Below are 113,022 nucleotides of genomic sequence, written 5' to 3'. Positions count from 1 at the left end.
GCCGCTGATCGGGCCGAAGGTGCATGCCCTGTGGCTGGCAGCCTCGGAAAACATGGCCGGTGTGCTGAACCAGTGGATGCCCCAGCTCAAGGATGCCGGGCGCACGGTGCTGGGGGCTGCAGCCAGCGCAGGCGGCGCGTTCCTGTTGTTCATCGCGGCGATCATCGTCTCGGGCATCATCATGGCGTTCGGTGACCGCGGCGAAATCGCGGCGCAGCGCATAGCCATGCGGGTGTCGGGCGAGGAGCGCGGCAAGCCACTGGCCAAGCTGTGCACCGCCACCATTCGCGCGGTGGCCCAGGGCGTGATCGGCATTGCCTTCATCCAGATGCTGCTGATCGGTGTCGGCTTCGTCATCAAAGGGGTACCGGGGGCCGGGATGCTGGCCATCGTCATCCTCATGCTGGGGATTGCCCAGGCACCGGCCACGTTGATCACGGTGCCGGTGATCATCTACATCTTCAACGTCGAAGGCTTTACCGTGGCGACCATCATCTTCGCCATCTACAGCTTCGTCGCCGGGCTTGCCGACAACGTGCTCAAGCCGCTGCTGCTGGGGCGCGGGGTGGATGTGCCGATGCCGGTGGTGCTGATCGGGGCATTGGGCGGCATGGTGGTCAAAGGCATCATCGGCCTGTTCATCGGCCCGGTGATCCTGGGCGTCACTTATGTACTGTTCTGGCAATGGGTGGCGCTGCAGGTGCCGGAAAACCCCGTCGAGCCGTCGGCGTGAGCCAAGGCCTGCCATGCCCGGACGCCTCTGTGGTTGTGCACTGAGCCTGGCTGCCACGTTGGTGGGCTGTACCCAGGTCGGCCCGGATTTCCAGCCGCCGCAGGACCCGTGGCTGAGCACCTGGAACACCCCGCTGCTGGAGCAAGCCGGGCAGCAGGCCGCGGCGCCCGACCTGCGCCAGTGGTGGGCCGTGTTCGCCGACCCGGCCCTGGATGCCTTGATCGCCGAGGCCGATGCCAACAACAGCAACCTGCGCGTGGCCGGCTTGCGCATTGCCGAAGCCCGCGCCCAGTTGGCCATCGTGCAGACCGGGCGTTATCCACAGCTGCAGCAGCTGCGCGCCCAGAGCCTGTACCTCAAGCAGGACCAGTCCGGCACTGCCACCGCGCGTGACTCGGTGTTCTGGCAATCCAGCGCGGGCTTCGACATCGGCTGGGAAATCGACTTCTGGGGGCGCTTCAGCCGCGCCATCGAAAGCGCCGACGCCGCCTACTTCGCCTCCCAGGCCAATTACGCCGATGCCATGCTGCTGTTGCGTGCGCAGGTGGCCGACACCTACTTTGCCCTGCGCACCACCGAGGCGCGGCTGGATATCGCCGAAGAAAACGCCCGCCGCCAGGCGCGCAGCCTGGAGATAACCGAGCGGCTGTTCCGTCATGGCGAAAACGACGAACTCGACTGGCAACAGGCGCGCACCCAGTACCTGGCTACCCAGGCCACCATCCCCGAGTTTCAGAACCAGCTCAATGCCCTGCGCAATGTGCTGTGCTCGCTGCTAGGCCGGCCGCCCGGGCCGCTGCCACAGCTGGATGCCGGCCACGGCCAGTTGCCGTTGCCGGACCGTGCCGTGCTGCAGGGCGTGCCCGCCAGCCTGCTGCAGCGCCGCCCGGACATCCGCGCCGCCGAGCAGGCGGTGGCGGCGCAGTCGGCGCTGGTCGGGGTGGCCGAGGCCGACCTTTATCCACAGCTGAGCCTGCTGGGCAGCATCGGCTGGAGCTTCGTCACGGCCAATCACCTGCCCGATACCTTCGACATCGCCGCCGGGCCCAGCCTGATCTGGAACCCGTTCGACTACGGCCGGCGCAAGAACGCCGTGCGCGTGGAAGATGCCCGCTTGCAGCAGTTGATCGAGCTGTATCACCAGGGCGTGCGCGAAGCCGCCCGCGAGGCCGACGATGCCGCCAGCGGGCTGGTGCGCTCGCTGCAGAGCGCAAGCATCCGCGACCAGGCCTCGCAGGCCGCGCAGCGCTCGCTGAGCCTGGCCAGCTCGCAGTACCGCGAAGGCTTTGCCGACTTCCAGCGTGTGCTCGACGCCCAGCAACTGCTGCTGCAGCAACAGGACGGCTACCTGGTCAGCCGCGGCAATGCCGTCAGCAGCCTGGTGACGTTGTACAAGGCCCTGGGCGGCGGCTGGGACGCCAGCCGCGCACCGATCGACCCGGCCACCCGCCAGCAGATGCAGCAACGCACAGATTGGGGCGAACTGCTCGACGAGCCAGCCCCCAGCGCACATGCACAAGGTGAAACGAAATGAGCGACGCTACGCCGACGCCACCCCCGCCAGCCCCCGATCGCGGCATGCGCTGGGTGCTGCTGCTGATTGCCGTGAGCCTGCTGTGGTACCTGCTGGCCGACCGTTTCACGCCCTATACCCAGCAGGCCCGCCTGCAGGCCTACGTGGTGCCGGTGAGTGCCGAGGTGGCCGGGCAGGTGAAGCGTGTGGCGGTGGGCAACAACCAGGAAGTACGCAAGGGCGATGTGCTGTTCGAACTGGACCAGGAACAGTACCGCATCGCCCTGGCCCGCGCCGAAGCCGACCTGGACACGGTACGCCGGCAGATCGGTGCCCACACCGCTGGCATCGACTCGGCCCAGGCGGCGCTGGTGGCGGCCCAGGCCAACGAGCGCAAGGCGCGGCAGGACGCCGAGCGGCTCAAGCGCCTGATCGATGAAGACCCGGGCACGGTATCGGTGCGCCGCCTGGAGGGCGCCCAGGCCAACCGCGACCAGGCCATCAGCCAGGTCGCGGCAGCCCGTGCCGAAGTGGAGCGGGCCCGTGAGCAGCAGGGCGGGGCGCAGGACGACAACGCCCAACTGCGCAGCGCGGCGGCCAATGTGGAAAAAGCCCGGCTGGACCTGGCGCGCACCGTGGTACGCGCCGATGCAAACGGGCTGATCACCGACCTGCGCACCGACGTTGGCCACTATGTCGGCGCCGGCAGCCCGATGATGACCCTGATCGCCATCCATGACGTGTGGATAAGTGCCGACATGACCGAAAACAACCTCGGTCGGCTGCGCCCAGAAACCCCGGTGCTGGTAGTGCTCGATGCGCTGCCCGGCACGGTGTTGAAGGGGCGCATTCGCAGCATCGGCTACGGCGTGAGCGTGGGCCAGAGCAACCCGCCGGGCACGTTGCCGACCGTGCAGAACAGCCGCGAGTGGCTGCGCTCGGCGCAACGCTTCCCGGTGATCGTCGAACTGGAGCGTGACCAGTTGCAGGACAAGAGCGGTTTGCGGGTCGGCGGCCAGGCCGAAGTCATGGCCCTGCCAACCGAGGGCAACCCTTTGAACCTGCTGGGCCGGCTGTTCATGTGGCTGATGAGCTGGCTGTCGTATGCCTATTGAGCTGCGCCGCCTGCGCGCCCTGCGCCTGGCCTGGGGCGTGGCGCTGTGCCTGGCGGTGAGTTTCGGCATCGGCTTGCCGGTGCCGATCCTGGCGCCGGTGTTCGCGGTGTTGTTGCTGGCCATGCGCAGCCAGCCCTTGCCCCTGCGTGCGGCCCCGGCCCTGGCGGTGCTGGTGCTGCTTGCCTGCGGTAGCGGGCTGCTGCTGATTCCGCTGTTGCGCCATGCCCCGATGAGTGGGGTGTTGCTGGTGGGGGTGGGGGTTTTCCTGACCTTGCGTTATGCGCTGAAGGGCGGCAACGGCCTGCTGGCCAATTTGCTGGTGATCGGCCTGACCATGATCGCTGCTGCCGGCACCAGCGACTTCAGCCTGGCGCTGTCGGTGGTCGAAGCGCTGGCCAAAGGCATGCTGCTGGCGGTGCTGGGTACCGCGGCAGCGCATGTGCTGTTTCCCGAACCGGCCGATGCGCCGGCGCAACCGGCACCGCCTCTGCTCGACAGTGACCAGGTGAGCTGGGTCGCCTTGCGTGCCACGCTGATCGTCATGCCGGCCTTCTTGCTGGCGCTGATCGCACCGGACCAGTACATGCCGCTGATCATGAAGGCAGTGAGCCTGGGGCAGCAGGCCGGCGAAACCCGCGCGCGGCATGCCAGCCGCGAGCTGATCGGCTCGACCTTGCTTGCCGGGTTGCTGGCGATACTGATGTGGGGCGCGTTGAGCCTGTTCGTGCACCTGTGGATGTTTTTCCTGTGGGTGCTGCTGTTCGTTCTCTGGCAGGGGCGCAGGCTTTACCGTGCAGTGGATACCAGGCAAAGCCCGGCGTACTGGGTGAGTTGCCTGACGACCATGCTGATCTTGCTGGGGCAGTCGGTGCAGGACAGCGCGGGCGGGCAGGATGTGTACCGCGCCTTTGCCGTGCGCATGGCGCTGTTTCTGGCGGTGTCGGTGTATGCCAGTGTCATGCTGATCTGGATAGACCGGCTTCGGATGCGGCGTGGGCTTCTTCGCGGGTGAACCCGCTCCCACAGGTATCGCGTTGCCCATGGGATCACGCAATTCTTGTGGGAGCGGGTTTACCCGCGAAGAGGCCAGCCCAGGAAAACCTAGGGCTTCCAGTCAACCCCACTCTCTTCCAGGTAGGCATCCACCGCTGCCCCAACAGTGGGATGAAACGCCGACTCCCCCATATGCTCGAACAACTCGAACTGCCGCATCTTGTCCTTTACCGGGTCCTTCATCTCGGCAAACTGCAACTCCACCCCCCGCGCCTCCAGCGCCCGGTCCAATTCGGCCAGCATGTCCGCCGAGGTGATATCGATGCTTGTCACCGGCTCTGCCGCGATCACCAGCCGTTGAACCGGGGTAGGCGATGCATCCACCGCCGCCATCACCGTGCTCTGGAACTGTTCGGCATTGGCAAAGAACAGCGGCGCATCCCAACGCAGCAGCACCAGCCCCGGAATGCGTCGGGCCTGTGGATAACGCTGCACATCATGGTAACCGCGGGTGCCATCCACCCGTCCCAGCACCGCATGATGCGGCCGCCAGCCGTCCCACAGGAACTCGATCACCGATATCGCCACGGCAATGCAGATGCCGGGAATGGCCCCGAATACCGCTACGCCGACGAAGCAGGTGAACGACAGCCAGAACTCCCATTGCTGCATGCGGAAGATGCGCTTGAGGTCGGCAAACTCGAACAGGCCCAACGCTGCGGCAATCACCACCGCCGCCAGGGCGCTGTTGGGCAGGTGTTGCATCAGGTTGGGCGCCACCAGCAGCAACAGCGTCACCGCCAGCGCGCCGATGATGCCGGTGAGCTGGGTCTGCGAGCCGGCCGCCTCGGCCACGGGGGTGCGTGACGAGCTGCTGCTGATGGGGATGCCCTGGAACAGCCCCGAGGCCAGGTTGGCCACGCCCAGGCCGAACATTTCCTGGTTGGGGTTGACCGGGGTCTTCATGCGCGCGGCGTAGGAACGTGACAGCACGCTGGTATCGGCGAACGACACCAGTGCCACCGCGATGCCGCCGAGCAGTACCTCCACCAGGTCGATATCGCTGACCCAGGGGAACACGAAGCTGGGCAGCCCCTGGGGCAGTTCGCCGAGCACTTTCACACCTTGCTGGTCGAGCCCCAGCAGGCTCACCGCAAGCGTGGCCAGCACCACTGCAATGAGAATGCCCGGCAAGCGCTTGAACGGCTTGAGCAGCAGGATCAGCGCCAGGCTACCGCCACCGACCACGAAGCTTGGCCAATGGCCTTCGCCGGCGAGCAAGGCCTGGATCAGGTTCCAGGTATCCCGCAGAGGGCCCTGGCTGTCGACCGACAGGCCGAACAGTTTGGGCAACTGGCTGATCAGCACCGTGAGGGCGATGCCATTCATGTAGCCATAGCGGATCGGCTTGGACAGCAGTTCGGTGATGAAGCCCAGGCGCAGCAGACCGGCGATCACGCAAAATGCCCCGGCCACCAGGGCCATCATGCTGGCGATGGCGATTGCCCGTTGCGGGTCGCTGGCGGCGTACTGCACCACCACCGCCAGGATCGGTGCGGCCAATGCCGAGTCCGGGCCCAGCACCAGGATGCGGCTGGGGCCGAACAGGGCATAGGCCAGCAGCGGGATGATGGTGGCGTACAGCCCGTAGATGCCGGGTACGCCAGACGCTTCGGCATAGGCGATGCCCACCGGCACCAGCATGGTGGTGAGCACCAGGCCGGCGGCGATGTCTTTGGGCAGCCAGGCGGGTTGGTAGTGGAGCAGGGTGACCAGGCCGGGTAACCAGCGTTGCCAGTCGAGGCGGGGTTTTTCAGGCATGGGGCGTGCGTCCGGGGGAGGGTGCTGAATCACAGCTTAGATGCTGAATTCCGGGGCCGCTCTGCGGCCCTTTCGCTTTGATGCGAGGTCCGGAAAATGCGTGGTACCTGTGGGAGCGGGCATGCCCGCGAACACCGGCGCAGCCGGTGCCATGCACCGCGTTGGATTCTTCGCGGCTAAAGCCGCTCCCACAGTGGGCGCGTGCTGCTTGCCAGATGCCAGAAAAAACAAAACCCCTTGAGGCGTTGGCCTCAAGGGGTTCGTGGGTACTGCAGTCTGCCGCTTAAACGTTGAAGCGGAAGTGCATCACGTCACCGTCCTTGACGATGTAGTCCTTGCCTTCCAAACGCCATTTACCGGCTTCCTTGGCACCGCTCTCACCCTTGAACTGGATGAAGTCGTCATAGGCCACCACTTCAGCGCGGATGAAGCCTTTTTCGAAGTCGGTGTGGATCACGCCAGCGGCTTGTGGCGCGGTGGCACCGACGCGCACGGTCCAGGCACGTACTTCCTGCACGCCGGCAGTGAAGTAGGTCTGCAGGTTCAGCAGCTCGTAACCGGCGCGGATAACGCGGTTCAGGCCAGGTTCTTCCAGGCCCAGGGCCTCGAGGAACATGTCCTTCTCTTCACCGTCTTCCAGCTCGGCGATTTCCGCTTCGATCTTGTTGCACACCGGCACCACTACCGCGCCTTCTTCCTCGGCGATGGCCTTGACCACGTCCAGGTGCGGGTTGTTGTCGAAGCCGTCTTCGGCCACGTTGGCGATGTACATGACCGGCTTGCTGGTCAGCAGGTGGAAGCCGCGGATGACCGCCTTGTCTTCGGCGCTCATGTTCTTCATCAGGCTGCGCGCAGGCTTGCCTTCGGTGAAGTGCGGGATCAGCTGTTCGAGGATGGCCTTCTGCGCCAGGGCTTCCTTGTCGCCGCCCTTGGCGTTGCGGGCAACCTTCTGCAGTTGCTTCTCGCAGCTGTCGAGGTCGGCGAAGATCAGCTCGAGGTCGATGATCTCGATGTCACGCTTGGGGTCGACGCTGTTGGAAACGTGGATCACGTTCTCGTCTTCGAAGCAGCGCACCACGTGGGCAATGGCGTCGGTCTCGCGGATGTTGGCGAGGAACTTGTTGCCCAGGCCTTCGCCTTTCGAGGCACCAGCCACCAGGCCGGCGATGTCGACGAACTCCATGGTGGTCGGCAGGATGCGGTTTGGCTTGACGATCTCAGCCAAGGCATTCAAGCGCGCATCGGGCATCGGCACGATGCCGCTGTTAGGCTCGATAGTGCAGAAGGGGAAGTTCTCCGCCGCGATGCCAGACTTGGTCAGGGCGTTGAACAGGGTGGACTTGCCGACGTTGGGCAGGCCGACGATGCCGCAATTGAAACCCATGGGTATTCCCCTCTCTAAAGGAAATCAGGCCTTCTGGCTGTGCAGCTCGCGCATCGCCTTGGCGAAGTCGCCGGCAAGCACGTCCGGCAGCACGCCGAGGGCAAAATCGATGCTGGCGTCGAGCTTCTCCTGCTCGGCGCGCGGCGCGCGGCCCAGGACGAAGTTGGAGACCAGTTTGGCGTCGCCCGGGTGGCCGATGCCAAGCCGCAGGCGGTGGAAGTCGTTCTGGTTGCCGAGCTGCGCGATGATGTCGCGCAGGCCGTTGTGCCCACCATGGCCACCGCCGCGCTTGAGCTTGGCGACGCCCGGGGGCAGGTCGAGTTCGTCATGCGCCACCAGGATCGCTTCCGGCTTGATGCGGAAGAAATTGGCCAAGGCCGCCACGGACTGGCCGCTACGGTTCATGTAGGTGGTGGGGATGAGCAGACGAACGTCGTTGCCCTGATGGCTGAACTTAGCCGTCAGGCCGAAATATTTGCGGTCAGCGGTCAACGAGACGCGCTGGGCGCTGGCAATGCGTTCAACGAAAAGAGCCCCTGCGTTATGCCGGGTCTGTTCGTATTCGGGGCCGGGGTTACCCAGGCCGACGATCAACTGGATGGCGGTCACGTCAGGGGCTCTTCCTTGGAGTTGGTGGGTTACAGGGCGCGCGGCACTGTAACCCGATCAACGCCGGCGTGCGAGTGGATTACTCGGCAGCGCCTTCTGCTTCTGGAGCAACGCGTGGAGCGTGAACGTTGGCAACAGCTTTGTCATCACCGTGGGCCAGAGCTACGAACTCTACGCCTTTCGGAGCTTTCAGGTCCGACAGGTGGATGATGGTGCCGATTTCAGCGTTGGCCAGGTCGACTTCGATGAACTCAGGCAGGTCTTTGGCTTCGCAGGAAACTTCGATCTCGGCTTCTACGTGGGAGATCTCGCCGCCTTTCTTGACCGGGGCTTCTTCGTTGATGAAGTGAACCGGTACCTTGGCGGTCAGTTTCTGGCCAGCAACGACGCGAACGAAGTCGGCGTGCATGATGAAGCCTTTGGCCGGGTGGCGCTGCAGAGCCTTGACCACGACGTTTTGCTTGGCGCCGTCGACGTTCAGTTCCAGAACGTGGCTGAAGGCAGCCTCGTTTTCGAACAGCTTGGTGATTTCCTTGGCCAGGATGGTCAGGGACTGGGCGTCCTGGTTACCACCGTAGACAACGGCTGGGATGTTCGCGGAGTGACGCAGGCGGCGGCTCGCACCTTTCCCCAGGTCAGTACGCGCTTGGGCGTTCAGAGTGAATTCGGTCATTTTGTTTCTCCAAAATAGCCCCCCGAGGGCGTTTGCGACCAGCGCCAACGGGGATGGCAAAAAAGCCCCGCCCCAACAACCAGTGTTGGGGCGGGGCGCTTTTCGTCAGCGTGTGTTCCGCTTAGCGGAACATCGCACTGATCGATTCTTCGTTGCTGATGCGGCGGACCGCTTCAGCGACAACCGGTGCGATATCCAGCTGGCGGATACGGTCACAGGCTTGAGCAGCGGCGGACAGCGGAACGGTGTTGGTCACCACCAGCTCGTCCAGTACCGACTTCTCGATGTTCTCGATCGCGCGGCCCGACAGGACAGGGTGCGTGCAGTAGGCGTAAACCTTGGCAGCGCCGTGTTCTTTCAGGGCTTTGGCCGCGTGGCACAGGGTGCCGGCGGTGTCGACCATGTCGTCTACCAGGATGCAGGTGCGCCCTTCGACGTCGCCGATGATGTGCATCACCTCGGAGTGGTTAGCCTTCTCGCGGCGCTTGTCGATGATACCCAGGTCGACGCCCAGGGACTTGGCGACGGCACGTGCGCGCACGACACCACCGATGTCCGGGGAGACGATCATCAGGTTCTCGAAACGCTGGTCCTCGATATCGTCGACCAGTACGGGCGAGCCGTAGATGTTGTCGACCGGGATATCGAAGAAACCCTGGATCTGGTCAGCGTGCAGGTCGACGGTGAGTACACGGTCGATACCTACGACAGTGAGCATGTCAGCGACGACTTTGGCGCTGATGGCTACACGTGCCGAACGCGGACGGCGGTCCTGGCGGGCGTATCCGAAGTAAGGAATCACGGCGGTGATTCGGGATGCTGAGGAGCGGCGGAAGGCGTCGGCCATCACTACCAGTTCCATCAGGTTATCGTTGGTCGGGGCACAGGTCGGCTGAATAATGAAGACGTCTTTACCGCGGACATTTTCATTGATCTCAGTGCTGATCTCGCCGTCGGAGAACTTACCGACAGAGACGTCACCGAGAGGGATATGCAGCTGACGTACGACACGCCGAGCCAGATCGGGGTTGGCATTCCCCGTAAAGACCATCATCTTGGACACGCGCAGTACCTGAAGGCTGAGGGTAACCTGGATGAGTATAAGGAAAATGGCAGGGGCGGCTGGATTCGAACCAACGCATGGCAGGATCAAAACCTGCTGCCTTACCGCTTGGCGACGCCCCTGTATCTGTTGCTGCGAACGCTTATGCGCTCGACTTCTTGACCAGACTTTGCAGCTTGCGATGCAACATCGAAACGTTGCTTCCTTTCGCCACAAACCCTGTTTGGGTCGCTGAAAGAAGGGCCAGAACTTTATCAGCTTCGGCTTTGCTTGGGAAGGCCCCAAACACACAACTTCCAGTACCGGTCAGTCGAGCCTCAGTGAATTTACCCAGTGAATTCAACGCATTGCGAACTTCCGGGTAACTCTGCTCTACCACCGGTTGGCAGTCATTTCGACTGTTTCCCTCGGGAACGGGGCGCATCTTAAGGGGGAGTGAATCACGTGTCAACTGTGGATGTGAAAAAATTTCTACTGTGCTGACAGACACTTGCGGCACCAGCACGACATACCACGGCTCTTCCGGGTCGACCGGGGTCAGTTGTTCACCCACGCCCTGGGCGAACGCCGCGTGGCCGCGCACGAATACCGGTACGTCGGCGCCCAGGCTCAGGCCCAGTGCTGCCAGGCGGTCTTCGTCCCAGTCCAGTTGCCACAGGTGGGCGAGGGCCAACAGGGTAGTGGCGGCATCCGAGCTGCCACCGCCGATGCCGCCGCCCATGGGCAGCACCTTGCTCAGCCAGATGTCGGCGCCCATCGTCGTGCCGGATTGTTCCTGCAGCTTGCGCGCGGCACGCACGATCAGGTTGCTGTCGTGCGGCACCGCCTCGATCTCGGTATGCAGGCGGATCACGCCGTCATCACGCACGGCAAAGCTGAGTTCGTCGCCGTGATCGAGAAACTGGAACACGGTTTCCAGCTCGTGATAGCCGTCCGCGCGGCGGCCGATGATGTGCAGCCACAGGTTGAGCTTGGCCGGGGCGGGCAGGGTAAGGGTTTGCATGTATCAGTGCCCCAGCTGGCGCGGCTGCCAGTCCTTGACCACCAGGGTCACGTCGAGGTTTTTGCCGTGCAGCTTCAGGCGCTCGGGCAGCCAGTAGCCGTTCTGCTCGGTGTAGCTCAGGTACTGCACCTGCCAGCCATCCTGGTCGAGGCTGGCCAGCCGGCTGTCGCCGTCCAGGGTCAGCTTGCTCTTGCTGTCGGGGGCGGGCAGGCCGCGTACCCACCAGACCAGGTGCGAGACCGGCAACTGCCAGCCCAGTTGTTCTTCCAGCAGCGCTTCGGGGCTGGGTGCCTCGTAGCGGCCCTGGTTGGCCACTTCCAGTACCACGCCGCCGGGGCGGCCGGTCAGGCGTGCGGCGCCACGGCCCAGCGGGCCGGCCAGGCGAATGTCGTAGTAGTCCTGGCGTTGCAGCCAGAACAGCGTGCCGCTGCCCGACTCGCGCGGGGCACGGATGCCGACCTTGCCGTTGATCTGCCAGCCATCGAGGCTGCTCAGCTGCTCTTTATGGGCGCGCCACTGCTGCGGGTCGCCGTGGCCCTGCAGGGCCTCGCGGCTACCGAAGCCGGCACAGCCGGCCAGCAGGGCGATCAGGGTGAAGGTAATGCAATGGCGCAGGAACATGGCGTTAGAGAGTCTCGGATCCGGTCAGGCGCAGAATGGTCTTGCGCAGGATGGGGCTGTCGGCCTGGGCTTCGAAGCCCTTGGCCCAGACCTGGCGGGCTTCGCGGCGCTTGCCGTTGGCCCATAGCACTTCGCCCAGGTGGGCGGCCACTTCGTGGTCGGGGAAGCTGGCAAAGGCCTTGCGCAGGTAGGTTTCAGCCTCGTCGAGGTTGCCCAGGCGGTAATTGACCCAGCCCAGGCTGTCGAGTACCGCCGGGTCGTCCGGGGTCAGCTGATGGGCTTTGTCGATCAGCGCCTTGGCTTCGCTGTAGCGGGTGGTGCGGTCGGCCAGGGTGTAGCCGAGGGCGTTCAGGGCCATGGCGTTTTCCGGTTCGCGGGCGATGATGGCGCGCAGGTCTTTTTCCATCTGCGGCAGGTCGTCACGCTTTTCCGCCAGCATGGCGCGGGTGTAAAGCAGGTTGAGGTCGTCCGGGTAGCGCTGGATGGCTTGCTGCAGCACCTGGCTGGCCTGGGCGTCCTTGTTGTTGTTGCTGTAGCTTTCCGATTCGATCAGGAACAGCTGGATGGTGTAGTCCGGCTGGGCTTCGCGGGCATCGGCGAGCAGGCGTGAGGCTTCGGTACCACGGCCGTTGGCGATCAGGATGTCAGCCTGGCGCAGTTGCGCCGGCAGGTAGTCGGGGCCCGGGCCGACCAGGGCGTATTCACGCAGGGCGCCTGCAGGGTCGTGGCGCTCCTCGCGGATGCGGCCCAGGTTCAGGTGCGCGGCGTCGACGTTGCTGTCGCGTTCGATCAGCTCCTGCAGGTAGCCCTCGGCTTCATCCCAGTCCTTGTTCTCCAGGCACACCAGGGCCAGCGAATAGCGCAGCTCGTCGTCCTCGGGGTATTGCTGGACCAGGCTGAGGAACTCGCCCTTGGCATCGGCGATGCGGTCCTGTTCGACCAGGGTGCGGGCGTAGGTCAGGCGCAGGCGCTTGTCGTCCGGGTTGTCGCGAATCGCCCCGCGCAGCAGTGGCAGGGCCTCCGGGCCGCGATCCAGGGCTTGCAGCAGGCGCGCGCGCAGCAGGATCGGGGCGATTTCGCCGTTTTGCGGCGGGTGCGACTCGAGCAGTTCCAAGGCTTCTTCGGCCTTGCCGTCCTGGTTCAGCAGCAGGGCCTTGCCGAACACCAGTTGACCGTTGTCCGGGTACTTCACCAGCAGGCGTTCGAAGCTTTGCAGCAGGCCGTCGCGGGTGCTCTGGTCGGTTTCGGCGGCGGACAGGGCGAGGAAATCGAAATGGGTGTCGCCCTGGCCCTGCAGGACCTTTTCCATGTACGTCATGGAGTCGTCATAGCGGCCGGCGCGGGCAAGCTGGATGGCGGCGGCGCGCTGGGCATCGAGGTTCTGCGGGTCGTTGCGGGCCCAGACCAGGGCGTTGTCCAGTGCCGGTTCATCGGCGCCGAGGTATTCGGCAATGCGGTAGGCGCGCTCGGAAACCCCGGGGTCCTGGGTTTTCGCGGCCTGGTCGGTGTAGTTGGCCAGGGCGATGTCGAAGCGGTTGCGCTGGCCGGCCAGTTCTGCCACCAGCAGGCTATAGAGCGTGTCCTGCTTGAACGAGCCATACACCACGGGCTTTTCCGCCTCGCTCTTGCCGGCCTCGGCGACGGGGGGCTCGGCCTTTTGCGGGGCCAGGCTCTGGCAGCCCTGGAGCAGGGCGAAGGCAAGCAGCAATGCGTATGGTTTGTTCATAGAAGGCTTTAAGAGGACTCACCGGCGGTCGGAGCATGATGACACAAGCGCGGGGGCAAACCCACCTGCGAAGGTCGTGGTTTACAGGCTGGGTGGTGCAGAGTGGGACAGCGGGGTGGGGGAGAGGTTCGAAGGGGCTTCTGACACAATGACCCAGCCCCTGCCTGCACCGACAATTTTGTCGAGATCACAGGTCAGGATAGATCCGCTCGTATAGTGCCACGTCGCTGGGGCAGTCAATTTCTCCCCAGGGAGCGTGCGTCGCCACGCCGGCGACTGGAAAACCTTCGCTGACTAGTGCCCCTAATAGCGATGTCATGTCAGTCTGGTCGCGTGCCTGAGGCGTGAGCCCTTGCAATTGCCTTTTCAACGCCTGCCAACCCGCTGGCGTGACTTTGAACAAGCCTATGTACTGGCCCTGAATGACCTCAAGACTGGTAGCGGTCTGTCCAATAGCGCTCACCAATCCATCGACTAAGCGGAAGTTCTCCAGGTCTGGTAGCGGATCGTTGAAGCGTTGCTGCCAGAGACGCACTGCAGCGGGATCGTAGCCCAGGACAATATCGGCTGGATGGTTAATTAGCTCGGATACTAGGGTGCTGTCGTAGAAGATGTCACCGTAGCTAACAAGGCAAGGCTCTGCGCTCAACCAACCGCTGGCGCAATTTAGAGAGCTGAAAATACCGGAGCTGTGCCAGCGGTGGTTGTGAAACAAAGTGTCGGCGAATGGTGCAAGCATTTCGCTTCGATAGCCTGCAACGATGCCAACCTCGCTGACATCGCATCGACGGAGCGTTTCAATCGCGCGCTGTAGCAGTGGCACACCATTAAAGGGTACCAAGGCCTTGGGGCGTTCATCGGTCAGGGCTTGTAAGCGACTCCCGCGACCTGCAGCAAGAATAATGGCTTTCATGAAAAAGCTCCAAAGGCATGTCGCACGCGTTGAATATCCAATGGATCGGCAGGTAGTTCTCGCTCGGGGTGCCACATGATCCCGGTATGCCGACGGTGGTCGTCATACACAGCCTCGATCACGCCGTCGTCGGCCAGGGCTAGTACGCGGTAGCCGTCGGGCGCCTCCCGAAAGCCGTATTCATGATAGGAATTCACTCGCCGCCGTTGTTCTTGCATGTTGATCATGTGTTCGCCTACATGGCCGGCCAAGCGTTCCAAAGTGCCGCCAGCTCGCGTCAACATTACCTGCATGCCGCGGCATACACCGAGCACCGGAAGCCGTAGATTTTCCGCAAGATCAAGCAAGACCCTCTCAGTGGCGTCGCGTGTGTCGGCTGTCCCACTCAGGGCCTGGCAGCTCCCTCCACCAGTAAGCAAGAGGCCCTGAGGGCGCAATGATTGGACTAGCGCCATGCTGACTCTCGGATCGTTTGGAAGGTACAGCGGGGTCAGCCCACATTGGTCTAAGAATTCAACCCAGCGTTGGTCGAGCGCGTCCCGCCATTCCTGGCGTTCGGCGTTGAACTGCCTGAGCATGGTCATCCCAACCAAAATCATGCCAGCACCTGTATACGCCGCTCGGCGCAGTCGAGCAGCAGGCTTGTCGCCGCCAATAGGGTTTTGAATCGAGTATCGCCCACGCCGATAGCTGCGGGAATGGCAAACTCTCGGGCTCGGATCGACATATGCGAGTTCTCGCCTCCGTAGGCGGTGATGAAACCAGCAATGCGGTGGGTAAAAATCCAATCAAAACCCGGATCAGCGTTTTCGATTAAGACAATGCAATCCTCAATGTCCGGTGCCAATTGCCCAGGAAGCACTAGGGCCACCCGCGCGTGAGTGGCACGTCGAGTGATGAAGTTGGGATTGCACCAGTGCACTCGATGGCCGAATAGATCTTGCGGCTGACAGATGATGCTTGGCGTACGGACTAACTGCGTTTCATGCCAGCGGCTGCGGTTGTGGGCAATCGCTTGATGCAAACGTTTGCGATCGATGTCGGCGTAAACGCTGGTAAATTCGGTGATTTGCGCAAAGCTGAGTTGGTCGCGGTACAAAACCATGTACCTCACCCCAATCGCATAGTGAGCGCAAAACATCCGAAACAAACGCTGCATAGAGGTATTTGAGCTTCTCGCGCGATGCAATAGCGGCCTGAGCAAATTGCAGGAACTGCTCGGCGGAAACGTTAAGACCGCACTGGTCAAAAGCTTGCTGAATGGCGTTGACCTGGGCCCGAGATACAGTTAGCCCGTTCATAGATTTTTGGGGCCGCTGTAATGGGCGCTGCCAGTCAAAATAACGCTCCGGAGTCTCGTCGTAGCGTGACACACGTATATCGTAGGTACCCGGCCGGACATGACCGTGCAGCTTTAGGAAATCGTCCTTATGCAACGTCTGGAAATCGCTGGCCATCTCGCGACCGATACTATTGACCCCTCCGGTCACATGATCGATGAAACCGGCAGATACTACCCCCGCTGTTTCCAGCGATTTAATTATTGCGGTACCTATGAACGCTGCACGGGCAGCGCCAGCGAATATTTCAGCGACCACGTTGGCCGCCGATAGGCCATTCCTCATACGTTGCAAGGACTCGCGCCGAGGTTCCCCCGCCATTAAACTCTGCACCTTGTCAGTAATACTCGGTAGGCGTGTCAGGTCGGAGAAGAACGGGCCGCTGGGGGAGATAATGTGCTCGGTCAACTGGCGTAGCTCGTTCAAGTAGCATTCGTGCTGCTCGGTACTAAGAGTCCGGAGCGCCGGCAGCGCGGCAGCGGCACCGGGGCTAGTAAGCTCTGGCGTGAAGCAAGTAGGAATGATCGCGAACTCGATCTTGTCATGCAGATGAGGATGCATGGCCAAATAGTCGCCGCACTGTTCGACTACGCGCTCGGCAACATCTTGAGGTACCGAGGCAGGGATGAATGACTCGATGCTGTGGGCAATGCAGATGTAAGGAGAGCCACCCACCTGGTACATCAGCGGTTTGCGCCGCAGATCCCGGTAGCCGTATCGGAACCTGGCAGAGGCCCAATTAAGGTCAGTGATCAGCTCCTTATATAGCGAGTAGGCTAGCGCCCGCGGCTTGGTACCGATCATTTCCGCCGGGTTCCAGTCCGGCATAAGGCCAAGGAAGGCGGTCGACGCAGGACGCGGATGGCGTTGCTTGCAGATCAGCTCTTCGAGCTGAGAGGCCTCGTGCTCCAAAACTTTGCGTAGTTGGGCGTCGGCAAGTGCGCTGGCATTACGGGGCCCATCCGCGGTCATGGGACGTACTTGGAATAGCAGAGGGCCATCGACAGTGATCGCGAACTCTATGTCCAAGGCATCGTGCCCGGTTAGAACTTGTACCTCTTCGAGCAACGAAAACAGCCCTGGTAATTCCGCAGGCTCGCTTGCCGCCTCGCTGCCAAGGGAGACGAAAGCGTGCACAGTCTCGTTGCCGGCAGTGACACCGTCGGTGCTGGCACCTAGTACATAGTCAACTACGTAATATGGCAAACCCGTCTCTGGATCACGGGTCATCGCCACTCCGCTGGCCATTACACCTCTCGCCATCTGCTGCACCAGCACCTCATCGCGCTCGCGAGCTAGGCCGTAGGATGCGATCACCGTCTTGATGGCTTCGCCGAGTGCCTGGCCGCCACATACATCTAGAATTGACGCGTACGTCCCTGCACCGGAATGGCCGTCGCGGTCTTCGGCTAGACAGCTGGATCTTACAATCAGCGGCTCATCGCCAAAGAACGCCTGACAGTGCGCGATCACTGCCTGCCAGTCCTCCCGCCACTGTGCCACGGTGAATCGATGAAGGGGCAACACTTGCCCGGTGCTCAGAAGTGGTGCCAGTTGCTGCAGGGTATCGGCCTTGCCGGAAAAAGTGAACACGGGAGAAGGATTTACCGAGTGCATATGTCTTCCCTAATCAGTCCAATCAGTCCTTCGCAGGGGGCTGTCAGTTTGTGTCAGGTTTAAGCCAACTCGGCGCCGGTATAAGTCGCGAGTTCAAGGCCGTAAAGTGAGGACAGCTCGCGCAGGAAGCGATTGCCCTTTTTCGCCGCAGCGTAGGGGCAGTCGTCCTCAACGATGACGTGGCCAATTGTGCCGATGTTGCCGCTATAGACGTTTACCGCCTGGCCAGGCGCAACGTGGGCGGTGCAAAACCGGATGTTGTACTTGTCCAGTAATGGCTGTAGGGAGTCGGGGGCGTAGTCGTTGGCGATATGACCGCCATTGCGGGAGGCGACAGTTACGACGCTACCTGCGCGCTGAAGCACTGAGTCGTCAATTAGAATGGGCTCGCCTAGGTGCAGACGGACTAGCAGTTCGAACGGGTCGATGCCGGTCAGCATCCGGTACATCTGCGGCGCTACGCTACCCATCATGCGTGCGTTGATCTCCACTAGACAGGGCCCTTTGGCATCGCGCAACAGTTCAACATGATAAAGGCCAACATCCAGCCCCAGAGCGCTGAACACTGCCTGCACATATGCTTTGGTCTCGTCGCGCTGTGCTGCGTCAAGGCCTGACGGCATGGTCGCGGTCATTTCTAATATTTCGCTATGGTCGGCGCGGAAACGGATGGTGGTCGCAAAGCAGGAGACCTTGGCGTCTTGGACGATGACTTCCGCTGAATGCAATGTACCGTCGATGTATTGCTCGACCAGATAGTCGCTGCTTATCAAGTGGTCGATCATAGGATCAGCACCCTTGCGACTCTGGCGCAGCTCGGCGAGAAAGGCGTCAAAGTCGGCCTGGCTATGGCAAATGGCGGAAAACTGCTTGGCGAATCCGCGGGTCGGCTTGACAACGAATGGCAGCGACAAACTCGGAGCGACCCCGTTGATCAGTTGCTCTTCGCTCAGTACTTCAAAATCAGGAGAGCGTAGTCCGTGTGCCCGCAGCGTCTCGCGCAATCGACTCTTGTATACCGCCCCGCACAGAGCTTCGTACCTCGGGTAGAGGGTGCCGATACGCTGGGCCTCACGCGCCACCGGTACTATGGCTGCTTCTGAGGTAGAGATGAGGGCGTCAATAGGACGCTCTGCGTGCAGGTTGGCCAACAACTGGCTGAGTTCGCCGTCTTCCAGATTATCGATACGCAAATAAGTATCCACATATCGCAGGTAAGGCTCGAGACGGGAGGTGTCGTCCTTGATCGAGATCGTCAGGAACGAGGCGTCGCGCTGATGAATGAAGGTGACATGGCAGCCAAGCCGTTTGGCTGCCTCAAAAGCCAGCAGGCCGCTTACGGTGCTGTCGACGAAAACCACGTGTTTCATTGGAACCTCGGATTACCAGGGATGAAAGTAAATGGTGCTGAGCCCGAACAGCATTGCGAAGCAAGCGACCGTCGAAAGTGCGCCATACTTGGGAATTCTCAAGCTGGTGACCTGGAGGATGCCGACCAGGGCCACCAGGCCGACGATCACACCGGCACCGTAATGCCCGGCCGATAGCCCCATCAGCGCCAGCGCAAAGACAAATCCTGAATATGTGGTGGGTAGTCCCTGATATCCCCCGTCAGCCGATGTGCTGGGCATGCCAAACAGCGATAACCGCAAAATGGCCGTGAAAACCAGAGTTGCTGCGGCCAGCGTGGCCGAAAGAGACTGGTCGAGGATTAGGATGACAAGGGCTGGCGTGATGCTGAAATTGAGCAAGTCGGCAAAACTGTCTAGATGCTTGCCGAAGGCCCGTTGCGCGTTGTTCGCCGCCAGGTAGCGTCGGGCTATGTGGCCGTCAAGGAAATCGAGCATCGCGGCCAGGCAAATCACCGTTGCCGCCAGAACGAACCGTCCTTGCAACGCAAAATAAACAGTACCGAAGGCCAAGCCGATATTGAACATTGTTAATATGTTCGCCAAATCCAAAAGGCGGACGAACGGAAATACACGCGCCAATGTGGGCATATTGTTCTCCTTGAAGAAGCTATTTAGACAGGCTGTTTTCCCTTGATCGCAACTGTCTTTCGAAGGGCGTTGGTTGCGACGAAATAGAAAGCAACGAAGATAACGCTCGTGCTGAACAGGCCTGCATACTTAACCAGAATTGAACCGACGAAGATGGTAATTATCATGCCTAAGTACACCCCGGCATACTGGACAGATGCCATCAACGGCATGGCACTGGTAGGTGTGCTCCTGACAAGATCGGCTTGCAACTTGAAAAATGTCAATTCGAAAAAGAATATGTATAAAAAATACGCGATGTAACTGGACTGAATATCATGGCCGAACGCTGCGAGCATCATGAACAGGCCGCTGACTACAGCCATCGGCATAGGTAGCGGTCGCAAATTACACTTGTCCAAACGATAGAACAGTACTGCGCCCACCAAAGCTGCCACACTATTGACGGCCTGCAACAAGCCGACATACACCTCTCCCAAGCCCAGCACATGTGCCGGTAACAGCACCCTGGACACATTGAAGAAACCCTGAAAAAGGCTGACGAAGACGATGAACTGATAGAGGCTGAGGCGTAGCGCGGGATACTCCTGCAAAAGCGAACCAAGGGCAGTCAATAGTCTTGGTGCGACCTGCACGGTGATCGGAGGCTTTGTTGGCGCAGGTAGTAGATAGCCCGCCAAAGCCGCGATGGAAAAAAGACTGACAGTAATGAGCAGGGCTAACCCAGGCGTCATGTTGGCTTTGAACAGTACCAGACTGATGCCTGCCAGGCCGCCGGCAATGAATTGTGCGGTGAGTGTCAGAGGCACTGAGCTGGCGATTTGCGCACTCGGGAAATAACACTTGATGGCAACAATACGTCCTACCCGTTGCAGCGCATCCAGGGCGCCAATGACTACCGCGCCTAACACGGCGACTTCCACATGATGTGGCAGGATCTTGTAGGTGACCGCCGCGCAGCCCAGCGACAGCAAGTTGGCACTCCACAGCAAGGTGCGTGGCGCTAGATAGTCAGCCAGGCGGTAGATAGGAGCGACAAGAATTACCGGTAGAACCATTGGCGCAAACAGCACCACTTGGGAAAGTATTAGGCTGGCAGTATTAGCATAAATATAGTAGGAAAGATAAATATAACTCAGCGTAGAGGCCGAAATGGCACACAAGTTAACGCCCCAAAGGAGCACTGAGTGCCTACGAGATGCAGCAAATTCTTCCATTGCTCGCGCCTATTATATAGCTTCCTGCCATGCATGAAGCATACCCTGCATAGAAAATCGTTTTGAGATAGGTTAAACAAGAATTAAAAAAATGCTTGTTTTGGGTGCGTCACCAAGTAAGTGTGCATCATTGCAGTCCGTCAACATCTTTACTAACCCTCACCAACATAGCTTCTAATCATCAGCAAAATTAGTAGATAGAAATAAACCGACTGACTGATAAAGCCATGCTATCCCACTCGTATCGCTGTCTCGGTGAGGAATATCGATGTGGCGGCGTCAAGACTAGGTGCGGAAGGAGGGTAGGGCAACAGCTGGGCATGTATTTGGGAAATGGACTACAAGACTGTGGATAAGTCTTATGGACATATGTCAAAAGTCTTCTCGACCCGGTCGGCGTAGTTGGCTAGGGCGATGTCGAGCCGATGGCTCTGGCTTTTGCTGTGACTGTTGCTTCTAAGCGCGCGGTAGATCAGGTGCTGCAGATTGTGACTTCAGGAGGCCGAGCGTAGGGCTTGCTCCCGGGAGGACTGCGCTGCAGGCCTCATCCTGGGGCCCAGCGCTTGACGGGCATCCATGCCCGTCACCTCTATGCGCAAGGCCTGCGTTCGGCCTCCTGAGGTCGCGAAGATCAAGATCAGGATCAAAAGCCAGATCAAAAGCCGGCAAGACCTGAAAACACCGCTAGATCAGGCTACGAAAAGGCGATAGCCGCACGACTATCAGCGCAATAGCGAACGGTGGTTGTCCAAAAACCTGCGAAAGAGGACAATTATCGGCTTCCCGTCACAACCAGCGACCTTGCATGGCCTTTCTTGCACTTGGTATCAACCATAAGACTGCCTCGGTAGACGTACGCGAGCGCGTGGCGTTTACCCCAGAGCAGCTGGTAGACGCCCTGCAGCAGCTCTGCCGGCTGACATCCAGCCGCGAAGCGGCGATTCTGTCGACCTGCAACCGTAGCGAGCTCTATATCGAGCAGGACCACCTGTCCGCCGATGTGGTGCTGCAATGGCTCGCCGACTACCACCGCCTCAGCCTGGACGAGCTGCGCGCCAGCGCCTACGTGCACGAAGAGCACGAGGCGGTGAAGCACATGATGCGGGTGGCCTCCGGCCTGGACTCGTTGGTGCTCGGCGAGCCGCAGATCCTCGGCCAGATGAAGTCCGCCTACGCCGTGGCGCGTGAGGCTGGCACCGTCGGCCCATTGCTCGGGCGCCTGTTCCAGGCCACTTTCAGCGCCGCCAAGCAGGTGCGCACCGACACCGCCATCGGCGAAAACCCGGTGTCGGTGGCGTTTGCCGCGGTCAGCCTGGCCAAGCAGATCTTCAGCGACCTGGGCCGCAGCCAGGCCCTGCTGATCGGCGCCGGCGAAACCATCACCCTGGTCGCCCGCCACCTGCATGAGCAGGGCGTGCGCCGCATCGTCGTGGCCAACCGTACCCTTGAGCGGGCCAGCATCCTGGCCGAGCAGTTCGGTGCGCACGCCGTTCTGCTGGCCGACATCCCCCAGGAACTGGCCAACAGCGACATCGTCATCAGCTCCACCGCCAGCCAGTTGCCGATCCTCGGCAAGGGCGCGGTCGAGAGCGCGCTGAAACAGCGCCGGCACAAGCCGATTTTCATGGTCGACATTGCTGTACCGCGCGATATCGAAACCGAAGTCGGCGAACTCGACGACGTCTACCTGTACACTGTCGATGACCTGCACGACGTGGTGGCGGAAAACCTCAAGAGTCGCCAGGGCGCGGCCCAGGCCGCCGAAGAGCTGGTGTCGGTGGGGGCCGAAGACTTCATGCTGCGCCTGCGCGAGCTGGCCGCGGTGGATGTGCTCAAGGCCTATCGCCAGCAAAGCGAGCGCCTGCGCGATGAAGAACTGCAAAAGGCCCAGCGACTGCTGGCCAACGGCGGCAACCCCGAAGAGGTACTGGCCCAACTGGCCCGGGGGCTGACCAACAAACTCCTGCACGCGCCCAGCGTGCAATTGAAAAGGCTCTCGGCCGAGGGCCGCCTCGATGCGCTGGCCATGGCCCAGGAACTCTTTGCCCTCAACGAGGGCTCGACGGACAAATCCCCGCAATGAAAGCGTCGCTGCTGAACAAACTGGAAATCCTCCAGGACCGCTTCGAAGAACTCACCGCACTGCTCGGTGATGCCGAGGTCATTTCCGACCAGACGCGCTTTCGCGCCTATTCCCGTGAATACGCCGAAGTCGAGCCGGTCTACGCTGCTTATAAAGAGTGGCGCAAAGTCCAGGACGACCTCGAAGGTGCCCAGGCGCTGCTCAAGGACAGTGACCCGGACCTGCGCGAAATGGCCGTGGAAGAAGTGCGTGAAGCCAAGGAACAACTGCTGACGCTGGAGTCGCAGCTGCAACGCATGCTGTTGCCCAAGGACCCCAACGACGGCCGCAACGTGTTCCTCGAAATCCGTGCCGGCACCGGTGGCGACGAGGCGGCGATCTTCTCCGGCGACCTGTTCCGCATGTATTCGCGCTACGCCGAAAAGCGTGGCTGGCGCCTGGAAATCCTCTCCGAGAACGAAGGCGAGCACGGCGGCTACAAGGAAATCATCGCCCGCGTCGAGGGTGAGAGCGTGTACGGCAAGCTCAAGTTCGAGTCCGGCGCACACCGCGTACAGCGCGTGCCCGAAACAGAATCCCAGGGCCGTATCCACACCTCCGCGTGCACCGTGGCGGTACTGCCCGAGCCGGACGAACAGGCGGCCATCGAGATCAACCCGGCCGACCTGCGCGTGGACACCTACCGCGCATCCGGTGCCGGTGGCCAGCACGTCAACAAGACCGACTCGGCGATCCGGATCACCCACTTGCCCACCGGTATCGTGGTCGAGTGCCAGGAAGAGCGCTCGCAGCACAAGAACCGTGCTCGCGCCATGTCCTGGCTGTCGGCCAAGCTCAACGACATGCAGACCAGCGCCGCGCAGAACGCCATCGCCACCGAGCGCAAGCTGCTGGTCGGCTCGGGTGACCGTTCGGAGCGCATCCGTACGTACAATTATCCACAGGGCCGGGTGACCGACCACCGCATCAACCTGACCCTGTACTCGCTGGACGACATCCTCGCCGGCGGCGTGGAGGCGGTGATCGAACCGCTGCTGGCCGAATACCAGGCCGATCAACTGGCTGCCCTGGGGGACTGATGACCATCATCGCCAGCCTGCTGCGCAACGCGCAGTTGCCAGAATCGCCCACCGAGCGGCTGGATGCCGAGCTGCTGTTGGCCGCGGCCATCGGCAAGTCGCGCAGCTACCTGCACACCTGGCCCGAGCGAATCGTCAGCAGCGAAGATGCCGAGACCTATGCCGGCTACCTGCAGCGCCGCCGTGGCGGCGAACCGGTCGCCTACATTCTCGGGCTGCAGGGCTTCTGGAAGATCGACCTGGAGGTAGCGCCGCATACCCTGATCCCGCGGCCGGATACCGAGCTGCTGGTCGAAGCCGCGCTTCAACTGCAACCCGCCACGCCGGCCAAGGTCCTTGACCTGGGCACCGGCACCGGCGCGATTGCCCTGGCCCTGGCCAGCGATCGCCCGGCCTGGCAGGTAACTGCAGTGGACCGGGTGGAGGAGGCCGCCGCCCTGGCCGAGCGCAATCGCCAGCGCCTGGGCCTGGCGAACGCCCAGGTACGGCTCAGCCACTGGTTCGACAGCCTGGCCGGCGAGCGTTTCGACCTGATTGTCAGCAACCCGCCCTACATCGCCGCCGCAGACCCGCACCTGGTCGCCGGTGATGTACGCTTCGAACCCAGCAGCGCGCTGGTGGCCGGCGATGATGGCCTGGACGACTTGCGCGTGATCGCTGCCCAGGCCCCCGCGCACCTGGTGCCGGGTGGCTGGTTGCTGCTGGAACACGGCTACGATCAGGCAGTGGCGGTGCGCGCCTTGCTGGCTGAACAAGGCTTCATCGAGGTCGCCAGCCGCACGGACCTGGGCGGCCATGAACGCATTACCCTGGGGCGCCTGCCATGCTGAGTGATCAGGAACTGCTGCGTTACAGCCGGCAGGTATTGCTGGCCCAGATCGACATCGACGGCCAGTTGCGGCTCAAGCAGAGCAAGGCGCTGATCGTCGGGCTCGGTGGCCTTGGCTCGCCAGTCGCCTTGTACCTGGCCGCTGCCGGGGTGGGTGAGCTGCACCTGGCCGACTTCGACACCGTCGACCTGACCAACCTGCAACGCCAGGTGATCCACGACAGTGCGAGCGTCGGCATGAGCAAGGTCGATTCGGCCTTGCAGCGCTTGCAGGCGATCAACCCGGAAATCAGCCTGGTTGCCCATCGCCAGGCTCTGGACGAGGACTCGCTGGCGGCAGCGGTGGCAGCAGTGGACCTGGTGCTGGACTGCTCTGACAATTTCGGTACCCGCGAGGCGGTCAACGTCGCCTGTGTCGCGGCTGGCAAGCCGCTGGTCAGCGGTGCGGCGATCCGCCTGGAAGGGCAGTTGTCGGTATTCGACCCACGGCGTGACTACAGCCCTTGCTACCACTGCCTGTACGGCCATGGTAGCGAAGCCGAACTGACCTGCAGCGAAGCCGGTGTGATCGGCCCGCTGGTGGGCCTGGTGGGCAGCCTGCAGGCGCTGGAGGCGATGAAGCTGCTGGCCGGGTTCGGCGAGCCGCTGGTCGGCCGCCTGCTGCTGATCGATGCTCTCGGCACTCGTATCCGCGAGCTACGGGTCAAGCGCGACCCGGCCTGTGCGGTCTGCGGCAAGCGCGATGGCTGAGCGCTCGGCGCCGGTCGGCGTGATGGATTCCGGAGTCGGCGGCTTGTCGGTGCTCGCAGAGATCCAGCGCCTGCTGCCCAACGAGACGCTGCTGTACGTGGCCGATTGCGGGCACATACCCTACGGCGAGAAGTCGCCCGACTATATCCGTGAGCGTCTCCGACGCATTGCTGCGTTCTTCCATGAACAGGGTGCCAAGGCCATGGTACTGGCCTGCAATACCGCCACGGTGGCGGCGGTGGCCGACCTGCGCGAGTTGTACCCGACCTGGCCGCTGGTGGGCATGGAGCCGGCAGTGAAGCCTGCTGCCGCCGCCACGCGCTCGGGCGTGGTCGGTGTGCTGGCCACCACCGGTACCCTGCAGAGCGCCAAGTTCGCCGCCTTGCTCGACCGCTTTGCCAATGACGTGCAGGTCATCACCCAACCTTGCCCGGGGCTGGTCGAGCTGATCGAGACCGGCGACCTGGCCAGCCCGGCGCTGCGCCAGCTGCTGCAAGGTTATGTGCAGCCGTTGCTGGCCGCTGGCTGCGACACGTTGATCCTCGGCTGCACCCATTACCCCTTCCTGCGCCCGTTGCTGGCCGGCATGGTGCCAGCCGACGTGGCCATCATCGACACCGGTGCCGCAGTGGCGCGCCAACTGAAGCGGCTGCTGGGCGCGGATGACCTGCTGGCCGATGGGCCAGCCCGGGATACCCGCTTCTGGACCAGTGCCGATCCGCAATCACTCAGACAAATCCTACCTTTGCTGTGGCATAAGTCCGACAGTGTGCAAAGCTTTTCATTGTGAAAAAAATGTGAAAAGAAGCTGAACTATCGTACCACTGCCGTTTTCTATCGCTTTGCCTGACATGAGGCGGATACCAATAACAGCAAAGAAGGATGTTGCTCATGAAGAAGCTGCTTGGCTTGGCGGCGGCTGCCGTCTTCACCCTGGGGCACTCACTGGCGGCGCAGGCTGCCGACGTTTCGTTTTCGGTGGGGCAGACCGGTGACTCGACCATGGTCTATCGGTTGGGGCTGCAATCGAATTGGGACGCGAGCTGGTGGCAGACCAGCGTCGGGCGCCTGACGGGGTACTGGGATGGGGCCTACACCTATTGGGATGGTGACGAGACCGCGAGCAACCATAGCCTGTCGTTCGCGCCGGTGTTCGTCTACGAGTTTGCCGGGGAGTCGGTGAAGCCTTATATAGAGGCGGGGATTGGCGTGGCGGCATTCTCCAGCACCGAGCTGGAAGACAACGAGCTGGGCTCGGCATTCCAGTTCGAGGACCGTATCGGCTTTGGATTGCGCTTTGCCGGTGGGCATGAGATTGGCGTGCGGGCGATTCACTATTCCAACGCAGGCATCAAGCAGCCCAACGATGGGGTGGAGAGCTATAGCCTGCATTACCGCATGGCGCTCTGAGCTCTCCTGTGCCGGCCTCTTCGCGGGTGAACCCGCTCCCACAGCACCCCCTATATCTTGAGTGCAGTGGTGTACCTGTGGGAGCGGGTTTACCCGCGAAGAAGGCAGTGCCGATGCCAGGCTCTAGCGCGTCAACGGCCACAGGCTATTGAGATCCAAAGCCTCCAGCACAAGCTCGGGCTCCCTCTGCGGCCACCGCCGCAGCAGTTCTTCTGCCGCATTCTGCGGCGTCCACGCCTCCGGTATCGCCTGCGCCGGTGTCACAGGTGTCTTCAACGACTGCGGCCCCACCACGGTCAGCTCAACCCCCTGCGCCTTCAACGCCTGACGCTGCTCGCGCATCCACTGCGGCATGTTGTTCCAGCCCGCAGGCGCCTGCGTCGGTGCATGCAGCTGCAGCGCCGAATAACGGTTGAACACCGCCATCACCTGGGGTGAGTCACCCTTCGCCAGCAAAGGCAGCGCTTTGGCCAGGCAATGCTCGCCGGCCAACTGGTTGTCAGTGACGATCGCCTCGAACAACTCGCTGTCCGCCACATCGTCCGCCAGGTAATCACTGGTACCGGCATTGATGATCAAACCGTCCAGCGCGCACCAGGCATGGCATATCTGCTGGCTGGCCTGGGCCGCCTGGTGTTCTTCGTGCAACTGCCACGGCAAGCGCAACAGCTGGCTGCCATAGCGTGCAGCCAAGGCATCCAGTGCCTCGCCATGCCTGCCGCTTGCAGCTACCCGGTGTCCTTGCTCGAGTAACCCCTCCACTAACGCCAGGCCTAGTCCATTGCCTGCTCCCGTCACCCAGATACTGCGTGCGTTGTTCAAGATGCTGCCCTCTGATCCTGCCGGCGCGGGAGGTTCTTGAATGCCTCCAGTGCGCGCTGACGACTGCTGTCGAGATCGACAATTGGACTGTGATAGGAATATCTAGCAAAAAGATCGGCCGACTTCACGGGGAAATGAATGGCTTTTTCATCCAGCCCCTGCAATTCCGGCAGCCAGTGCCGAATGAAACGCCCCTGCGGGTCGAAACGCTGCGACTGTGAAACCGGGTTGAAGATGCGGAAATAGGGCACTGCGTCGGTGCCAGTGGACGCGCTCCACTGCCAGCCACCGTTGTTGGCGGCCAGGTCGCCGTCTATCAGGTGGCGCATGAAATGCCGCTCGCCCTTGCGCCAGTCGATCAACAGGTTCTTGCTGAGGAACATGGCCACGATCATGCGCAGGCGGTTGTGCATCCACCCGGTATCCAGCAGTTGGCGCATGGCGGCGTCGATGATCGGGAAGCCGGTCCGGCCCTGTTCCCAGGCTTCGAGGTCGGCCGGTGCATCGCGCCAGGGCAGGGCTTCGGTCTGGGCGCGGAAGGCGCGGTGACGCGAGACCTGTGGATAACCGGTCAGGATGTGTTTGTAGAATTCGCGCCAGAGCAGCTCGTTGATCCAGGTTTGCACGCCGCTGCTGCCGCTGTCGAACTCGCCGCGGTTGCTGGCCAGGGCGCCGTGCAGGCACTGGCGCGGTGAAATCACGCCTGCGGCCAGGTAGGCCGAGAGCTGGCTGGTGCCGGGCTTGGCAGGCAAGTCGCGCAGCTGTTGGTAGTCGTCGATGGTTTCGTCGAGAAAACGGGTCAGCCGCGCCTGCGCTTCGGCTTCGCCGGCCGGCCAGTGGTCGCGCAGTGTTTGCGCGGGTTTTTCGAAGCCGTCCACGTGCTGGGGGATCGGGTCGCTGCTGACCTGCAGCGGTGCCTGGCGTTTCACCCGCTGGGCCAGGGCGGGAAGGCCGCGGTGCAGGTGCTCCAGGCAGTTCTTCTTGAACTGGCTGAACACCTGAAAGTAGTCGCCGCTGCGGGTAAGGATGGTGCCTGGGCGGAACAACAGCTGGTCGAGGTGGCTGTGGGCCTGGATGGACGACTTTTCCAGCAGCGCGCGGGTGGCGTCGTCGCGACGTTGCTCGTTGATGCCGTACTCCTCGTTCCAGTGCACGCTTTGCACCTGATGCTGGCGGCAGACATCGAGTACGGCCTGTGGCGCCTGGTCCCAGGTGTCGATCCTGCGGATCAGCAGGGGGATGTTCAGGCGCTCCAGCGCCTGGCGCAGGTCGCGCAGGTTGCGCAGCCAGAAGTCGACTTTGCAGGCGGCGTCGTCGTGGGCCAGCCATTGCCCGGGGCTGACCAGCCACAGGGCGAGGGCCGGGCCGCGTTCGCTGGCGGCGCTTAGCGCGGTGTTGTCATCGATGCGCAGGTCGCTGCGCAGCCAGGTCAGGTGCATGGTGCGGTCATCTCTCCAGGCTGGCGGTCATGGGCTTGCAGCAAACGCAATGCCGCCTGAGGGGTATCGAACAGGGCAAGGTTGGGCAGCCTGAGGGCACGCAGCCGGGCTTCGTGCAGCGCCAGCATCGGCCCGCCGGCCAGGGTCGGTACGCGCAGGTTGGACAGGGTGCGTTGCAGCGCCTTGTCATCGATGCGTGGCCCCAGGTGCAGCAGCACGGCGCGCGGCTTGAGCATGGTGACGGCGCGTTGCAGGTGCGCGCCGGCAATGGTGTGCTCCAGTACTTCGACCGGCAGGCCGTTACTGGTGAACAGCCAGGCGCACAACCACAAACCGGGGCTGAAGGTGTGTTCGCTGTCTTCGGTAAGCAAGATGGCAGGGCCTTGCAGCAACTGGTTGTCGTGGTAGACCCGGGCGCCCAGCTTGCTGCGCAGCCAGCTGTGGAAAAACACCTGCTCCAGCCGTGCATTGAAATAGTTGCGCCAGCGCAGGTCGAGGAGGTCGAGCAGCGGCAACAGCAATTGCTCGCAGAGGGTGACGGCCGGGTACAGGGCCATCGCCTGGTTGAGCTGCTGGTCGAGGGCGCGCTGCGACAGCGTGGCGATGGCCTCGACCAGTTGGAACTGCCGGGCTTGCCAATCGCCTTTCGGTGGCGTGCTGGCCGGTTTGTCGAGCAGCTCGCGTACCTGGCCGACGGAGGCGCCGCGTTGCAGCCAGGCGAGGATCGCCTCGACGCGTTCGACCTGCTCCAGCGGATACAGGCGATGGCCCTTGGCGGTACGCTGGGGCTTGAGCAGGCCGTAGCGGCGCTCCCAGGCGCGCAGGGTGACGGGATTGACGCCCGTGCGGCGAGCCAGCTCGCCGATGGGCAACAGGATTTCAGACGGCATTGCGCAGGCCCAGGCGCTCGGGGTGCGGCTGCAGGTAGGCCTGCTGCTGCAGATACGGGTCGGGGTGCTTGCGCAAATGGTGCTTGAGCAGGGTCAGCGGCACTACCAGCGGTACCACGCCTTGCTGGTATTGGCCGATGATGGCTTGCAGCTCGGCTTTGTCCTGCTGTGTGAGGGTGTCCTTGAAGTAGCCGCTCAGATGCTGCAGCACGTTGCAATGAGTGCCACGGCTGGCGCAGCGACGCAGGGCTTGCATCAGCTGGCTGAAATAGCGCGGGCCGATGCTTTGCGGGTCATCATCCTTGCTCATGCTGCCGAGCAGGCGCCCGAGGCTGCGGTAGGCCTGCGGGTTGTTGGCCATCAGCAGGTACTTGTAGCGCGAGTGGAACCGCACCAGGGCGCCACGGCTCAGGCCTTCGGCCAGCAGGCGCTGCCAGTCGGCATAGGCGTACACACGGCTGATGAAGTTCTCGCGCAGCACAGGATCGTGCAGGCGGCCTTCTTCTTCCACCGGCAGATCCGGGCGCCGTGCGCAGAACGCCTGGGCATACACGCCCCGCCCACCGTGGAAGGCCGGGTGGCCATTGTCCTGGTACACCTTGACCCGCTCCAGGCCACAGGAAGGCGATTTCTGCATGAAGATGTAGCCGCAGATATCGTCGAGTTCGGCTGCCATTTGCTCGCCGTAGTTGCGCAGCGGGCCGGTCAGGTCCATGCCGGGGTTACGGGTGCCTACCACTTCCGGCTGCTCGGGGTTGCCGACCAGTCGGATCGGGTCGCGCGGCACGCCCAGGCCGATGGCCACTTCCGGGCACACCGGCAACCAGTCGAAATGTTCCTCGAGTTGCATACGGCACAGGTCGGAGGCCTTGTGGCCACCGTTATAGCGCACGCTGTGCCCGGTCAGGCAGGCGCTGATGGCGATACGCGGCTTGCTGTGGGCAAATGAGTCGTGCATGGGCTGCCTCCAAAAACCTGTACGAGACTAAAAAATTGTACAGGTTCATTCCAGCACAGCCCGGAAGTTATGCAAACCAGTTTTTTTGTATAACCCTACATCACTCGAGGTGTTCGAGCAGCCGACGCGCCGCTTCCTGGCCACTGAGCCAGGCGCCCTCGACACGGCCGGACAGGCACCAGTCGCCGCAGGCGTACAAGCCCTGGTCAGCATCGGCCAGTGCGCCCCATTCATGGTTGCTGCTCGGGCGGGCATAAAGCCAGCGGTGGGCCAAGGCAAAAGTAGGTGCCGGCACCACGCAGCCGACCAGTTCGGCGAACTCGCCCCACAGCTGTTCGATCACTTCTTCCTTGGGCAGGTCGATGTGTTGCCGGCTCCAGTCCGAGGTGGCGTGCAGTACCCAGGTGTCGAGCTGCTCGTCACGCCCGGGCTTGCTGCGGTTGCGCGCCAGCCAGTCGAGCGGGTTGTCCTGCACGAAGCAGCCTTGCATCGGGGTGTCCAGCGGGGTCTGGAAGGCCAGGGCGACGGCCCAGGTGGGCTCCATCTGCACACCGGCGGCCACGGCAGCGAGCTTCGGGGTCGCGGCCAGCAGCGGCGTGGCCTGTGGCGCCGGCACGGCGATCACCACGCGGCTGTAGGGGCCGTGGCTGCAGCCTTCGGTGTCCTGCAGGTGCCAGTACTGCTTGCCGCGGAACACTTCGGCGATGCGGCAGCCGAAGTTGACCGTCACATCCTTGAGCAGGCCGCGGGTGATTGCACTCATGCGCGGCACGCCCACCCAGCGCGTCTGCTCGTCGGGTGAAGGGGTGAGTTCACCATCGCGGTAATTGTACAGCTGTGGCTTCCATTGCTCGGCCCAACCAGCGGCAACCCACTGCTGTACCTGCTCGACAAAGCGCCGGTCACGGGCGGTGAAATACTGGGCGCCGAGGTCCAGCGCGCCAGCTTCGCTGCGCTTGCTGGCCATGCGACCGCCACTGCCGTGGCCCTTGTCGAACAAATGCACGGATTGCCCGGCCTTCTGCAAGGCCTGGGCGGCTGACAGACCGGCGATACCGGCCCCGATGATGGCAATAGGTACTGTCATGATGGCCTCTTCAAACCTTGCTGTAAGCAGACTACGCTGTCAGGCAAACCTGTACAATGCTCAAATGTTGTATAAGGTTATTCCGTGTTGGCAGGCAGGTTGGCCTATGTTTATCCGAGAGCGTCGGGTCAAAAAAGTGCCTTGATGTTAAAAATAGACCACCGCCGCATTCTGCGAGGACACAGCCATGCATATATTGCTGACAGGCGGCACCGGGTTGATTGGCAAGCACCTGTGCCAGTACTGGCTCGGCCAGGGTCATCGCCTGACGGTATGGAGCCGGCGACCTGAGCAGGTGCCCCAAATTTGTGGGAACGGCGTGCGTGGCATTGCCCGCCTGGAGCAACTGGAGGCGGATGATCATCTGGACGCAGTGATCAACCTGGCCGGTGCGCCGATTGCCGATCGGCCCTGGACGGCGGCCCGGCGCAACCTGCTGTGGGCCAGCCGCGTCACCCTTACCGAGCAGTTGCTGGCTTGGCTGGGCAGCCGCGAGCAGCGCCCGGAAGTGCTGATCTCCGGCTCCGCGGTGGGCTGGTATGGAGACGGTGGCGAACGCGAGCTGACCGAGGCTTCACCGCCGGTGCGCGAAGATTTTGCCAGCCAGCTGTGCATTGCCTGGGAAGAGACAGCGCTGCGTTCCCAGGCCCAGGGCATTCGCGTGGTGCTGGTGCGTACCGGGTTGGTTCTGGCCAGTGATGGCGGCTTTTTGTCGCGCCTGCGCCTGCCCTTCAAACTGGGGCTGGGCGGGCCTTTGGGCGACGGGCGGCAGTGGATGCCTTGGGTCCATATAGAAGACCAGGTCGCCCTGATTGATTTTCTCTTGCAGCACAAGGATGCCAGCGGTCCTTATAATGCCTGCGCCCCGGAGCCGGTGCGCAACCGCGAGTTCGCCAGGCGCCTTGGCCGCACCTTGCACCGGCCGGCGCTGCTGCCAGTGCCGGCACTGCTGCTCAAGGCCGGGCTGGGTGAGCTGTCGACCCTGCTGCTCGGCGGGCAGCGCGCCCGCCCGTTACGCTTGCTGGCGGCAGGCTTCACTTTCCGCTTCAACGATTTGCAATCGGCCCTGGACAACCTGTCCAGTCGCCTCTGACATAGGACGCTGCATGACCGATCACGCCCTGCTGCTGGTCAACCTAGGTTCCCCGGCCTCCACCTCGGTGGCCGATGTGCGCCGCTACCTCAACCAGTTCCTCATGGACCCGTACGTGATCGACCTGCCCTGGCCGGTGCGGCGCCTGCTGGTGTCGCTGATCCTGGTCAAGCGCCCGGAGCAGTCGGCGCACGCCTATGGCTCGATCTGGTGGGAGGAGGGCTCGCCGCTGGTGGTGCTGACCCGTCGCCTGCAGGCGGCGATGGTCGAGCACTGGCCCCATGGCCCGGTGGAGATTGCCATGCGCTATGGCCAGCCGGCCTTGCCCGAGGTACTGGAGCGCCTGGTGGCACAGGGTGTGCGCAAGGTGACCCTTGCGCCGCTGTACCCGCAGTTCGCCGACAGCACGGTGACCACTGTGGTGGAACTGGCCAGGCAGACGGTCAATGAACGCCAGTTGCCGTTGCAGCTGCGCGTGCTGCAGCCGTTCTACGAGCACCCGGACTACATCGAGGCACTGGTCGCCAGCGCCCGGCCTTACCTGGAGCAGGATTACGATCACCTGTTGCTGAGCTTCCATGGCTTGCCGGAGCGGCACCTGAAGAAGCTGGACCCGACCGGCAAGCATGACTTCCAGGCGGCCGACTGCTGCAAGGATGCCAGTGCCGATATGCGCGCGGTGTGCTACCGCGGGCAGTGCCTGGCAACGGCCAGGGCCTTTGCGCAGAAAATGGGCATACCCGATGGCAAATGGTCGGTGTCGTTCCAGTCACGGCTGGGGCGGGCCAAGTGGATCGAACCCTATACCGAGGCGCGGCTGGACGAGCTGGCCAAGGCCGGGGTGAAGAAGCTGCTGGTAATGTGCCCGGCGTTCGTGGCCGATTGCATCGAAACCCTGGAAGAGATCGGCATGCGCGGGAGCGAGCAGTTTGTCGAGGCCGGCGGGCAGGAGCTGGTGCTGGTGCCTTGCCTGAATGATCACCCGGAGTGGGTGAAGGCGCTGGCGGGAATGTGCGAAAAGGCCTGATTTGCCGGGGCTGCTTTGCAGCCCTGTCGCGACACAAGGCCGCTCCTACAGGGGACCGCGATCTCTTTGTAGGAGCGGCCTTGTGTCGCGACAGGGCCGCAAAGCGGCCCCAGGATCTCAAGGCAACTGATCATCCAGCTTCTTGTGCTTCCAGCCATCATTGCCCGGCAGGATCAGGTTCAGGGCGATAGCCACGATGGCGCACAGGGCGATGCCCTTCAGGCCCCAGTCATCCGGGCCATCACCGCTGCCGATCAGCACGCCGCCAATACCGAACACCAGGGTCACCGACACGATCACCAGGTTGCGCGCTTCGGCCAGGTCGATCTTGTGGCGGATCATGGTGTTCATGCCCACCGCCGCGATCGAGCCGAACAGCAGGCACAGGATGCCACCCATCACCGGTACCGGGATGCTTTGCAGCAGTGCGCCGAACTTGCCGATGAAGGCCAGGGTGATGGCGAAGACCGCCGCCCAGGTCATGATCTTCGGGTTGTAGTTCTTGGTCAGCATCACCGCGCCGGTCACTTCGGCATAGGTGGTGTTGGGCGGGCCGCCGAACAGGCCGGCTGCGGTGGTGGCCAGGCCGTCGCCCAGCAGGGTGCGGTGCAGGCCGGGCTTCTTCAGGTAGTCGCGGCCGGTCACGCTGCCGACCGCGATCACGCCGCCGATGTGCTCGATCGCCGGTGCCAGGGCAACCGGGACGATGAACAGGATGGCCTGCCAGTTGAACGCTGGCGCGGTGAAGTTGGGCAGCTCCAGCCACGGTGCGGCGGCGATCTTGGCAGTGTCGACCACGCCAAAGGCGAACGACAGGGCAAAGCCTACCAGCACGCCGGCAATGATCGGCACCAGACGGAAGATGCCCTTGCCGAACACGGCGACGATCAGCGTTGTCAGCAGGGCCGGCATCGAGATCATCATGGCGGTCTTGTAGGGCAGCAGCACACTGCCGTCACCGGCCTTGCCCATCGCCATGTTGGCGGCGATCGGCGCCATGGCCAGGCCGATGGAGATGATCACCGGGCCGATCACCACCGGCGGCAGCATGCGGTCGATGAAACCGGTGCCTTTGATTTTCACCATCAGGCCCATGAAGGTGTACACGAAACCTGCGGCCATCACGCCGCCCATGGTCTCGGCCAGGCCGAACTGGCCCTTGGCGAGGATGATCGGGGTGATGAAGGCAAAGCTCGAGGCCAGGAACACGGGTACCTGGCGGCCGGTGACCAGCTGGAACAGCAGGGTGCCGATACCGGCGGTGAACAGCGCGACGTTCGGATCGAGGCCGGTGATCAGTGGCATCAGCACCAGCGCGCCAAATGCCACGAAGAGCATCTGCGCGCCCGAAACGACCTGGCGCCAGAGCGGGTCGTTGAAGCCGTCCTGCATGGTCAGGCGTCCTTTTGCTTGGTGCCGAAGATCTTGTCACCGGCATCGCCCAGGCCCGGCACGATGTAGCCGTGTTCGTTCAGGCGCTGGTCGATCGAGGCGGTGTAGATCTGCACGTCCGGGTGGGCTTTTTCCACCACTTCGATGCCTTCTGGCGCGGCGACCAGGACCATGGCGCGGATCTCTTTGCAGCCGGCCTTCTTCAGCAGGTCGATGGTGGCGACCATCGAACCGCCGGTGGCCAGCATCGGGTCGATGATCAGGGCCAGGCGCTGGTTGATGTCCGGCGCGAGCTTTTCCAGGTAGGTGTGGGCTTCGAGGGTTTCCTCGTTGCGGGCAACGCCGACGGCGCTGACCTTGGCACCCGGGATCAGGCTGAGCACGCCGTCGAGCATGCCGATGCCGGCACGCAGGATCGGCACCACGGTAATCTTCTTGCCGGCGATTTTTTCAACTTGCACCTTGCCGCACCAGCCGTCGATCTCGTAGGTTTCGAGCGGCAGGTCCTGGGTGGCTTCGTAGGTCAGGAGCGCGCCGACTTCCTGGGCAAGTTCGCGAAAATTCTTGGTGCTGATATCGGCACGGCGCATCAGGCCGAGCTTGTGGCGGATCAGCGGATGGCGGATCTCACGAGTGGGCATAGGGGGGCTCCGAAAGGCGGGCAAAAAAACCGCGCTAGATTAATCTATTCAGCCTGTGCTGTCGTCTGGTCATTCTGGACGTTAGTCCATAAATGCTTGATCTGTGACGAGCGGATGCGTACCTTTGCCCGCTTTTCCAAAATGCACCCCCGGAGAGCGCCATGTCCGCCGATCTCGAGCATATCCGTCAAGTCATGCGTGAAGCTGACTGCCTGTACACCGAAGCCGAAGTCGAAGCGGCCATCGCCAAAGTCGGCGAGCAGATCTGCAAGGACCTGCACGACAAGAACCCGGTGGTGTTCTGCGTGATGAACGGCGGCCTGATCTTCTCCGGCAAACTGCTGACCCACCTGCAGTTCCCACTGGAAGCCAGCTACCTGCACGCCACCCGCTACCGCAACCAGACCAGCGGCGGCGAACTGTTCTGGAAGGCCAAGCCCGAAGTATCGTTCATCGACCGTGACGTACTGATCGTCGATGACATCCTCGACGAAGGCCACACCCTCAGCGCCATCATCGAGTTCTGCAAGCATGCCGGCGCGCGCTCGGTGCACACCGCGGTACTGATCGACAAGGACCATGACCGCAAGGCCAGCCCGGAGCTCAAGGCCAACTACGTGGGCCTGCCCTGCGTCGACCGCTACATCTTCGGTTATGGCATGGATTACAAAGGCTACTGGCGCAACGCCAACGGCATCTTCGCCGTAAAGGGGCTGTGATCATGCGCCAGCCTGCGTTCATCGACCAATCGCTGTTCGCCGGGCTGGCCGCACAGGCTGCCGCCAACCCACGCGGGCGGCAGCATCACAATTTCCATGAGATGGAAGAGCCTTGCCACCGCATGGCGGTCGGGCTGCAACCGAGCACCTACATCCCTCCGCATCGGCACCTCCGCGATGACAAAGCCGAAACGCTGGTCGTGCTTAAGGGTTGCCTGGGCCTGCTGCTCTTCGACGAGCAGGGGGTGGTGACCGACAAGCGAGTGCTGAAGGCGGGGGGTGACTGCCTGGGTGTGGACCTGGCACCTGGTATTTATCATGGGCTGGTGGTGCTGGAGCCGGACAGCATCATGTTCGAGTGCAAGGCCGGGCCGTATCTGCCGGTGGGTGAAGGCGAGCATGCGCACTGGGCTCCGCGCGAAGGTGAAGAAGGCGTGGCCGAGTACCAGGCCTGGATGCTCGCGCAGTTCGATTGATGTCGGGCCGGCGCACTCAACTGTAGGAGCGGCCTGTGCAGGCCGTGCTAGAGTGCTCCTTCATTCAAGGAGCCTCACATGCGTGCGTTTCTTCCCCTCCTGCTGGCGGTCAGCCTGCCACTCGCCGCCGCACCGCTGCACAGCCAGTTCCTGCCACCTGACGACCAGTCCCTGCGCCAGGAAGCGCCGACTGGCCAGCAATTGCTGCAAGTGACCGACTACTCGGTGGTAGTGGGTACCCAGCGCCAGTCCGACCAGCAGCCGATCCCGATCACCTCGTCGTTGCAGGTGCGCCTCAAGGGCAAGCCGCTGAGCAAGGGAGCGACCATAGCCCAGGTGCTGCTGACTTTTGACGGTGAAGCGGCCAAGAGCCTGAAGAAACCCGTATACGACGACAAAACCCGCACCCTGAGCCTGAATTACCCGCTCAGCGACTACCGCGTGATCATGGACCTGCTGCGCAACGAGACGCTTTATGTGCAGTTTCTCACGTACGGCAACGGCCACGTCTGGGCCGACCTGCACACCGGTACCGTACGTACGCGTTGAGGCGCCCGGCCTGCGGGGGGTACACTGCCGGCCTTCGAAATTTCGTGATGGTCCAGTTGGAGTCGGCAATGCGTAAAGACAAGAAACAGGTAATCGGTGACGAGATCAGCGACGACTACATCAAGTCGTTCCTTCAGTTCGAGCCGGCCGATGGCGTGACATCGCCGTCGCTGCACAAGCTGGTCAAGGCCTACCGCGGCCTGCGCATCGACGATTTCGAGCGTTTTGTCGGCTTCTTCGTCGAGGCTGGGCTGGACCTGGATGGCAAGGACGAGCACGGCAAGACCTTTGTCGAGCAGATTGCCGACCAGCGCAATGCGTCGGATTACATCGAGATCATCGCCAAGGCCCGTGGCTGATTTGTAAACCTGCTCCGGCCTCTTCGCGGGTAAACCCGCTCCCACAGGTACAGCACAGCCCTTAGCTGTGGTGCGGTCCTTGTGGGAGCGGGTTTACCCGCGAAAGGGCCGGAACAGGCTTACTAGGATCCAGGCACAAAAAAACGCCCCGAGGGGCGTTTTTTCGTACCGGCCGAATCAGGCGTAATGCTTGGCCGCCGGGCTGCTTTCCACCAGGTCCAGCGCCACGTCGTTGTCGGCACTGATCTTGTGGTACAGGGCAGCATCGGTCGCCAGGGTCTTCTCGCGAGCCGGGAAGATTTCCTTGAGCTTGGCAGCCCAGGCACCTTTGGCCTGCTCGGGGAAGCAGCGCTCGATCAGTTCCAGCATGATCGACACGGTCACCGAAGCACCCGGCGATGCGCCGAGCAGTGCAGCCAGGCTGCCGTCCTGGGCCGAGACCAGCTCGGTACCGAACTGCAGAACGCCGCCTTTCTTCGGGTCTTTCTTGATGATCTGCACGCGCTGACCAGCCACTTCCAGGCGCCAGTCTTCGGCCTTGGCCTGCGGGTAGAAGCGACGCAGGGCTTCCAGGCGCTGCTCCATCGACTGCATCACTTCGCTGACCAGGTACTTGGTCAGGTCCATGTTGTCACGGGCCACGGCCAGCATCGGGCCGATGTTGCCCATGCGCACCGACAGCGGCAGGTCCATCAGCGAACCGTGCTTGAGGAACTTGGTGGTGAAGCCGGCATATGGGCCGAACAGCAGCGATTTCTTGCCATCGACCACGCGGGTATCCAGGTGCGGTACCGACATCGGTGGGGCGCCGACCGCAGCCTGGCTGTAGACCTTGGCCTGGTGCTGCTTGACGATTTCCGGGTTGTCGCAACGCAGCCACTGGCCGCTGACCGGGAAGCCGCCGAAACCTTTGCTTTCCGGGATGCCCGACAGCTGCAGCAGCGGCAGGGCCGCGCCACCGGCGCCGAGGAAGACGAAGCGGGCGTCCACTTCACGGCTGCCGCCGCTGTTGACGTCCTTGATGCTCACGGTCCAGCCCTTGCCGTTACGGCGCAGGCCGACGACCTTCTTGCTGTACTTGACCTGAGCGTCCTGCGAGTCGCCCAGCAGCTTCAGCAGCTTGTTGGTCAGGGCGCCGAAGTTGACGTCGGTGCCCTTGAGCACGCGGGTGGCGGCGATGTGCTGGTCGGCCGGGCGGCCTGGCATCATCAGCGGCATCCAGTCATTCATCACGGCCTTGTCTTCGGTGTATTCCATGTCCGCGAAGGCATGGTGCTGCTTGAGCAGCTCATAGCGCTTCTTGAGGAAGGAAACACCCTTGTCACCCTCGACGTAGCTCAGGTGCGGGACAGGGTTGATGAAGGCACGTGCCGAGCCGAAGTTGCCCTTCTTGCTCAGGTAGGCCCAGAACTGGCGCGAAACCTCGAACTGGGTGTTGATGTGCACGGCCTTCTTGATGTCGATGCTGCCATCGGCGGCCTGGGGCGTATAGTTAAGCTCGCACAGGCCGGCGTGGCCGGTGCCTGCGTTGTTCCAGGGGTTGGAGCTTTCCGCGGCTCCGGAGTCCATCGCCTCCACGACCTCAAGCTTCAGGGTCGGGTCGAGCTCCTTGAGCAGTACGGCCAGGGTGGCACTCATGATGCCCGCGCCTACCAGTACCACATCAACCGATTCGTTCTGCGCCATTTAACGCGTCTCCACAATCTACAGCTACCTAATTGACAGCATAGGACCTGGGTTCGCCAGGGTCGCCATGTCCGACTTTTCGCAGTTCTTGCAACTTCCGCGGACACCGCCAATCAGTCTTCGGGTTCGCGTATTGAACGCGGTTTGCCACGGGTGCGGCAATTCGACTTATGGTCAAGGTGTCGTGCGTGCGTTATGGAACGGCTCAGACACTCATACGGGATGAGCGCATTTGCCGCCTGTTCAGGGCTGTTCGGGACACATCTGCCGCTTTTGCACATGCCAGACTGTTCATTTGCTCGCCACACTCTTGTGAAGTTGTGAAAACCGTTTTTTCACGCTCTTTTGGAGACGTGAACCTCAAAAGGGGACTGCGCGATGGCAACCCGCAGGTTCATGCAGTGTGAAGGGCCGGAAAAGCAGGCACGACAGCCGATGCAAGACCTGAGTGGAAGGCTCTCTGTGGGCGAAGCGTTGAAGTTGCCGGGGTCAATCGGCGAGTGCGGGGCCCGATCAGGAGACGTCCTTATAATCGGGGGGAGATTATAGCGATGTCGCGGGCAGAAATGTCGCCATTCGTGGTTTTTATTGCAGCGTTTGTCAGACCGCGAGGATGCGCTGGTGCCAGCGGCGGCTTGCGCGGGCGCAAACCCGGGCACTGGCGGGCAGTTCGCGGCCCAGCCAGGCGAGCTGGATTTCGCCGATCTGGACCCAGCCGCTGCCGCTGGGCGCCTGCCTGCATTGCTTGAAGGCCAGGCATTTGCCGTTCGCGTCGAGGCGGGCATAGGTGTTGTGGCGCGGGCGTTGGAAGAGTAGGGTCCAGAGCGAGGCCATGGCAGCGAGTCCTGTGCGTTAGGGCTTGGCGCAAGGATAAGGGCGCGGCGATGAAACGATTGTGACAAGCGGGCCAGGCCGATGACTGGTCGATGCGTGGCTAGGTATACTGTGGGCCTTCGCCGCTTTTTTCTGGAGTAACGCGCATGTTGCAACGTCTGTTGTTCGGTTTGATCGCCGTGGCCAGCCTCAGCCTGGTCGGTTGTGCCCACAGCCCGCAACAACTCAATCCGCAACCCACGCTCAAGGCCCAGCTCGCCCCGGTCGGCCATGGCCAGCCGGTAGTGGTCCGTGTGGTTGACGGCCGGGCCTCGCAGTCCCTGGGCACTCGCGGTGGCATGTACCCCGAGACCAGCACCATCAGCGTCAGCGGTAACGACATCGTGCCCAAGCTGCAGGCCCAGGCCGAAGCTGCCGTGCGCCTGCTCGGCTTCACCCCGACGCCGAACGCCTACAACGCGCCGCAGCTGACCGTGACCCTGGCCGAGCTGAAGTACCAGTCGCCGAAAGACAACCTGTACGTGACCGAGGCTACCATCGGCGCCACCTTCCGTGCCGACGTGTCCAATGGCGGCCGCCGCTACAGTGGCCGTTACGGCGCTTCGCTGGACCAGCGTTTCGGCATGGCGCCGAACCAGGAAACCAACACCCAGCTGGTGGGCGATGTGCTGAGCGATGCCCTGACCCGCATGTTCAAGGACCCGACCATCGGTCAAGTGCTGGGGCAGTAAGCCTTCAGCTGTAAAACAAAACCCGCTGCCTGTGTTCCAGGCAGCGGGTTTTTTGTTGTCTGTGCCCGCGAAGAGGCCGGCAAATCTTCATGCCATGCCAGATGAAATTTGATGACACTTTGTCGCCTGGGCCGGGCTTCTGGGCATGACTTGGGTAGAATGCCGGCCTTTGCCGTCGCTCATACCGAGGTTGCGTGATGTCCTTGCAAGTGCTCTGGGGGTTCCTGGCCGCCCACCCGACCAAGCTGATCAATCTGCTGGCGCTGCTGCTGACCTGCCCGGGCGGGTTGCTGCTGCACAGTGCACGGCGGCGCGAGGCCGAGACCCGCGAATACATGGCGGTGGACGAGGGGGTGGTGGACGCGTTCGACCTGCGGGTGCCGCGCTACTTCTACATTCTCGGTTTTTCGTGCCTGGCGATGGCGCTGCTGTTGTCCTGGTTCAGTACCTGGATTTGAGATTTCAGGGCCGCTTTGCGGCCCATCGCGACACAAGGCCGCTCCTACAGGTATGCGCGATCCCTTGTAGGAGCGGCCTTGTGTCGCGATGGGCTGCAAGGCTGCCCTAGGATCACTCAGGCAACCGGTGTCTGCTGCCTGACCTGGTACTGGTTGCGCACCGGCGTCGCATACTGCAACACCAGGTACGGCCGCTGCTCCTCGGGGCAGGCATCCAGGCGGCGTTGCCATTCTTCCTTGGCCCGGGCCAGCTCATCAGCCGGGAACACCTTCTCGGCGCTCGGCACCTGCAGCGCCTCATCCTTGCCATCCCACATCGCATAGGCCAGGTAGTGCACCGGGAACAGCCGGTAGCCACCGAGGATCTGCCGGTCGATTTCCACTGCCAGCTGCTTGGTGTCCTCGTGGTACTCGGTCACCGGCGGGGCGAAGTTGATGTGCACCCGGCCCTTATAGCCGGTAATGCCCTTGGCGATGCTGTTGTCGTCCTCGCCCGGCGCCTTCTTGTAGGTGCCGGTGGTGGCGCGGATGTACAGCTCGCGGGCCTTGGCCTGGTCGCACGGGTCATATTCGTAGCTGATCGAAACCGGTGTCAGGTTCAGGCTCTGGATCACCGCGCCGAACGGCTCGTCCTTGCGGCTCATGTGGAACATCTTGAGGATCGCCGAATCGGTGCGGTCGTCACCGTCCTTGGCCCGGCCTTCGGCCTGGGCGATCCAGATCGATGTGGCGTCGTTGCGGATCGAATGGTTGATGTAGGCCGAGAGCAGCTGGTAGGCCGCCAGCTTTTCGCGGCGCCCACTGATCGAGCGGTGCACGATGAAGCTCTTGTTCAGGCGCATCATGTCGCTGACAAACGGCTTTTGCAGCAGGTTGTCGCCAATCGCGATGCGCGGCGTGGGCAGGCCGGCGTGGTACACCGCGTAGTTGACGAAGGCCGGGTCCATGACGATGTCACGGTGGTTGGCCAGGAACAGGTAGGCGGTGCCGGCCTTGAGCTGCTCCACGCCCGAATAGGTGACGCCGTCGGTGGCGCGGTCGATGGTCTGGTCGACGTAGTACTCGACTTTGTCCTGCAAGGTCGAGACACAGGTGACACCGGCGAATTCCTTGCGCAGGCGGCGGGCGATCAGCGGTTTGAGCAACCAGCCGAGAGCACCGGCCGCACGCGGGAAGCGGAAGTGGGTGAGGATATCGAGGAATGCCGGGTCGCTGAGCAGGCGTGCCAGAACGGCAGGGACCTCAGCGTCGTCGTACGGTCGGATGGCATCGAATTCGCCCATCATGCTCTCTTGTTGGAAACGGCTAGGGTAATAAGGTAGGGACGGGCTCCGAAAAACGGCTCGGACACACACAGGCCCTGTAAACAGACCGGCAATTATACGCATAAGTCACCCCGGAGGCCGCGATGCTGGAAACTGCTATCTACGATTGCCCTTATTGTGGCGAAGAAGTCGAAACCACGGTGGACCTGTCCGGTGGCGATCAGGAGTACATCGAGGACTGCCAGGTATGCTGCAAGCCTATCCGCTTCGTGCTGCAAGTTCATGGCGAGGAGTGGATGCTGGATGTATTCGGTGAGAATGACTGATGCAGCGCATCTACGAACCGGAAAGCCTGCTCGAGGCTGAAATGCTGGCGGGCATGCTTGCCAGCGAGGGGATCGAGGCACACCTGGTTGGCCGTGACCTGGTCGGTGCTGCCGGTGAGCTGCCGATGCAGGGTTTGCTGGGGCTTGCCGTGGCTGATGAGCAGGCCGAGTACGCACGGCAGCTGATCGATGCGTACAATGACGCCCAGCCACTGGTTGGCGACGAACCGGAGAGTTTCCCCGGTACCTTGATCTGCTAGGTTCTGAATTCGCCCATGTGTGGACGTTACGCCCTGTTTCGCTGGCCCCAGGCTCTTGCCAGTCTGCCGGGCTTTCCCGTTGGCCAGCCCGCCCAATGGAACATCTCGCCCGGGGCTTCGGTGCTGATCCAGCGCCAGTTCGGCGGCCAGCTGCAACTGGCCAGGGCGCGCTGGGGGCTGACTCCGGCGTGGCTCACCGACCTGTCCCGTACCCCCGCCCATGCCCGCGCCGAAACCCTGGCCGAGCAGCCGATGTTTCGCGACGCGTTTCGCCAGCGCCGCTGCCTGATGCCGGCCAACGGCTTTTACGAATGGCGCGGTAGCGTGCGCAAGCGCCCGTACTGGCTGACCCCGGGGGAGGGCGCATCGCTGTACTTCGCCGCCGTGTGGGAGGCCTACCCGGTGCAGGACCAGGTTTGGCTGAGTTGTGCGGTGGTGACCCAGGCGGCGATGAGCCAGCGTCGGCCGCTGATACTGGACGAGGCAGGGCAGGCCGCCTGGCTTGACCCGGACACGCCGCTGGCCCGCCTGCATGAATTGCTGGCCAGCCCGCCGGCGACGCTGCGCGAGCGGGCCCTGGCGCATTTCGTCAATGACCCGAAGCTGGATGCGCCGGAGTGCCTGACCCCGGCCTGATGTATGGCTGTGCCGGCCTCTTCGCGGCTGAAGCCGCTCCTACAACGATCGCATTATCCCTGTAGGAGCGGGTTCACCCGCGAAGGGGCCGGCACAGGCGACGAAAATCTTCCCTGCGGCTATGGCGGCCCCAAGCGACTCGGCCTACGATACGGCGCATGTAAAAAGGGAGTGTTTTCATGCGTAAGTCTTTTGTCGTCAGCCTGTTGAGTGCTGGCATCCTGCTAGCCGGCTGCCAGGCGGTGAATACCACCAGCGGCGGCGCTGTCGGCGTCGAGCGCCAGCAGTACATGTTCAGCATGCTCTCGACCGATGAGGTCAACCAGATGTACGCCCAGTCGTACCAGCAGACCCTGGGTGAAGCATCGAACAAAGGCGTGCTCGACAAGTCCAGCGCTGTTGCCAAGCGTGTGCAGGTAATTGCCAACCGCCTGATCGCCCAGACCCCCAAGTTCCGCCCGGATGCCGCGCAATGGAACTGGGAAGTGAACGTGATCAAGAGCGACGAGCTCAACGCCAACTGCGGCCCGGGCGGCAAGATCATCGTCTACACCGGGCTGATCGATCAGCTCAAGCTCAACGATGCGGAAATTGCTGCGGTGGTGGGCCACGAGATCGCCCACGCCCTGCGTGAGCACAGCCGCGAGGCGATGTCCAAGGCGTATGGCGTGGAAATGGCGCGCCAGGGCGCCGGTGCCCTCTTTGGCCTCGGCCAGGGTAGCATGGCCATGGCCGATACCGTGGTGAACTATGCCATGACCCTGCCCAACAGCCGGGCCAACGAGAACGAAGCCGACCTGATCGGCCTGGAACTCTCGGCGCGTGCCGGTTACGACCCGAATGCCGCGATCACCCTGTGGAACAAGATGAGCCAGGCTTCCGAAGGCGCACCGCCTGAGTTCATGAGCACTCACCCGGCGTCCCAGAGCCGCATTGCTTCGTTGCAGGCGGCCATTCCGAAGGTGATGCCGCTGTATCAGGCGGCCAAGAAGTAGTTGCTGAAAATGGGGCCGCTTTGCGGCCCTGTCGCGACACAAGGCCGCTCCTACAAGGGATAGCGTATTCCTTGTAGGAGCGGCCTTGTGTCGCGACGGGCTGCGCAGCAGCCCCCGCTTTCCGGGTTAGCCCACCCAGCCACTGGCTTTCATCGCCGAGTACACGGCCACGATCGCCAGCACGAAGAACGCCGTGGCCGCCAGGCGACGGATCAGCGTCAGCGGCAGTTTGTCCGCCGCGAAGTTACCCGCCAAAACCACCGGCACGTTGGCAATCAGCATGCCCAGGGTGGTACCGATAATTACCATGATCAGGTACGGATACTGTGCTGCCAGCATCACCGTGGCGACCTGGGTCTTGTCACCGATTTCAGCCAGGAAGAACGCGATCAGCGTGGTCAGGAACGGCCCGAAGCGGCGCGCCGGGTTCTCGTCGTCATCCATCTTGTCCGGAACCAGGGTCCACAGCGCAGTGGCGGTGAAGCTCGCAGCCAGGATCCAGTGCAGTGCCGAGTCGCTGAAGAAGCTGCCGACCCACGCGCCCACGGCACCGGCCGCAGCATGGTTGGCCAGGGTGGCGGCGATGATGCCGGCGATGATCGGCCAGGGCTTGCGGAAGCGGGCAGCGAGTATGAGCGCGAGCAATTGCGTCTTGTCGCCAATTTCGGCGAGGGCAACGATGGCGGTGGGGACCAACAGAGATTCCAGCATCAGGATTCCTACGGGGGCGGGTCGACACGGCTATGACACGTACAGCCTCCCCGCCCCGGGTAAGGTGTGCGTGTCATAGGTCTTGTCAAACCCTGGATCCGTCTATGCGGATCTCGCCATGCAGGCTGGCATGGTGGGTCGCACGCGCCATGGTCTGTGGACCAAGTATGTTGACGCGTACCGGGCGAGCTGGGCGCTCGCGGGAGACTACTCCCCTAGGACGGTGCGGATTCTGCCTAGGCAAAACGCTTTCGGCAAGCGCTGTTTTTATCCGTGTGTTGCCTGGTAGATGCGGAAACCGTCCGCCTCGTCGCGTACCTGGCAGTTGCCCAGCGCCCCTTCGATCAGTGGCTGGTAGCGCAGGAAGCTGTTGGCAACCAAGCGCATTTCGCCACCTTTTCGCAGGTGAACGGCCGATTTTTTCAGCAAGTTTTCCGATGCCTGGTAGTTGGTGTGCACCCCGGTGTGGAACGGCGGGTTGCTCAGGATCAGGCTCAGCTCGGTCGGCGCCGCGTCGATGCCGTCGCCGCTGATCACTTCGCCTTCCAGACCATTGGCGGCCAAGGTCAGGCGGCTGGCGGCCACGGCGAAGGCATCCACGTCCAGCAGGGTCACCCGGTTTTGTGGATAACGGCGCTTGACCGTGGCGCCCAGCACCCCGGCACCGCAGCCGAAGTCCAGCACATGCCCGCTCGGCAGGCCGTCGAGGTGCTTGAGCAGCAGGGCGGTACCGCGATCGAGGCGGCCATGGCTGAACACACCGGGCAGGCTGACCACTTGCAGTGGGCCGTCTTCCAGGCTGAGCTCGAAGCGTTCGGCCAGGCTTTCCAGGGGCTTGGCTTCTGGCGCGTGCTCGATGGTCACCTGCCACAGCTGGCAATGGCGGGCGCTGTCGAGCTTGCGCGGCTTGCCAAAGGCCTGCAGTTGCTTGGCCGCGCCCTCGATGCCACCACGTTTCTCGCCAACCAGGTACAGCTCGCGGCCAGCCAGGCGCGAGGCCAGGGCGTTGAGCAGGTAGGCGGCCAGTTCGCGGGACTTGGGCAGGAACAGCACGGCGCTGTCGAAAGCCACTTCAGGGGGCTCCACTGCATAGTGGCTGCGCCCGGCGAAGCGGCTTTCGAGCATGGCCTGGTCGCCCGCATGCCAGGTCCAGGCCCGGGCCTGGGGCAACTGGCCGAGCAGGCCGTCGGCGGGGGCGCCGGCGAGCAGCAGCGGGCCCTGGAACAGCTCTGCCTGGCGGAGCAACACTTCACTGCGCGGGTCCATGGACGACGCCTCCTGGAAAAAAGTGGCGCAGTGTAGCAGAGGCGGGCCTCGGGCTCAGCTGACCACGCGGCGTGGCTGCCCGGCGAAGAAGGCCTGGGCGTTCTCGCTGAGCTGGCCGACGATACGCTGGCGGGACTCTACCGCGCCCCAGGCGCTGTGCGGGGTGATGATCAGGCGCGGGATGCCGGGTTCGAGCAGCGGGTTGCCATTGACCGGCGGCTCCACGCTCAGCACGTCGGTGGCGGCGCCGCCGAGGTGGCCACTGCGCAGGGCGGTGGCCAGCGCTTGCTCGTCGATCAGGCCGCCGCGGGCGGTGTTGACCACCAGCGCGTTGGGCTTGAGCAGGGCCAGTTCGCGGGCCCCGAGCATGTGTCGGGTGTGCTCGTTCAGCGGGCAGTGCAGGGTCAGGGCGTCGACTTGCGGCAGCAACTCGTCCAGCGGCAACCGGTCGGCGCGGTCCGGGCGGCCGGGGATCTGCCCGCTGAGCACGCGCATGCCAAAGGCTTCGGCCAGTCGCGCCACCGCGCCGCCCAGTTCACCGTGGCCGAGCAGGCCAAGGGTCTTGCCCTCCAGCTCGACGATGGGGAAGTCCAGCAGGCAGAACTGGCTGGCCTTGGCCCACTGGCCGTCGGCTACCGCCTGGTTGTAGTCGCACAGGCGGGTGGCCAGGGCCAGCAGCAGGGCGAGGGTGTGCTGGGCGACGGACGGTGTGCCGTAGCCCTGGCAGTTGCACACGGTGATGCCCTGAGCGCGCGCGGCCGCCAGGTCGACATTGTTGGTGCCGGTGGCGGCCACCAGGATCAGCTTCAGTTGCGGGTTGGCGGCCAGGGTCGCGGCGTCGAGCATGACCTTGTTGCTGACTACCGCCACCGCGCCCTGCAGGCGTTCGGCGACCTGCTCCGGGCGGGTGGCGGCGAACAGTTCGAACTCGTCGAACTGCTGCTTCAGGGGCGAGAGGTCGAGATCGCCCAGGTCCAGGGACTGGTGATCGAGAAACACGGCGCGACGCGGGCTGGGCATGAAGTTCTCCGAGGCTGGGCGGGATTTCGGTGTCGCGGCCATTCGCGGGTAAACCCGCTCCCACAGGTACTGCGCCATTGCAAAGGCTGGTGCAGTACCTGTGGGAGCGGGTTTACCCGCGAATAGGCCATCAGCTTCCACATAACCTGAAGCTGCCGCCGCAGTGTCTAGTTCAACCTTGCCGCCCGTCAACGCCCCCCACTCATACCTCCACCATGCAAATCATTCCTTCGGCTGATTTAGCCGTCACATTGGCGAACTACAGTAGTTCCCAGACTTGTCCGGCCCGCTTTTCAGAAAAGGGATACCCATGTTGCAGACCCGCATCATCAAGCCCGCCGAGGGCGCCTACGCCTACCCCCTGCTGATCAAGCGCCTGCTGATGTCTGGCAGCCGCTATGAAAAGACCCGCGAAATCGTCTACCGCGACCAGTTGCGGCTGACCTACCCGCAACTCAACGAGCGCATCGCGCGCCTGGCCAACGTGCTGAGCGAAGCCGGGGTAAAGGCCGGTGACACCGTGGCGGTGATGGACTGGGACAGCCACCGCTATCTGGAATGCATGTTCGCCATCCCGATGATCGGCGCGGTGGTGCACACCATCAACGTGCGCCTGTCGCCCGAGCAGATTCTCTACACCATGAACCACGCCGAAGACCGCGTGGTGCTGGTCAACAGCGACTTCGTCGGCCTGTACCAGGGCATCGCGGGGCAACTGACCACTGTCGACAAGACCGTGCTGCTGACCGACGGCCCGGACAAGACAGCCGAGCTGCCCAACCTGGTGGGCGAGTACGAACAACTGCTGGCCGCTGCCAGCCCGCGCTACGACTTCCCGGACTTCGACGAGAACTCGGTGGCCACCACTTTCTACACCACCGGCACCACCGGCAACCCCAAGGGGGTGTACTTCACCCACCGGCAACTGGTGCTGCATACCCTGGCCGAAGCTTCGGTTACCGGAAGCATCGACAGCGTGCGCCTGCTGGGCAGCAACGACGTGTACATGCCCATCACGCCGATGTTCCATGTGCACGCCTGGGGCATTCCCTACGCCGCCACCATGCTCGGCATGAAGCAGGTGTATCCGGGGCGCTACGAGCCGGACATGCTGGTCAAGCTGTGGCGCGAAGAGAAGGTCACCTTCTCCCATTGCGTGCCGACCATCCTGCAGATGCTGCTCAACTGCCCGACCTCCCAAGGTCAGGACTTCGGCGGCTGGAAGATCATCATCGGCGGCAGCGCACTCAACCGCTCGTTGTACCAGGCCGCCCTGGCACGCGGCATCCAGCTGACCGCCGCGTATGGCATGTCCGAGACCTGCCCGCTGATTTCCGCCGCCCACCTGAACGACGAACTGCAGGCCGGCAGCGAGGATGAGCGCGTCACCTACCGCATCAAGGCCGGCGTGCCGGTGCCGCTGGTCGAGGCGGCCATCGTCGACGGCGACGGCAACTTCCTGCCCGCCGATGGTGAAACTCAGGGCGAGCTGGTGCTGCGTGCGCCGTGGCTGACCATGGGCTACTTCAAGGAACCGGAGAAGAGCGAGGAGCTGTGGCAGGGGGGCTGGTTGCACACCGGCGATGTCGCCACGCTCGACGGCATGGGCTACATCGACATCCGCGACCGCATCAAGGATGTGATCAAGACCGGTGGCGAATGGATTTCCTCGCTCGACCTCGAAGACCTGATCAGCCGTCACCCGGCCGTGCGCGAAGTGGCGGTGGTAGGGGTGGCCGACCCGCAGTGGGGTGAACGCCCGTTTGCCCTGCTGGTTGTGCGCGAAGGCCAGGTCATCGACGCCAAGGCGCTGAAGGAACATCTCAAGCCGTTCGTCGAGCAAGGGCACATCAACAAGTGGGCGATTCCAAGCCAGATCGCCGTTGTTACCGAAATTCCCAAGACCAGTGTCGGCAAGCTGGACAAGAAACGCATCCGCCAGGACATCGTCCAGTGGCAGGCCAGCAACAGCGCGTTCCTCTCCACGCTGTAACCGCCATGCGGGTCGCGTACCGCAGCACGCGACCCGCATGCTAGAGGGGTGGAGCCTTGCCAAACGGCAGAAATACGCCATCCTTTAGCACTGCCAGCGCGCAGCCGGGGCAACATGGCAGCGAGTTGGCCGCACGGAGCGCAAATCACACTTTAGAGGGATCAAGCGCCTGTGCCTTGCTGGCTATAGTCGGGGCCAGGGGATTTTCAGGAATGGGGGAGGCGACATGCGCAAGCCGTGTCGCCGCGGGCGCAAGCCTGCAAACCGGTCGCTCGGGCCGTTCTTGAAAGGACTCACTGCCATAACAAAAAAAGTACATGGAGTAGCGTCGATGAAATCTGCAAACCTGTTCTGGCGCCGGGCCAAGTTGCCCCTGGCTGTCAGCCTTGCTTCCACGCTCGCAAGTCCTGCTTTCGCTGTCAGTTTCAACATTGGTGAAATCGAAGGCCAGTTCGACTCGTCGCTCTCCATCGGCGCCAGCTGGTCGACGGCCAACCCCAACAAGAACCTGATCGGGGTGAACAACGGCGGCAAGGGCCTGTCGCAGACATCCGACGATGGCCACCTGAACTTCAAGAAGGGCGAAACCTTCTCCAAGATCTTCAAGGGCATCCATGACCTGGAGCTCAAGTACGGCGACACCGGCGTGTTCGTCCGCGGCAAGTACTGGTACGACTTCGAACTGAAGGACGAAGGCCGCGAGTTCAAGGACATCAGCGACTCCAACCGCAAGGAAGGCGCCAAATCGTCCGGTGCCGAGCTGCTCGACGCGTTCGTCTATCACAACTACTCCATCGGCGATCAGCCAGGCTCGGTGCGCCTGGGCAAGCAGGTGGTGAGCTGGGGTGAAAGTACCTTCATCGGTGGCGGTATCAACTCGATCAACCCGATCGACGTAGCTGCCTTCCGCCGTCCGGGGGCCGAGATCAAGGAAGGCCTGATTCCGGTCAACATGTTCTACATCTCGCAAAGCCTGACCGACAACCTGTCGGCCGAGGCCTTCTACCAGATCGAATGGGACCAGACGGTCGTCGACAACTGCGGCACCTTCTTCTCCCAGCCGGACATCATTGCCGACGGCTGTACCAATAACCTGCGTGTGCTCAACAGCAGCCGCACAGTGCCGGGGGCGGCGCAGCAGTTCCTTGCCACCCGTGGCGTGGACATCAACGAGGAAGGGGTGATGGTGCGCCGTGGCGCCGACCGCGATGCACGTGACAGCGGCCAGTTCGGTGTGGCCATGCGCTACATGTTCGAGCCGCTGGACACCGAGTTCGGTGCCTACTTCATGAACTATCACAGCCGTGCGCCGATCTTCAGCGCTACAGGGGCTGCGCCTTCTGTGTTCGCCGGGTTGAGCGCCCTGCCTGCACAGCTGCGCGCTCTGGCACCCCTGATCGTGGCGGGTAATTCCGAGTACTTTGTCGAATATCCCGAGGATATCCGCCTCTATGGCTTGAGTTTCTCCACCACGCTGCCTACAGGGACAGCCTGGAGCGGTGAACTCAGCTACCGCCCCAACGCGCCAGTGCAACTCAATACCACTGATATCTTGTTCGCCGGGGTCCGCCCCATTGGCGGCGCTTTGAGCAATGCTTCGCTGCTGACCGGTACGCCGGGGCAGGACCTGCACGGGTATCGTCGCAAGGAAATCACTCAATTCCAGACCACCCTGACGCACTTCTTCGACCAGGTGATGGGCGCCAGCCGCATGACCGTGGTGGGCGAGGTGGGTGTCACCCATGTGGGTGGCCTCGAAAACGCACACGACACTCGCTACGGTCGCGATCCAGTGTTCGGCCCTGGCCCACTGCCTTCCACCGGTGGTGCCGATACCTGCCAGGCACTCAACGCCAGCACCATCGCAGGCGCCGGCGCCGGTGCATCCACTGCCAACCTGAACCGCAACTGCGAGAACGACGGCTACACCACCAGTACTTCCTGGGGTTACCGCGCCCGTGTCATCTGGGACTACAACGACGTCTTCGCCGGGGTCAACCTGAAGCCGAGCGTGGCCTGGTCGCATGATGTCTCCGGCTACTCGCCCGGCCCTGGCGCCAACTTCGAGGAAGGCCGCAAGGCCGTCAGCCTGGGCCTCGACGCCGAGTACCAGAACACCTACACGGCAAGCCTGTCGTACACCAACTTCTTCGATGGCAAGTACACCACCGTGGATGACCGCGACTTCGTCGCCCTCAGCTTCGGCGTGAACTTCTAAGCATACAGATCCAGGACGACACGACATGAACAAGACCAGAAGTCTGCTGCAAGCCGGTGTGCTGGGCCTGTCCCTGCTGGCGACCAGCGTCATGGCTGCAGTATCCGCCGACGAGGCGGCCAAGCTGGGCAGTACCCTGACCCCGATGGGCGCCGAAAAGGCCGGCAACGCCGATGGCTCGATCGGCCCGTGGGAGCCGCTGTCGAAGAGCGCGGGCAGTGCCGACGGCAAGGGCTTCCTGTCCGACCCGTACGGCAGCGACAAGCCGCTGTTCACCATCACCGCGCAGAACGCCGACCAGTACAAGGACAAGCTCTCGCCGGGCCAGCTGGCCATGCTCAAGCGCTACCCGGACACCTTCAAGATCCCGGTATTCAAGACCCATCGCGGTTCCACGGTGCCGGCCGACGTGTTCGCCGCCATCAAGGAGAACGCCACCAAGACCACCCTGGTCGAAGGCGGCAACGGCCTGAGCAACTTCCGCACGGCTGTACCGTTCCCGATCCCCAAAAGCGGCCTGGAGGTGATCTGGAACCACATCACCCGCTACCGGGGTGGCAGCGTCAGCCGCCTGGTGACCCAGGCCACGCCACAGCAGAACGGCTCCTTCAACCCTGTGTACTTCTCCGACCAGTTCGTCTTCCGCGACAAGATGAAGGATTACGACCCGAACAACCCGGGCAACATCCTGTTCTACTTCAAGCAGGAGGTGACCGCGCCCGCGCGCCTGGCCGGTACCGTGCTGCTGGTACACGAAACCCTCGACCAGGTGAAGGAACCGCGCAAGGCGTGGATCTACAACGCAGGCCAACGCCGCGTGCGCCAGGCACCGCAAGTGTCGTACGACGGCCCGGGTACCGCCGCCGACGGTTTGCGCACCTCGGACAACCTGGACATGTTCAACGGTGCGCCGGACCGCTATGACTGGAAGCTGGAAGGCAAGAAGGAGATGTACATCGCGTCCAACGCCTTCAAGCTCGACGACCCCAAGCTCAAGTACACCGACATCATCAAGGCCGGGCACATCAACCAGGACCTTTCCCGTTACGAGCTGCGCCGCGTGTGGCACGTGGTCGCGACCCTCAAGCCAGGCCAGCGGCACATCTATGCCAAGCGTGACTTCTACATCGACGAGGACACCTGGCAGGCTGCGGTGATCGACCAGTACGACGGCCGTGGCCAGCTGTGGCGCGTGTCCGAGGCACATGCCCAGCCGTACTACAACGTGGAAGTGCCGTGGTACACCCTGGAGACTATCTACGACCTGCAGTCGGGCCGTTACCTGGCCCTGGGCATGAAGAACGAAGAGAAGCGCGCCTACGACTTCGGCTTCAGCGCCAGCAAGGCGGACTTCCAGCCAGCGGCACTGCGCCAGTCGGGTATTCGCTAAGTATCACGCAACCTCGGAGCGCCCCGGCTTGACCGGGGCGTTTCATTTTCCTGTACCGGCCTCTTCGCGGGTGAACCCGCTCCCACAGGTACTGCACTGGACTTGAAACCTGTGCAATCCCTGTGGGAGCGGGTTCACCCGCGAAGGGGCCGGTACAGCAATAAAGCTGGTGAATACCTCAGCAAACCCCCGCCCCAGCCCCTGTCCATCAGCCATGTTGCTTTTTGTCGCAGTCTTTTCCAGGGGAATTGCGCCCATCATCTTCAAATGCGCAGCGTTACCCGCTAGTCTCGCAAGCATCCATACCGCCGTAGTCTTCCAACCAGAACGAGCCGGCCATGACAGATCTGTCCCGTACGCATGGATTCGCCAGCCAGGCCCTGGGCCTGCTGGACGGGCGTTTCTTCCGGCCGCCCTTGCCGGACGGCCATGTGCCGCGCCTGCGCCTGTGCCAGCGGCTGCAAGCCGGCCTCGGCGGGCGGCTGTTGCTGGTCAATGCCCCGGCGGGTTTCGGCAAAAGCTCCCTGGCCATCGAATTTTGCGAAGCGCTGCCCGAGCACTGGCGTAGCCTGTGGCTGGGCCTGAGCCAACGGGATGCCGACCCTGGCCGCTTCCTCGAACGCCTGCTCGAAGGCCTGCAGCAGTACTGTCCGGCGCTGGGCGGCCAGGCCATGGGCCTGCTGAAAATGCGCCAGCGCCACCAGCCGTTCGCCTTCGAGGAATGGCTCGACGGCCTGCTCGACGAGCTGGCGCTGTACCTGCAAGCCGATACGCCCTTGTTGCTGGTGCTGGACGACTATCACCTGGCCCAGGGGCCGGTGCTCGACCGTTGCCTGCAGTTCTTCCTCAATCACCTGCCCCCCGGCCTGGTGCTGCTGGTCACCAGCCGCCAGCGCCCGGACTGGCACCTGGCGCGCCTGCGCCTGTCGCGGCAATTGGTCGAGCTCAACGAACAGGACTTGCGCCTTACCGCCGAAGAGTCGCTGGCGGTGATCGGTCGCCAACCCACCGGGCTGCGTGGCCAGGCCCTGGACAACCTGATCCAGCGCAGCGACGGTTGGGTGGCCGGGTTGCGTTTCTGGCAACTGGCGGCCAGCGAGTCCGCAGACGAGCAGGCCTTGCCCCAGGCCTTGCACGGCGGCGAGGGCCTGATCCGCGACTATCTGCTGGAAGAAGTCATCGACATGCTGCCCGCCGATGTGCAGGCCTTCCTGTACGAAACGGCCTGCCAGGAGCGTTTCTGCGCCCCGTTGTGCGATGCCGTGCGCGGCCGCCACGACAGCGCCGCGATCCTGCGCTTCTTGCAGGCGCACCAGGTGTTCCTGGTGCCGCTGGACGAGCATGGCCACTGGTTCCGCTATCACCACCTGTTCTCCGACCTGCTGCGCAGCCGCCAGGCCAGCGAGCCGCTGGCCGGCCTGCAGTTGCGTGCCTGCCGCTGGTTCGAAAGCCAGGGCCTGCTGGACGAAGCGGTGGAGCAGGCGCTGCGGGCCGGTCACCTCGATGTCGCCGCCGACCTGGTGCAGAGCCTGTCCGAGGAGCAACTGCTGGCCGAACAGAACGTCGGCATGTTGCTGCGCTGGAAGATGGACCTGCCCGACAGCCTGCTGATCAGCACGCCGCGGCTGATCGTGCTGTACAGCTGGGCGTTGGGCCTGGCGTGCCAGCTGGACGCGGCCGAGGAGCTGGCGGGTTATCTCAGCCGCTTCCTGCCCGCGCCCTCGGCGACCGCGCAAAAGTCCATGCTGGCCCAGTGGCTGGCGCTGAGTGGTGTGATCGCCCGTGGCCGTGGCGACCGCGAGCGCACCCTGGCCTATTGCGGCGAAGCGCTGCAGAGCCTGCCGAGCAAGCGTTATGGCCAACGCCTGGTGTGCCTGTCGACGCTGTCCAACCTGGCGATTGCCGATGGCGATTTCTGGCGGGCCCGCGGCTGGAACCGTGAGGCCCTGGAGCTGGCCCAGCGCGTTGGCAACCCATTGTTCGAGGCCCTGGCCCATTACGACCGGGCGCGGGTGCTGCATGCCCGTGGCGAGGTGTTGCGCGCACTGGACGAAGTGCGCGAGGGGCTGCAACGCCTGCAAGGGCTGTCGGCACAGCGGCTGTATGCCGTGCGCGCCCGCCTGACGCTTTACGAAGGCTACCTGCTGGTATCGCGCCTGCAGCCGTCCCAGGGCCGTGCACGCTTGCGTGCGGGGCTGGGCGAGGCGCGGGCCTGTCGCGATATCAGCGTGCTCATCGGCCACTGCGTGATCGCTACGCTCGATGGCCGGGAAGGGCACTTTGCCGAGGCTTTTGCCGAACTGGCCGAGGCCGAGCGGCTGATGCACATCTGGGATGTGCCGCCGGTCTACTACCTGGCCATGATCACCCTGGTCAAATGCGAGTTGTGGCTGGCACAGGGGCGCATCGACCTGGCCGAGTCCTGGCTGCTGCGCCTGGGCCAGACCTATGGTGGCGAGCAACCGGCGGCGGCCCCGGAGTTCCACCCGTTGCTGCCATTGCACATCGCCTTGCAGCAGGCATCGCTCGAACGTATCCAGTCGCGTAGCGACGACGCGGCGCAACGCCTGGCCAGCCTGGTCGAGCGCGGCCAGGCCAGTGGCGGCATGATGCTCAGCGTCAGTGCCCTGTGCCAGTGGCTTGGCTTGTTGCTGGGCGAAGGCCGGGAAGAGCAGGCCGCCCAGTTGTTGCCACGGTTGCTGGAGGCAGCCCAAGGCGGCGTGCTGCAACCGTTCCAGCCTTTGCTGGAGCAGCACCCGCAGTGGCTTTTCGAACAGCTGCAGGCAGTTGCCGCCTGCTCGGTGCAGGGCGAACTGCTCAAGCGCCTGCCACCGCTGCCGAGCGTCAGCACCGGCAGCGGCGAAGCCCTGAGTAGCCGCGAGCTGGCCGTGCTCGAGCTGATTGCCCAAGGCTGTTCCAACCAGCAGATCAGCGAGCGGCTGTTCATTTCCCTGCACACGGTGAAAACCCACGCCAGCCATATCAACAGCAAGCTGGGGGTGGAGCGGCGTACCCAGGCGGTGGCCAAGGCCAAGTCCCTGGGAATGCTGGCGTGAAATAGCCCTGCAGAGCCTTGTTCGCTAAAGTGATGGCGCCAGGCCATCGTTCGTGGCCGCCAACGCTCTACCCTCATCTTTCCCGACCAGCTGCCGATACAGCTATCGGTGGCATCGCCTCGCGCGATTTTTCAATCATTCCAAGGCAGGTCGTGTTGATGCTGCAGTACGGGCAAAAGAGCTTTCTGATCGTCGACGACTTTACCGACTTTCGCACGTCGACCCGTTCCATGCTGCGCGAGCTGGGCGTACGTGACGTGGACACCGCCGACAGCGGCGAGCAGGCGCTGCGCATGTGCGCGCAAAAGCGCTATGACGTCATCCTGCAGGACTTCCACCTGGGCGACGGCAAGAAGAACGGCCAGCAGGTGCTCGAAGACCTGATCCTCGACAAGCACATCAGCCATGAGTGCATATTCATCATGGTCACGGCCGAGAGCAGCCAGGCCATTGTCCTCAGCGCCATCGAGCACGAGCCTGATGCCTACCTGACCAAGCCGTTCAACCGGGTTGGCCTGGCCCAGCGCGTGGAGAAGCTGTACCAGCGCAAGACCTTGCTCAAGCCGATCCTGCAGGCCCTGGACCGCAATCGCCCGGCCGAAGTGCTGGCGGCCTGCGCCGAGCTGTGCAAGCGCGACCCACGCCTGGCCCCGCTGTGCCTGCGCTATCGGGCCGATGCCTTGCGCAACCTCAACCGTTTCGAGGAGCTGGAGAAGTTCCTCAAGGCCATCCTGGCCAGCCGCCCGCAGCCGTGGGTGTACTCGGCGCTGGGCAGCCTGATGCACAAGCGCGGCCAGAATGCCCAGGCCCAGGGCGTGTACGAGCAGGCGCTCAAGGCCTTCCCGATCATGCCAGGCCTGTACGATGGCATGGCCGAGGTGCTGGTGGCCCAAGGCGAAACCAGGCGTGCGCAGAACATGCTTGAAGAAGCCGTGCGCCTGTCGCCGCTGTCGGTGCGCCGGCAGTCGACGCTGGGCAAGCTGGCGTTGGAAAACGAAGACTTCGAGAGTGCTTCGAAAGCGTTCCGCCATGCGGTGAACCAGGGCCAGAGCTCACGCTACAAGGACCCCGAGAACAACCTGGGGCTGGTGCAGGCGCTGATGAGCAGGAATGCCGGCTTTGGCCTGGATGCGCGCACCCGGGTCGAGATCAACAGCACGCTCAGCGAAGTAGCCAAGGAAAACCCCGAGGACCAGGGCCTGCAGGTGCGTGCCCGCATGATGAAGGCCGCCAGCCTGCAGCAGGCCGGCGACCCTGAAACGGCTGCCAAGCTGACCGAACAGGCGATCCAGCGCCTGGACAAGATGAACCAGTTCTTTTCGGTCGATTCGGCCCTGACCGTTGCCGCGCAGTTGCAGGCCATGGGGCAGGAAGCCGCCGCCATCGGCGTGCTGAGGAGCTGTGTGGAAAGTTATGGCGACGACCCCAAGGTCATGGAGAGGGTCGGCAAGCTGACGGACGACCCCAGCGTGCTCAACGCCATTACCGAAGCGGTCACCCTCAATCGCCAGGGTGTGCGCAGTTACCAGGGTGGGCAGCTCGGCGAGGCGTTGCAGCTGTTCCGCAAGGCGCTGGGTTTGCAGCCGAAGAACATCAGCATCGCCCTCAACACTGCCCAGGCGCTGCTGCGCATCGGCGGAGACAGCCCTCAGCCCGCGATCATGCAGGAGTGCCGCGACGCCCTGACCAGCGTGGCCGGCATCCCCGCCAGCGACAACCGCTACGACCGCTACCGCAAACTGCACATCCGAGTGTTCGGCGCATGAATCAAGACAACCAGGGGCTGGATTTTTCCACGGTGATCGCCTCCACCGTGCACGACCTGAAGAATTCCCTGTCGGCGTTGATCCAGTCCCACAACCAGTGGATGCAGCGCTTGCCCGAGGAACTGCGCGGTGGTGCCGAGCAGGGGGTGATGGAGCATGAGTTTCGCCACCTCAATGGCATGCTGGTGCAGTTGCTGGGGTTGTACAAACTGGGCGTGAACCAGTTGCCGGTGTGCCCGGACTACCACGAACTGGACGATTTCATCGAAGCCCAGCTGGCTGCGCACGAGGAAGTGCTCAAGCACAAGGACATCCTTGCCACCTGGCGCATCGACACCGACAACCCGCTGGGCTTCTTCGACCGCGAGCTGGTGGCCTCGGTGATCGCCAACGTGATCACCAACGCCACCCGCTTTGCCGCGCATGCCTTGCTGATCACCATCGAAGAGGCAGACAACCAGCTGGCCATCTGCGTCAACGATGACGGCCCGGGTTATCCACAGCGCATGCTCGAACGCCAGGAAGAATTCATCCAGGGTATCGACTCGACCAGTGGCAGTACCGGCCTGGGCCTGTATTTTGCGGCGCGGATCGCGGCACTGCATGAAAGCGGCGGGGTGCGCGGGCGGATCGAGATCTCCAATGGCGGGGCGCTTGGGGGTGGGTTGTTCAGGTTGTTCTTGCCTTGAAACTGACAACGATTGCGTTTCAAATTTTTGCAGGTGGAAAGTAGGTTCCCAAGTTGATGTAGGGCATTTCCTTCTTGAGGTTGCAGGGCTTTTGTCCATACCGGGCAAATGACAGTGTAGATACGACGTCTCTACATTTCGCTTGCAATCATTTGGAGGGTTTCTACTATGTATCTACCTTGGGAGATACTCATGCAGATCAAGATTCAACAGTGGGGTAACAGCGCCGCGATTCGCTTGCCGGCTGCAGTGCTCAAACAGATGCGTCTCGGTGTCGGCTCTACCTTGAGCCTGGACACCGCGGGTGAGACCATGGTGCTCAAACCCGTCAGGTCGAAACCCAAATACACCCTTGAAGAGCTGATGGCCCAGTGCGATCTGGATGCACCGGAGCCAGAGGACATGGCCGACTGGAACGCGATGCCACCAGTAGGGCGTGAAGTGTGAAACGGGTGAAGTTCGCCAGGGGCGATATCGTTCGCGTCAATCTCGATCCGACTGTTGGACGGGAGCAGCAGGGGGCCGGGCGACCTGCGCTGGTGCTCACTCCAGCTGCGTTCAATGCGTCAGGCCTGGCTGTGGTAGTGCCGATCACTCAAGGTGGCGATTTTGCCAGGCATGCGGGTTTCGCCGTCACGCTCAGCGGTGCGGGTACGCAGACTCAGGGCGTGATGCTCTGCAATCAGGTGCGCACAGTCGACCTTGAAGCCAGATTTGCCAAACGCATAGAGTCGGTACCCGAGGTCGTCATCCTTGATGCACTGGCTCGCGTACAGACCCTCTTCGATTAACCGGTTCCCGTATTCCCTATGCAGAATCCATCGTCAGCGCTCATCCGCGAAACCTTCCCCGTAGGCCCCCTGCAATGCAACTGCACCCTGATCGGCGACCCGCTTACCAAAAAGGCCATCGTCGTCGACCCGGGCGGTGACCCGGACAAGATCCTTGCCCGCCTGCAGGCCCACGGGCTGACGCTGGTGAGCATCATCCACACTCACGCTCACTTCGATCACTTCCTTGCCTCGGGCAAGCTCAAGGAACTGACCGGCGCAACGCTGCACCTGCACAAGGACGACCAGGCGCTGTGGGACAACCTGGAAATGCAGTGCCAGATGTTCGGCGTGCCCTACACCCCGGTACCTGCGCCAGACCGCTGGCTGGGGGATGACGAGGAGCTGGCCTGCGGTTGTGGCGTGGCCCTGCATACGCCAGGCCACACGCCGGGCTCGATGAGCTTCTGGTTTGCCGACGCCAAGCTGCTGATCGCCGGCGATACCCTGTTCCGCCGTGGCATTGGCCGTACCGATTTGTGGGGTGGCGACCAGCGGGCCATCGTCCGTTCGATCAAGGAGCGGCTGTACCGGCTGGACGAGGAGGCCGTCGTGGTGACCGGCCACGGGCCTGATACCCGCCTGGGCGACGAAATGCGCGAAAACCCCTTCGTGCGTGCCTGATGGCACATGAAGGCACTTTCATGGAATTTTTCGTTGCCGTTGCAATCCAAGGCTGGCATAGATCCCTTTATGATCTGCCGCATTCATGAATTCAGTAGGAGCTTGTCCATGTTCACCATGCGTCGTCTGATTATCGTCGCAACCGCCGCTGCCCTGATGACCGGCTGTGCCGGGCAGAACCCTTATGACAGCCAAGGGCAGGCGCAGGGCTCCACAGGGATGAGCAAGACCGCCAAGTACGGCGGCCTGGGCGCGCTGGCCGGTGCTATCGCCGGTGCCGCCATCGACCACAACAACCGTGGCAAGGGTGCACTGATCGGTGCCGCCGCCGTAGGTGCCGCCGCAGCCGGTTATGGCTACTACGCCGACAAGCAGGAAGCCGAGCTGCGCGCGCAGATGGCCAACACCGGCGTGGAAGTGCAGCGCCAGGGTGACCAGATCAAGCTGATCATGCCGGGCAATATCACCTTCGCCACCGACTCGGCCAACATCGCGCCAAGCTTCTACTCGCCGCTGAACAACCTGGCCGGCTCGTTCAAGCAGTTCAACCAGAACACCATCGAAGTGGTCGGTTTCACCGACAGCACTGGCAGCCGCCAGCACAACATGGACCTGTCCCAGCGCCGTGCGCAGGCGGTCAGCACCTACCTGACCTCGCAGGGTGTGGATGCCTCGCGTATCACCGTACGTGGCATGGGCCCGGACCAGCCGATCGCCAGCAACGCCGACGCCAATGGCCGCGCGCAGAACCGCCGGGTGGAAGTGAACCTGAAGCCGATTCCGGGTCAGCAGTATGACCAGCAAGGTCAGGTTCAGCAGTATCCCTGATCGATCAGAGTGACCCTGTGGGAGCGGGTTCACCCGCGAACACCGGCGTAGCCGGTGCCAAACACCGCGTCGCATTCTTCGCGGGTGAACCCGCTCCCACAGGGGCTGCAAAGCAGCCCCAGCTTTTAGCCTGCCACGCTGGCCTGAATCGCCGTCAGGGCAATGGTATGCACGATATCGTCAACCTGAGCCCCGCGCGGCAAGTCGTTCACCGGCTTGCGCAACCCTTGCAGCATCGGCCCCAGGCTGACCCCGTCGGTGCTGCGTTGCACCGCCTTGTGGGTCGTGTTGCCGGTATTCAGGTCAGGGAACACGAATACCGTCGCCCGCCCGGCTACCGGGCTGCCCGGCGCCAGCTCCCGTGCAATCGCCGGGTTGGCCGCCGCGTCATACTGCAACGGCCCGTCGATCAGCAGCTCCTGCGCCGCGCCCTGTGCCAGGCGGGTCGCTTCGCGCACTTTCTCGACTTCCTCGTCGCTGGCCGAATCGCTTGAATAACTGATCATCGCCACCCGCGGCGCGATGCCGAAGGCCTGCGCCGATTCGGCACTCTGCCGGGCGATCTCGGCCAGTTCGACAGCACTCGGGTGCGGGTTCATCACGCAGTCGCCGTACACCAGCACCTGCTCGGGGAACAGCATGAAGAACACCGACGACACCAGGCTCGAACCCGGCGCGGTCTTGATCAGCTGCAGGGCCGGGCGGATGGTGTTGGCGGTGGAGTGCACCAGGCCCGAGACCAGGCCGTCCACTTCGTCCAGGGCCAGCATCATGGTACCGATCACCACCGGGTCTTCCAGTTGCTGCTCGGCCATTGGGGCATTGAGGTTCTTGCTCTTGCGCAGCTCGACCATCGGTTCCACATAGCGCCCGCGAATCACCTCGGGGTTCAGGATTTCCAGGCCCGGCGGCAAGGTAATGCCCTGGGCGCGCGCCACGGCATCGACATCCTCGGGCTTGGCCAGCAGCACGCAGCGGGCAATGCCGCGGGCCTGGCAGATGGCCGCTGCCTGCACCAGCAGCGGCTCGGCGCCTTCCGGCAGGACGATGCGCTTGTTGGCCTGCTGCGCCCGCTGGATCAGCTGGTAGCGGAACACTGCAGGCGACAGGCGCAGTTCGCGCGGGGTGCCGCAACGCTGGTGCAACCAGGCGGCGTCGAGGTGGCTGGCGACGAAGTCGGTGATGAATTCGGCGCGCTCGCGGTCGTCCACCGGGATTTCGCGGTTCAGCGAGTTGAGCTGGTTGGCGGTATCGTACGAGCCGGTACTGACCGACAGGATCGGCAGGCCGGCCTGCAGGGCGCCGCGGCACAAGCCCAGGATGCGTGGGTCTGGCTTGCCGTCACTGGTCAGCAGCAGGCCGGCCAGCGGTACGCCGTTGATCGCTGCCAGGCTGACGGCGAGGATGATGTCGTCGCGGTCACCCGGGGTCACCACCAGGGTACCCGAGGTAAGCAGCGGCACCGTGTTGGCCACGGTACGCGCGCAGATGATGATCTTGCTCATGCGCCGCTGCTCGTAGTCACCGGCATTGAGCACCTGGGCACCGAGCAGGTCGGCCACGTCACGGGTGCGCGGGGCGTTCAGTTCGGGCTGGTAGGGGATGCAGCCCAGCAGGCGGAAGTCGTTGCCGCGCAGCAGCGGCGAGTGTTCGCGCAGGCGGGTGGAAAAGTCCGCCATGCTTTCGTCGGTGCGCACCTTGTTGAGGATTACCCCGAGCACCTTCGGGTCGCGCGGGCCGCCGAACAGCTGGGCCTGTAGTTCGACCCGGCCGGACAACTCGCTGAGCACTTCGTTTTCCGGTGCAGATACCAGTATCACCTCGGCATCCAGACTCTTGGCCAGGTGCAGGTTGACCCGCGCCGCATAGCTGGCGTGGCGTGTGGGCACCATGCCCTCGACCACCACCACGTCGTTGCCGATGCAGGCTTGCTGGTACAGGCGGATGATTTCTTCGAGCAACTCGTCCAGCTGGCCATCGCCGAGCATGCGCTCGACATGGGCCAGGCTCAGCGGTACCGGGGGCTTGATGCCGTGGGTGCGGGCAACCAGCTCGGTGGAGCGTTCGGGGCCGGTGTCACCCGGGTGGGGCTGGGCGATCGGCTTGAAGAAGCCGACCTTCAGCCCGGCGCGCTCCAGGGTGCGCACCAGGCCCAGGCTGATGGAGGTCAGGCCGACACCGAAATCGGTCGGCGCAATGAAAAATGTCTGCATGCGTGCTTCTCGAAATAAGCGGTGCAAGAAATTAACGGCCAAGGGTAGCGCTATCGGCCCCTTGTGCGCACCAGCCGCAAGCGAAAGGCTGGCCGATACGCTGCGCGCGCTGGGCCGGGTCGAGCACCCAGGGGCGTGCCTGCCACGGCGGCTGGTGGCGCAGGTGCTGGGTGTGGCCGCAGGACAGTTCGGCCACCCAGTGGCCCTCTTCGTCCTGGTGGAAGCCGGTGATCCGACTGATGGGCCGTTGCTCGTCCGCAGTGCGTTCGCAATCGGGCGATGGCTTGGTTACACTTGTCCGCTCTACATACTTTTGCAAAAGGTCTTGCCCCATGCTGATCGCCGCCAACAAGGCTGTCTCCATCGACTATACCCTGACCAACGACGCCGGGGAGACCATCGACAGCTCCGCCGGCGGTGCGCCGCTGGTTTACCTGCACGGTGCCGGCAACATCATCCCGGGCCTGGAAAAAGCCCTGGAAGGCAAGCAGGCCGGTGACGAGCTGAACGTTTCCATCGAGCCGGAAGATGCCTACGGCGAATACCTGGCCGAGCTGGTCAGCACCCTGAACCGCAGCCTGTTCGAAGGTGTCGACGAGTTGGAAGTGGGCATGCAGTTCCACGCTTCGGCGCCGGATGGCCAGATGCAGATCGTCACCATCCGCGACATCGACGGCGACGACGTGACCGTCGACGGCAACCACCCGCTGGCCGGCCAGCGCCTGACCTTCCAGGTCAAGGTAGTCAACGTGCGTGATGCCAGCGACGAAGAAATCGCTCACCGCCACATCCACGGTGAAGGTGGCCATCACCACTGATTTTCTGCGCTAAGCTCAGAAAGTCGCCAGGCGCTCGGGCAAGCCGATTTGCCTTCCTACGGGAGGTGGACGGTTTGGACGAGCGCCTTTTTAGTGGGCGGAATTCACCTGCGCGGCAACCGGGAACCTGAGAGGGGATTCATCATGAGTGCATTTCACGACCTGAAACTGGACGCGTTGAACGGCGGGGAGCTGCCCCTCGCACCGTTCAAGGGCCAAGTGGTGCTGGTGGTCAACGTTGCCTCCAAGTGTGGTCTCACGCCGCAATACAAGGCCCTGGAGAACCTCTACCAGGTTTACAAGGACAAGGGCTTCAACGTGCTTGGCCTGCCGTGCAACCAGTTTGCCGGCCAGGAGCCTGGCAGCGAAAAGGAAATCCAGGAGTTTTGCAGCCTCAACTATGGGGTGAGCTTCCCGCTGGGTGGCAAGCTGGAGGTCAACGGGCCGCAGCGCCACTCGCTGTACCGCCTGCTGGCGGGTGAGGGTGCGGAGTTCCCGGGGGACATTACCTGGAACTTCGAGAAGTTCCTGGTGGGCAAGGACGGGCGGGTACTGGCGCGTTTTTCGCCGCGCACGGCACCGGATGATCCAGCGGTGGTACAGGCTATCGAGAAAGCCTTGGCCTGAAGCGCCTGACGCGGTTTCTCTGTAGGAGCGGCCTTGTGTCGCGATCGGGCCGCATAGCGGCCCCCGGATATCAGCATTGTCGCAACTATCGAGGGGCTGCTCTGCAGCCCGATCGCGACACAAGGCCGCTCCTACACAGATCGCGTAGCACCCAGCCTCGAAGCTGGTGAAGTCGCAGCCTGGTTCCGGGCTGCATGCAGATACCCCTCGAACTGCTCGACAATCGCCGGCCAGCCCTGGCGACTGGCATGCTTTCGCGCATTCAGGCGCACCCGGCGCAACGTCTCCTCTTCTTCCAGCAGCCAGCAGGCAGAGTCGATGAACGCCGCCTGGTCCCCCGGCATGGCCAGCGCACCGCTATGGCCATGGCGAATATGCTGCGCGGCGGCCGCCTCGTCATAGGCGACCACCGCCAACCCCGAGGCCATGGCTTCGAGCACCACATTGCCAAAGGTTTCGGTCAGGCTCGGAAACAGGAACAGGTCACCGCTGGCATAGTGTTCGGCCAGTAGCTCGCCTCGCTGGGCGCCGCAGAACACGGCATCCGGTACCTGCTGTTCGAGGGCGGCACGCTGTGGGCCGTCACCCACCATGATCAGGCGCAGGCGTTTGTGTGGATAAGTTTTCTGCAGGGCCTCCAGGCTTGGGCGCAGCAAACCCAGGTTCTTTTCTGCCGCCAGCCGCCCGACATGCAGCACGGCGATGTCGTCCGGGCCGAGCCCCCAGCTTTCCCGTAATGCGGGGCTGCGCCGGGCCGGGTTGAACAGGCAGGCATCGACCCCCCGGGCCAGTAGCTCCAGGCGTTCGAAACCGCGGCGTTCAAGCTCCAGGCGCTGACTTAGGCTGGGTACCAGGGTGGTCGCCGTGCGCCGATGGAACCAGCGCAGGTAGTTGGTGAGCAGGCGCGTCAGCAGGCCCAACCCGTACTGGCCGGAATACTGCGGGAAGTTGGTGTGGAAGCCGCTGACCACCGCTACCCCCAGGCGCCGGGCCGCGCGCAGTGCGCTGAGCCCAAGCGGCCCCTCGGTGGCGATGTACAGCACATCCGGGCGCTGCCGGCGCCAGCGGCGCAACAGCTTGTGCATCGACACCTCGCCCCATTGCAAGCCCGGGTAACCAGGCAGGGGCCAGCCACGGCACAGCACCAGGTTCGGGTCGTTGTGCAGTGGTGCTTCACCGGCCTGGCGCGGGCGCACCACTTCGATCTCATGGCCGCGTTGGCGCAACCCTTCGCTGAGCCGGCCAAGGGTATTGGCCACGCCGTTGATCTCGGGTGGGAAGGTTTCGCTGACCAGGGTAATGCGTAGGGCGGGTGTATTCATGACAAAAAGTGTCCGCCTGCTGGATTGCGCCAATGTGACTGCCATGTGACGTACAGATGACGCCTGATCGCTGACGCTTTTCGCCTTGTGAATTTTTCCTTGCAAGGGTGCTCAAGAGGGGGCACCGGCAGCCGATGAAGATGCATTCGACGATGCGCTCCAGGAGAGCGGTGATGTTCAACAACAAGCTCAAGCAAGAAATCCGGCAGTTGCGCGAAGACCTGATGTCCATCGAACAGGTCAAGAGTAGCCTCGACAGCGAGATGCTGGTACTGCAACTCGACCCCCAGGGGCGGATCGAGATGGTCAACGGCAACTTCGAGAGCGAGATGCTCTACCGTGCCGAACAATTGCTTGGGCGCAACATCGAGGACATCGTCCCCGCCCATGTGAAGACGCTGGATTTCTACCAGCGCATGAAAGGCGCGATCAGCCGCGGTGAACACCTGAACGGTGCATTCCGCCTGCTGCGCGGCAATGGCCAGGAGGCCTGGTTACGGTCGATCCTGCAGCCGGTCAAGAACAGCGAGGGGCGCATCAAGTATTTCACGCTGCACTCCAGCGACCTTACCCGCACCATCGAGACCTCCCGCGAGCACGAAAGCCTGATCAAGGCGCTGATGCGTTCCACCGCCGTGATCGAGTTCGATCTCGATGGCACCGTGCTCACCGCCAACGAACGCTTCCTGGGCACCGTCGGTTACCGCCTGGAGCAGATCCGTGGCAAGCATCACCGCATGTTCTGCGAGCCGGAGGAGGCCAACTCGGCCGGCTATCAGGCGTTCTGGGACAAGCTGCGCCGTGGCGAGTACGTTGCCGACCGCTTCAAACGTATCGACGCCCATGGCCGGGTGGTCTGGCTGGAGGCTTCGTACAACCCCATCTTCGATGCCCATGACGTGCTGTACAAGGTGGTCAAATTCGCCACCGTCATCACCGAGCAGGTCAACCAGGAGCAGGCGGTGGCCGAGGCGGCGGATGTTGCCTACAACACCTCGCTGGGTACCGATGCCAGCGCCCGCAAGGCCACCGATGTGGTCACCCAGAGCGTCAGCGTGATGCGCGGGCTGGAAGCTTCGATGCAAGAGGCGGCAGAGGGCATCCAGGCGCTGGATACCCAATCGCGGGTGATTGGTTCGATCATCAAGACCATCAGCGACATTGCCGGGCAGACCAACCTGCTGGCGCTGAACGCGGCCATCGAAGCGGCCCGCGCCGGCGAGCAGGGGCGGGGGTTTGCCGTGGTTGCCGATGAAGTGCGCCAGCTGGCCTCGCGCACCAGCACCGCCACCGAGGAAATCGCCCGGGTGGTGCAGCAGAACGAGCAACTGGCCCAGGCGGCAGTGGCGATCATCGACACCAGCAAGCGCCAGGCCGAGCAGGGGCTGGCGCTGGCGGACGAGACAGGGAGCGTGATTGTCGAGATCCAGGACGGGGCCAAGCGGGTGGTGGATGTGGTGGGGCAGTTTTCCAGCCGGTTGGGGCAGTAGGACCAGGATCAGACGCGGTCTGCTTCTTTGTGGGAGCGGCCTTGTGTCGCGAAAGGGCCGCAAAGCGGCCCCAGCAATTTGTGCATTAGTGCTGATATCCTGGGGCCGCTCTGCGGCCCTTTCGCGACACAAGGCCGCTCCCACAGGAGGCCGCGCAAGGTCCGAGAGGGATCAGTTCCGTTCCCGCACCCAGAACAACGTGGCCCCGGCCACCGCCGCCGGCATCATCAGCACGTTCACCAGCGGGATCATCAACGCCAGGTAGGTAATGCCGCCAAAGCCCAGGCTCTGCCAGCGTTTCTGGCGCAGCCAGGCGAGCATGTCCTGCCAGCTCATCTTGTTGTTGTCCGCCGGGTAGTCGATGTACTGGATAGCCATCATCCACACCCCGAAGATCAGCCAAAGCGGCGCCGCCACCACGTTGACCACCGGGATCAGCGACAGGATGAACAGGCCGATTGCCCGTGGCAGGAAGTAGCCCAGCTTGCGCATTTCACGGCCGAAGGTCCGTGGCACCATGGCCACCAGTTCGCCCCAGCTGAATGCCGGGAAGTTGTCCTGCCCACGCACCACCACCTCGACCTTTTCCGCCAGGAAACCATTGAAAGGCGCGGCAATGATGTTGGCTGCCAAGGTGAAGGTGAAGAACACCATCAGCACCAACAAGGCAACGAACAGCGGCCAGAGAATGTAGCTGAGGAAGCTCAACCAATCCGGCAGCGTCGGCATCAGGGCATCAAGCCAAAGGTCGAATTGATGCCCGGCGAAGTAGATCAGGCCGCCGAACAGCAGCAGGTTGACCGCCAGCGGCAGCAGCACGAACAACCGCAGGTTGGGGCTCAGCACCAGTTTCAGGCCTTCGCGCAGGTACTGGGGGCCAGAGAGGACAGGGGCTTGCATCGAGAGACTCCGCAGAGAAGGAAAACGCGCTGACCTTACCGAGTTTGCCGCGCCGACGAAAGGCGGGCAGCGGGTGGGAAACGGGCTGTAACAAAAGCAGCAGGGCTTGGCTATCGATGAAATCGCTGAATAGACGATGCCTATGAGGTGGATTGTCGAAGGATATTTCCTTAATCTTTGCGACCTCGCTACAGTGCGCTCAACTTTCCGCTTTCTGGGCCTGCGCGTTGTAGCCTTCCCCAAGTGCTGCGTGGGTCCTTTTTAATTTTCCTGCTGGCGCAGCCGGTGCACCGATGCCGGCCCTGCGGCCCGCTCGACAGGAGTTCGACATGTCTGAAGTACGTCATTCGCGCGTCATCATTCTCGGTTCCGGCCCTGCCGGTTACAGCGCCGCGGTGTATGCCGCCCGTGCCAACCTCAAGCCGCTGCTGATCACCGGCATGCAGGCCGGCGGCCAGCTGACCACCACCACCGAAGTCGACAACTGGCCGGGCGACCCCCATGGCCTGACCGGCCCGGCGCTGATGCAACGCATGCAGGAGCACGCCGAGCGTTTCGAAACCGAAATCGTCTTCGACCACATCAACGCTGTCGACCTGGCCAACAAGCCCTTCACCCTGCAGGGTGACAGCGGCAAGTACACCTGCGACGCGCTGATCATCGCCACTGGCGCCAGCGCCCGCTACCTGGGCCTGCCGTCGGAAGAAACCTTCATGGGCAAGGGTGTTTCGGCCTGCGCCACCTGCGACGGCTTCTTCTACCGCAACAAGCCGGTTGCCGTGGTGGGCGGCGGCAACACTGCCGTGGAAGAGGCACTATACCTGGCCAACATCGCCAGCAAGGTGACCCTGGTGCACCGTCGCGATACCTTCCGCGCCGAGAAGATCCTGGTCGACAAGCTGCACGCCCGTGTGGCCGAAGGCAAGATCGAGCTCAAGCTCAACGCCACCCTGGACGAAGTGCTGGGTGACAACATGGGCGTGACCGGTGCGCGCCTGAAGAACAACGACGGCAGCAGTGACGAAATCAAGGTCGACGGCGTGTTCATCGCCATTGGCCACACCCCGAACACCTCGCTGTTCGAAGGCCAGCTGACCCTCAAGGACGGCTACCTGGTGGTCAACGGTGGCCGTGAAGGCAATGCCACCGCCACCAACGTCGAGGGCGTGTTCGCCGCCGGTGACGTGGCTGACCACGTTTACCGCCAGGCCATTACCTCGGCCGGTGCGGGCTGCATGGCGGCGCTGGATGTCGAGCGTTACCTGGACGGGCTGGCCAACGCTTCGTTCTGATTCTGAATCGCCGGGGCTGCTGCGCAGCCTATCGCGACACAAGGCCGCTCCTACAGGGATATGCGATCCCTGTAGGAGCGGCCTTGTGTCGCGATAGGGGCGCAAAGCGCCCCCAATGAAAAAACCGGCCCTGAGGCCGGTTTTTTCATGCCTGCAATCAGCTCACAGGCTCAACCGCATCGACAGGTCCACCGCCTTCACATCCTTGGTCATGGCACCAATCGAGATGTAGTCCACCCCAGTCTCGGCAATCACCCGCAAGGTCGTCTCGTTGACCCCGCCACTGGCTTCCAGCTTGGCCTTGCCCGCGGTAATGCGCACTGCTTCGCGCATCTCTTCCAGGTTCAGCTCGTCGAGCATGATGATGTCGGCACCTGCGGCCAGTGCCTGGCGCAGTTCGTCCAGGCTTTCCACTTCGATTTCCACCGGCTTGCCTGGCGCAATGCGATGCGCCGCCGCCACGGCCGCGGCCACGCCGCCGCTGGCGGCGATGTGGTTTTCCTTGATCAGGAAGGCGTCGTACAGGCCGATGCGGTGGTTGTCGCAACCGCCGCAAGTCACTGCATACTTTTGCGCCAGGCGCAGGCCCGGCAGGGTCTTGCGGGTGTCCAGCAGGCGCACCTGGGTACCTTCCACCAGGTCGGCCAGGAAGCGCGCACGGGTGGCGACCCCCGACAGCATCTGCAGGAAGTTCAGTGCACTGCGCTCACCACTGAGCAGCGAACGCGCGGGGCCCTCCAGATGGAACAGCGGCTGGTTGGCCGTGGCGCGCTCGCCATCGGCCACCTGCCAGTGCACGGCCACGCGCGGGTCGAGTTGGCGGAACACGGCATCGACCCAGGCGGTGCCTGCGATAATGCAGTCTTCGCGGGTGATGATGGTCGCCTTGGCCAGGCGCTCCGCCGGGATCAGCTGCGCTGTGATATCGCCACTGCCGATGTCCTCCAACAGCGCACGGCGCACGTTGGCTTCGATTTCAGCGGTCAGGTCGGCAAGGCGTAGGTTCGGCATGGTCGGCTCCACAAGCTAGATGCCGGCGATTATAGGGCAGGGGGCCGGTGTGTACAGTCGCCTTGGCGATGACCTTTGGTCGGCCGGTGTGAGCAAGCGGGGTAAATCAGGGTCATTAGCCAGCCAGTGAAACGGCGCTGGCAGCTGTGCGGGTTTTTACCGATAATGGTGACCAGTATTTGGCGTCATGACTTTGACGATCTTCAGCCCCTTCGGGCGAGACACCCTGCAAGGAGTACAGGATGCAAAAAGAAGGCAAGGTGGTGCCCTTGGCGGCAGCCATCGATCGAGGCGGGCGTGCGCCTCTGCCTTGCCTTCCGGTGTTGCTCCTGCAGGTGCGGGACAAGGCCGCCTTGCAGTTGCGTCAGGGCCTGCAGGACTTGTTCGACAACGCCGACGACACCCTCTTCGAGATGGCCGACAAGGCCTTCGACCGCAGTGACCAGAACCTGTACTTCGAGGCCATGCGTGACCTGCGCCTGAAGCGCAAGAGCATCGAGCGCGGTTTTCTCGACACGTTCTATGATGCCTTTGCCCGTATCGGCCAGGTCGACCTGCTGGCGCACCTGGTCGAGCCGGGCAACCTGCGCAGCAAGGCCCAGGTGGAGCGGGCCGCCGCGATCGAAGGTATGGTCGCGCGGGTGCTGTCACGCGACGGCATTGCCCTGCAGCAACTGGGCCTGCGCTTGCAGGTACTGCTCGACCGCCCCCTGCACGAGCAGCACAACCCGCTGGGGCCCGCAGCGCTGTGCGGCTACTTCCTCGACGCTGGCCGCAATCTGGGGGTTTGCCTGCGGGTCAAGCTGGTCCTGCTGAAACTGTTCGAGCGCTATGTGTTGCGCGATGCCGATGTGATCTATGGCGAAGCCAACCAGTTGCTGGCCGCTGCCGGTGTGTTGCCCGAGTTGCCAACGGCACCGCGCCGGCGCGCCGAAGACCGGCGCCTGAACGCACGACGCGGGCCGGCGAACCTGGGGCACGAGGTGGGCGCGGACGCGGCAGGGCAGGCGTTCTTTGCCTCGTTGCAAACACTGCTGGCCCCGGCGCGCGGGCAGTTCGCGCCTCGTTTGCAGGCGGTGGCCGCCGCCCAGCCAATAAGCACCGCCGACCTGCTGCGCCTGCTTTCGCATTTGCAGCACTACGTGCCCGCTACCCACGAGGCCGATGATTTCGAGCTTGGGCAACAGCTAGAACAACTGCTGCTGCGGGTCAGCGTGCGCAGCGGCACACGCCGGCGCATCGACGTGGCCGACGAGGACATGATCAACCTGGTTGGGCTGCTGTTCGCCTTCATCCAGGACGACGACAATCTGCCGGCCAGCCTGCGTGCGCTGATCGGGCGCCTGCATATTCCGCTGCTGAAGGTAGCCCTGCTGGACAAGGGGCTGTTCAGTCGGGCCAGCCACCCGGCCCGCCGCCTGCTCAACGAGATCGCTGGCGCGGCAATCGGTTGGGAATGCGGCAGCGACGGCATGCGCGACAGCCTGCACCTGCGGGTGGAGCGTATCGTCCAGCGCCTGCTCAATGATTTTGCCGAAGATGCCAGCCTGTTCGCCGAACTGCTCGAAGACTTCCTCGCTTTCAACCAGGACGAGCGGCGGCGCAACGAGCTGCTTGAACAACGTACCCGCGACGCCGAAGAAGGGCGTGCACGAGCCCTGCAGGCCAGGCAGCAGGTGCAGCATGCACTCAACCAGCGGCTGCGCGGCCGGTTATTGCCGCAGGTGGTGGTACAGATGCTGGTGCAGGCCTGGAGCCAGGTACTGCTACTGGCCTGGCTCAAGCAGGGCGAGGCATCCCAGGCCTGGCGAGACGCCTTGCAGACGATGGACACGCTGCTGGCCAGCATCACCCCGCCGCACGAGCCACATACCTTGCTGCAGCAGGTACCGGGCCTGCTCAAGGCACTGCGCGATGGCCTGTCCAGCGTGGCCCTGGACTCGGCAGCGACCCGCGAATTCTTCCTGCAACTGGAGCAACTGCACCTGCGTGCCTGCGCGGGTACCGCGGTGGCGCCCGGTGGTGAGGGCCAACCCCTGAGCGAGGTGCTGGTGGACGAGGACATCGTCCTGGCGATTGCTGAAGAACCCGCTTGTGCTCCGTTGCAGTTTGCCGACGGGCAGGCTGTGGCGCTGCGCCAGGTGCAGCGCCTGCGTATCGGTACCTGGGTCGAGGTGCTGGACGAGGACGAACCGTTGCGCTGCAAGCTGGTGGCGCGCATCGACAGCAGCGACCGGCTGGTGTTCGCCAACCGCACCGGCATGAAAGTGCGCGAATGGAATGGTGCCAGCCTGGCCCAGGCACTGCACCGAGGCGACGTGCGAGTGCTGGATGACGGGTTGTTGTTCGAGCGGGCGCTTGAGGCGGTGCTTGACAGGCTGCGGCGGTAGGCACAACTGTCTTGCGCAATATCTGCAAGCTGGCACGATCTCTGTGGGAGCGGGCGTGCCCGCGAAACAAGCGCCGCGGTGGATGGCACCGGCTGCGCCGGTGTTCGCGGGCACGCCCGCTCCCACAGCATTACAATGATTCACATGCAAACGGCGTTGGCCGCAGGGCATACTGTTGACCTGTTCACGGCGTTTTCAGGATCTGCCCCATGCAATTGGACCGTGCCACTGGCTGGTTCCACGGAATCGGAATCACCCACTGCCCCTCGCCGAACTTCAATACCCGCCCCGAAGGCGAATCGATTTCCCTGCTGGTGATCCACAACATCAGTCTGCCGCCTGCCTGTTTCGGCACCGGCAAGGTCCAGCAATTCTTCCAGAACCGCCTGGACCCAGACGAACACCCGTACTTCGCCAGCATCAACCACCTGACCGTGTCGGCGCACCTGTTCGTCGAGCGTGACGGTGCGGTGACCCAGTTCGTGTCGTTGCTCGACCGCGCCTGGCACGCCGGTGTGTCGTGCTTCGACGGGCGTGAAGGCTGTAACGATTTCTCCATCGGCATCGAACTGGAAGGCACCGACGATCTGCCTTATACCGATGCCCAGTACACGGTATTGGAGCAACTTACCCGGCACATCCGCGGTGCCTGGCCGGCCATCGACCTGGGCCGCATCCAGGGCCACAGCGACATTGCCCCGCAGCGCAAGACCGACCCCGGCCCGGCCTTCGACTGGCCGCGCTACCGACAGGCGCTGCAGCAAAACGAGGACAAGGCATGAGTTTTCTGGTGTTGTTGCTGGCGTTGTGGGTCGAGAAGTTCTCGGCCCTGCGTCATCAGGTGCAGCGCGATGGGTTCTTCCTTGGCGAACTGGTGCGCCTGGAGCGCAGCGGCACGGTGCACCCGTGGTGGACGCTGGCCATCCTGGTACTGGCACCGGTAGCGCTGCTGGTGTTGCTGCTGCATGTGCTGGACCCGGTGGCGTACGGCTTGCTGGCATTGCCGGTGCACCTGCTGGTGCTGATCTACAGCCTGGGCCGCGGCGATGCCAAGGCATCGTTGGGGCCGTTCCGCGATGCCTGGCGGCGCGGTGATGACCAGGCCGCTTTGCATGTGGCCGAGCGCGACCTGGGGCTGGCGGCCGACGAACCGCACAGCCTGTTGGTGCGGGTGCAGGGCAACCTGCTTTGGCAGGTGTACCAGGGCTTTTTCGCGGTGATCTTCTGGTACTTCGTGCTGGGCCCGGGTGCAGCCCTGGCCTATCGCCTGCTGGCGCTGTGTGGCGAACACAGCAAGCAACCGACGTTGAAGGCTCGTGCCGAGCAGCTCAGGCATATCATGGACTGGCTGCCGGTACGGGTGCTGGCCTTGAGTTTTGCCCTGGTCGGCAACTTCCTCGCGGTCACGCGAGTGATGCTGCACGAGGTGCTCAACTGGCACATCAGCGCCGCACACCTGGTGGCCCGGGTCGGGCGCATTGCCGATGACATTCCCGAGGAAGAAGACAGCCAGCGCGGGCTGGGGCGGCTGGACAGCCTGTGGGAGCTGCTGCTGCGCTGTGCGGTGCTGTGGTATGCCGGGTTTGCGCTGTGGACGGTGCTTGTCTGAACTGGCTCGCTGGCTTTTTCGCGGGCTTGCCCGCTCCCACAGGTACTGCGCCGGCCTCGAGATTTGCGCGGTCCCTGTAGGAGCGGGCAAGCCCGCGAAGAGGCCCACGCAGGTGCCAGCGCTTCAGCTACCAGCCAAACAACTCGCAAGCATTGCGGGTGCTGGCTTCAGCCAGCTCCACGACATCCACCCCCATCACCTGCGCCAGCGCCCCGGCAATCTCCGGCAGGTGCTCCGGGCTGTTCCTCACCCCGGGGAACATGACCGGCGCCATGTCCGGCGCATCGGTCTCCAGCACCACGCTGTCCAGCGGCAACCGCGCCAGGGTCTTGCGCAGCCGTAGGGCCTGCGGCCAGGTACCCGCACCGCCAAGCCCAAGCCGGAAGCCCAGCTTGATGTACTCGCGGGCCTCTTCGTAACTGCCGGCAAACGCATGTATCACCCCCGCCCGCGCCGGCTTGTAGCGCTTGAGCGTGGCGATCACCTGCGCATGGCTGCGGCGCACGTGGAGCAGGGCGGGCAGTTCAAAGTCGCAGGCCATCTGCAGTTGCGCTTCGAACAGCGCCTGCTGGCGGGCCTTGTCCAGGTCTTCGAGGTAATAGTCCAGGCCAAACTCGCCCACGGCACATAGCCGTGGGTCGCCGCGCAGGCGCTCCAGCCACTCGCGCAGCTGCGCCAGGTGCTCCGGGCGATGCTGGTCAAGGTAGATCGGGTGCAGGCCGAGCGCGGCGAACAGGCGCTGGTCGGCACAGGCCAGGTCCCACACCCGCTGGAAATTCGCCTGGTACACCCCCAGCACCACCATCCTCTCCACCCCGCGCGACACCGCGTTGGCCAGCAGTTGTTGGCGGTCGGCGTCGAAGTCGGGGAAGTCCAGGTGGGTGTGGGTGTCGATCAGGCGCATGTTCAGGCCGCTGTAATGCGTTGCTTGAACGTTCGACCGACGGCATGCACGCCAGGTTCGTAGCGTTTGTCCTCGATCGCGGCCAGTGCCAGTTCCAGCGCGGTGGCGGCAATCAGGCCATGCTGCTGGGCCATGGCATTGACTGGCAGCGGCAGGAAGTCGAGCAACTGGTTGTCGCCAAAGGTACCCAGCTGCAGCTGGCGTGAGTCGGCAGTGCGCGCCTGCAGGGTGTCGAACACCCCTTGCAGCAGCACGTAGGAGGTTGTCACCAGGGCATCCGGCAGGCCGCCAAGGTCATCGATCAGTTGCTGCATCAGGCGCTGGCCGCACTCACGGCTGAACGCTTCGCCCTGATAGCGGCGAACTTCGCCGGCATAGCCTTGCAGGGCTTCGTCGAAGCCGCCGGCACGTGCCTGGCTGACTGACAGCTCGGGGCGCGCGCCGATCAGTGCGATGCTGCGCGGGGCGGCGCTCAGCAGGCTGGCGGCCAGTTGGCGGCTGGCGTCGCGGTCGTCGCTGATCACCGAGCAGAAGTGCGCAGGGTCCAGGCGGCGGTCGATGGCGATCACCGGCAGGCCTTTGTCCTGCAGTTCGCGGTAGCTGTCGTCCTCTGGCGGCAGGCAGCTGGCGACGAACAGTGCATCGCAACGGCGGGCGCGGAACAGCTGCTGCAACTGGCGCTCGCTGTCGGGCTGGTCGTCGCTGCTGGCGATCAGCAACTGGTAGCCGCGGGCGCGGGCGCCTTGTTCGAGCTGCTTGGCGATGCGGGCGTAGCTGGGGTTCTCCAGATCCGGGAGAATGAAGCCCAGGGTGCGGGTATGCCGGCTGCGCAGGCCAGCGGCCTGCGGGTTGGGGGTGAAGCCGTGGGCCTCGACCACCGCGCGTACCCGCTCGACAGTGCTGTTGCTGATGCGCTGCTGTTCGGCCTTGCCATTGATGACGTAGCTGGCAGTGGTCACGGACACACCGGCCAGACGGGCGATATCGCTGAGTTTCACCGAATTTTCCTTGTTATTACCGGGGCTGGCTGTGAGCCCTGACCGGGTAGTTTGACCCGGCGAGGGCGCCACGCGCAGACGACCATTGTCGCAATTGTCCGACAGGATGGGGCTTTTTCCTCGGCAGATTATCGAGTAACGTGGCCGTCTGGTCAGATTAATCGTTTCAGCTGCCGAATTTTCTGCCTCGGCTGCCATCCGTGCAAGGCTGTTGAACTGGCCGTTCAAGTGAATTTCACAACAATACTCCAGTACCCGACCGGGAACTGCAAAAGGAGAAGGTCATGCTCGAGCTCGCCAAGGAGCAGATAGCCATGGGCCAGAAGGCCGCCGACAAGGCCGAGGCATTGCGCCTGCTGGCCGACCGGTTGGTCGCTGATGGCCTGGTCGCCGAGGGATACCTGCAAGGGCTGCAGGCCCGAGAGGCACAAGGCTCCACCTTCCTTGGGCAGGGCATTGCCATCCCCCATGGCACGCCGCAGACCCGTGACCTGGTGTACGCCACCGGCGTGCGCCTGTTGCAGTTCCCCGAGGGCGTGGATTGGGGGGATGGCCAGATGGTCTACCTTGCCATCGGCATCGCCGCCCGTTCCGATGAGCACCTGCGCCTGCTGCAACTGCTGACCCGTGCCCTGGGCGAGACCGACCTGGCCGAAGCATTGCGCCGCGCCGGCTCCGCCGAGGCGTTGCTGAAACTGTTGCAGGGCGCGCCGCAGGAACTGGCGCTGGATGCACAACTGGTCGGCCTGAACCTGGCGGCCGAGGACTTCGATGAACTGGCCTGGCGCGGCGCCCGCCTGTTGCAGCGCGCCGACTGCGTCGACAGCGGTTTTGCCGCCGTGTTGCAGCAGGCCGAGCCGCTGCCGCTGGGCGAGGGCCTGTGGTGGCTGCACAGCGAGCGCCAGGTGCGCCAGCCGGGCCTGGCCTTCATCACCCCGCAGCAGCCGCTGCGTTACCGCGACCAGCCGCTCAACGGCCTGTTCTGCCTGGCCAGCCTCGGTGCTGCCCACCAGGCCTTGCTCGAGCGCCTGTGCGAAGTGCTGATCGAAGGCCGTGGGCAGATGCTCTACCAGGCCACCAGCAGCCGCGCGGTGCTTGAAGTCCTGGGCGGAGAGGCGCCGGTGGACTGGCCCAGCGCGCGGGTCGTGCTGGCCAACCCGCACGGTTTGCACGCCCGCCCGGCAAAGGTACTGGCGCAACTGGCCAAAGGTTTCGACGGGGAAATCCGTGTACGCCTGGTCGACAGCGCGCAGCCAGCGGTGTCGGTGAAGAGCCTGAGCAAGCTGCTCAGCCTCGGCGCCCGACGTGGCCAGGCGCTGGAACTGGTGGCTGAGCCAGCCATCGCCGCCGATGCCTTGCCGGTGCTGCTGGCCGCCATCGAACAAGGCCTGGGGGAAGAGGTGGAGCCACTGCCACAGAGCGCGGCGACCGCAGCCGGCGCAGCGGCCGAAGTGCTGCAAGCGCCCGCAGCTGGTAGCCGCATCCACGGCGTGGGTGCGGCGCCCGGCATTGCCAGTGGCCCGGCGCATGTGTGTGTCGAGCGTGAGTTCGACTATCCCCTGCGCGGCGAGTCCTGCGCCCTGGAGCGGCAGAAGCTGCGTGAAGCCGTTGCGACTGTCAATGGCGAGCTGCAGGCCTTGGTCCAGCGCAGCGACAAGGCCATTGGCGAAATCTTCGTCACCCATCAGGAGATGCTCGCCGACCCGGCCCTGGCCGATGATGTGGAGCAACGCCTGGGCCAGGGCGAAAGTGCCGCGGCAGCCTGGATGGCAGTGATCGAGGCGGCGGCGCGCCAGCAGGAGTCGCTGCACGATGCCTTGCTCGCCGAACGTGCTGCCGATCTGCGTGACATTGGCCGCCGCGTGCTGGCGCAGTTGTGTGGCGTGCAGGCCCAGTGTGAACCCGAGCAACCCTACGTGCTGGTGATGACCGAAGTCGGCCCGTCCGATGTCGCCCGGCTGGACCCGAGCCGCGTCGCCGGTATCGTCACCGCCCAGGGCGGTGCCACCGCCCACAGCGCCATCGTCGCCCGTGCCCTGGGCATTCCGGCGGTAGTGGGCGCGGGGGCGTCGATACTGCTGTTGGACAGTGGCACGCCGTTGCTGCTCGATGGCCAGCGTGGCGTGGTCAGCGTGGCGCCGCCGGCGGATGAACTGCAACGGGCCCTGGCCGAACGCGACCTGCGCGAGCAGCGCTTGCAGGCCGCCTGGGCCAACCGTTTCGAGCCGGCGGTCACCCGTGATGGTCACGCTGTCGAGGTGTTTGCCAACATCGGCGAGAGCAACGGCATCGCCAAGGTAGTGGAGCAGGGCGCCGAAGGCGTGGGCCTGCTGCGCACCGAGCTGATTTTCATGGCCCACACCCAGGCCCCGGACGTAGCGACCCAGGAAGCCGAGTACCGCCGCGTGCTCGATGGCCTCGACGGGCGCCCGCTGGTGGTACGCACCCTTGATGTCGGCGGTGACAAACCGCTGCCGTACTGGCCGATCGCTGCCGAGGAAAACCCGTTCCTCGGTGTGCGCGGCGTACGCCTGACCCTGCAGCGCCCGCAGGTGATGGAGGACCAGCTGCGCGCCTTGCTGCGCGCGGCCGACCAGCGCCCGCTGCGCATCATGTTCCCGATGGTCGGGCAGGTCCATGAATGGCGCGAGGCGCGTGCCATGGTCGAGCGCCTGCGCGCCGAGATCCCGGTAGCCGACTTGCAGCTGGGTATCATGGTCGAGGTGCCCTCGGCAGCGCTGCTGGCACCACGGCTGGCGCGCGAAGTGGACTTCTTCAGCATCGGCACCAACGACCTGACCCAGTACACCCTGGCCATCGACCGTGGCCACCCCAGCCTCTCGGCCCAGGCCGACGGCCTGCACCCGGCGGTGCTCAGCCTGATCGACATGACCGTGCGCGCCGCCCATGCCCATGGCAAGTGGGTGGGCGTGTGCGGCGAGCTGGCGGCCGACCCGCAGGCGGTGGCCGTGCTGCTGGGCCTGGACGTGGACGAACTCAGCGTCGCCGCGCGCAGCATTGCCGAAGTCAAGGCCCTGGTCCGCCAGGCCGATCACCAGACGGCCCGCGCCCTGGCGCGCGAGGCCCTGCAACAGGACAGCGCCGCAGCGGTTCGCGCGCTGGTGGAGCGTTACTGAATGGCCAAGATCCTCACCCTCACCCTGAACCCGGCGCTGGATATCACCATCGGCCTGGATACCCTGCGCCCGGGGCAGGTCAACCGCAGCCAGGAGCAGCACAGCCACGCTGCGGGCAAGGGGCTGAACGTTGCCCAGGTACTGGCCGACCTGGGGCACAGCGTCACTGTTGGCGGCTTCCTCGGGCGTGACAACCTGCAGCCCTTCGAAGCGCTGATCGATTGGCGCGGCTTCGTCGACTGCTTTGTCCGCGTACCGGGCGAAACCCGCAGCAACATCAAGCTGGTCGAGGCTGATGGCCGTGTCACCGACATCAACGGCCAAGGCCCGGAAGTCGACGAAGCGGCACGCAGTGCATTGCTGCGCCGCCTGGCGCAGATTGCCCCGGGCCACGACGCGGTGGTGGTGGCTGGTAGCCTGCCGCGCGGGATCAGTGCCGACTGGTTCCGCCAGTTGCTCGAACAGCTCAAGGCGCAAGGCCTCAAGGTGGCCCTGGACAGCAGCGGCGAAGCCCTGCGTGCCGGCCTGCAGAGCTCGCCCTGGCTGGTCAAGCCCAATACCGAAGAGCTGGGCGAAGTGCTTGGCCTGGCTGTGGATAACCCGGCGCAGCAGCGCGCTGCTGCCGAGCGTCTGCTGGCCAGTGGCGTCGAACACGTGGTGGTGTCGGCGGGCGAGCAGGGCGTCAGCTGGTTTACCCATGACCATGCCGTACATGCTTGCCCACCCAAGGTGCAGGTCGCCAGTACGGTGGGCGCAGGTGATTCGCTGGTGGCCGGCATGGTCCACGGCCTTCTGCTGGGTGAAGCCCCGGCGCAGACCTTGACCCGTGCCACCGCGATCGCAGCACAGGCTGTTACCCAGGTTGGTTTCGGCATCCGTGACCGCGAGCAACTGGCGCGTCTGGAAGCCGCCGTGCAACTGACAGAACAACAAGAGGGTTGCCGATGAACATTGCCATTGTCACTGCCTGCCCCAACGGCCAGGTGTCGAGCGTGCTGAGCGCGCGCTTGCTGTCCGCCGCTGCCCAGCGGCGCGGCTGGAGCACCAGCGTCGAAGTGCAGGATGCCGGCCACCCCGAGCGGCAACTGAGCGCCGCGCAGATAGCCGAGGCCGACTGGGTGCTGGTGGTCAGCACCGGCCCGGTGGACCTGGCGCGTTTCGTCGACAAGCGCGTGTACCAGAGCACGCCGTCCCAGGCTTTGGCCGACCGCGAAGGCTTCCTCGATGAGGCGGCGGCCAACGCCCGGCTGCTGGCCGCGGTGCCCGGCCTTGCGGCCGAAGCTGGCAGCGCAGGCGCACGCATCGTCGCCGTCACGGCTTGCCCGACTGGCGTCGCGCATACATTCATGGCCGCAGAAGCCTTGCAGCAGGCCGCGCAGCAACTGGGCTACCAGCTCACCGTCGAAACCCAGGGTTCGGTCGGTGCGCGCAACCCCTTGTCCGCCGAAGCCATCGCCGCAGCCGATGTTGTGCTGCTGGCCGCCGACATCGAAGTGCCCACCGCGCGTTTCGCCGGCAAGCGCATCTACCGTTGTGGCACCGGTATCGCCCTCAAGCAGGCCCGTGCCACCCTGGACAAGGCCTTGGCCGAAGCCAAGGTGGAAAACAGCAGCGATGCTGCAGCGGCGAGCACGCCAGCGAAGGGCGAGAAGACCGGGGTATACAAGCACCTGCTCACCGGCGTGTCGTTCATGCTGCCGATGGTGGTGGCTGGCGGCCTGCTGATTGCCCTGTCGTTCGTGTTTGGTATCGAGGCCTATAAAGAACCGGGCACCTTGCCGGCGGCGTTGATGCAGATCGGCGGCGAGGCTGCGTTCAAGCTGATGGTGCCGCTGCTGGCGGGCTATATCGCCTGGTCCATCGCTGACCGCCCGGGGCTGGCGCCCGGCATGATCGGCGGCCTGCTGGCCAGCACCCTGGGCGCCGGTTTCATCGGTGGTATCGTCGCCGGCTTCCTCGCCGGCTACAGCGCCAAGGCCATTGCCCGCTGGGCGCGCCTGCCCAGCAGCCTGGAGGCACTCAAGCCGATCCTGATCATTCCGCTGCTGGCCAGCCTGTTCACCGGCCTGGTGATGATCTACGTGGTCGGCCAGCCGGTGGCGGCGATGCTGGAAGGGCTCACGCATTTTCTCGACAGCATGGGTACCACCAATGCCATCCTCTTGGGCCTGTTGTTGGGCGGCATGATGTGCGTCGACCTGGGCGGGCCGATCAACAAGGCCGCCTATGCCTTCTCGGTGGGGCTGTTGGCCTCGTCGAGCTATGCGCCGATGGCCGCGACCATGGCCGCCGGCATGGTGCCGCCGATTGGCCTGGGTATCGCCACCTTCCTGGCCCGACGCAAGTTTGCCCAGAGCGAGCGTGAGGCGGGCAAGGCGGCCCTGGCGCTGGGGCTGTGCTTCATCTCCGAAGGGGCTATCCCGTTTGCCGCCAAGGACCCGCTGCGGGTGATCCCGGCCAGCGTGGCCGGCGGGGCATTGACCGGGGCATTGTCGATGTACTTCGGCTGCAAGCTGATGGCGCCGCATGGCGGCCTGTTCGTGCTGCTGATCCCCAATGCGATCAACCATGCGCTGCTGTACTTGTTGGCGATCGTGGCGGGCAGCCTGCTGACGGCGGTGGTGTATGCGGTGATCAAGAAGAGCGAGCGGGTGGAGTTGGCGGTAGCGCCGGTGAAGGGTTAGAGATTTGAGCTGGCTTTACTGGCCTCTTCGCGGGTGAACCCGCTCCCACAGGTACTGCACAGGCATCAGGTCCGGCGCGGTCTCTGTGGGAGCGGGTTCACCCGCGAAGAGGCCAGAACAGGTCAACGCCCGTGCTTTTGCCGCAACGGCACAAGCAGATCACCCAGCCCGTTGTGATCGATCTCGTGCATCAGCGCCAGCAACCCACCCAATTCCCCCGCCGGGAAACCCTTGCGCGCAAACCAGGCCAGATAATCCCCCGGCAGGTCGGCAATGATTCGCCCCTGGTACTTGCCAAACGGCATGGTGCGGGTCACCAGCAGTTCGAGGGTTTCCGGCTTCATCATCGGCGCACCTGGCTGTTGAAAAGCGCCGACCATACTGCAATCTGCACGAAGGCCCAAGCGGCAATCATGCAGAACGCCGTTTTCAGGTTCTGCTCTGATATTTGTATCTATTTGATTTATAAAGATTTTGTCGAGATTAAAGGCTTGGCACGAACGCTGCTCCATTACAGATGACTATCACCTGCCAAGGAGTTTGTGCCATGAGCAATCCCAACAAAGACGTGATCGACGTGCTGAACGACCTGATCGAGTACAGCAAGGATGGCGAGAAAGGCTTCAAGGCCTCGGCCGATGATGTGAAGAACCCCGAACTGAAAGCGTTCTTCGTTCAACGTGCCGGTGAGTGCGCCAATGCGGCCGGCGAACTGCAGAGCGAGGTGCGTCGCCTGGGTGGCGACCCGGAAACCTCCACCAGCATCAGCGGTGACCTGCATCGGGGTTGGGTCAACCTCAAGGCGATGGTCACCGGCAAGGATGAGGAAGCGGTGCTGAACGAGGTGGAGCGGGGTGAGGACCATGCCCTCAAGGCCTACAAGGAAGCCCGCGAGAAACTGGTGAAGCTGGGCCGCACCGCCAGCGACCAGACCTACACCCTGGTGGAAAAACAGCTGCAAGGTGTACAGCGCAACCATGACCAGGTCAGGGCCCTGCGCAACGCCGCCCGCGCCCGCGCCTAGTCGGCAGGCCCCTCTACCCGGTTGCGGCCTTTGGCCTTGGCCCGGTAGAGCGCTTCGTCCGCAGCACCCAGCACCCTCGCCAGATCGTGCTGGGTGCCTGACAGGCCGATGCCGATGCTCACCGTGACCGAGTGGGCATCATCGGCAAACGGCGCCAGCGCCTCGACACTGGCGCGGATGCGCTCGGCCAGCAGCTGCGCACCGGCCAGGTCGGTTTCCGGCAGTACCACCTGAAATTCCTCCCCACCGTAACGCGCTGCCAGATCGGCCGGGCGACGGATGCATGCCTCGATGGTCCTGGCCACTTCGCGCAAGGCATGGTCGCCACCGGCATGGCCGTGGCGCTGGTTGAATGCCTTGAAATGATCCACATCCACCATCAGCACGGCCAACGGCTTGCGGTTGCGCTGGGCGCGGGCCCACTCCTGGCGCAGTACCTGGTCCAGGCGGCGGCGGTTGGCCAGGCCGGTCAGGCTGTCGGTAGCAGCCAGGGTCGCCAGGCCCTGTTCGGCCTCTTGGCGGCGGCGCAGTTCGCGGCCCAGCAGCAGGGTCAGCGAGAGGATACCCACACAGAGCACCCCGGTGGCCACGCTGACCAGGATCGCAGTGCGGCGCCAGGACTCGAACACGTCTTCGGCCGAATGCACCACCAGTACGATCAGCGGCAGCTGCGCGACCCTGGCGAAGGTGTACATGCGTGGTTTGCCGTTGCGGCTGGAGCGGGCGGTGAAGCTGCCGCTCTGCTCGCTGAGAATGCGTTTGAAATTGGGCCGCTCGGCATAGTTGCTGCCAATCCCTGGGTCTTGCGTGCGGCTGGGCTGGCGAGCCAGCAGTTGGCCGTCGGTGTTGAGCAGGTTGATGCTGCTGTCATCGCCAATGTCCAGGCGCTGGAACAGCTCACTGAAGTACGACAGGCGCAGTGCACCCGCTGCCAGGCCGGTGAATTCGCCATTGGCGTCGGAGATACGCCGGCTGAAACTGATGCACCAGTCCAGGTCGCCCAGCTTGGCCTTGAATGGCGGGCCCACCAGCAGGCCGAGGTTGGGGTTGTGCAGGTGCGCCTGGAATACCCCGGTGTCGCCGAAGTTGGCCTTGCGTGGCACGCTGCTGGTGGAGTCGCCCACCACATTGCCTTGCTTGTCCAGCCACAGCACGTCACCGCGCTTGCGGTCGACGAAGGCTTCATTGAATAGCAGGCGTTGGCGCAGCGGGCCGGGGATTTCCGGCAGCTCCTTGCGCCCGACCGCCCAGATCAGGCCCTGCAGCGACTGGTCGTAGAGTTCGACGTTGCGCAGGATGTCGCTTTCGATCAGCTGGACGATATTGTTGGACGAGCGAATTGCCGACAGCTCGACATTGTCGCGCTCGCGCGCCAGCAGGTAGCTGACGATGGCCACGATGGCGAGCACGGCAAGGCAACTGCCCAGATTGAGGATCAGCTCGGGGTGCGACCTGTAGTGTGCGAAACGCGGTAATCGGGTGGTCATGCTCGCTACTGCGTGGGCAGGGCCATTCGCGGCGGCGACATTCTAGGGAAGCGGGGATTGTCGGACAAGATTTGTCCGACGGAATCACGGTATACCTTGTTCTGGACTTACCACAAGCCCCTGTGGGAGCGGGTTCACCCGCGAAGAAACCAACTCGGTGTTTGGCACCGGCTTCGCCGGTGTTCGCGGGTGAACCCGCTCCCACAGGGGTTATGTGTGCTTCCTTTAAACCAGGATCAGAACACGTTCAACGGGTAATCCACGATCACCCGCAGTTCATCGTTGTCGCTGTTGCTGTCGATCGACGCATAACCCTGGCTGCCACGGTGGGTGGCGTAGCGCACCAGCACCGACAGGTCCTTCAGGTCACCCTCCTGGAACACATACTTCACGTCCAGGTCGCGCTCCCAGTGCATGGCGTTCTTGCCATCGGCACGGTAGTAGTCGTAGTGGGTGGTGTCCTGGACGGCCTTGGTCAGGTCGGCTTCACCGCGCGAATACGACAGCACCGTGGTCAGGCCAGGGATGCCCACACCAGCGAAGTCATAGTTGTACTGCAGCTTCCACGAGCGCTCGTTCGGTGCGTTGAAGTCCGAGTACATGCGCGAGTTGTCCAGGTAGATGCTGTCGCCCAGGTTGATGTAGTCGAACGGCGTGTTGCCATTGACCCGCTGGTAGGCGGCGGTGACGCTGTGGAACCCGGCGTTGACGGTGAAATGCACGCTATAGGTGTTGTTGTCGATCTTGCCCAGCAGGGCCTGGCCGGTGTCCTGGGTGTGATAGAAGTGCACGCCCGGGTTCAGGCTGACCAGGTCGTTGACCACGTAGGTGTAGTCGAAATCGGCGTAGTACTGGTTCCAGATGTCCTTCAGCTCGGCCGCATACAGGTTGGCGGTGATGTTCGGGGTACCGCTCCACGACGCGCCGGCCCAGTTCAGGTGCTTGCTCTTGTCGTGCTCGCCCAGCGAACCGTAGTAGGTGTCGATGCGGCGGTGGCCACTCTGGTTGTACGGCTTGGTGAAGCTCACCTGGCCGCCTTCGAGCAGCAGGCCGTCGATGCTGGTGTTGGTCAGGCTCACACCACGGAAGGTCTGCGGCAGCATGCGGGTTTCGCCGCCGGCGATCACCGGGTTGGTGAGGAACAGGTCACCGGCTTTCAGCTCGGTGTCGAACGCCTTGAGCTTGACTGCGGCACCGGCGGTGGAGAACGAGTGAGGGGCAGCACCCAGTTCGTCTTCGTTCTTTTGGTGGGTCGGCAGGATGCTGGTGCCAGCATGGCCGCCGCCACCGTCGAGTTTCAGGCCCAGCATGGCGTGGGCGTCCAGGCCAAAGCCGACCACACCTGGGGTGTAGCCCGACTCGAAGCGTGCAACCGCGCCCTGGCCCCACTCGCGGGTGTCGCGCACGCCGGCGTTGTGGTTGTCGCGGTTGAAGTAGGCATTACGGAAATGCAGGTTGAGGGACGAGCCTTCGATGAAGCCATCAGCCTTGTCTTCATCTGCCTGGGCGGCGAAAGGGATCGTTGCAGTCAACGCAATGAACAACGGGGTAAAACGAAACGCGGAAGGCACCGGTACTAGCTCCTTGGGTCTGGCGGTGGGGCAGTTTTTATTTTCGAATGTGCGTCTTTTTTATAGGTGGACGTTACAGCTTGGCTGATAGTTGAAGCACATAAAAAAAGCCGCTGATCGGCAGCGGCTTTAAAAGGCTAACATATCGGCACCGGTGGTGCCCATGGCGTAGCCAAGGGAAAACGGGAGCAGCGACAGCGCTTGATCAGCTGTCGGCATTGGCATCGACAGAAACCTTGGAAGCTGTCTGGTTTGCGTCTTTGGCGGCGTCGGCCTGCTGTGCGGCTACGGCTTCGCGGGCCTCTTGGTGGACCGCGGCGAACTCAGCATTACGGGTGACGAAAGCCTGGGATTCTTCGGCCATGGCCAGGGGCGACAACAACAGGGAAGACAGGACGAAGACGCTGGCAATACCCATACTGTTGGACATTTGAAACTACCTTCTTGCGGTGCAAGTGCTAATGAGGACGGGGGTAAAGTTAGTCCTTTCAATGCACTTGAAACAGAGCGAAGCGCGATAAGCACTGTTGCGTAAAAGGTAACTATCGCAGGAAAAGCAATTGGACTTTCGGCGCAAACCCCCAGCCTAGAGCACTTCCACGGCCCTTTGTAGGAGCGGCCTTGTGTCGCGATGGGGCGCGAAGCGGCCCCAGGTTTTGTGCCACAGCAACAATTGCCGGGGGCTGCTACGCAGCCCTTTCGCGACACAAGGCCGCTCCTACAGAGACCGCACAGGCCTCAGAACTGGCAATTGGATGCCGAATGTATTGAACCCAGCGGCACTACGCACGAACACCTCCCCACCATGCATAAGCGCAATCGCCTTGACGATCGCCAACCCCAACCCATGGTTACCCCCACCACTGTTGCTACGTGCCGCATCCACCCGGTAGAAGCGTTCGAACAGCAACGGCAGGTGCTCATCGTCGATCGCCGGCCCCGGGTTGCTCACGGCGATGCTGACCTGCTGCGGCCCGGCATCGATCTGCACCTTGATCACCTGGTGCGGTGCGGTGTGCTGCACGGCGTTGTTCAGCAGGTTGATCAGCGCCCGGCGCAGCTGGGCCTTTTCGATGGGCGCCCGGGCATCGCCGCTCACGCTCACGCTGACCTGCGCGTCTTCGAGAATGTAGTCCAGGTAATCGAGGGTGGTCGCCACTTCCTCGGCCAGCGAGGCCTGGGTCAGGGCCGTGGCCTTGCTGCCCTGGTCGGCACTGGCCAGGAACAGCATGTCGTTGATGATGCTGCGCAGGCGCTCCAGTTCCTCAAGGTTCGATTGCAGCACTTCGAAGTAATGCTCGGCGCTGCGCCCGCGGGTCAGCGCCACCTGGGTCTGGCCGATCAGGTTGGTCAGCGGCGAGCGCAGTTCGTGGGCGACGTCGGCATTGAACGCCTCCAGCCGTGAGTAGGCCTGGCTTACTCGGTCGAGCGCCGCATTGAAGGCGCCGGCGAACTGCGCCAGTTCCGGGGCCAGGGCGTGGGTCTGCAGGCGCCCGTCCAGGCGCGGAGGGGCCAGGGCCTGGGCCTCAACGGACAATGCCAGCAGCGGGCGCAGGCCGATACGCGCCACCCAGTAGCCCAGCAGCGAGGCCAGCAGCACGCCGAGCACCGCCAGCCCGACAATCGCCACCAGCAGGCTGTGCTGCGCCTGCCAGAATGTTTCGGTGTCGATGCCGATCAGAAAGCGCAGCGGCGGCCGCTCGCCCAGGGCCGGCAGTTCGCTGACCAGCACCTTGTAAGGGTAGGGCCGGTCGGGCAGGCGCAGGTCGCGCATGCCCTGCGCGCCTTCGGCGAATGCGCGGACCAGCTCGCTGGGGTGGCCGTATTCGTAGGCCGGGTTGCTGCTGACCACCCAGAAGCGAATGCGCTTGTCCTCTTCACTGAGCAGGTTGAGCTTGTTGTTGATCTTGACCCAGTGCTCCGGTGTGCCGAAGCGGTTGAGGGTGGACTCGAGCACGCTGAAGCGCGCATCCAGCTCGGCCTGCGGCAGCAGGTCGAGGCTGCGGTCGACCTGGCGGTACAGCGCCGAGCCGATCAGCAAAAACACGCCCAGCGCCACCAGGATGAACAGCGCCGACAGGCGCAGTGCGATGGAATTACCCCGCACGGTTTTCCAGGACATAGCCCATGCCTCGGATGGTGTGCAGCAACTTGTTGTCGAAAGGCCCGTCGAGCTTGGCGCGCAGGCGCTTGATCGCCACTTCGACGACGTTGGCGTCGCTGTCGAAATTGATGTCCCAGACCAGTTCGGCAATCGCCGTCTTCGACAGGATTTCACCTTGTCGGCGGGCCAGCACGCTGAGCAGCGAGAACTCCTTGGCCGTCAGCTCCAGGCGTTGGCCGGCGCGCGTGGCCTTGCGCGCCATCAGGTCGATCCACAGGTCACCCACCTGCACCTGCAGCGGTTCATGGTTGCTGCTACGGCGGGTCAGGGCTTGCAGGCGGGCGACCAGTTCGAGGAAGGAAAACGGCTTGCCCAGATAGTCGTCGGCACCCTCGCGCAGGCCATGGATACGGTCTTCGACCCGTTCACGGGCGGTCAGCATGATGACCGGTGTCTGCTTTCGCGCGCGCAGGGCGCGCAGCACGCCATACCCGTCCAGGCCAGGCAGCATCACGTCCAGCACGATCACCGCGTAGTCGCCTTCCAGGGCCAGGTGCAGGCCATCGATGCCGTCCCGCGCCAGGTCGACGGTAAACCCCTGCTCGCTGAGGCCGCGATGCAGGTAGTCGGCGGTTTTTTCTTCGTCTTCGATGATCAGCACACGCATGGTCTTTTCCTAACTGGCACTGGGCGCCGCCGCACGGGCGGCCTGGCGGCGGTGGAACAGGCGCTCCAGGGCCAAGTATATGACCGGGGTAGTAAACAGCGTCAGCGCCTGGCTCACCAGCAGGCCACCAACCACGGCGATGCCCAGTGGCTGGCGCAGTTCGGAGCCGGTGCCGAAGCCGAACATCAGCGGCACCGCGCCGAGCAAGGCGGCCAGGGTGGTCATGATGATCGGCCGGAAGCGCGTCAGGCAGGCCTGGTGGATCGCCTGCTCCGGGGTCAGGCCCTGGCGGCGTTGGGCTTCGAGGGCGAAGTCGATCAGCAGGATGCCGTTTTTCTTGACGATACCGATCAGCAGCACCACACCGATCAGCCCCATGATGCTGAAGTCCTGGCCCATGCCCCACAGCAGGATCAGTGCGCCGAGGCCGGCCGAGGGCAGGGTGGAGATGATCGTCAGCGGGTGGACGAAGCTTTCGTACAGCACGCCGAGGATGATGTACACCGCCACCAGCGCAGCCAGGATCAGCCACGGCTGGCTCGACAGCGAGCTCTGGAAGGCCTGGGCCGCGCCCTGGAAGGCGCCGCTGATGGAGTCGGGCATGCCCAGCTCGCGCTGGGTGCGCTCGAGGATGGTCACCGCATCGCCCAGGGCCACGCCCGGGGCCAGGTTGAAGGACAGGTTGGCTGCCGGGAACAGGCCATCGTGGCTGATCGACAGCGGCCCGGTGCTGGGCGGCGCCACATGGGCCACCGCCGACAGCGGCACCATCTCGTTGGTCAGCGGCGAGCGCAGGTAGAAGTAGTTGAGGCTTTCGGCCTTGCCGCGCTGGCGGGCATCCAGTTCGAGGATCACCTTGTACTGGTTGGTCTCGGTCTGGAATTCACTGATCTGCCGCTGGCCGAAGGCGTCGTACAACGCCTGGTCGACGTCGGTGGTGGTCAGGCCGAAACGTGCCGCGGCCTGGCGGTCGATATCGATGCGGGTGACGCTGGCGCCCAGTTGCAGGTCGTTGGACAGGTCGCGGAACGCCGGGTTTTCCCGCAGGCGCTCGGTCAGGCGTTGGGTCCACAGGTTCAGTGCCATGCCGTCGTTGCTCTTGAGCACGTACTGGTACTGGGTGCGCGACGGGCCGGAGCTCAGGTTGATGTCCTGGCCGGCACGCATGTACAGGACGATGCCTGGTACCTGGGCCAGCTTGGGCCGCAGCCGGTCGATCAGTTCGCTGGCCGATACATCGCGTTCGCCACGCGGCTTGAGGGCGATCCAGAAGCGGCCGTTGGCGATGGTCTGGTTGCTGCCGGTGACGCCCACCGAGTGGGAGAACGCGCGCACCGCCGGGTCGGCCTCGATGATTTTGGCCAGCGCCTGGTGCTTCTCGATCATCGACGGGTACGACACATCCGCCGCCGCCTCGCTGGTGCCGAGGATGAAACCGGTATCCTGCAGCGGGAAAAAGCCCTTTGGGATACCCACGTAACCGGCCACCGCCAGGGCCAGGGTCAGGCCGAACATGCCGAGGGTCAGGCGCTGGTGGGCGAGGGCGCGGTCCAGGCCCTTTTCGTACCACCTGACCAGCCGATCGCCGAAGCCGCCCTTGTGCTCTCCGGGCGGGCGGCGCATGAACAGTGCGCACAGGGTTGGCGCCAGGGTCAGCGAAACCACCACCGAAATCAGGATGGTGGCGGTGGCGGTAAGGGCGAACTCCTTGAACAGCCGGCCGACCACGCCGCCCATGAACAGCAGCGGGATGAACGCGGCGATCAGCGAGAAACTGATCGACACCACGGTGAAGCCGATTTCCCCGGCGCCCTTGAGCGCTGCCGTGCGGCTGTCGTCGCCGGCCTCCAGGTGGCGGTGGATGTTCTCCACCACGACGATGGCATCGTCGACCACGAAGCCCACCGAGATGACGATGGCCACCAGGGTCAGGTTGTTCAGGCTGAAGCCGAAGATGTACATCAGCGCGCAACTGGCGATCAGCGATACGCCGAGCACGCTGGACACCACCATGGTCGCCGACCACTGGCGCAGGAACAGCGCCATCACCCCGATCACCAGGGCCACGGCGATCATCAGGGTCAGCTCCACTTCATGCAGCGAGGCACGGATGGTCTGGGTGCGGTCCTGCAGCACCGACACTTCGACCGAGGCTGGCAGCATCTCCTGCAGCTTGGGCAGGGCAGCCAGTACCCGGTCCACGGTATCGACGATGTTGGCGCCAGGCTGGCGGAAAATCACCAGGTTCAGCCCGGGCTGGTCGCCAGACCAGGCTTTGACATAGGCGTTCTCGGCGCCATTGATCACCTTGGCCACATCCTTCAGGTGCACCGGTGCACCGTCACGGTAGGAGACGATCAGCTGGGCGTAGTCGTCGGGGTGGAACAACTGGTCGTTGGCGGCGATGGTCGACACGCTGTGTTCGCCGTACAGCGCACCCTTGGCCAGGTTCAGGCTGGTCTGCTGGATGGCCTGGCGCAGGTCGGCCAGGGTCAGGCCGATGGCGGCCAGTTTCTCGGGTTGCGCCTGCACGCGGATCGCCGGGCGCAGTTGCCCGGTGATGTTGATCAGGCCGACCCCGTCGATTTGGCTCAGCTGGCGCGCGAGCAGGGTTTCGGCGTAGTCGCTGAGGTCGTTGCCAGGCATCTGGCTGGAGCTGACCGTCAGCACCAGCACCGGGCTGTCGGCCGGGTTGACCTTGCGCCAGGTCGGCGGGTTGGGCAGGTCTTGCGGCAAGCGCGCGGTGGCGGTGTTGATGGCCGCCTGCACTTCCTGGGCGGCGGTGTCGATGTTCTTGTCGAGCGTGAATTGCAGGATCAGGTTGGTCGAGCCCAGTGCGCTGCTGCTGGTCATCTGGGTCATGCCGGGGATGGCGCTGAACTGCACTTCCAGCGGCGTGGCCACCGACGAGGCCATGGTTTCCGGGCTGGCGCCGGGCAGCTGGGCGGTGACCTGGATGGTCGGGAAGTCGGCTTCCGGCAGTGGTGCCACCGGCAGGCGCGGGAAGGCGATGGCCCCCAGCAGCACCAGGGCGAAGGTCAGCAGCAGGGTGGCGATGGGGTGGTCGATGCACCAGGCCGAAACACCGTTGCGCGTGTTCATGGCTGGCTCCGGCGGTCGGCCATTTCCGAGGGGGCGGGGGCGTCGGGGGCCACCTCGACCCGCGAACCGGGCTTGAGCCGCGACTGGCCATCGAGCACCAGGCGCTCGCCCGGCTTGACCCCGGCAATGATGTTCAGCCCGCTGTCCTGGTACAGCACCTTGACCGGCACACTGGTGACCTTGTCACCGTCCAGGCGGTAGACAAAGTGCCCGTCGACGCCGCGCTGTACCACAGGCGGCGGTACCACCAGGGCGTTTTCTTCCACGGCGGTGCGCAGGCGGATGGTGACCAGCTGGCCCGGCCACAGGCGGCCGTCCTTGTTGTCGAACTCGGCTTTTACCCGCACGGTGCCGGTGGTGGCGGAGATCTGGTTGTCGATCAGTGCCAGGTGGCCTTCGCCGAGCAGGCTGCGTTCGCCGTCGGCATCCATGTAGGCCTGCACCAGCGCCGGGGTGGGCGCCTTCAGCAGGCTTTGCAGGGTCGGCAGCATTTGCTGCGCCAGGGCGAATTCGACGGCGATCGGGTCGATCTGGGTGACGCTGAACAGGCTGCGGGTATCGCTGGTGCGCACCAGGTTGCCGGGGTCGACGTTGCGAATACCTACCCGGCCGGTCACTGGCGAGCGGATCTGCGTGTACGACAGCTGCACCTCGGCATTGGCGATGGCCGCCTGGTTGCCCTTGACCGTGGCTTGCAGCCGGTTGACCAGGGCCTGCTGCTGGTCGAGGGTCTGCTTCGAAACGCCGTTGTCGGTACTCAGCAGGCGGTAGCGCTGCAGGTCGACGTTGGCTACCTGGATCTGTGCCTGGCTCTGGCCAAGTTCGGCACGGGCCTGGTCGAGGTTGGCGCGGATGGCGCGGTCGTCGAGGGTGGCCAGCAGGTCGCCTTCCTTCACCCACTGGCCTTCCTTGACCAGCACCTGGGTCAGTACCCCCTCCACTTGCGGGCGCACCTCGACGCTGTGCAGCGACAGCACCGAGCCGATGGCGCTGGCATAGCGCGGCACGTTCTGCTGGACGACACTGACCACGCGCACCGGGATGGCGGTTTGTGCACGGGCGGCAGGTGCTGGCTGGCGCTGGCCGAACCAGATACCCGCTACCGCCAGGACCAGGAGTGCCAGGGCGGCGAGGATGACAGGGCGGGACGGACGTCGCATCGGTGCGGGCACCTTGGCCAGAGGGGAATGGTTGTCTGTATTCAAGCTTATAGCCCCCGAACCGGGTCGGCAGCGTGACCGCTGGCTGACAGCGCTGTCAGTTTTGCCTGCACCGCAGGAGATCGCTCGCCTTTTTGCGCTGCGCTGTCGTGCAGAGAACTGATCAGCCGGGTGATCCGCGTACCCTGTGGGAGCGGGTTCACCCGCGAAGAATCCAGCGCGGTACATGGCACCGGCTCCGCCGGTGTTCGCGGCTAAAGCCGCTCCCACAGGGATGGCGCCGGTTCATAGATCTGGAACAGGACAGTTGCCCCCGCCAAGGCATAGCTAGAAGCTGATGAAGGCGTAATACACCGGGGGCTCGTTGGTGGTGCGCAAACCATGTTCCTGCAAGCTCGCCACCAGCGCCGCGTCCTCCACATGCAGGGTCCACTGTGCCCGGCCAACCTCCGGTACCTGGGCCAGGGCCGCGCTGAACGCGCCCATGTCAGGCAAGTAGGCAGTAAACCCGTTGCCCTTGAGCGCGCTGGTGGTCATGCCCAGCGCCTGGCACACCGCCACCTTGGCGGCGATGTCATCGCGGTCGGCCTGGCGCGAGGCCTGCACCAGCTCCTCCAGCCCGGCATCGACCAGTTGCCTGCCGTGAATCAGCTCCGGCCCCTGTTGCCAGGCTTCCGGCGGGCAGTCCTTGCTGCCTGGTCGCAGCGGGATATGCGGGTTGATTTCCACCGGGTAGATGCGACAGACCAGCGGCCGCTGGTCATAGATGGTGCACAGGTCGTTGTCGTCGAGGTTGCGGCAGCGCCCGGGGTTGAAGGCGGCAAAGGTCACCGATACTCGTGCCTCGCCGTCGCCACAGGGCACGGGATGGGACCGACGCAGCACATGATCACGCTGTTCTACCGGCATGCCAGGGCCGTCTGCCACGAAGGCTTCGATCAGCACCACCACCTGGCCACCGTCGTCCGCCCAGCGGCGCGCTTCCTCCAGGGTCAAGGGCACGTGGTGGCCGGTACAGCACTTGCCGCAGCCGGTACAGGCGAAACGCAGGCTGTCGGTCACTTGGCTTCCGGGCTCCACTCGCTGACGAAGGCGCGCTGGTGCTGGCGGTCGTACAGGCAAAGTTCGGTGCCGGTGCGCTGCTGCATGTGCTTCTGGGGGTAGACGCCTTCGATCAGCAGGGCGCTCATGCCGACCTGGTCATCGAACTCGGCGGGCTTGCTGCGGGCGTGGGCATCCTTGAACTGGCTGGCGGCCAGGCAGGCCTTGAGCATCTGCTGGCGCTGCTCGTTCCAGGCCTGGCTGCTGGAGGCCTGGGCGATACCGCTGAAGAGAGCGCAACTGATCAGGATAGAGCTGAGAAACTTCATACGCGATTCCGGCAAGTTACTTGCGAGGGGCGCGAATTATGCCCGACTCGACCCCGGCGGCAAGCCGGGGAGTTTGTCTCCGAATATATCAGCGCTCGGCGAACACCACGGCGCGCGCCGCCACCACCAGACAATCGGTCAGCTCCGGCGAAGAGAACTTGGTGAGGATGGCATTGGCCCCGGCCTGGGTCGCCTTTTCGCTGCTCATGGCGCTGTCCAGCGAGGTGTGCAGCAATATGTACAGGTGCTGGAAATCGGGGGTTTCGCGCAGGGTGCGAGTGAAGGCGTAGCCGTCCATTTCGCTCATTTCGATGTCGGAGACGATCACGTTGATTTCCTGCGCGGTGCCTTGCAGTTCAAGCAGCACGTTGATGGCGTCCTTGGCGCTGCGCGCGGTGTGGCATTCGATGCCGAGGTTGCGCAGGGTGTGCACCGACTGCTGCAGGGCCACCTGGCTGTCGTCCACCACCAGGATGTTGGCGGCGGCCAGCAGGCTGGCGTCTTCCTCGCTCAAGGTGCCATGAGGCTGCTCGGGCACCGGCGGGGCGATGGCGTGGATGACTTTTTCGATGTCCAGCACCTGCACCAGGGTGTTGTCGACCCGGGTCACGCCGGTGATGAACGAGCGGCTGCCCGAGCCGTAGGGTGGTGGTTTGATGTCGGTGCTCAGGCAATGCACGATGCGGCTGACCGCCTGCACATGCAGACCCTGGCGCGAGCGGCTGATCTCGGTGACGATCAGGCAGCCGCCGTCCGGGTCGGCCAGCGGCCGTTCGCCGATGGCGCGGGACAGGTCGATGACCGACAGCGGATTGCCGCGCAGGGTCGCCACGCCTTTCACGTGGGGGTGCGATTCGGGCAGCTTGGTCAGCGGCGGGCAGGGAATTATCTCGCTGACCTTGAGCAGGTTGATTGCCATCAACTTGCCGCTGCGCAGGGTGAACAGCAGCAGGGACAGCGAATCCGCGCGGGCATTTTGCGTGGCCATGGTGACCTTCGTGGGGAACAGGGGATAACCGGTTATCGGCCTGTTCGGACTTGGCTTTAGTCATTTTGCACCGAGCCAAGGAATGCTCTGGACCCTGTGGGAGCGGCTTTAGCCGCGAACACCGGCGCAGCCGGTGCCATGCACCGCGTTGGATTCTTCGCGGCTAAAGCCGCTCCCACATGTACCGCGCTGGTTTCAATCAGCGCAGCCCGAGCCTACGGGCCAGGCGGCTAAGGTTAGCGCGGTCCAGGCCGAGTTCCCGGGCAGCCGCTGCCCAGTTTTCTTCGTGCCGCTGCAAGCAGGCCTCGATCACCTGGCGCTGGTAGTCGTCGACGGCTGCGCGCAGGCCCCCCTCGGGTAGCGGCGCCGCCGGCAAGGGCACAGCAGGGGAGGGCGCGGTGCCGGGCGTTGCCGTTGCGCGCAGGTCCAGGTCGATGGCTTCCAGGGTGAGTATGCGTGGCCTGTCGGAATGTTGGCCCAGCGCCTTGAGCGCCGAGCGGCCGATCAGGTGTTCCAGTTCACGCACGTTGCCTGGCCAGTCGTAGGCCAGCAGCGCGGCCTGGGCCTCGCTGCTAAGGCGCAGGCTGTTCAGGCCCAGGCGCGAACGGTTCTGTTCGAGGAAGTAGCCGGCCAGTAGCAGCACATCACGCCCACGTTCGCGCAGCGGCGGCACATGCAGCGGGTATACGCTGAGGCGGTGGTAGAAGTCGGCGCGGAAGTTGCCAGTGCGCACTTCTGCTGCCAGGTCGCGGTTGGTGGCTGCGATCAGGCGCACATCCACCCGGTGTTCGCGGTCCGAACCCAGGCGCTGCAACTGGCCGCTCTGCAGCACGCGCAACAGCTTGGCTTGCACCGTCAGTGGCAGCTCACCGACTTCGTCGAGGAACAGTGTGCCGCCATTGGCGAGCTCGAATTTGCCGCGACGCTCGCCATGGGCGCCGGTGAAGGCGCCACGCACATGACCGAACAGTTCGCTTTCCACCAGGGTGTCGGGCAGGGCGGCACAGTTGAGGCTGACCAGCGGTTTGTCGGCGCGGTTGCTGGCCTGGTGCAGGGCCTGGGCCACCAACTCCTTGCCGACGCCGGTCTCACCGGTGATCAGCACGGTCAGGTCGCTGCCACCGACCAGGCGGATTTCCTCCACCAGGCGCTTGTGCGCGGGGCTCTGGCCAATCAGCTCTTTGTCCTGGCCGCTGGCCTGGCGGTAGATCTCCGCGCGGTGGTGTTCGTCTTCCGCGCGCAGGGCCAGGTGCTCGATGCGCTCGGCCACGGTGACCGTGGCGGCGGCCAGGCTGGCGAAGGCCTGCAGGGCGCCCAGCTCCAGGCTCTGGAACTGCCCGGGGGTGAGGGCATCGAGGGTAACCAGCCCCCAAGGGCGCTCGTCGACCATCAACGGGCAACCCATGCAGTCATGTACCTCCAGGTTGGCATCGGGGGCGTTGACCAGGCCGTCGTAAGGGTCGGGCAGCTCGGAGTCGCTGGCGAAGCGGGTGGGTTCCGCGCTGCTGAGCAGGATCTGGAAGCGAGGGTGCTCACTGACCCGGAAGCGCCGGCCCAGGGTATCGGGGCTCAGCCCGTCCACTGCCAGCGGCACCAGCCACTCGCCGTCCAGGCGCAGCAGCGCGGCGGCATCGCAGGGCAGCAACCCACGCATGGCCTGCAGCAGGCGGCGATAGCGTTCCTGGTCGGGCAGGTCGCGGGAAAGGTCGCTGACCAGGGGCAGCAGGGTGGTGAGCAAGGGCTTCGTGGTCATATGGACTCCTGTGGGTCGATATGACTATACGTCGAGGTGGGTCGTTTTGACATGACCTGCGTCAACCCCCTGATTTTGCTGGAGATAAAAGTTGGCATGATTGATGTAACAGCTCGGGCAGTCATTTGAAGCCACAGGCTCAGGAGTTGTTGCAATGCTCAATGCCGAACAACGTGCAATCATCAAGGCCACTGTCCCCCTGCTGGAAAGCGGCGGCGAAGCGCTGACCACCCACTTCTACAAGATGATGCTCAGCGAGTACCCGCAAGTGCGCCCGCTGTTCAACCAGGCCCACCAGGCCAGCGGTGACCAACCGCGAGCCCTGGCCAACGGCGTGCTGATGTATGCCCGCCACATCGACCAGCTGGAGCAGCTTGGCGGCCTGGTCGGCCAGATCATCAACAAGCACGTTGCCCTGCAGATTCTGCCGGAGCACTACCCGATCGTCGGCAGCTGCCTGCTGCGCGCCATCGAAGAAGTGCTGGGCAAGGAAATCGCCACCCCCGCCGTGATCGACGCCTGGGGCGCGGCCTATGGCCAGCTGGCCGACATCCTGATCGGCGCGGAAGAGAACCTCTATAAACAGAAGGAAGAAGCCGAAGGCGGCTGGCGCGGTACCCGCGAATTCCGCCTGGTACGCCGTGAGCAGGAAAGCAGCGAAATCGTTTCGTTCTACTTTGCCCCGGTGGATGGCAAGCCGGTGCTCAAGGCCGAGCCTGGCCAGTACATCGGCCTGAAGCTGGACATCGACGGCGCCGAGCAGCGCCGCAACTACTCCCTGTCGGCACTGTGCGACGGCAAGGAATACCGCATCAGCGTCAAGCGCGAGGCGGGTGGCAAGGTTTCCAACTACCTGCACGATGTGCTGGCGGTGGGCGATACCCTGCAGCTGTTCCCGCCGGCTGGCGATTTCACCCTGGCAGCGGGCGACAAGCCGCTGGTGCTGATCAGCGGTGGCGTGGGTATTACCCCGACCCTGCCAATGCTGCAGGCGGCACTGCAAACCCAGCGTGAGGTGCATTTCATTCACTGCGCCCGTAACGGCGCCGTGCATGCCTTCCGCGACTGGATCGACGAGCTGGCCGAGCGTCACCCGCAGCTCAAGCGCTTCTACTGCTATGCAGAACCGCAGGATGGTGCTGCGGCTGATGCCGTGGGCCTGCTGAGCGAGGACCTGCTGGCCGAGTGGCTGCCGCAAGAGCGAGACGTGGATGCCTACTTCCTCGGGCCCAAGGGCTTCATGGCGGCGGTCAAGCGCCAGCTGAAGGGCCTGGGTGTGCCAGAGCAGCAGAGCCGCTACGAGTTCTTCGGGCCGGCGGCTGCGCTGGAGTGATGTAGCGCCTGCACTGGCCTCTTCGCGGGTAAACCCGCTCCCACAGGGACCGCACAGGTTTCAAACCTTGTGGGGGCCTGTGGGAAATTTTGTGGTTTTCAACAAACCAGCCCCCACAGGGATCGCGCAGATTTCAAAGCCTGCGCGATCCCTGTGGGAGCGGGTTTACCCGCGAAGAGGCCGGTACAGGCTCACAGAGTATTCATCCCAGCCGCTGGCAAGCCAGCTCCCTTGCAGCATTGCTCCCGCCCGTGGGTAATCGAGAACGAAACGGTCGATCGCATTCGTCGCCTGGGGGCTGGCTTGCCAGCGGCTGGGCCGCACCTCACCTTCCTGCCTATATATAAAGGAGAGATGAAAGCGGCTGTGCAGCTTTCATCTTTAATCCTCCTTTAATCACGGTATCCTTCACTCCCGGGTGTCGAGGGGCTTGCCCCTGCGCGGCACCCGGGTAGCCGCTTTTTTGCTGCCCGGCGTTGAACCGACGTCGTTGCGGCCGGTCTCAGCCACACCGGATAGCCCTGCGCAGCGCTATCACGCCGCTTCCTCGGCACGCTCAAAGGCCCTGCCCAGCGTGTAGACTTGCGCCAGGCAGGCGGATCACGCTGCCACTATCCATCGAAGGAACCGGCAATGAACGAACAAACATCGCGCCTGAATCGGGAACGGCGCTTTCTGGTACTGTTGGGCCTGATCTGCCTTTCGCTGATCGGTGGCGCCCTCTACATGCAGATAGTCCTGGGCGAGGCACCATGCCCGCTGTGCATCCTGCAACGTTATGCACTGTTGTTCATCGCCGTGTTCGCCTTCATCGCCGCGGCGATGCCCGGGCGCCGCAGCCTGACCTTCTTCGAGGCACTGGTGGTACTCAGCGCCATTGGCGGAATCGTTGCGGCCGGCAACCATGTGTATATACTCGCCAACCCCATGGTCAGTTGCGGTATCGACACCCTGCAGCCGATCGTGGACGACCTGCCGCTGGCCAAGCTCTGGCCGCTGGTGTTCCAGGTCGACGGCTTCTGCAGCACGCCGTACCCGCCGATCCTCGGTCTGTCGCTGGCGCAATGGGCGCTGGTGGCGTTCGTCCTGACGGCCGTCCTGGTTCCGCTCGGGATCTACCGCAACCGACGCCAGGCTTAGACAAAAGTCCCGAATGGCATGGGGTCTTTTACGCCGCATGAGAAGAGGGAAAATTCGCTCACCGCTTGATCCAGATCAACCCGGAGGCCTTGCAGAATGCGGCTTTGGGGCCTATCAAGCGGGGTGCGACAAACTGTCGCGAAGTTGAATTTTTGAGCAGTATTGTTGCAGATTCTGTAAAGGACTGTTGCTCAATAAGTCATAGTCAAGGGTTGGCGACCTATCTACAATCGCCCCCAATTTCCGTTCGGCACTGCTTGCAAGTCGCAGGATTGAAGGAAGCCCCAGCGCTCCTTTTTGCTGACTTCGTCAAGTTTCGCCCAACGGCGATACCGGGCGGACCCCCCTCCGCGTTTTCCCGCACCAAATGGACTTGGTCTGAAGTACAGGCCTGTTGCCTACGAAACCATAAGCACCGCTAACCCGCTTGACGCCAAGGTCCTGCAGTCGGACCCCGGGCAGGAGCGAGTACGGGCGCGAAATGCCGCACTTGGCAGGACGAAGTGTTGGCTACCAAAACACAAATTGCATTGAAGCAAGCTGATCTAGAGGTCGTGAGATGAGTAAAAAGCGTTACCCCAGACTGTTTGGCATATTGCCCTTTTTAGGCATGCTTTTACTCAGTGGGTGCAACTGGACCCTGCTCGACCCGAAAGGTCAGGTCGGCATTGAGCAAAAGAACCTGATCCTGATCGCTACCGGCCTGATGCTGCTGGTGGTGATTCCTGTCATTATCATGACCGTGGTTTTCGCCTGGAAGTACCGTGCTTCCAACAAGGCTGCCACCTACACCCCTGACTGGTCGCACTCGACCAAGATCGAAGCCGCGGTGTGGATCATCCCGATCCTGATCATCATCGCCCTGGGCTACTTCACTTACCACTCCACCCACAAGCTGGACCCGTACCGTCCGCTGGATTCCGATGTGAAGCCGGTGCAGATCGACGTGGTCGCGCTGGACTGGAAGTGGCTGTTCATCTACCCGGAGCAGGGCATTGCCACGGTCAACAAGATCGTCTTCCCGGCTAACACTCCGGTCAACTTCCGCGTCACTTCCGACGCCGTGATGAACTCGTTCTTCATCCCGGGCCTGGGCGGCCAGATCTACGCCATGGCCGGCATGACCACCAAGCTGCACCTGATCGCCAACGAAAACGGCGAGTTCGACGGTATCAGCGCCAACTACAGCGGTGCTGGCTTCACCGGCATGAAATTCAAGGCTACTGCCACCTCTCAGGAAGACTTCGACAAGTGGGTCGCCGAGGTCAAGCAGTCGCCGAAGAAGCTGGACAAGGCCGAATACGACGCCTTGGCCAAACCAAGCGAAAACAACCCAGTCGCGCTGTATAGCGAGGCTTCGCCTGACCAGTTCCAGCTGATCGTCGACAAGTACGAAGGCATGAACCGCGGTCGTCCGAGCCACGAAGAAGCAGGCAGCAAAGATCTGGCCACTACCAAGGGTGTGGAATCGAGTATGCAACCAGCTGCCGGTGCAGAGGAGTAAGAGATGTTCGGTAAACTAAGCCTGGAGGCGATACCCTATCACGAGCCGATAGTCATGGTGACGCTTGCCATGATCGCGCTCGGTGGTATCGCTGTCGTCGGTGCTATCACCTACTTCCGCAAGTGGACCTACTTGTGGAGCGAGTGGTTGACGACTGTCGACCACAAGAAAATCGGGGTGATGTACATCATCGTCGCGATGGTCATGCTGCTGCGCGGCTTTGCCGACGCCATCATGATGCGTACCCAGCTGGCTGCCGCTACCGGTGGCTCCGAAGGCTACCTGCCGCCTGAACACTATGACCAGATCTTCACCGCTCACGGTGTGATCATGATCATCTTCATGGCGATGCCGTTCTTCACCGGCCTGATGAACCTGGCGGTTCCTCTGCAGATCGGTGCACGTGACGTTGCCTTCCCGTTCCTGAACTCCCTGAGCTTCTACCTGCTGCTGGCAGGCGTGCTGCTGGTCAACATCTCGCTGGGCGTTGGTGAATTCGCCAAGACCGGCTGGGTTGCCTATCCGCCGCTCGCGGGCATTCAGTACAGCCCTGGGGTGGGTGTCGACTACTACATCTGGGCGCTACAGCTCTCAGGCCTGGGTACGACGCTTACCGGCGTGAACTTCCTCGTCACCGTGATGAAGATGCGCGCACCTGGCATGAAGCTGATGGACATGCCGATCTTCACCTGGACCTGCACCTGGGCCAACGTGCTGATCGTGGCTTCCTTCCCGATCCTGACCGCTGCACTCGCTCTGCTGACTGTTGACCGTTATCTGGACTTCCACATCTTCACCAACGAGCTTGGTGGGAACCCGATGATGTACGTCAACCTGTTCTGGGCGTGGGGTCACCCTGAGGTTTACATCCTGATCCTGCCGGCCTTCGGTGTGTTCTCGGAAGTTACCTCGACCTTCTCCGGCAAGCGTCTGTTCGGCCACCACTCGATGATCTACGCATCGGGCGCCATCGCCGTGCTGGGCTTCGCCGTATGGCTGCACCACTTCTTCACCATGGGTGCCGGCGCCAGCGTCAACACCTTCTTCGGCCTGGCGACGATGCTGATCTCCATTCCGACCGGTGTGAAGCTGTTCAACTGGCTGTTCACCATCTACCAGGGCCGTCTGCGCTTCACCGCGCCGATCATGTGGACCCTGGGCTTCATGATCACCTTCTCCATCGGTGGCATGACTGGCGTTCTGCTGGCTGTTCCAGGTGCTGACTTCGTGCTGCACAACAGCCTGTTCGTAATTGCTCACTTCCACAACGTGATCATCGGTGGTGCGGTATTCGGCTACATCGCCGGCTTCGCCTACTGGTTCCCGAAAGCCTTCGGTTTCACCCTGAACGAGAAGTGGGGCAAGGCTGCCTTCTGGTTCTGGATCTCGGGCTTCTACGTAGCGTTCATGCCGCTGTACGCCCTGGGCTTCATGGGCATGACCCGTCGTCTGAACCACTCCGACAACCCACTGTGGGAACCCTACCTGTACGTAGCCGTTGTCGGCGCCGTGCTGATCCTGTTCGGTATCGCCTGCCAGCTGATCCAGCTGTACGTATCGGTTCGCGACCGCAACCAGAACCTGGACGTGACCGGCGACCCATGGGGCGGCCGTACCCTGGAATGGTCGACTTCGTCGCCACCTCCGTTCTACAACTTCGCCCACATGCCTGAGAAGGTCGGCCTGGACGCCTGGCACGAAGCCAAGGAAGCCGGTGTCGCCTACAAGCCTGCGGCCAAGTACGAAGCGATCCACATGCCGAGCAACACCGCCACCGGTTTGTTCATGGGCCTGTTCCTGACCGTCTTCGGCTTCGCCTTCATCTGGCACATCTGGTGGCTGGTTGGCGCGAGCCTGGTTGCAACCATCGCTGTCTTCGTTCGCCACGCTGCGCGTGACGACCAGGGCTACATGGTTCCGGCCGAAGAAGTGGCGCGCATCGAAGGCGAGCGCATGAAAGCGCTGGCCAAAGCAGGTGCTCTGCCTGCCGGCGCACGTGTCGAATCGTTTGAGCGGGTGTAATCAATGTCCAGTCAAGTAATGCACGGTGCTGCTCATGGTCATGACCATGGGCATGACGACCACCACCACGACTCGGGCCAGATGACCGTACTCGGTTTCTGGCTGTACCTGATGACCGACTGCATCCTGTTTGCGTCGCTCTTCGCCACCTACGCGGTGCTGTCCGGCAGTTTTGCCGGCGGCCCGTCGGGTCATGACATCTTCCAGCTCGATTTCGTAGCTGTTGAAACGCTGTTCCTGCTGCTGTCCTCGATCACCTTCGGCTTCGCCATGCTGAAGATGTTCGATGGCAAGAAAGCTGGCGTTCTGGGCTGGTTGGCTGTGACCTTCCTGTTCGGTGCAGGCTTCATCGCGATGGAAATCTACGAATTCCATCACCTGATCGCTGAAGGCTTCGGCCCGCAGCGCAGTGGCTTCCTGTCGGGCTTCTTCGCCCTGGTAGGTACCCACGGTCTGCACGTGACCGCCGGCCTGATCTGGATGGCAATCATGATGTACCAGATCAACAAGCACGGCATCACGCCGACCGCCAAGACCCGCATGAGCTGCCTGAGCCTGTTCTGGCACTTCCTGGACGTGGTCTGGATCTGCGTATTCACCGTCGTCTACCTGCTGGGAGTTCTGTAATGGCTAACGCACACGACACTCATCACGAAGGTAACCACGGCAGCGTCAAGTCGTACATGATCGGCTTCATCCTGTCGATCATCCTGACTGCGATCCCGTTCGGCCTGGCCATGTCGCCAAGCCTGCCGAAGAACCTGACCGTTCTGATCATTGTTGCCATGGCCGTGATCCAGGTAGTAGTGCACCTCGTGTACTTCCTGCACATGGACCGCTCGAAAGAGCAACGCAACAACGTTTCGACGTTCCTGTTCACCACCCTGGTGATCGCTCTGCTTGTCGGCCTGTCGCTGTGGATCATGTTCAGCATCCACTTCGAAATGTTGGCCAAGTGAGGTAAGACTGCATGTCCGTTAAGCACTTTATCCAAATCACCAAACCGGGGATCATTTTCGGTAACGTGCTTTCCGTGGCAGGCGGTTTCTTCCTTGCCTCGAAGGGCCATGTGGATTTCGCCCTGTTCCTGGCGGTGGTGATCGGTACTTCGCTGGTGGTTGCGTCCGGATGCGTGTTCAACAACTGCATCGACCGTGACATCGACCACAAGATGGAGCGCACCAAGAACCGCGTCATGGTCCAGGGCGGCATGTCGCTGCCCCTCGCGCTGATCTACGCCACCCTGCTCGGGGTGGCGGGTTTCAGCCTGCTGTATGTCCAGGCCAACCCGCTGTCGGCGTTCTGTGCGCTGATCGGCTTCATCGTCTACGTCGGTTTCTACAGCCTGTGGCTGAAGCGTAAATCGGTGCACGGCACCTTGGTTGGCAGCCTGTCTGGTGCCATGCCTCCGGTGATCGGCTATTGCGCCGTGAGCAACAGCTTCGACCTGGCTGCGGTTACCCTGCTGGTGATGTTCAGCCTGTGGCAGATGCCGCACAGCTTCGCCATCGCGATCTTCCGCTTCAAGGATTACAGCGCTGCCAACATTCCGGTCCTGCCGGTGGCACGTGGCATCCTCGCGGCGAAGAAGCAGATCGTGCTGTACGTGCTGGCCTTCGTGCTCGCGACCCTGATGCTTACCCTCGGCGGTTACGCCGGCCTCGGCTACCTGGCCGTGGCAGCAGCCATGGGCCTGTACTGGCTGTACATGGCCTGGGGTGGCTACAAGGCCGAGGACGACAGCAAGTGGGCCCGCAAGGTGTTCGGCTTCTCCATCCTCACCGTCACTGCCCTGAGCGTGATGATGGGTGTGGACAGCCAGACCGCTGCGGACGTGCTGATGACATACGCACGCTGATACTGCTGCCTGTTTCACGAAAACCCCGGCCACTGTGCCGGGGTTTTTTTATGGGTGTTTTCCTGGGTTTTGAGCGTAGTGCGCTCACTGTGGGAGCGGGTTTACCCGCGAAGAGGTCGAACCTGAAAACATAAAATTCATATTTTCAAAAAATACATCTGAAAAGTTCTAACAAAACAGGAAATTGTCCTTTACAGGTATCCTGTCTCGGCACTATCTTCTGATTCAGGCCGCCACATCGGCCAGCGTCGCTCGGACGGTTCCGGGCGCTTACGTACTCAGAGGAAGCCATGGCCAACCCAGGTTCGCCGCGCCGCTTTGCGCGCATCGATCGTCTCCCCCCTTACGTCTTCAACATCACTGCCGAGCTCAAGATGGCTGCCCGCCGCCGTGGCGAGGACATCATCGACCTGAGCATGGGCAACCCCGATGGCGCAACCCCGCCGCACATCGTCGAGAAGCTGGTGCAGGTCGCCCAGCGTGAAGACACCCACGGCTACTCCACCTCCCGCGGCATCCCGCGCCTGCGTCGGGCCATCTCCAACTGGTACAAGGAACGCTACGAGGTCGACATCGACCCGGAAAGCGAAGCCATCGTCACCATCGGCTCGAAGGAAGGCCTGGCACACCTGATGCTGGCCACCCTCGACCAGGGCGACACGGTGCTGGTGCCCAACCCCAGCTACCCGATCCATATCTACGGGGCGGTGATTGCCGGTGCCCAGGTGCGTTCGGTGCCGCTAGTGCCGGGTGTGGACTTCTTCAACGAACTCGAGCGGGCCATCCGCGAGTCGATCCCCAAGCCGAAGATGATGATCCTCGGCTTCCCGTCCAACCCCACCGCTCAGTGCGTGGAACTGGACTTCTTCGAGCGCGTGGTGGCATTGGCCAAGCAGTACAACGTGCTGGTGGTGCATGACCTGGCCTACGCCGACATCGTCTACGACGGCTGGAAAGCCCCGTCGATCATGCAGGTGCCGGGGGCCAAGGACATCGCGGTGGAGTTCTTCACCCTGTCCAAGAGCTACAACATGGCCGGCTGGCGGATCGGTTTCATGGTCGGCAACCCCGAGTTGGTCAGTGCCCTGGCGCGGATCAAGAGCTACCACGACTACGGCACCTTCACCCCGCTGCAGGTGGCCGCCATTGCAGCACTGGAAGGCGACCAGCAGTGCGTACGCGACATCGCCGAGCAATACCGCCAGCGCCGCAACCTGCTGGTGAAAGGGCTGCACGAGCTGGGCTGGATGGTCGAGAACCCCAAGGCCTCGATGTACGTGTGGGCGAAGATCCCGCCGGAGTACGCGCACCTGGGCTCGCTGGAGTTTTCCAAGAAGCTGCTGGCCGAGGCCAAGGTATGCGTGTCGCCGGGGATCGGCTTTGGTGATTATGGTGATGACCATGTGCGCTTTGCCCTGATCGAGAACCAGGACCGTATTCGCCAGGCGATTCGCGGGATCCGGCAGATGTTCCGGGCTGATGGGGTGGCCCGCAAATAAGCTTTTGGGGCCGCTTTGTGGCCCTTTCGCGACACAAGGCCGCTCCTACAGGGACCGCGCGTTTTTGAATCCTGCGCGGTCCCTGTAGGAGCGGCCTTGTGTCGCGATGGGCTGCAAAGCAGCCCCGACTGACTCAAGGGCGAACTTTCCGCCTGCACTCCACCGAACTGCCTACCTATTTTTCTGCACTCATTTCTCACCACAGAGACCCACAAATGAGTGTCTTCACCGCCTACTTCTGCGGCACCGGTTCCCACCGCTTCGACGACGCCAACCCCAACTTCTGGAATGGCGAGCTGGTCTCGACCCTGGCCAGCAATGACCAGGGCCGCGAATTTGCCCACTGGATCGCCGTTGACGGCCCCGGCAGCGGCAACCTTCAGGACGACAACCTGTTCGTCGAGCCTGGCGGCTACTTCAACTGGACCGGTCAGTTGTTCGGCCGCGGGTGGGAAGAGAACGTCAACCATGTGCTGCAGGTGATCAAGGGTGAAAGCAGCTGGCAGCGCACCGAGCTGAGCGAGGAGGAGTACGAGCGCCTCAAGAATGCTGGCGTACCCGTTCCGGATGTTTCTTCCACAGCCTCCTGGTTCTGGCGCACCTACGACTACGGCGAGCGCCATCCAACACCGCAGGAGTTGCAGGAGCGCATCATCAGCTTGTTCCGTAAGCCTCGCTTGCCGACCCAGGTGAACCTGGTGGGCTGGAGCAGGGGAGGGATCAGTTGCCACATGCTGGCCAACGCCATGGCGCAGGACGCTGTATTACGGGACATACCCGTCAATATCTTCGTCATCGACCCGGTGCCAGGCATCGGCAACCTGCAAAGCCAGCGGGTAACCCTGGCGGGCAATGTCCGTGAGTACGTGGGTTTCTATTCGCGGGACGAACGATCCAAAGGTTTCGCCTGTGTGATCCCCTCGGTCGAACCGGATACGCGGATGTGCATCTACCCCATGCCAGGGCGGCATGCCACGCTGGTGGGCAACGCCTCCGTCGACGGTGCGGGTGACGGCAAGGTACTGGCGGAGCCGGGGTTGATCGTTCGCCATTTTGCCGAGGTCTGCCTGACCCGCTGGGGTGTGCAACTGGACAAGCGCCTGTCCCTGAGCGACCGCCAGTTGATGCGATATCACATGGTCATGGCCGCTGCCGAAGGGCAGTACAAGGCCATGCGCAGCGAGTCGTATACCGTGCTTACCGAGGGCGAAGATGACGACCGCTTGGTGTATTGCGGCGAGGCCTGCATTCCCTTCAGCAAGGTGTGTGGTGATGGCTATGAGCCGACCGAGGGCCTTGGCCAGCAGCGCTGGGATGTCACCACGTACAAGGCATTACGCTAAATTGAACGGGCGGCCGGGGAAGACGTTGGTCGCCTGTGTTCAATTGCCGGATCAGCGGCAAATATTTTTGCATTCCCCCTCTATCCAGCCGCCCCGGCTTGGATTGAAAATGGCGCCGCGGGCCAGCCCCGATAACAACAACCTTCCCTTCGTGCCATCATGTCCGAATACAACCCTTGCCTTGACTGCGGCGCCTGCTGCGGGTACTTCCGTGTGTCCTTTTTCTGGGGCGAATGCCAGTCTGCCGGGGGCCTTGTACCGGACGACCTGGTGGTACAGATCAACCCCACCCGTGTTGCCATGATCGGCACCGATGCCAAACCCTGCCGCTGCATCAGCCTGCAGGGCGAGATCGGCCAGGAGGTGGCGTGCACCATCTACGCCAACCGTTCCAGCCCCTGCCGCGAGTTCGAGGCGTCGTGGGAGGGTGGGGTGCATAACCCCAGCTGCGACGATGCGCGGGCGGCGTATGGCCTGCCACCGCTGACCCCGCCTGGGGCCAACGAGCCGCATTGGCCGGATGATGGGGCTGAGGTGGCCTGATCGTATTTCGTTAGCCTGTACCGGCCCTTTCGCGGGTAAACCCGCTCCTACAGGTATCACCGTACCCTGTAGGAGCGGGTTTACCCGCGAAAGGGCCATCAGCTGTAAGAAGATTCTGAACCTGCAACCAAATGCTTCAGGTTGCCAGGGATTAGGAATTATCCTACGGCCTAAGTCGGATGCCGTCTGATAGGCAAGTAGCTACCTCAGAGATAACGTTTCGGCGTCGTCACAATTGGCGATCGGGTGTGAGAAGCCCGGTGTTTCGAGATGGCTTGCCAGTTATGGCAGCCGTGCGCGTGCAGACTTCGGTCTGGCCGGTGCCTCGGACACTGGTCTTCTCACCTCGCGTACGGCTGCCACCTTATCTGTGAGAAGGATGCGAGTGGTTGCCTCTGAAAATATTTCCGAGATGACTATGAAAAAACTTGTACCTGATCCACCCGTTACAGACCTTACTTACCAAGCCGCGAAGTCCCAGGCTACCCAGGTCATGGACATTCTCTCCAACACCATCCTCCAATACCTCGACGCAGAAGCCCCGGACCTGCGTTCCACCCTTCTCGAAAACATGTCGACGCAAACTGCCCTGTTGCACGCCTTGTTAGCCCACATAAAGGCGCAGGAGGCCCAGGCATGAGCGACCACCTCAAATCCCGCACCACCGTAGGTGCGGAGAAATTCCTTGAGCTGTACCGGATAGAGCCGGGTGTACCGCTTGATCTGGCATTCGATGAATTGTCGGTGCTGATCGGCTGTATCAAGCATTTGAACGAAGAGGCCGAGATGGAGGGCGACAAGATCGCTGGCAGCGCGGCGCGCATACTCAGCGCCATGGCCAAGGCGCTGGTGAATGACATGGAACTGGGATTGAATCGGGGCGCCTGAAAGATTTTTGGGGCCGCTTTGCGGCCCATCGCCGGCAAGCCAGCTCCCACAGGGTCTCCACAAGCCTCATTCGCAGTGATTACCCGTGGGAGCGGCCTTGTGTCGCGAAAGGGCTGCAAAGCAGCCCCGGGATGCTTGAACCGATCGCTTGACGTTAAACTGTCATCTCCTCAGCAATGGACAGGAGATCCGGCGTGACCCCACCCCGCAGTTTCCCCAGTGACCTCTGCCTCGACAGCCCGCGTCTGCAATTGCGCCCCATGCGCCATGCCGATGCCGCGCAATGGCTGGCGATCATGGCCGACCCCGAGGTCATGCGCTATTGGCACCATGCACCTTGGCAAAACCTGGCCGAAGCCGAAAGCGCCCTGGCCGCCGACCGCGAAGCCTATGCCAATGGCGACCAGCTCAAGCTTGGCATGTACCGCCGTGACAACGGCGAACTGATCGGCATGGTCCAGCTGTTCAACATCGACGATGTATCCCGCCGTGGTGAAATCGGCTACTGCCTCGCCAGCGCGGTGCAGGGCAGGGGCTACATGGACGAAGCACTGACCTGCTTCATCGACTACCTCGCCCACACCCTGCACATGCGCCGCCTGGAAGGCGAGATCGACCCGCGCAACCAAGGTTCGGCACGCACTCTGGAGCGCCAGGGCTTCGTGCTGGAAGGCACATTGCGTGCGCGTTGGTGCGTTGCCGGCGAGTTGTCCGATTCGGGTATTTATGGCCTTTTGCTAGAGCCCCCGGTTGCCTAGGAAGTAAATCTCTTGCCCGTTTTCTACCTGAGTTTCAGCCTGCTGCTGTATCTGCTCGCACTGTTCTTCGATGGTGCGCTGATGAGTGGCGACCGCCACATGCCGGCCCTGCAGATGCTGTTGTATGGGCCCTGGGGCATGCCCTTCGGTCTGTACCAGTGGTTTGCCAACCCGTTGCTGGCCCTGGCGGTCCTTGCCCATCGACGCTTTCGCCGGCTGGCATTGCTGGTCGGGCTGGTGGCTGTGTATCTGGCGGCCAGCAGCTTTGGAATTGACCGCCTGCCGGACAATCAGAGCTATGAATTTCATGACCTGGCCGGTTTTGGTGCCGGTTTCTACCTGTGGCTGGCGGCGATGTTGGTGTTTTGCGTGGGCCAGGCCTGGCATTGCTGGAGGGCACGTAGCGCCGACGACATGCCGGGCTGGAGCTGGCTGGATGTGGTGTTGATCGCGGCGCTTGGCGTGGCGTTGTATGCGGCAACGCAGATGCCGTCGCTGCGCTTCGAACCGGGCAAGGTACTGATGCCGCCGGAACAGCCACAGACGCTGTGATACCCACAAGCAGGGTTTATGACCAAGTATTTGGCTTGCCTACCGCGATGGCAATTGCGGGTTCCATGTGCAGAGCAGTGGCAGGACCATGGCGCAGCTGGAAGGTGGGACCTGTGTGATGGACATGACCCGCGACCGCGCGGCGGAGCTGGAGCGGGTGCTCAGCCCTGGGCAGTGAGGTTGTCTGTACTGGCCTCTTCGCGGGTAAACCCGCTCCCACAGGTATTTCGCAGGCTTTGGGATCACGCTGTACCTGTGGGAGCGGGTTTACCCGCGAACACCGGCAACGCCGGTGCCATCCACCGCGCTTCTACTTGCGCGGTTCGCGCAGCGCCCGGGCCTTGAGGTACTCGCGCACTTCCACCGCATCCCCGGCAAACTCGATACGCTCTGCTTTCGCTGCACGCTGGTAGGCATACATAGGGTCGTAATACTCGCTCAGCAAGCTTTCGATGAAGACCCGGTGCAACTCCACCGAACCACTGCGCTGCTGTTCTTCCAGCGCCTGGCGCAGGATTTCCGACAGCCGCTGATGGCGCTCGCCGCCGAGGCGCTTGTGAATCCTGCCCATGCTCTGCAGAAGCGTCTCGGCAAACAGTCGAAGGCCATCTTCTTCACCATGCAGGCTGACGAACTCGGCGCTCAGGTCGATCACGTAGTCGCGCAGGATACGCTCCACGCGGCTGGCCAAACTGTCTTCCAGCCACACCAGCGGGTATTGCTGCATGCCCTGGTACAACTCCAGCGGTACGGTGCAGCTGCCCACGATTCGGCCTTCGTCTTCCAGCACGAACTGCTCGATACCCCGGGCGCGTTTTTTCAACACGTCTATGGCCAGCCTGTTCTCGAAGTCGATCTGCGCTGGCTGTGCAGTGGCGCGCTTGCCAAAGCTGGAACCTCGATGGTTGGCGTAGCCTTCCAGGTCCAGCTCGTTGTCCAGCAGGTGCAGCACGTCGGTCTTGCCGGTGCCGGTCAGGCCGCCCACGAGCACGAAATCACATTGCGCGACCGCCTGTTGGGTAGTCTCCAGCAGGAAGTGGCGCATGGCCTTGTAGCCGCCCTCGACGAGGGGGTAGTGGATGCCCTTCTCATCGCGCAGCACTTTTTGCACAAGATGCGAGCGCAGGCCGCCACGGAAGCAGTACAGGTAGCCTTCCGGGTGATCCTCGGCGAACTTTGCCCAGGCCTCCAGGCGTGCCTGCTTGATCTCACCGCTGACCAGCTTGTGGCCCAGAACGATGGCTTCAGCCTGGCCTTTCTGCTTGTAGCAGGTGCCGACCTTTTGCCGCTCCTGGTCATTCATCAGCGGCAGGTTTATGGCACCGGGGAAGGCGCCCTTGGCAAATTCGACAGGTGCACGCATGTCCATCATCGGCACATCGTCGAGGAACAACTGGCGGAAGTCGGTGCAGTCGGGGCGCATCAGATCACCTCG

Annotated in this window: 106 protein-coding genes, 1 tRNA gene, 2 pseudogenes and 1 riboswitch (2 of these 110 cut by a window edge); of the genes and pseudogenes, 59 read left to right on the top strand and 50 right to left on the bottom strand. The window is 63.3% G+C overall.

From position 1 onward, the window contains the following. The 4 genes in view from CAG00_RS19160 to CAG00_RS19145 are tightly spaced (at most 13 nt apart) and all read left to right on the top strand, a layout consistent with a single transcriptional unit that may run on beyond the window. Positions 1-733: the 3' portion of an AI-2E family transporter gene (locus CAG00_RS19160; protein ID WP_025337674.1), read on the top strand. 365 nt of this gene lie to the left of the window's left edge; the window shows 733 of its 1,098 coding nt (coding positions 366-1,098); the start codon falls outside the window, past its left edge; its stop codon occupies positions 731-733. Positions 734-746: 13 nt separating this feature from the next. After that, positions 747-2,267 carry an efflux transporter outer membrane subunit gene (locus CAG00_RS19155; RefSeq protein WP_085665067.1) on the top strand — a complete coding sequence of 507 codons (1,521 nt, stop codon included), beginning with the start codon at positions 747-749 and terminating at the stop codon, positions 2,265-2,267. Continuing rightward, the gene (locus CAG00_RS19150) at positions 2,264-3,361 is read left to right on the top strand and encodes an HlyD family secretion protein (RefSeq protein ID WP_085665066.1); all 1,098 of its coding nucleotides are present in this window, start codon (positions 2,264-2,266) and stop codon (positions 3,359-3,361) included. The genes CAG00_RS19155 and CAG00_RS19150 overlap by 4 nt, the downstream gene beginning before the upstream one ends. Then, a complete protein-coding gene (locus CAG00_RS19145) occupies positions 3,351-4,373 on the top strand; it encodes a DUF2955 domain-containing protein (RefSeq protein ID WP_085665065.1) in 1,023 nt (340 codons plus the stop codon). Before CAG00_RS19150 ends, CAG00_RS19145 begins: the two co-directional genes overlap by 11 nt. 89 nt (positions 4,374-4,462) lie before the next feature. Here the strand turns inward: CAG00_RS19145 and CAG00_RS19140 are convergent, their stop codons facing one another. The 16 genes from CAG00_RS19140 to CAG00_RS19070 form a co-directional block, all read right to left on the bottom strand. Further along, positions 4,463-6,175, bottom strand: coding sequence for a SulP family inorganic anion transporter (locus CAG00_RS19140; protein ID WP_085665064.1), 1,713 nt, complete (start codon positions 6,173-6,175; stop codon positions 4,463-4,465). A gap of 283 nt (positions 6,176-6,458) precedes the next feature. Beyond that, positions 6,459-7,559, bottom strand: a complete 1,101-nt coding sequence (gene ychF / locus CAG00_RS19135) for a redox-regulated ATPase YchF (protein WP_013970895.1) — start codon at positions 7,557-7,559, stop codon at positions 6,459-6,461. A gap of 24 nt (positions 7,560-7,583) precedes the next feature. Further along, positions 7,584-8,168, bottom strand: a complete 585-nt coding sequence (pth, locus tag CAG00_RS19130; protein WP_008099045.1) for an aminoacyl-tRNA hydrolase — start codon at positions 8,166-8,168, stop codon at positions 7,584-7,586. 79 nt (positions 8,169-8,247) lie between these two features. Continuing rightward, positions 8,248-8,841 (bottom strand): 50S ribosomal protein L25/general stress protein Ctc, encoded by a 594-nt coding sequence (locus CAG00_RS19125; RefSeq protein ID WP_013970896.1) that lies wholly within the window; start codon positions 8,839-8,841, stop codon positions 8,248-8,250. Positions 8,842-8,962: 121 nt separating this feature from the next. Then, the gene (locus tag CAG00_RS19120) at positions 8,963-9,904 is read right to left on the bottom strand and encodes a ribose-phosphate pyrophosphokinase (RefSeq protein ID WP_003247410.1); all 942 of its coding nucleotides are present in this window, start codon (positions 9,902-9,904) and stop codon (positions 8,963-8,965) included. A 47-nt stretch (positions 9,905-9,951) separates the two neighbouring features. Next, a tRNA-Gln gene (locus tag CAG00_RS19115) sits at positions 9,952-10,026 on the bottom strand. 20 nt (positions 10,027-10,046) lie between these two features. Next, positions 10,047-10,907 carry a 4-(cytidine 5'-diphospho)-2-C-methyl-D-erythritol kinase gene (gene ispE, locus CAG00_RS19110; protein WP_075043753.1) on the bottom strand — a complete coding sequence of 287 codons (861 nt, stop codon included), beginning with the start codon at positions 10,905-10,907 and terminating at the stop codon, positions 10,047-10,049. 3 nt (positions 10,908-10,910) lie between these two features. Then, the gene (gene lolB / locus CAG00_RS19105; protein WP_085617355.1) at positions 10,911-11,528 is read right to left on the bottom strand and encodes a lipoprotein insertase outer membrane protein LolB; all 618 of its coding nucleotides are present in this window, start codon (positions 11,526-11,528) and stop codon (positions 10,911-10,913) included. Positions 11,529-11,532: 4 nt separating this feature from the next. Further along, positions 11,533-13,254 (bottom strand): tetratricopeptide repeat protein, encoded by a 1,722-nt coding sequence (locus CAG00_RS19100; protein ID WP_085665063.1) that lies wholly within the window; start codon positions 13,252-13,254, stop codon positions 11,533-11,535. Positions 13,255-13,441: 187 nt separating this feature from the next. Next, a complete protein-coding gene (locus tag CAG00_RS19095) occupies positions 13,442-14,167 on the bottom strand; it encodes a phosphocholine cytidylyltransferase family protein (RefSeq protein WP_085665062.1) in 726 nt (241 codons plus the stop codon). Continuing rightward, positions 14,164-14,766 (bottom strand): type 1 glutamine amidotransferase, encoded by a 603-nt coding sequence (locus CAG00_RS19090; RefSeq protein ID WP_024086258.1) that lies wholly within the window; start codon positions 14,764-14,766, stop codon positions 14,164-14,166. The genes CAG00_RS19095 and CAG00_RS19090 overlap by 4 nt, the downstream gene beginning before the upstream one ends. Next, the gene (locus CAG00_RS29115) at positions 14,763-15,266 is read right to left on the bottom strand and encodes a PEP-utilizing enzyme (RefSeq protein WP_256579054.1); all 504 of its coding nucleotides are present in this window, start codon (positions 15,264-15,266) and stop codon (positions 14,763-14,765) included. The genes CAG00_RS19090 and CAG00_RS29115 overlap by 4 nt, the downstream gene beginning before the upstream one ends. Beyond that, the gene (locus CAG00_RS28950) at positions 15,151-17,124 is read right to left on the bottom strand and encodes a PEP/pyruvate-binding domain-containing protein (protein ID WP_218191640.1); all 1,974 of its coding nucleotides are present in this window, start codon (positions 17,122-17,124) and stop codon (positions 15,151-15,153) included. Before CAG00_RS28950 ends, CAG00_RS29115 begins: the two co-directional genes overlap by 116 nt. Before the next feature lie 59 nt (positions 17,125-17,183). Further along, positions 17,184-18,494, bottom strand: a complete 1,311-nt coding sequence (locus tag CAG00_RS19080; RefSeq protein ID WP_085665061.1) for an ATP-grasp domain-containing protein — start codon at positions 18,492-18,494, stop codon at positions 17,184-17,186. Positions 18,495-18,506: 12 nt separating this feature from the next. Next, entirely contained in the window at positions 18,507-19,124 is a 618-nt protein-coding gene (locus tag CAG00_RS19075) for a phosphatidylcholine/phosphatidylserine synthase (RefSeq protein ID WP_085665060.1), read from the bottom strand. A gap of 23 nt (positions 19,125-19,147) precedes the next feature. Further along, entirely contained in the window at positions 19,148-20,341 is a 1,194-nt protein-coding gene (locus tag CAG00_RS19070) for a hypothetical protein (RefSeq protein WP_238067260.1), read from the bottom strand. An 805-nt stretch (positions 20,342-21,146) separates the two neighbouring features. Between CAG00_RS19070 and hemA the strand changes: the two genes are divergently transcribed. From hemA to CAG00_RS19040, 6 genes are all read left to right on the top strand, one after another. Then, entirely contained in the window at positions 21,147-22,424 is a 1,278-nt protein-coding gene (gene hemA / locus CAG00_RS19065) for a glutamyl-tRNA reductase (RefSeq protein WP_085587332.1), read from the top strand. After that, positions 22,421-23,503, top strand: a complete 1,083-nt coding sequence (gene prfA, locus CAG00_RS19060) for a peptide chain release factor 1 (protein WP_013970909.1) — start codon at positions 22,421-22,423, stop codon at positions 23,501-23,503. Before hemA ends, prfA begins: the two co-directional genes overlap by 4 nt. Beyond that, a complete protein-coding gene (gene prmC / locus CAG00_RS19055) occupies positions 23,503-24,333 on the top strand; it encodes a peptide chain release factor N(5)-glutamine methyltransferase (protein ID WP_085665059.1) in 831 nt (276 codons plus the stop codon). The genes prfA and prmC overlap by 1 nt, the downstream gene beginning before the upstream one ends. Continuing rightward, positions 24,327-25,082, top strand: a complete 756-nt coding sequence (locus CAG00_RS19050; protein WP_025337684.1) for a molybdopterin-synthase adenylyltransferase MoeB — start codon at positions 24,327-24,329, stop codon at positions 25,080-25,082. Before prmC ends, CAG00_RS19050 begins: the two co-directional genes overlap by 7 nt. Further along, positions 25,075-25,872 (top strand): glutamate racemase, encoded by a 798-nt coding sequence (gene murI, locus CAG00_RS19045; RefSeq protein ID WP_085665058.1) that lies wholly within the window; start codon positions 25,075-25,077, stop codon positions 25,870-25,872. The genes CAG00_RS19050 and murI overlap by 8 nt, the downstream gene beginning before the upstream one ends. Before the next feature lie 101 nt (positions 25,873-25,973). Then, positions 25,974-26,492, top strand: coding sequence for an acyloxyacyl hydrolase (locus tag CAG00_RS19040; RefSeq protein ID WP_025337686.1), 519 nt, complete (start codon positions 25,974-25,976; stop codon positions 26,490-26,492). 123 nt (positions 26,493-26,615) lie between these two features. Here CAG00_RS19040 and CAG00_RS19035 read toward each other — a convergent pair whose 3' ends face one another. From CAG00_RS19035 to CAG00_RS19015, 5 genes are all read right to left on the bottom strand, one after another. Then, positions 26,616-27,314 (bottom strand): SDR family oxidoreductase, encoded by a 699-nt coding sequence (locus CAG00_RS19035; protein ID WP_085665057.1) that lies wholly within the window; start codon positions 27,312-27,314, stop codon positions 26,616-26,618. After that, complete coding sequence (gene phrB / locus CAG00_RS19030; RefSeq protein ID WP_085587338.1) at positions 27,311-28,753, bottom strand: deoxyribodipyrimidine photo-lyase; 1,443 nt, start codon at positions 28,751-28,753, stop codon at positions 27,311-27,313. Before phrB ends, CAG00_RS19035 begins: the two co-directional genes overlap by 4 nt. Further along, a complete protein-coding gene (locus CAG00_RS19025) occupies positions 28,744-29,643 on the bottom strand; it encodes a MerR family transcriptional regulator (protein ID WP_085665056.1) in 900 nt (299 codons plus the stop codon). The genes phrB and CAG00_RS19025 overlap by 10 nt, the downstream gene beginning before the upstream one ends. Next, complete coding sequence (locus CAG00_RS19020) at positions 29,633-30,601, bottom strand: DUF523 and DUF1722 domain-containing protein (protein ID WP_025337690.1); 969 nt, start codon at positions 30,599-30,601, stop codon at positions 29,633-29,635. The genes CAG00_RS19025 and CAG00_RS19020 overlap by 11 nt, the downstream gene beginning before the upstream one ends. A 100-nt stretch (positions 30,602-30,701) precedes the next feature. Further along, on the bottom strand, positions 30,702-31,688 hold the full coding sequence (locus CAG00_RS19015; RefSeq protein ID WP_025337691.1) for an NAD(P)/FAD-dependent oxidoreductase: 987 nt from the start codon (positions 31,686-31,688) through the stop codon (positions 30,702-30,704). A gap of 187 nt (positions 31,689-31,875) precedes the next feature. On the opposite strand from CAG00_RS19015, the gene CAG00_RS19010 reads away from it, so the two are divergent. Then, positions 31,876-32,781: a TIGR01777 family oxidoreductase gene (locus CAG00_RS19010; protein WP_085665055.1), complete on the top strand. Its 906-nt coding sequence runs from the start codon at positions 31,876-31,878 to the stop codon at positions 32,779-32,781. A 13-nt stretch (positions 32,782-32,794) separates the two neighbouring features. Continuing rightward, a complete protein-coding gene (gene hemH, locus CAG00_RS19005; protein WP_085587348.1) occupies positions 32,795-33,808 on the top strand; it encodes a ferrochelatase in 1,014 nt (337 codons plus the stop codon). A 117-nt stretch (positions 33,809-33,925) separates the two neighbouring features. Here the strand turns inward: hemH and CAG00_RS19000 are convergent, their stop codons facing one another. Next, entirely contained in the window at positions 33,926-35,200 is a 1,275-nt protein-coding gene (locus CAG00_RS19000) for a uracil-xanthine permease family protein (protein WP_025337694.1), read from the bottom strand. Positions 35,201-35,202: 2 nt separating this feature from the next. Beyond that, positions 35,203-35,841, bottom strand: coding sequence for a uracil phosphoribosyltransferase (gene upp, locus CAG00_RS18995; protein ID WP_011532223.1), 639 nt, complete (start codon positions 35,839-35,841; stop codon positions 35,203-35,205). Positions 35,842-36,002: 161 nt separating this feature from the next. Here upp and CAG00_RS18990 point away from each other — a divergent pair, with 161 nt between their 5' ends. The 4 genes from CAG00_RS18990 to CAG00_RS18975 all read left to right on the top strand — a co-directional run bounded on the left by CAG00_RS18990 (position 36,003) and on the right by CAG00_RS18975 (position 37,944). Next, positions 36,003-36,560: a hypoxanthine-guanine phosphoribosyltransferase gene (locus CAG00_RS18990; RefSeq protein WP_003256346.1), complete on the top strand. Its 558-nt coding sequence runs from the start codon at positions 36,003-36,005 to the stop codon at positions 36,558-36,560. Between the two features lie 2 nt (positions 36,561-36,562). Beyond that, positions 36,563-37,036 (top strand): WbuC family cupin fold metalloprotein, encoded by a 474-nt coding sequence (locus CAG00_RS18985; protein ID WP_085665054.1) that lies wholly within the window; start codon positions 36,563-36,565, stop codon positions 37,034-37,036. A gap of 78 nt (positions 37,037-37,114) precedes the next feature. After that, complete coding sequence (locus CAG00_RS18980) at positions 37,115-37,585, top strand: hypothetical protein (protein WP_025337696.1); 471 nt, start codon at positions 37,115-37,117, stop codon at positions 37,583-37,585. Positions 37,586-37,653: 68 nt separating this feature from the next. Beyond that, entirely contained in the window at positions 37,654-37,944 is a 291-nt protein-coding gene (locus CAG00_RS18975) for a PA4642 family protein (protein ID WP_015268954.1), read from the top strand. A gap of 177 nt (positions 37,945-38,121) precedes the next feature. Here the strand turns inward: CAG00_RS18975 and mqo are convergent, their stop codons facing one another. Both mqo and CAG00_RS18965 read right to left on the bottom strand, forming a co-directional pair. Next, positions 38,122-39,630: a malate dehydrogenase (quinone) gene (gene mqo / locus CAG00_RS18970; RefSeq protein ID WP_025337698.1), complete on the bottom strand. Its 1,509-nt coding sequence runs from the start codon at positions 39,628-39,630 to the stop codon at positions 38,122-38,124. Positions 39,631-40,230: 600 nt separating this feature from the next. Then, a complete protein-coding gene (locus CAG00_RS18965) occupies positions 40,231-40,464 on the bottom strand; it encodes a hypothetical protein (RefSeq protein ID WP_085665053.1) in 234 nt (77 codons plus the stop codon). Between the two features lie 146 nt (positions 40,465-40,610). On the opposite strand from CAG00_RS18965, the gene CAG00_RS18960 reads away from it, so the two are divergent. Then, on the top strand, positions 40,611-41,195 hold the full coding sequence (locus tag CAG00_RS18960; protein WP_013970929.1) for a YajG family lipoprotein: 585 nt from the start codon (positions 40,611-40,613) through the stop codon (positions 41,193-41,195). 197 nt (positions 41,196-41,392) lie between these two features. After that, positions 41,393-41,653, top strand: coding sequence for a hypothetical protein (locus CAG00_RS18955; RefSeq protein ID WP_013970930.1), 261 nt, complete (start codon positions 41,393-41,395; stop codon positions 41,651-41,653). 116 nt (positions 41,654-41,769) lie between these two features. Here the strand turns inward: CAG00_RS18955 and CAG00_RS18950 are convergent, their stop codons facing one another. Next, positions 41,770-42,936 carry a 1-acyl-sn-glycerol-3-phosphate acyltransferase gene (locus CAG00_RS18950; protein WP_085665052.1) on the bottom strand — a complete coding sequence of 389 codons (1,167 nt, stop codon included), beginning with the start codon at positions 42,934-42,936 and terminating at the stop codon, positions 41,770-41,772. 125 nt (positions 42,937-43,061) lie between these two features. On the opposite strand from CAG00_RS18950, the gene CAG00_RS18945 reads away from it, so the two are divergent. From CAG00_RS18945 to CAG00_RS18930, 4 genes are all read left to right on the top strand, one after another. Further along, positions 43,062-43,244 (top strand): CPXCG motif-containing cysteine-rich protein, encoded by a 183-nt coding sequence (locus CAG00_RS18945; RefSeq protein ID WP_012270508.1) that lies wholly within the window; start codon positions 43,062-43,064, stop codon positions 43,242-43,244. Continuing rightward, positions 43,244-43,504, top strand: coding sequence for a putative signal transducing protein (locus CAG00_RS18940; protein ID WP_025337701.1), 261 nt, complete (start codon positions 43,244-43,246; stop codon positions 43,502-43,504). The genes CAG00_RS18945 and CAG00_RS18940 overlap by 1 nt, the downstream gene beginning before the upstream one ends. A 15-nt stretch (positions 43,505-43,519) precedes the next feature. Then, positions 43,520-44,140 carry an SOS response-associated peptidase gene (locus tag CAG00_RS18935; RefSeq protein ID WP_085665051.1) on the top strand — a complete coding sequence of 207 codons (621 nt, stop codon included), beginning with the start codon at positions 43,520-43,522 and terminating at the stop codon, positions 44,138-44,140. A 179-nt stretch (positions 44,141-44,319) separates the two neighbouring features. Beyond that, complete coding sequence (locus CAG00_RS18930) at positions 44,320-45,135, top strand: M48 family metallopeptidase (protein WP_085665050.1); 816 nt, start codon at positions 44,320-44,322, stop codon at positions 45,133-45,135. 126 nt (positions 45,136-45,261) lie between these two features. On the opposite strand, the gene CAG00_RS18925 is transcribed toward CAG00_RS18930, so the two are convergent. The 3 genes from CAG00_RS18925 to CAG00_RS18915 form a co-directional block, all read right to left on the bottom strand. Continuing rightward, entirely contained in the window at positions 45,262-45,846 is a 585-nt protein-coding gene (locus CAG00_RS18925) for a TMEM165/GDT1 family protein (RefSeq protein ID WP_013970934.1), read from the bottom strand. 88 nt (positions 45,847-45,934) lie between these two features. Then, positions 45,935-46,074: riboswitch (yybP-ykoY riboswitch) on the bottom strand. A gap of 39 nt (positions 46,075-46,113) precedes the next feature. Then, positions 46,114-47,112: a class I SAM-dependent methyltransferase gene (locus tag CAG00_RS18920; protein ID WP_085617379.1), complete on the bottom strand. Its 999-nt coding sequence runs from the start codon at positions 47,110-47,112 to the stop codon at positions 46,114-46,116. Positions 47,113-47,166: 54 nt separating this feature from the next. Further along, entirely contained in the window at positions 47,167-48,132 is a 966-nt protein-coding gene (locus CAG00_RS18915; protein ID WP_085665049.1) for a 2-hydroxyacid dehydrogenase, read from the bottom strand. A gap of 310 nt (positions 48,133-48,442) precedes the next feature. Between CAG00_RS18915 and CAG00_RS18910 the strand changes: the two genes are divergently transcribed. From CAG00_RS18910 to CAG00_RS18860, 10 genes are all read left to right on the top strand, one after another. Continuing rightward, positions 48,443-50,125 (top strand): fatty acid--CoA ligase, encoded by a 1,683-nt coding sequence (locus tag CAG00_RS18910; RefSeq protein WP_085665048.1) that lies wholly within the window; start codon positions 48,443-48,445, stop codon positions 50,123-50,125. Between the two features lie 331 nt (positions 50,126-50,456). Next, the gene (locus CAG00_RS18905; RefSeq protein WP_085665047.1) at positions 50,457-52,343 is read left to right on the top strand and encodes a DUF1302 domain-containing protein; all 1,887 of its coding nucleotides are present in this window, start codon (positions 50,457-50,459) and stop codon (positions 52,341-52,343) included. Between the two features lie 25 nt (positions 52,344-52,368). Continuing rightward, positions 52,369-53,733: a DUF1329 domain-containing protein gene (locus tag CAG00_RS18900; protein ID WP_075043774.1), complete on the top strand. Its 1,365-nt coding sequence runs from the start codon at positions 52,369-52,371 to the stop codon at positions 53,731-53,733. 338 nt (positions 53,734-54,071) lie between these two features. Beyond that, entirely contained in the window at positions 54,072-56,789 is a 2,718-nt protein-coding gene (locus tag CAG00_RS18890; protein ID WP_085665045.1) for a LuxR C-terminal-related transcriptional regulator, read from the top strand. 158 nt (positions 56,790-56,947) lie between these two features. Beyond that, positions 56,948-58,555, top strand: a complete 1,608-nt coding sequence (locus CAG00_RS18885) for a response regulator (protein ID WP_025337710.1) — start codon at positions 56,948-56,950, stop codon at positions 58,553-58,555. Then, the gene (locus CAG00_RS18880) at positions 58,552-59,244 is read left to right on the top strand and encodes a sensor histidine kinase KdpD (protein ID WP_025337711.1); all 693 of its coding nucleotides are present in this window, start codon (positions 58,552-58,554) and stop codon (positions 59,242-59,244) included. The genes CAG00_RS18885 and CAG00_RS18880 overlap by 4 nt, the downstream gene beginning before the upstream one ends. 168 nt (positions 59,245-59,412) lie before the next feature. After that, positions 59,413-59,691: an AbrB/MazE/SpoVT family DNA-binding domain-containing protein gene (locus CAG00_RS18875; protein WP_003259615.1), complete on the top strand. Its 279-nt coding sequence runs from the start codon at positions 59,413-59,415 to the stop codon at positions 59,689-59,691. Continuing rightward, the gene (locus CAG00_RS18870; RefSeq protein ID WP_075043777.1) at positions 59,688-60,035 is read left to right on the top strand and encodes a type II toxin-antitoxin system ChpB family toxin; all 348 of its coding nucleotides are present in this window, start codon (positions 59,688-59,690) and stop codon (positions 60,033-60,035) included. The genes CAG00_RS18875 and CAG00_RS18870 overlap by 4 nt, the downstream gene beginning before the upstream one ends. A gap of 18 nt (positions 60,036-60,053) precedes the next feature. Next, a complete protein-coding gene (locus tag CAG00_RS18865) occupies positions 60,054-60,698 on the top strand; it encodes an MBL fold metallo-hydrolase (protein WP_085665044.1) in 645 nt (214 codons plus the stop codon). 108 nt (positions 60,699-60,806) lie between these two features. Further along, positions 60,807-61,526 (top strand): OmpA family protein, encoded by a 720-nt coding sequence (locus CAG00_RS18860; RefSeq protein ID WP_013970946.1) that lies wholly within the window; start codon positions 60,807-60,809, stop codon positions 61,524-61,526. A 125-nt stretch (positions 61,527-61,651) separates the two neighbouring features. Here the strand turns inward: CAG00_RS18860 and pta are convergent, their stop codons facing one another. Further along, positions 61,652-63,739, bottom strand: a complete 2,088-nt coding sequence (gene pta / locus CAG00_RS18850; RefSeq protein ID WP_085665043.1) for a phosphate acetyltransferase — start codon at positions 63,737-63,739, stop codon at positions 61,652-61,654. Positions 63,740-63,770: 31 nt separating this feature from the next. Then, positions 63,771-64,073 (bottom strand): DUF3565 domain-containing protein, encoded by a 303-nt coding sequence (locus CAG00_RS18845; RefSeq protein WP_015268965.1) that lies wholly within the window; start codon positions 64,071-64,073, stop codon positions 63,771-63,773. On the opposite strand from CAG00_RS18845, the gene CAG00_RS18840 reads away from it, so the two are divergent. Then, entirely contained in the window at positions 64,072-64,557 is a 486-nt protein-coding gene (locus tag CAG00_RS18840) for a peptidylprolyl isomerase (protein ID WP_003259610.1), read from the top strand. The genes CAG00_RS18845 and CAG00_RS18840 overlap by 2 nt on opposite strands. Positions 64,558-64,701: 144 nt before the next feature. Continuing rightward, a complete protein-coding gene (locus CAG00_RS18835) occupies positions 64,702-65,184 on the top strand; it encodes a glutathione peroxidase (protein ID WP_025337716.1) in 483 nt (160 codons plus the stop codon). Between the two features lie 131 nt (positions 65,185-65,315). Here CAG00_RS18835 and CAG00_RS18830 read toward each other — a convergent pair whose 3' ends face one another. Then, entirely contained in the window at positions 65,316-66,506 is a 1,191-nt protein-coding gene (locus CAG00_RS18830) for a glycosyltransferase family 1 protein (RefSeq protein WP_085665042.1), read from the bottom strand. 134 nt (positions 66,507-66,640) lie between these two features. On the opposite strand from CAG00_RS18830, the pseudogene CAG00_RS29300 reads away from it, so the two are divergent. Both CAG00_RS29300 and CAG00_RS29295 read left to right on the top strand, forming a co-directional pair. After that, positions 66,641-67,408 (top strand): annotated as a pseudogene (locus tag CAG00_RS29300) (PAS domain-containing protein); the annotation flags it as partial. 156 nt (positions 67,409-67,564) lie between these two features. Beyond that, entirely contained in the window at positions 67,565-67,996 is a 432-nt protein-coding gene (locus CAG00_RS29295) for a methyl-accepting chemotaxis protein (protein WP_371262304.1), read from the top strand. Positions 67,997-68,167: 171 nt separating this feature from the next. Here the strand turns inward: CAG00_RS29295 and cysZ are convergent, their stop codons facing one another. After that, positions 68,168-68,896: a sulfate transporter CysZ gene (gene cysZ, locus CAG00_RS18820; protein ID WP_085665041.1), complete on the bottom strand. Its 729-nt coding sequence runs from the start codon at positions 68,894-68,896 to the stop codon at positions 68,168-68,170. Positions 68,897-69,225: 329 nt separating this feature from the next. On the opposite strand from cysZ, the gene trxB reads away from it, so the two are divergent. After that, positions 69,226-70,188: a thioredoxin-disulfide reductase gene (trxB, locus tag CAG00_RS18815; protein WP_025337720.1), complete on the top strand. Its 963-nt coding sequence runs from the start codon at positions 69,226-69,228 to the stop codon at positions 70,186-70,188. A gap of 162 nt (positions 70,189-70,350) precedes the next feature. Here trxB and nadC read toward each other — a convergent pair whose 3' ends face one another. Beyond that, a complete protein-coding gene (gene nadC, locus CAG00_RS18810) occupies positions 70,351-71,199 on the bottom strand; it encodes a carboxylating nicotinate-nucleotide diphosphorylase (protein ID WP_085665040.1) in 849 nt (282 codons plus the stop codon). Positions 71,200-71,441: 242 nt separating this feature from the next. On the opposite strand from nadC, the gene CAG00_RS18805 reads away from it, so the two are divergent. The 3 genes from CAG00_RS18805 (at position 71,442) to ampE (ending at position 75,198) form a co-directional block, all read left to right on the top strand. After that, positions 71,442-73,589: a DUF1631 domain-containing protein gene (locus CAG00_RS18805; RefSeq protein ID WP_085665039.1), complete on the top strand. Its 2,148-nt coding sequence runs from the start codon at positions 71,442-71,444 to the stop codon at positions 73,587-73,589. Between the two features lie 209 nt (positions 73,590-73,798). Further along, positions 73,799-74,371 (top strand): 1,6-anhydro-N-acetylmuramyl-L-alanine amidase AmpD, encoded by a 573-nt coding sequence (gene ampD, locus CAG00_RS18800; RefSeq protein ID WP_025337723.1) that lies wholly within the window; start codon positions 73,799-73,801, stop codon positions 74,369-74,371. Further along, the gene (gene ampE, locus CAG00_RS18795; protein ID WP_085665038.1) at positions 74,368-75,198 is read left to right on the top strand and encodes a regulatory signaling modulator protein AmpE; all 831 of its coding nucleotides are present in this window, start codon (positions 74,368-74,370) and stop codon (positions 75,196-75,198) included. The genes ampD and ampE overlap by 4 nt, the downstream gene beginning before the upstream one ends. 127 nt (positions 75,199-75,325) lie before the next feature. On the opposite strand, the gene CAG00_RS18790 is transcribed toward ampE, so the two are convergent. Then, the gene (locus CAG00_RS18790; protein WP_085665037.1) at positions 75,326-76,102 is read right to left on the bottom strand and encodes a TatD family hydrolase; all 777 of its coding nucleotides are present in this window, start codon (positions 76,100-76,102) and stop codon (positions 75,326-75,328) included. A 2-nt stretch (positions 76,103-76,104) separates the two neighbouring features. Beyond that, positions 76,105-77,100: a catabolite repressor/activator gene (gene cra, locus CAG00_RS18785; protein ID WP_004376064.1), complete on the bottom strand. Its 996-nt coding sequence runs from the start codon at positions 77,098-77,100 to the stop codon at positions 76,105-76,107. Between the two features lie 284 nt (positions 77,101-77,384). Here cra and ptsP point away from each other — a divergent pair, with 284 nt between their 5' ends. Genes ptsP through CAG00_RS18770 form a run of 3 tightly spaced genes read left to right on the top strand, consistent with a single transcriptional unit; the run spans position 77,385 to position 82,921 of the window. After that, positions 77,385-80,237 (top strand): phosphoenolpyruvate--protein phosphotransferase, encoded by a 2,853-nt coding sequence (gene ptsP, locus CAG00_RS18780; protein ID WP_085665036.1) that lies wholly within the window; start codon positions 77,385-77,387, stop codon positions 80,235-80,237. Then, positions 80,238-81,185, top strand: coding sequence for a 1-phosphofructokinase (pfkB, locus tag CAG00_RS18775; protein ID WP_085665035.1), 948 nt, complete (start codon positions 80,238-80,240; stop codon positions 81,183-81,185). Next, positions 81,182-82,921: a PTS fructose-like transporter subunit IIB gene (locus CAG00_RS18770; RefSeq protein ID WP_085665034.1), complete on the top strand. Its 1,740-nt coding sequence runs from the start codon at positions 81,182-81,184 to the stop codon at positions 82,919-82,921. Before pfkB ends, CAG00_RS18770 begins: the two co-directional genes overlap by 4 nt. 122 nt (positions 82,922-83,043) lie before the next feature. Here the strand turns inward: CAG00_RS18770 and CAG00_RS18765 are convergent, their stop codons facing one another. Then, positions 83,044-83,265 carry a DUF3820 family protein gene (locus CAG00_RS18765; protein ID WP_015268980.1) on the bottom strand — a complete coding sequence of 74 codons (222 nt, stop codon included), beginning with the start codon at positions 83,263-83,265 and terminating at the stop codon, positions 83,044-83,046. Between the two features lie 203 nt (positions 83,266-83,468). Between CAG00_RS18765 and CAG00_RS18760 the strand changes: the two genes are divergently transcribed. After that, positions 83,469-83,945: a PA2169 family four-helix-bundle protein gene (locus CAG00_RS18760; protein ID WP_025337730.1), complete on the top strand. Its 477-nt coding sequence runs from the start codon at positions 83,469-83,471 to the stop codon at positions 83,943-83,945. On the opposite strand, the gene CAG00_RS18755 is transcribed toward CAG00_RS18760, so the two are convergent. From CAG00_RS18755 to norR, 11 genes are all read right to left on the bottom strand, one after another. Further along, positions 83,942-85,432, bottom strand: coding sequence for a GGDEF domain-containing protein (locus CAG00_RS18755; protein WP_085665033.1), 1,491 nt, complete (start codon positions 85,430-85,432; stop codon positions 83,942-83,944). The two genes, CAG00_RS18760 and CAG00_RS18755, sit on opposite strands and share 4 nt — an antisense overlap. A 236-nt stretch (positions 85,433-85,668) precedes the next feature. Next, positions 85,669-87,003, bottom strand: coding sequence for an OprD family porin (locus CAG00_RS18745; protein ID WP_085665032.1), 1,335 nt, complete (start codon positions 87,001-87,003; stop codon positions 85,669-85,671). Positions 87,004-87,208: 205 nt separating this feature from the next. Then, entirely contained in the window at positions 87,209-87,433 is a 225-nt protein-coding gene (locus CAG00_RS18740) for a hypothetical protein (RefSeq protein ID WP_085665031.1), read from the bottom strand. A gap of 288 nt (positions 87,434-87,721) precedes the next feature. Further along, a complete protein-coding gene (locus CAG00_RS18735; protein WP_085665030.1) occupies positions 87,722-89,125 on the bottom strand; it encodes a heavy metal sensor histidine kinase in 1,404 nt (467 codons plus the stop codon). Next, positions 89,100-89,774, bottom strand: a complete 675-nt coding sequence (locus CAG00_RS18730) for a heavy metal response regulator transcription factor (RefSeq protein WP_025337735.1) — start codon at positions 89,772-89,774, stop codon at positions 89,100-89,102. Before CAG00_RS18730 ends, CAG00_RS18735 begins: the two co-directional genes overlap by 26 nt. Positions 89,775-89,783: 9 nt before the next feature. Beyond that, on the bottom strand, positions 89,784-92,876 hold the full coding sequence (locus CAG00_RS18725; protein ID WP_085665029.1) for a multidrug efflux RND transporter permease subunit: 3,093 nt from the start codon (positions 92,874-92,876) through the stop codon (positions 89,784-89,786). Beyond that, on the bottom strand, positions 92,873-94,036 hold the full coding sequence (locus CAG00_RS18720; RefSeq protein WP_085665028.1) for an efflux RND transporter periplasmic adaptor subunit: 1,164 nt from the start codon (positions 94,034-94,036) through the stop codon (positions 92,873-92,875). The genes CAG00_RS18725 and CAG00_RS18720 overlap by 4 nt, the downstream gene beginning before the upstream one ends. A gap of 327 nt (positions 94,037-94,363) precedes the next feature. Continuing rightward, a complete protein-coding gene (locus tag CAG00_RS18710; protein WP_085665026.1) occupies positions 94,364-95,098 on the bottom strand; it encodes a YkgJ family cysteine cluster protein in 735 nt (244 codons plus the stop codon). Next, entirely contained in the window at positions 95,095-95,406 is a 312-nt protein-coding gene (locus CAG00_RS18705) for a hypothetical protein (RefSeq protein ID WP_025337739.1), read from the bottom strand. Before CAG00_RS18705 ends, CAG00_RS18710 begins: the two co-directional genes overlap by 4 nt. Before the next feature lie 88 nt (positions 95,407-95,494). Further along, positions 95,495-96,394 (bottom strand): chemotaxis protein, encoded by a 900-nt coding sequence (locus CAG00_RS18700; protein WP_075043807.1) that lies wholly within the window; start codon positions 96,392-96,394, stop codon positions 95,495-95,497. 199 nt (positions 96,395-96,593) lie between these two features. Then, entirely contained in the window at positions 96,594-98,147 is a 1,554-nt protein-coding gene (gene norR / locus CAG00_RS18695; protein WP_085665025.1) for a nitric oxide reductase transcriptional regulator NorR, read from the bottom strand. A 154-nt stretch (positions 98,148-98,301) separates the two neighbouring features. On the opposite strand from norR, the gene hmpA reads away from it, so the two are divergent. The 15 genes and pseudogenes from hmpA to CAG00_RS18615 all read left to right on the top strand — a co-directional run. Continuing rightward, positions 98,302-99,480 (top strand): NO-inducible flavohemoprotein, encoded by a 1,179-nt coding sequence (gene hmpA, locus CAG00_RS18690; RefSeq protein ID WP_085665024.1) that lies wholly within the window; start codon positions 98,302-98,304, stop codon positions 99,478-99,480. A gap of 633 nt (positions 99,481-100,113) precedes the next feature. Next, positions 100,114-100,620: a disulfide bond formation protein B gene (locus CAG00_RS18685; RefSeq protein WP_025337743.1), complete on the top strand. Its 507-nt coding sequence runs from the start codon at positions 100,114-100,116 to the stop codon at positions 100,618-100,620. A 559-nt stretch (positions 100,621-101,179) separates the two neighbouring features. Continuing rightward, a complete protein-coding gene (gene cyoA, locus CAG00_RS18675) occupies positions 101,180-102,124 on the top strand; it encodes a ubiquinol oxidase subunit II (RefSeq protein ID WP_015268993.1) in 945 nt (314 codons plus the stop codon). A 3-nt stretch (positions 102,125-102,127) separates the two neighbouring features. After that, positions 102,128-104,146 carry a cytochrome o ubiquinol oxidase subunit I gene (gene cyoB / locus CAG00_RS18670; protein ID WP_025337744.1) on the top strand — a complete coding sequence of 673 codons (2,019 nt, stop codon included), beginning with the start codon at positions 102,128-102,130 and terminating at the stop codon, positions 104,144-104,146. A 3-nt stretch (positions 104,147-104,149) separates the two neighbouring features. Continuing rightward, complete coding sequence (cyoC, locus tag CAG00_RS18665) at positions 104,150-104,773, top strand: cytochrome o ubiquinol oxidase subunit III (protein ID WP_025337745.1); 624 nt, start codon at positions 104,150-104,152, stop codon at positions 104,771-104,773. Beyond that, complete coding sequence (cyoD, locus tag CAG00_RS18660; RefSeq protein WP_003259128.1) at positions 104,773-105,105, top strand: cytochrome o ubiquinol oxidase subunit IV; 333 nt, start codon at positions 104,773-104,775, stop codon at positions 105,103-105,105. The genes cyoC and cyoD overlap by 1 nt, the downstream gene beginning before the upstream one ends. Before the next feature lie 11 nt (positions 105,106-105,116). Further along, entirely contained in the window at positions 105,117-106,004 is an 888-nt protein-coding gene (gene cyoE, locus CAG00_RS18655; RefSeq protein ID WP_025337747.1) for a heme o synthase, read from the top strand. Positions 106,005-106,294: 290 nt separating this feature from the next. Beyond that, positions 106,295-107,503 carry an alanine transaminase gene (gene alaC / locus CAG00_RS18650; RefSeq protein WP_025337748.1) on the top strand — a complete coding sequence of 403 codons (1,209 nt, stop codon included), beginning with the start codon at positions 106,295-106,297 and terminating at the stop codon, positions 107,501-107,503. Between the two features lie 215 nt (positions 107,504-107,718). After that, the gene (locus CAG00_RS18645) at positions 107,719-108,846 is read left to right on the top strand and encodes a hypothetical protein (protein WP_085665023.1); all 1,128 of its coding nucleotides are present in this window, start codon (positions 107,719-107,721) and stop codon (positions 108,844-108,846) included. A gap of 159 nt (positions 108,847-109,005) precedes the next feature. Then, entirely contained in the window at positions 109,006-109,389 is a 384-nt protein-coding gene (locus tag CAG00_RS18640) for a YkgJ family cysteine cluster protein (protein ID WP_003259127.1), read from the top strand. A 385-nt stretch (positions 109,390-109,774) separates the two neighbouring features. Next, a complete protein-coding gene (locus CAG00_RS18635) occupies positions 109,775-110,029 on the top strand; it encodes a hypothetical protein (protein ID WP_013970985.1) in 255 nt (84 codons plus the stop codon). Beyond that, positions 110,026-110,277: a DUF3077 domain-containing protein gene (locus tag CAG00_RS18630; RefSeq protein ID WP_085617435.1), complete on the top strand. Its 252-nt coding sequence runs from the start codon at positions 110,026-110,028 to the stop codon at positions 110,275-110,277. The genes CAG00_RS18635 and CAG00_RS18630 overlap by 4 nt, the downstream gene beginning before the upstream one ends. Positions 110,278-110,471: 194 nt before the next feature. Continuing rightward, a complete protein-coding gene (locus CAG00_RS18625) occupies positions 110,472-111,035 on the top strand; it encodes a GNAT family N-acetyltransferase (protein ID WP_008093840.1) in 564 nt (187 codons plus the stop codon). A 12-nt stretch (positions 111,036-111,047) separates the two neighbouring features. Beyond that, positions 111,048-111,587, top strand: coding sequence for a hypothetical protein (locus CAG00_RS18620; RefSeq protein WP_085665022.1), 540 nt, complete (start codon positions 111,048-111,050; stop codon positions 111,585-111,587). Between the two features lie 31 nt (positions 111,588-111,618). Continuing rightward, positions 111,619-111,765, top strand: a pseudogene (locus CAG00_RS18615) (lysozyme inhibitor LprI family protein); the annotation flags it as partial. Between the two features lie 132 nt (positions 111,766-111,897). Here the strand turns inward: CAG00_RS18615 and mnmH are convergent. Then, positions 111,898-113,010, bottom strand: a complete 1,113-nt coding sequence (gene mnmH / locus CAG00_RS18610) for a tRNA 2-selenouridine(34) synthase MnmH (protein WP_085665021.1) — start codon at positions 113,008-113,010, stop codon at positions 111,898-111,900. Continuing rightward, positions 113,010-113,022, bottom strand: the final stretch of a protein-coding gene (selD, locus tag CAG00_RS18605; protein ID WP_085617441.1) for a selenide, water dikinase SelD. The gene runs 1,022 nt beyond the window's last position; only the last 13 of its 1,035 coding nucleotides appear in the window; its start codon lies off the right edge, out of view — the gene reads right to left on this strand; the stop codon is at positions 113,010-113,012. The genes mnmH and selD overlap by 1 nt, the downstream gene beginning before the upstream one ends.

The organism is Pseudomonas sp. B5(2017) (assembly GCF_002112825.1).
GTDB lineage: Bacteria > Pseudomonadota > Gammaproteobacteria > Pseudomonadales > Pseudomonadaceae > Aquipseudomonas > Aquipseudomonas putida_Z.
Note: the sequence above shows the minus strand (reverse complement) of the source record. Positions and strands in the feature narration are given on the sequence as shown.

Bases quoted from the DNA above. Each gene is read 5' to 3' on its own strand.
- CAG00_RS19155 (WP_085665067.1), top strand. From the start codon at position 747: ATGCCCGGACGCCTCTGTGGTTGTGCACTGAGCCTGGCTGCCACGTTG.
- CAG00_RS19150 (WP_085665066.1), top strand. From the start codon at position 2,264: ATGAGCGACGCTACGCCGACGCCACCCCCGCCAGCCCCCGATCGCGGC.
- CAG00_RS19145 (WP_085665065.1), top strand. From the start codon at position 3,351: ATGCCTATTGAGCTGCGCCGCCTGCGCGCCCTGCGCCTGGCCTGGGGC.
- CAG00_RS19140 (WP_085665064.1), bottom strand. From the start codon at position 6,175: ATGCCTGAAAAACCCCGCCTCGACTGGCAACGCTGGTTACCCGGCCTG.
- ychF (WP_013970895.1), bottom strand. From the start codon at position 7,559: ATGGGTTTCAATTGCGGCATCGTCGGCCTGCCCAACGTCGGCAAGTCC.
- CAG00_RS19125 (WP_013970896.1), bottom strand. From the start codon at position 8,841: ATGACCGAATTCACTCTGAACGCCCAAGCGCGTACTGACCTGGGGAAA.
- ispE (WP_075043753.1), bottom strand. From the start codon at position 10,907: ATGCAAACCCTTACCCTGCCCGCCCCGGCCAAGCTCAACCTGTGGCTG.
- lolB (WP_085617355.1), bottom strand. From the start codon at position 11,528: ATGTTCCTGCGCCATTGCATTACCTTCACCCTGATCGCCCTGCTGGCC.
- CAG00_RS19100 (WP_085665063.1), bottom strand. From the start codon at position 13,254: ATGAACAAACCATACGCATTGCTGCTTGCCTTCGCCCTGCTCCAGGGC.
- CAG00_RS19095 (WP_085665062.1), bottom strand. From the start codon at position 14,167: ATGAAAGCCATTATTCTTGCTGCAGGTCGCGGGAGTCGCTTACAAGCC.
- CAG00_RS19090 (WP_024086258.1), bottom strand. From the start codon at position 14,766: ATGATTTTGGTTGGGATGACCATGCTCAGGCAGTTCAACGCCGAACGC.
- CAG00_RS28950 (WP_218191640.1), bottom strand. From the start codon at position 17,124: ATGCACTCGGTAAATCCTTCTCCCGTGTTCACTTTTTCCGGCAAGGCC.
- CAG00_RS19080 (WP_085665061.1), bottom strand. From the start codon at position 18,494: ATGAAACACGTGGTTTTCGTCGACAGCACCGTAAGCGGCCTGCTGGCT.
- CAG00_RS19075 (WP_085665060.1), bottom strand. From the start codon at position 19,124: ATGCCCACATTGGCGCGTGTATTTCCGTTCGTCCGCCTTTTGGATTTG.
- CAG00_RS19070 (WP_238067260.1), bottom strand. From the start codon at position 20,341: ATGGAAGAATTTGCTGCATCTCGTAGGCACTCAGTGCTCCTTTGGGGC.
- hemA (WP_085587332.1), top strand. From the start codon at position 21,147: ATGGCCTTTCTTGCACTTGGTATCAACCATAAGACTGCCTCGGTAGAC.
- prfA (WP_013970909.1), top strand. From the start codon at position 22,421: ATGAAAGCGTCGCTGCTGAACAAACTGGAAATCCTCCAGGACCGCTTC.
- prmC (WP_085665059.1), top strand. From the start codon at position 23,503: ATGACCATCATCGCCAGCCTGCTGCGCAACGCGCAGTTGCCAGAATCG.
- CAG00_RS19050 (WP_025337684.1), top strand. From the start codon at position 24,327: ATGCTGAGTGATCAGGAACTGCTGCGTTACAGCCGGCAGGTATTGCTG.
- murI (WP_085665058.1), top strand. From the start codon at position 25,075: ATGGCTGAGCGCTCGGCGCCGGTCGGCGTGATGGATTCCGGAGTCGGC.
- CAG00_RS19040 (WP_025337686.1), top strand. From the start codon at position 25,974: ATGAAGAAGCTGCTTGGCTTGGCGGCGGCTGCCGTCTTCACCCTGGGG.
- phrB (WP_085587338.1), bottom strand. From the start codon at position 28,753: ATGCACCTGACCTGGCTGCGCAGCGACCTGCGCATCGATGACAACACC.
- CAG00_RS19025 (WP_085665056.1), bottom strand. From the start codon at position 29,643: ATGCCGTCTGAAATCCTGTTGCCCATCGGCGAGCTGGCTCGCCGCACG.
- CAG00_RS19020 (WP_025337690.1), bottom strand. From the start codon at position 30,601: ATGCACGACTCATTTGCCCACAGCAAGCCGCGTATCGCCATCAGCGCC.
- CAG00_RS19015 (WP_025337691.1), bottom strand. From the start codon at position 31,688: ATGACAGTACCTATTGCCATCATCGGGGCCGGTATCGCCGGTCTGTCA.
- CAG00_RS19010 (WP_085665055.1), top strand. From the start codon at position 31,876: ATGCATATATTGCTGACAGGCGGCACCGGGTTGATTGGCAAGCACCTG.
- hemH (WP_085587348.1), top strand. From the start codon at position 32,795: ATGACCGATCACGCCCTGCTGCTGGTCAACCTAGGTTCCCCGGCCTCC.
- CAG00_RS19000 (WP_025337694.1), bottom strand. From the start codon at position 35,200: ATGCAGGACGGCTTCAACGACCCGCTCTGGCGCCAGGTCGTTTCGGGC.
- upp (WP_011532223.1), bottom strand. From the start codon at position 35,841: ATGCCCACTCGTGAGATCCGCCATCCGCTGATCCGCCACAAGCTCGGC.
- CAG00_RS18990 (WP_003256346.1), top strand. From the start codon at position 36,003: ATGTCCGCCGATCTCGAGCATATCCGTCAAGTCATGCGTGAAGCTGAC.
- CAG00_RS18985 (WP_085665054.1), top strand. From the start codon at position 36,563: ATGCGCCAGCCTGCGTTCATCGACCAATCGCTGTTCGCCGGGCTGGCC.
- CAG00_RS18980 (WP_025337696.1), top strand. From the start codon at position 37,115: ATGCGTGCGTTTCTTCCCCTCCTGCTGGCGGTCAGCCTGCCACTCGCC.
- CAG00_RS18975 (WP_015268954.1), top strand. From the start codon at position 37,654: ATGCGTAAAGACAAGAAACAGGTAATCGGTGACGAGATCAGCGACGAC.
- mqo (WP_025337698.1), bottom strand. From the start codon at position 39,630: ATGGCGCAGAACGAATCGGTTGATGTGGTACTGGTAGGCGCGGGCATC.
- CAG00_RS18965 (WP_085665053.1), bottom strand. From the start codon at position 40,464: ATGGCCTCGCTCTGGACCCTACTCTTCCAACGCCCGCGCCACAACACC.
- CAG00_RS18960 (WP_013970929.1), top strand. From the start codon at position 40,611: ATGTTGCAACGTCTGTTGTTCGGTTTGATCGCCGTGGCCAGCCTCAGC.
- CAG00_RS18955 (WP_013970930.1), top strand. From the start codon at position 41,393: ATGTCCTTGCAAGTGCTCTGGGGGTTCCTGGCCGCCCACCCGACCAAG.
- CAG00_RS18950 (WP_085665052.1), bottom strand. From the start codon at position 42,936: ATGGGCGAATTCGATGCCATCCGACCGTACGACGACGCTGAGGTCCCT.
- CAG00_RS18945 (WP_012270508.1), top strand. From the start codon at position 43,062: ATGCTGGAAACTGCTATCTACGATTGCCCTTATTGTGGCGAAGAAGTC.
- CAG00_RS18940 (WP_025337701.1), top strand. From the start codon at position 43,244: ATGCAGCGCATCTACGAACCGGAAAGCCTGCTCGAGGCTGAAATGCTG.
- CAG00_RS18935 (WP_085665051.1), top strand. From the start codon at position 43,520: ATGTGTGGACGTTACGCCCTGTTTCGCTGGCCCCAGGCTCTTGCCAGT.
- CAG00_RS18930 (WP_085665050.1), top strand. From the start codon at position 44,320: ATGCGTAAGTCTTTTGTCGTCAGCCTGTTGAGTGCTGGCATCCTGCTA.
- CAG00_RS18925 (WP_013970934.1), bottom strand. From the start codon at position 45,846: ATGCTGGAATCTCTGTTGGTCCCCACCGCCATCGTTGCCCTCGCCGAA.
- CAG00_RS18920 (WP_085617379.1), bottom strand. From the start codon at position 47,112: ATGGACCCGCGCAGTGAAGTGTTGCTCCGCCAGGCAGAGCTGTTCCAG.
- CAG00_RS18915 (WP_085665049.1), bottom strand. From the start codon at position 48,132: ATGCCCAGCCCGCGTCGCGCCGTGTTTCTCGATCACCAGTCCCTGGAC.
- CAG00_RS18910 (WP_085665048.1), top strand. From the start codon at position 48,443: ATGTTGCAGACCCGCATCATCAAGCCCGCCGAGGGCGCCTACGCCTAC.
- CAG00_RS18905 (WP_085665047.1), top strand. From the start codon at position 50,457: ATGAAATCTGCAAACCTGTTCTGGCGCCGGGCCAAGTTGCCCCTGGCT.
- CAG00_RS18900 (WP_075043774.1), top strand. From the start codon at position 52,369: ATGAACAAGACCAGAAGTCTGCTGCAAGCCGGTGTGCTGGGCCTGTCC.
- CAG00_RS18890 (WP_085665045.1), top strand. From the start codon at position 54,072: ATGACAGATCTGTCCCGTACGCATGGATTCGCCAGCCAGGCCCTGGGC.
- CAG00_RS18885 (WP_025337710.1), top strand. From the start codon at position 56,948: ATGCTGCAGTACGGGCAAAAGAGCTTTCTGATCGTCGACGACTTTACC.
- CAG00_RS18880 (WP_025337711.1), top strand. From the start codon at position 58,552: ATGAATCAAGACAACCAGGGGCTGGATTTTTCCACGGTGATCGCCTCC.
- CAG00_RS18875 (WP_003259615.1), top strand. From the start codon at position 59,413: ATGTATCTACCTTGGGAGATACTCATGCAGATCAAGATTCAACAGTGG.
- CAG00_RS18865 (WP_085665044.1), top strand. From the start codon at position 60,054: ATGCAGAATCCATCGTCAGCGCTCATCCGCGAAACCTTCCCCGTAGGC.
- CAG00_RS18860 (WP_013970946.1), top strand. From the start codon at position 60,807: ATGTTCACCATGCGTCGTCTGATTATCGTCGCAACCGCCGCTGCCCTG.
- pta (WP_085665043.1), bottom strand. From the start codon at position 63,739: ATGCAGACATTTTTCATTGCGCCGACCGATTTCGGTGTCGGCCTGACC.
- CAG00_RS18840 (WP_003259610.1), top strand. From the start codon at position 64,072: ATGCTGATCGCCGCCAACAAGGCTGTCTCCATCGACTATACCCTGACC.
- CAG00_RS18845 (WP_015268965.1), bottom strand. From the start codon at position 64,073: ATGGGGCAAGACCTTTTGCAAAAGTATGTAGAGCGGACAAGTGTAACC.
- CAG00_RS18835 (WP_025337716.1), top strand. From the start codon at position 64,702: ATGAGTGCATTTCACGACCTGAAACTGGACGCGTTGAACGGCGGGGAG.
- CAG00_RS18830 (WP_085665042.1), bottom strand. From the start codon at position 66,506: ATGAATACACCCGCCCTACGCATTACCCTGGTCAGCGAAACCTTCCCA.
- CAG00_RS29295 (WP_371262304.1), top strand. From the start codon at position 67,565: ATGCGCGGGCTGGAAGCTTCGATGCAAGAGGCGGCAGAGGGCATCCAG.
- cysZ (WP_085665041.1), bottom strand. From the start codon at position 68,896: ATGCAAGCCCCTGTCCTCTCTGGCCCCCAGTACCTGCGCGAAGGCCTG.
- trxB (WP_025337720.1), top strand. From the start codon at position 69,226: ATGTCTGAAGTACGTCATTCGCGCGTCATCATTCTCGGTTCCGGCCCT.
- nadC (WP_085665040.1), bottom strand. From the start codon at position 71,199: ATGCCGAACCTACGCCTTGCCGACCTGACCGCTGAAATCGAAGCCAAC.
- CAG00_RS18805 (WP_085665039.1), top strand. From the start codon at position 71,442: ATGCAAAAAGAAGGCAAGGTGGTGCCCTTGGCGGCAGCCATCGATCGA.
- ampD (WP_025337723.1), top strand. From the start codon at position 73,799: ATGCAATTGGACCGTGCCACTGGCTGGTTCCACGGAATCGGAATCACC.
- ampE (WP_085665038.1), top strand. From the start codon at position 74,368: ATGAGTTTTCTGGTGTTGTTGCTGGCGTTGTGGGTCGAGAAGTTCTCG.
- CAG00_RS18790 (WP_085665037.1), bottom strand. From the start codon at position 76,102: ATGCGCCTGATCGACACCCACACCCACCTGGACTTCCCCGACTTCGAC.
- ptsP (WP_085665036.1), top strand. From the start codon at position 77,385: ATGCTCGAGCTCGCCAAGGAGCAGATAGCCATGGGCCAGAAGGCCGCC.
- pfkB (WP_085665035.1), top strand. From the start codon at position 80,238: ATGGCCAAGATCCTCACCCTCACCCTGAACCCGGCGCTGGATATCACC.
- CAG00_RS18770 (WP_085665034.1), top strand. From the start codon at position 81,182: ATGAACATTGCCATTGTCACTGCCTGCCCCAACGGCCAGGTGTCGAGC.
- CAG00_RS18765 (WP_015268980.1), bottom strand. From the start codon at position 83,265: ATGAAGCCGGAAACCCTCGAACTGCTGGTGACCCGCACCATGCCGTTT.
- CAG00_RS18760 (WP_025337730.1), top strand. From the start codon at position 83,469: ATGAGCAATCCCAACAAAGACGTGATCGACGTGCTGAACGACCTGATC.
- CAG00_RS18755 (WP_085665033.1), bottom strand. From the start codon at position 85,432: ATGACCACCCGATTACCGCGTTTCGCACACTACAGGTCGCACCCCGAG.
- CAG00_RS18740 (WP_085665031.1), bottom strand. From the start codon at position 87,433: ATGTCCAACAGTATGGGTATTGCCAGCGTCTTCGTCCTGTCTTCCCTG.
- CAG00_RS18735 (WP_085665030.1), bottom strand. From the start codon at position 89,125: ATGTCCTGGAAAACCGTGCGGGGTAATTCCATCGCACTGCGCCTGTCG.
- CAG00_RS18730 (WP_025337735.1), bottom strand. From the start codon at position 89,774: ATGCGTGTGCTGATCATCGAAGACGAAGAAAAAACCGCCGACTACCTG.
- CAG00_RS18725 (WP_085665029.1), bottom strand. From the start codon at position 92,876: ATGAACACGCGCAACGGTGTTTCGGCCTGGTGCATCGACCACCCCATC.
- CAG00_RS18720 (WP_085665028.1), bottom strand. From the start codon at position 94,036: ATGCGACGTCCGTCCCGCCCTGTCATCCTCGCCGCCCTGGCACTCCTG.
- CAG00_RS18705 (WP_025337739.1), bottom strand. From the start codon at position 95,406: ATGAAGTTTCTCAGCTCTATCCTGATCAGTTGCGCTCTCTTCAGCGGT.
- CAG00_RS18700 (WP_075043807.1), bottom strand. From the start codon at position 96,394: ATGGCCACGCAAAATGCCCGCGCGGATTCGCTGTCCCTGCTGCTGTTC.
- norR (WP_085665025.1), bottom strand. From the start codon at position 98,147: ATGACCACGAAGCCCTTGCTCACCACCCTGCTGCCCCTGGTCAGCGAC.
- hmpA (WP_085665024.1), top strand. From the start codon at position 98,302: ATGCTCAATGCCGAACAACGTGCAATCATCAAGGCCACTGTCCCCCTG.
- CAG00_RS18685 (WP_025337743.1), top strand. From the start codon at position 100,114: ATGAACGAACAAACATCGCGCCTGAATCGGGAACGGCGCTTTCTGGTA.
- cyoA (WP_015268993.1), top strand. From the start codon at position 101,180: ATGAGTAAAAAGCGTTACCCCAGACTGTTTGGCATATTGCCCTTTTTA.
- cyoB (WP_025337744.1), top strand. From the start codon at position 102,128: ATGTTCGGTAAACTAAGCCTGGAGGCGATACCCTATCACGAGCCGATA.
- cyoC (WP_025337745.1), top strand. From the start codon at position 104,150: ATGTCCAGTCAAGTAATGCACGGTGCTGCTCATGGTCATGACCATGGG.
- cyoD (WP_003259128.1), top strand. From the start codon at position 104,773: ATGGCTAACGCACACGACACTCATCACGAAGGTAACCACGGCAGCGTC.
- cyoE (WP_025337747.1), top strand. From the start codon at position 105,117: ATGTCCGTTAAGCACTTTATCCAAATCACCAAACCGGGGATCATTTTC.
- alaC (WP_025337748.1), top strand. From the start codon at position 106,295: ATGGCCAACCCAGGTTCGCCGCGCCGCTTTGCGCGCATCGATCGTCTC.
- CAG00_RS18645 (WP_085665023.1), top strand. From the start codon at position 107,719: ATGAGTGTCTTCACCGCCTACTTCTGCGGCACCGGTTCCCACCGCTTC.
- CAG00_RS18640 (WP_003259127.1), top strand. From the start codon at position 109,006: ATGTCCGAATACAACCCTTGCCTTGACTGCGGCGCCTGCTGCGGGTAC.
- CAG00_RS18630 (WP_085617435.1), top strand. From the start codon at position 110,026: ATGAGCGACCACCTCAAATCCCGCACCACCGTAGGTGCGGAGAAATTC.
- mnmH (WP_085665021.1), bottom strand. From the start codon at position 113,010: ATGCGCCCCGACTGCACCGACTTCCGCCAGTTGTTCCTCGACGATGTG.